Below are 115,343 nucleotides of genomic sequence, written 5' to 3'. Positions count from 1 at the left end.
GTCTTTGTCGCCTTCAAGAGCCTTCAAAGCAGAACCACGGATAAATGGAATATCATCACCAGGATAATCGTATTCTGATAATAATTCACGTGTTTCCATTTCAACTAAATCAGTTAATTCTGGATCATCAACTAAATCAGTCTTGTTTAAGAAAACAACGATGTATTCAACACCAACCTGGCGAGCAAGTAAGATATGTTCACGTGTCTGAGGCATAGGACCATCTGTTGCAGCAACAACTAAGATAGCACCATCCATTTGAGCGGCACCAGTGATCATGTTCTTGATGTAATCAGCATGTCCTGGAGCATCGATATGAGCATAATGACGTTTTTCAGTTTCGTATTCAACGTGAGCAGTGTTGATAGTAATACCACGTTCACGTTCTTCGGGAGCTGAATCAATTGTTGCGTAATCTTCGGCTTTAGCTAAGCCCTTAGCAGCTAATACCTTTGTAATTGCTGCTGTTAAAGTTGTTTTCCCGTGATCAATATGGCCGATCGTACCAATATTAACATGGGGTTTTGTTCGTTCATAATGTTCTTTTGCCATTAAATGAAACCTCCTGTATTTTTCGCAAGAATAATCCAGCAATTAGACAAAGCTAATGCCAGCAATCCTTTACTAGTTATTATACAACTTCCCTAGCTAAATGCCAAGCACAGTACCTGTTCTCAACCAAGGAAGAATCCATTTAGATATTATATAGACTTCTGTGAGCTTTGTAAATAGCTTTGCACAAATATTTACCCATTTTTCAAAAAAATATTTAAAACCTATCAGGTTAAAATATTAGTCGTTTCCCTAAGCTTTTCCTGCCATTGCTGAATCCGGGTTAAATTTTCACTATCAATTTGCTTCTTATTCAATTTATCTGTTGTGTAAAAATCCAAATAAACAGCTAACCATAAAGCCGGATCATTAATAACTTCATCAGCAAACGGGTAAAGATAGGCCGCATGCAAATTAATTTCTTCAGTTAAGTTTTGGTAGACAATTGGATCATCATTACCAACCTTTTCTGCCAGTAATTGTTTCAGAGTGATGATACTTTTATATGCCATAATGGGCAATAAGCGCTCAGGTATAACCTGATATTCTTTATTATCTAACCATAGCAAAGATAGTTTATCACTAACCCGCATTTTTTGAAGATCCGCAAGAACGTTCGCCTTTAATAACGGGTGAACAAATGGATTTCGTAAAAGCCACTTGGCTGTTACTGTAAATTCTTCTTTCGGCAACTGATTTGCCTGTTTCAAAAGATCCATTTGTTCATAAATGGAACGATCACTTAAATTATATAACGCCTTTTGTAGCTCCTTTAAGTGTGCGCCTTCCTCGTGGCGGTACTTGTTTTCGGCGCTTTTGATATGCTTTTGAGTTTCCGTCCAGAAATGAACGTCAGCCGCTGTTGCTAAATGCTGATCACAAATTTGCGTTGCTTTAACAAAATCATGCGCCGTTAACAAAAGTGAAATATAAAACGAAATCAAGCTCAATGATGCCTGATAATCATTTTCATACTCACCAGCAACTTGACGGGCCAACGAGTATTGCCCTGACTCCATTAACGCAGTTGCCAATAACAAATTAGTATTAAAATCTTGTTTAATTTGGTACGCGGCAGAAAAATTTTCTGCTGCTACTTTCCAGTCTTCTTTCTTGGCCGCCGTCTTTCCAAGTAGGATAAAACGATCAAAATTTTTTGGAAAGGGAATTTGCTCACCCACCAGTTCACGCCTCCTTTACCACTTCAAAATTAATTCTATTTTAACGATTAAACCTTTAGTTTTCAAATAATCACGTACGGAAACCTTTATTTAAAAAAAGAAGCTAGGCTACGGGCCTAACTTCCTCAATCAACAGTACTAATTAACTATGTCGCCGATTTTGATTAACTTCCATAATAACTGGCAAGATAACCGGACGACGTTTGGTTTGCTCAAATAGATACCCACTTAAACCCTCGCGAATATCTTGTTTTAAGTGGCCCCAATCAAATTCTTTATTATCTAAATTATTTTGAACCGTTTTAGTCACAATATCAGCACTTTCATGCATTAAATCACGACTAGCCTTAACGTAAACAAAACCGCGGGTCGTGATTTTTGGTCGTGAAACGATCATTCGCTTTTTGCGATTAATTGTGACAACAGCAATGAAGATGCCATCCTCAGACAAAACCTTCCGATCACGTAAAACAATATTACCAATATCGCCGACACCAATTCCATCAATCATGGTATTGCCAACTTCAACCTGATTAGCCATTCGCATCCGCTTATTTTGGTACTCCAAAACGTCACCCTTACCGGTGATAAAGATGTTTTCGTAAGAGATTCCCGTTTCGTGGGCAATATCAGCGTGGGCAGCTAATAAACGGTATTCCCCTTGAACTGGAATAAAGTATTGCGGCTTGATTAAATTAATCATCAATTGCAAATCATTCTTATTGCCGTGCCCTGAAGCGTGAATATCGTCACCAACAGCCTTAACTTCGCCACCAGCACGATAGATCATATCTTTTGTTTTAGCAACTGTTGTTTCCATGGCGTGAGATGGTGTTGTCGTAATAAAGACAAGATCACCCTCTTTAATACTAATCAACCGGTGACGACTCGTTGCCATTCGCTGCAAAGCCTTAATCGGTTCACCCATCTTACCGGTCTCTAAAATAACCGTCTCTTCAGGCTTTAATGTCTTGAGATCCTTAGTGGCAACTAAAATATCTTCACTAGGTAAGGTCAACCGATTTAAGCGCATTGCTGTTCGGACAATTTTTTCAAGATCGCGACCAGTTAAAACAACCTTACGTCCTGAACGATAAGCAGCATCAATAACTTGTTGTACCCGCGCAATATTTGACGCAACGGACGCAACAATAATGCGACCCTCATGATATTTGAAGGTATCCAAAATGTAGGCCGCAATTGCTCGCTCACTGGCCATTGTATATGGTGATTCTGCATTGGCCGAATCACTAATCAACGCTAAGACACCTTTTTGGCCAATTTCTGCTAAACGTGCAAAATCAGTCTGATACTCTGGCGTTGCCGATTGGTCAAACTTAAAATCACCAGTATAAACAATTTGTCCTGCATCAGTCTTCAAAACAATTCCTAATGAATCGGGAATTGAATGGGTTGTCTTAAAGAAGGAAACCGTTGCGTGATTAAAATCAATCTCAGTATCCTTATTAATGACGTGAAAATCCTTAAACTTTTTGGATGCTGTGTAACCATTTACGCTTAATTTAGCTAATGCAATCGTCAGTTCTGAACCAAAAACCGGAACATCAAATTTGCTAACAAAATAAGGCAAAGCACCAATAGCATCAGCATGACCATGCGTTAAAAACACCCCGACAACTCGATCAATATTTTCTTCCAAGTAAGTAAAATCAGGAATTACAATATCAATACCTAACAGTTCGTTTTCTGGGTACATTAAACCACAATCTAAAATATAAATTTCATCATCCACTTCAACAACGTACATGTTTTTTCCATTTTCACGAACGCCACCTAATGGCATTATTTTAATTCGACTACTCACTTAATTCACCTCTTTTTCTTAAAGATCAAGAATATTTAATAATAACTCTGTCTCTGCCTTTGTTGGCATCAATAATGGCAAACGAACACCGCCAACCGGAATGCCAATTTGTTTTAACGCAACCTTTACTGGCCCGGGGGATGGTTGTGCGAAAAGTTGTTTCCCCTTTGGTGTTAATTGCCGCATAATTTCCGCGGCCTCAGCCAGCTTATTCTCGTCAATCAATTGGTACATTTTTTTAATCTGTTGGCCAAACAAATGGCTGCTAACAGAAATCACTCCTTGCGCACCAATTGTTTTCGCGGCAAAAGCATCTTCATCTTCGCCTGTGAAAACGGCAAAATCATTTTCCTTTGTACCTTCAACAATTTGCCCTAAATTACTTGCGCCAGTACAATCCTTTATTCCAATAATATTCGGTAACAAAGATAACTGAATGGCAGTTTTAACTAACATTGTCACACCAGTTCGACCAGGTATATTATAAATTATAATTGGTAATCCAGCCTGTTCACTTACTAGTTTGTAGTGTGCGTACATCCCTCGCTGATCGGGCTTATTGTAATAAGGTACAACGATTAATGCAGCGGCGATACCCTGAATTTTAGCCACCTGTTGTGTAAATTCAATGGTTTGCGCTGTATTGTTGGAACCAGTATTCGCAATAATTGGTACACGTCCAGCAACTAACTTAACCGTCTCTTTAAATAGATTAAGTTTTTCTGAAGCCGATAGCGTCGGACCTTCGCCAGTTGTCCCACCAACCAAAATAGCTTCAGTCCCAGTCGCCAATAAGTGGTCAATCAGTTTTGTTAATCGTTCATAACTGACTTGGCCAGAATCATCAAAGGGTGTCACCATTGCTGTGACTAAGGAAACATTATTTAAGAAACTCATGAAGCCCCTCCTGTATTAAATTTATTCAAAAACTCATCCGTACCCTTAAATAAAAGCTAATACAAACATTGGCTAATTAACTGCTTAAGGTTTCTACTTTATTTTATGATACCACAAAAAAATAGGCTTTAACATATAACTGTAAAAAGCCAAAAATTGACCGTAAAAAAAGATGTGATTCAAAAGAATCACATCTTTTTAACGTCATTAACGACGTAAACCTAAGCGTTGAATAAGGTCACGGTAACGTTTAATATCCGTCTTACGTAGGTAAGCAAGTAAGTTACGACGATGACCAATCTTTTTCATTAAACCACGATATGAATGATAATCTTTTTTATGAACACGAATATGTTCATTTAAAAGGTTAATCTCTTCCGTTAATACTGCAACTTGTACTTCAGTTGAACCAGTATCTCCATCTTGACGTGCAAAGTCTTTAATGACTTCATTTTTACGTTCTTTAGAAATTGCCAAAATATTTCACACCCTTCCACTATCTTAAAGTGCCTGTGACTGAGTAAAACGTTGGTGATTCGCTAAACCAAGTGACAGGTTCGTGCTTAAGCACAACTATTACTTTACGTGATTCTTTTATAAATTGCAAGACCTATCTAATAATAATAAATCAGACGTGCAGACTATCAAGCAAAATAGCTTTACAAGTTTTTATTGCAATGTTTCTAGGTCTTCTGTATAATAAACAACGTTGAAAACAAATAGCAATTTATTTAATTTGCTTAACTTGGAGGTGAAATTCAATGCCTAACTTAAAATCCGCAATCAAACGTGCTCGTAATAACGAAAAAGCCAATGCACATAATGTTTCACAAATCAGTGCAATGCGTTCAACTGTTAAACAATTTGAAAAAGCACAAGCTGCTGGTGGCGCTGATAACTCAGAAGATCTATACCGCGCTGCTGTTCGTTCAATCGACATGGCTAAATCAAAGGGTCTTGTTCACGCAAACAAGGCTGCTCGAGATAAATCACGCTTATCCAAATTATTGGCTAAATAAGTTTATTTCTAAAAAGAGCGTTAAGGCAAAGGCCTTAGCGCTCTTTTTTATGTCCACAATAGTTAACCAATTACACTTAGCTAACAATAGCCTTATCAACGAACTGCATGACAAATAATTGGAAAAGTAATTCTGGTTTTTCTTGCGTTGATTTCATTTTATATTCCATGTCCACTAGGCCCAAATAAGCCGCGCGTAACGACGCCTGCTGAAAATGACGCGCCTGACCAATTGCCAACTTTACTCGATACGGGTGGACTTTTAAAACTTGTGCCAAACTTCCCTGGCTGTAACCATTTTTTTGTAAAATCTTAATTTGTAGTAATAAACGAAATTGACCTAACAAAATAGCGTTAATTTTAAGCGGTTCTTCTTTTTGCAATAATAAATCACTATATAATTGAACGGCCTGAGCGACATTTTGCGCCATCACCGCGTCTACTAATGAAAAAACGTTTTGTTCTAAACTCTGGGCAACCAGTTGATCCACGGCTGTTTGTGAAATTTCATGATCTTCAAGTGCATAAAGCCGCAGCTTAGGTAATTCATCCATCATAATCGATAAATTAGCTTCTGTTCGTTGTAAAAATAGTGTCATTGCTTGTGGTGCCATCGTTAACTGTTGCCGCTTTAAATAATCAGTTACATAACTTTGTGCACGTTGTTGCGTCAACGGCTTAACGTCAACTTGCTGGGCAACTCGCTTTAATTGTTTGGTCACTTTTTTCCGCTCATCTAATTTAGCGTATGGCGCAAAAATAACTAACTGGGTCGAATCAAGCGGGTTACCCAGATAAGTTAAAAGACTGGCAACATCATGTTCTACCTTTGCTTTCTTTGCATCGGCGGTCAAAAAAATACTATTTTCGATAAATACTACCCGCCGCTCACCAAAGAACGGTGCCGACATGGCATCATTTAGTGCAACCGCTAAAGGAGTCACCGTCATATCGTAAGCACCAAAATTCATTGTTAATTCTTCCTCAGATAATAATTGGCGGAAGGCCCTTTTTACTTGTGCAACTAAATAAGCCTCTTGACCCTGAACCAAATAGACTGGGGCAATTTTCCCATGTTTTAATTGTTTCTGCAATGTTGCTACATCCATATCATTACTCCTTGTGTCGAAAAGTCTGCCACCCGTCAGTCGATGACCAGAGCAGCATGCCATTTTCGGCTGTATTATAAAATGGAATCCGTAAATCCCGATAACGTTGAATGACATCCGGATGAGGATGGCCGTATCGATTGTTCCGACCAGAGGAGATCAAAATACGCTCAGGTTGAACGGTTTCTATAAATGTCTGTGCTGAAGCAGTTCGACTACCATGATGGCCGGCCTTTAAAAAATCTGCCTTTAATCGTTGCCGCTCACAAAGTGAAACCTCATTGGCCGCATCAAGATCTCCTGTAAACAGCCACGTCTTCCCCCCTATTCGACCATAGAGAACTAAGGAATCTTCATTAGTTCCCAAGCCAGGCCTTTCTGGGTGCAACACCTGTAACTCTTCCTGTGGTGTGACTTGAATTTTTGCTCCTGCCTGTAGGGAGCGCCACTTAAGTTGTTGTCTGTAGGGCCAAATTCGCTGCCGAAACTGCGGATTATTTTCCATTCCAACCGGAAAAGCGACTTCTTTAACGGTCATCGCTTCTAATAAAACAGTTAAATCACCAATATGATCAGCATCCTGGTGGCTGAGACAAATTCGATCAATTCTTTTTATTCCCCGACTTTTCAAGTAATTGATTGTTACTCGCTCCGCTCGAGCACTTCGCTGTTGCTTACGCCACCCGGCCTGGTTAAACGTTAGCCGTCCTCCCGTATCAATTAATGTTATCTGTTTATGTAGCCGACTTTCGATTAAAATACTATCACCTTGACCAATATCAAAAAAAATAACCCGGTCGACCAATGGATAATGAATCAGTAAAAAGGCCACTAGATAGATACTACCTAAAAAAGCCCCCGTCGAAATGCGATACCTTTTAGGTACAGTTAGCATAACCGCGGTTAAAATAAGTAAGATTAGGGTCACCGTTCCAGTTAACCGACCAAAGACAATCATCCATTGGGGCCTGGCCAAGCAAAGAAGACTCGTTTGAAAAACGGTTAATCCCCAATTAATTAACCAACTAAGCCCTGGTAGAAATGAAAAACACCCTGCCCCAATTAACGTTAATGGTAAAACGGCGTAAGAAAACAACGGCATTACCAATAAATTAAGCAAGACCAGTAAATAGTGCCATTCATAAACGTGATGTAGTAAAATTGGTAAACTAAATAGATTTAACCATAACGTTCTAAAAACAGCATTCTTATCTCTTAAAAACAATAATAAAAATGATAATAAATAAGATAATTGACCGCCAAGTCCAAAGAGAACGTATGGCTGAAGTGCAAAATTAAATAACAAAACCCAGCCAAAACAATCCAATGCCGATATTTGCAAACTAAAACGTCGATTTAAAACACGTAACCAACACAGACTAACCGCACGAATTAAACTAACACTTGAGCCCGCAAAAATAACGTAGGCCGGTAAGAGAAGTAACAGCAACCAATCACGGGTTTCTTTTGTCAAATGTAAGCGTAATAATAATTGGGAAAATAGCCCAACAAAGTAAAAAACGTGTAGACCAGATAGACTAAACAAATGAATTAATCCTAAACGTTTAAATTGTTGTGCTGTATCCTGAAATGCGCTAGTTTGAATACCTAAAACTAGGCATTTGAAATACTGTCTAAGTAACGGTGGGTAACGATCAGCGCGGCAACTCAGTACTTGGCGAACGTGATGCAACCAACCAACTAGTGACCACTTTTGGGCTTTAATTTGCTTGATTTGTTCAATCTGTACAATATAATGAATCCGACGTTGTTGCCTCAAGTAAGTTGCATAATCAAATTCATTTTGATTAGTTGCGTGTTCCGGACGACTACAGATCCCACTAACTTGTAAAATAACTGGATGCGTCAGGTGCTGAAAATAGGCTCGTTCTTTTTTTGTTTGTAAATAATAAACAGCTAAAACACGTGTTTTATCCGTCAGTTTTCCTTCAAATTGAAGCGAATCGCCGTTTAGTTTGAAAGCATCTGGCCAGACTAATATTTGTTGATAGTCTGGCGGCTTTTTTACTAATCGTTGTTTTACAACCATAAAAAATGAACCTGCAAAACAACAAATGATAACTGTCCCTAAGATTAATTTAGATTGCCGTGTCCATAGCAACCTCACAATAGCAACAATCAAAAATAACCAACTTATTACATTACCAATAAAAACAGCAAAGCTAAGGGCTGCAACAATTAACGCGACAAAAATCACTCTATCTTTCATCGCGTCAATTAACTACTCTAAATTCTGATTAAACAAATCTTTCAGATTAAATTGATTAAAATAATCTGGGTTTAATTTAACTTGATCCAACGTAACTCCCGATTTTTTAATCAATTTTAAAGCATAATCATCATCCCGGTAATCTTTCAAATAATGAATTGTTTTAATACCGGCTTGAATTAACATTTTCGTACATTGCAAACAAGGAAAATGAGTTACATAAATCTCTGCACCAGCTGTTGCAACACCAAATTTAGCACATTGCAAAATAGCATTCATCTCGGCATGAATCGTCCGCAAACAATGACCATCAACTAAATAACAACCAACATCAATACAATGATCATCCCCGGAAACAGAACCATTATACCCTCCAGCAATTACCCGTTGGTCACGCACTATTGCCGCACCAACAGTTGCTCTTGGGCAGGTACTACGTAATGATAATAAAACAGACTGAAGCATAAAGTACTGATCCCAAGGTAAACGCTGTGTTTTTATTTTTTCCATAATACCCCAACTTCCTTAAATCATTTGCCTATCAGTATAACAGAATTTAAAACAGGTAAAAAGTTAGACTGTAATGCTATCTTTTAAACTTTCAAAGGTTTTCTCACCAATTCCCGAAACCTTCTTTAAATCTTCAATCTGTTTAAACCCACCTTGTTCATTACGAAAATTAATAATTAATTCGGCCTTCTTCTGCCCAATTCCCGTTAACTGTTGTAGCTCCTCTGCCGTTGCTGTATTTAAATTTGTTTGGCCAGCTGCTTGTTGCCCGTCAGTCGAACTAGTTGTTGCGCCAGTACTGCCACTTTCGGCCATCGGCGGCGCCTGCTCTGCTAGGCCTAACTCAGCTGGAACCTCTTCCCCAATTTTAGGAATAAAAATAATTTGTTGATCACTTACCTGTTGAGCAAGATTTACTTGCTTTTGATCGGCATCATCAGCCAGTCCACCGGCCTTACGAATAACATCAAATAACCGGGTATTATCAGTCACCACATAAATACCTGGTTTTTTTACCGCCCCCTTAACATCAACAAAACCCTTTTGCATCGGTTGACTAGTTTGTCGTGCCTCAGTCGCTGTATTCTGGTATTGTGCACTAGTTGAACCATCTTGAATAACACTTGAACTTGAAAAAACGGCCTCATTTTTAGTTGCCGGCCGTTGAAATATCGCCTGATAACTAACGATACCTATAATGACAAGCAACAGACCAATCACACCACAATACCAATAACGTTTAATCAGGCCCAACCAATCAGTTGACATCCCCCATTCCTCCTTTCGCCACATTAATAAAATCCGCAAAAAAAGCCAACTAATACTTTTGAAAAGTTACTAATTTTAAAATTAGTAGCCCCTCAGTATTAGTTGGCACTTATTACTTAGCCAGATAATTTACGACATCCGTAAAATTCTTAACTGGCACAATCTTCATATGACTATGAATCCTTTTGGCCGCCTTTTTAGCAACTTGATAGTTATTTTGATAACCTGGATCAGCTTTCTTCATCGCGGCCGTTGCCGGAATATCAGGTGCAAAGAAAATCGTTGCTCCTTCATGGTTAGCGGCCACAACTTTTTTATCTATCCCACCGATTGGACCAACAGTTCCGTTAGCGGCCATCGTACCTGTTCCAGCTACTTTGCGTCCTCTGCGTAAGTGACCACCGGTTAACTGGTCATAAATGGCCGTCGTGAACATTAACCCTGCAGAAGGACCACCGATATCACTAACGGTTACCTTAACCGGAATTTTCGTTTTAATCGTCGAATGATCCACTAAAGTAATACCCAAACCAGATCGCTTTGTATTTGGTAAATGAATTAAACGCTGCGTTGTTTTCCGGGCCTGGCCTTTATGCCGATAAGTGACCGTTACTTTTGTGCCGACTGGCTTATCCTTGACGTAATTAATAAATGCGGTAGAGCTTTTAAAATGATGACCATCAATCATCGTTACAGTATCGCCAATCGCCAGTTTCCCATTAAACTGTGATCGTTTCATCAACGACATCACATAAATACCCAAATACTTGCGCTGGTAACTATGCCCTGCCTTTTTATAGGCAACCTGAATTGCATCGTTAATTGCTGATTGCATTTCGAAAGTTTGTAATTGATTAAACGTTTCACTGCTATCATTACCCATCAAATCATTTTTGCTGATTGTTTCTGAAAACGGCTGGGTTTTACTCCACAAATACGTTATCGGTCGTGCTTGCTGTAAAGCCACTGTTGTCAGCATATATTTGCCGGCCCGCTGATCTTTTTTGTGGTCAACCCTAACAAAACTATTTAAGTTTTCTGCCGTTCCAGGGGTTTCCAGATAAAAAGGCAGCGGCAAAAACAACCCAATGATAAGGACCAAAACACCAACTAAAACTAGCCATTTAGACCAGCGTTTTTTCATAGTTAGCCTTCTTTCGCCTTATATTTCTGACCTAATTCACGCGCAACTGCTGGTGGTACCAGATCTTCAATATTGCCACCAAACTTGGCAACCTCTTTGATCAGACTAGATGAAAGAAAAGCATACTTCTTTGCGGCCAATAAAAACACAGTCTCAATTTGTGGTGCTTGAATTTTATTCATCGCCGCAATGTCCTCTTCATATTCAAAATCACGAACATTTCGAATACCGCGCAGTATAAATTGTGCTCCCAATTTTTCGGCAAAACGGACAGTTAATTTAGCATCTTGAGCGACAACGCTAACATTGGGTAGTTCAGCGACTGCAGCCCTAATCAAAGTTAATTTTTCATCATTAGTAAACAACGGTTGTTTGGAGGTGTTAGTCATGACAGCGATAATTAATTTATCAAATAAATGGCTCGCTCGCCTAACTGTTTCTAAATGCCCGTTAGTAAACGGATCAAAACTCCCAGGGAAAATCGCAATTCGCTGTGTCATACTTCTGCTGCCTCCTGATAATGGTATAGCGTAACAGCAGTTAAGCCGTACGTTTGGCGTCGTGTTTGCTTAAAATTAGTTAATTTTTCTGGTAAGACGGTAGTACTATCCGTTTCGCAAACAATTACGGCCTCATTTTCAATTAAACCTAGCTCAGTCATTGCGCGTAAATCAGAAATAATTTGCTGCTTTGCGTACGGTGGATCTAACAAAATTAAATTAAATTTACAGTGCTGAACCGCCAATTTTTGGAGAGCATTCTGCGCACTCATTTTTAAAACAGTAAATTGTTTTTCGGCCTTAGTTAACTCAATATTTTCGTGAATAACCTTAATTGCCGCAAATTGACGATCAACTAAAGTTGCACTGGTCATCCCTCGGGAAACGGCCTCAATTCCCAGTGCACCGCTGCCAGAAAACAAGTCCAAACAATTGCCACCAGCAAAGTAAGGCCCAATCATATTGAAGATTGACTCCTTTACTTTATCCGTTGTTGGCCGTGTAGCTCGACCGGGTACTGCCTTCAATTTTCGACCACCAAAATTGCCAGAAATAATTCGCATTAACTAATATCCTCTTTTAAATCTTATTTTCTTTACGTAAATCTTGTGTTGTCAATAAAACTCGGGTTTCGTTTATTTCCTGGTTATTATTCTCGAAATCATCCAATTTACCAACGCGATCACCAAAATTCATATCTAATTCTGGTCGGTGTGAAACTTCAACCCGTTTAACAAAATGTAACTTTCTTAATTGCTGTAACGTTTGTTCAGCCACTGCCTGATCAACATATAAATAAACATACTTCATTTTTCGCGAACTGTAGTAAATAATACCGAAACGACGTAATTGTTTGATCTGCTTCATACTGTATAACCAAACCACAATTCCTTGGCGTGGCGTTACTTCAAATGCCATAATGTCATCCTTTCACTTGGCAATGCTTTCCCGGGCGACCAGTGGTAAAAAATGGATTACCAGTCGCCACCTTAACGTCCTTGGAAACACTATTTGCAATTGCAAGTCCAATTTCGTCCAAAATAGTTTGTAAATCCATTTCTGAACGCCGAAAATGCGCTACGGTCGGATCCAAATCAACTTGACGCTTAGCGTGACGGGCTGTTCGCCGAAGCCTTTTAAAATCAGGCGCGTAGGACCCATAATCTTTAATTAGGTCAAATTTTTCAGTTGCTTCCTGAAAACTCTGGATCTTTTTTTCCGCCACTTTATCCACCGCTAAGTTTACTTTAGCGGCCAAATAAGTTTTATAAGCGTCACTTTGCTTTAACGAAGCGATTAACGTATCAACTTGATCCGTAACTTCTAGTAAATTTTCAGTAATTATCAATTATAAAACCCCAGTCATCATTCTGGTTTTAATTCTAACAATAAATCGTTGGTGTCAACCCGATCGCCCTCTTGAACGTAAAGATGACTAATACGACCAGTAAAGGGTGCCTGAATCGTTGTTTCCATCTTCATGGCTTCTGTAACCAACAACGGATCACCTTGTTGGACGACTTGATCCGTTTCAACCAAGACATTTAAAACGGTCCCCGTCATTGAAGCGCCGATCTGTTCTTGATTTGTTGGCTCTGCCTTCTGACTGACGACATCAGACTGTTTAGCATTTTTATCCTTAACAACAACTTCGCTTCGTTGCCCATTAACCGTAAAGTAAAGCGTTCGGTTACCTTCAATATCAGGTTCGCCAACCTCATTTAAGATTAAAATTAGAATTTTACCTGGTCGCAATTGTACTTCAACCCGTTCACCTAATCGCATTCCTTGGAAGAAGGTCGGTGTATCAAGCATTGAAATGTTGCCGTACTCAGACTCACGACGTGTATAGTCTAAAAAGACATCCGGATACAAAATGTAACTTAAAACATCCTCTTGCGTTGGTTCAGAATTCATCTTAGCGGCTAGTTCTTGCTTAACTGCCGTGAAGTCAACCGGCTTTGCCAAGCTTCCGGGTCTAACGGTTAAAGGCGTCTTTCCCTTTAAAATAATTTGTTGTAACTTCTTTGGAAATCCGCCAACTGGTTGGCCTAAATCACCCATGAAGAAATTAATGACCGAATCAGGGAAATCAATTGTTGCGCCATCATGGTAAACGTCTTCTTCCGTTAAATCATGTTGGACCATAAATAAGGCCATATCACCAACAACCTTTGAAGACGGTGTTACCTTAACAATGTCACCAAACATACTGTTAACCGTCGCGTACATTAATTTAACTTCTTCCCAGCGATTGCCCAGACCCATTGCGTGAGCCTGTTGTCGTAAATTGGAGTACTGGCCACCTGGCATTTGCGCGGAATAGTTATCTGGTAAAGGCGCATTTAAACCATTAGCAAAGTCATCATAGAATGGGCGAATGCCTTCAAAGTAGTGATTCAGCCGTTCCGTTGCCTTAACATCTAATTGAGGTTGGCGTACATTACCATCTAACGCATAATATAGGCTTTGCATACTTGGCTGACTTGTTGTTCCAGACAACGCACTTTGCGCCACATCAACAACGTCAACTCCCGCAGCAATCGCACGTTGATAGGTCATAACCCCATTACCAGTTGTATCATGCGTGTGTAAATGAATTGGTAAATCAACCTTATCTTTTAAAGAACTAACCAATTCATAGGCAGCTTCAGGCTTTAATAGACCGGCCATATCTTTAATGCCAATGATCGTTGCACCAGCGGCTTGAAGTTCTTTGGCCAAATCTAAGTAGTATTTCAAATTATATTTTTGCTTATCGGGATCAAGAATATCACCGGTATAACAAATGGCCGCTTCAGCAATCTTATTATTATCACGGACGGCCTGGATGCTCTTTTCAAGCTGGGGCACCCAATTTAAACTATCAAAAATTCGAAAAACATCAATCCCATCGGTTGCAGCCTGTTTAATGAAGGCAACCAGCATGTTATCCGGATAGTTTTTGTACCCAACGGCATTACTGCCCCGGAACAACATTTGTAATAGCGTATGGGGCATTTTTTGCCGCAATAACTTTAACCGGGTCCAAGGGTCCTCAACCAAGAAGCGATAGGCAACATCAAAAGTCGCGCCACCCCACATCTCATAAGAAAATAGATTAGGCATTGCCTGTTGCATTGAATCCGCAATCTTAACCATATCATGCGTTCGCATCCGGGTTGCAAAAAGGCTTTGGTGGGCATCGCGTAACGTTGTATCGGTTAATAAAACCTCCGACTGTTGCTTTAACCAATCATTAACTGCTAGCGGTCCCTTTGAATCCAATATTGTCTTGGCCGTAACTAGCTTCTTAGGGAAAGGTTTGAATTGTTCACGGTAATGGCCTTCAGGATAATATTTTTTCTCGTGACTTTCCACATCATCGTAACCATTAACCGTAATATCACCAATATATTGCATTTTTTGCGAACTATTATCAACTCGTTTAGCAACCTGAAAAAGAGCAGGTGTGTGATCAATAAAGGTTGTTTCTGCTTCTCCAGAAAGGAAAGTTGGGTGTTGAATAACATTTTCCATAAAGGCAATATTTGTTTTTACACCGCGAATTTTAAATTCATGAAGTACACGTTGCATCTTTTTTACGGCCTTTTCAAATGTATAAGCGTGCGTACAAACCTTAACTAATAAGGAATCAAAATAAGGTGTGATTACAGCACCGGCATATGCATTACCACCATCCAACCGGACACCATTACCACCTGGAGAACGGTAAGTTTCGATGGTGCCTGTATCTGGCATAAAATTATTCAACGGATCTTCAGTTGTTACCCGACACTGTAGGGCAGCACCGTGAAATTTAATGTCCTTTTGTTGTGGTAAACCAATATCCTTAAATAAATCTAAGCCTTGTGCGATCTTTAACTGCGTTTGAACAATATCAATTCCTGTAATCATCTCGGTAATAGTATGTTCAACCTGAACTCGTGGATTTACTTCAATAAAGTAAAATTGATCTTGTTCTGGCTCGAATAAGAATTCAACTGTTGCGGCGTTCTGATAATTAACGTGTGCCATAAAACGAACTGCCGCACTCGTGACTCGTTCCCGCTGTTCTGTCGTTAAAATAACGCACGGAGCAACCTCGATTACCTTTTGGTTACGGCGTTGCACTGAACAATCCCGTTCAAAAAGATGGACAACATTGCCGTGTTGATCCGCTAGTACTTGGACTTCAATATGTTTGGCCGATTTAATAAAACGCTCAACGTAAATTTCATCACTACCAAAAGACTGCATGGATTCACTTCGAGCACGATCATAACTTTCGGACAAATCCTCAGGACGAGAAACAACACGCATTCCGCGGCCGCCACCACCCATAGCCGCCTTGATCATCAATGGATAACCATATTTCTCACCAAAGGCTTGTAATTCGGCTAGATCTTTAATTGGTTCATCTACTCCTGGAATTGCCTGAACGTGGGCCTCTTTGGCCGCACGTTTAGCAGCCACTTTATCACCAAACATTTCTAGTAACTCCGGTGTTGGTCCAACAAAAGTAATTCCTTCTTCTTGACAGCGTCGAGCAAATTGTGCATTTTCTGACAAAAAGCCATAACCAGGGTGAATTGCATCGGCCCCACTCATTTTCGCCACACGAATAATATCTTCAATGTCTAAATAAGCCGCAATTGGTTGTTTCCCCTTACCAACAACGTAGGCCTCATCAGCCCTAAAACGATGAATTGAATATTCATCCTCTTTAGCATAAATTCCTACCGTTTTCAAACCTAGTTCTTGACATGCACGAATAATTCGGACCGCAATCTCCCCGCGATTTGCGATTAATACTTTTTTCATGCTCTCAGCACCTTTCTCATTTTCAAATCAATTAAATAACCAAAACTACTTGCTTTTAACTAAACTAGTTTTCTTTTCCGTTGCACTGATGTTTAGGGCAACTCCCATTGAAAGTGCCAAAACCAACATGGATGAACCACCATAACTGATAAACGGAAATGTGACCCCAGTTATTGGCAATATTCCGCAAACCCCGCCAAGATTAAACGACGTTTGAACAACAATCATGGTGCCAATTCCAATACATAACAACGCACTGAAAGGATCCTTAGATCGAACGCCAACTAAAATAATTCTTGCTGCCAAAAAAAAGATCAAAAAGATCAATATGGCAACCATAACAAAGCCTAGCTCCTCAGCCGTTATCGAAATAATAAAGTCAGTATTCGGTTCTGGTAAATAACCACGTTTTTGAATACTATTTCCTAGACCAACGCCAAACCAACCGCCATTATTAATTGCGTAGTAAGAATTAACCAATTGTTTACCACCTTTATTGGCCAACTCAAAAGGATTAATAAAGGACAGAATTCGTTGATATTGATAATTATTTTCTAGTGATTTTATTATGTGATGGGTTAAAAAATAAAACAAGCCCCCAACACTAGTCCCTAATAGTGCAATGAGCGTTAGCCCAATTCGGTAAGATAAACCACTAGTTAAAATTAACATTATTGCAATGGATAAAAGAATAGCCATGCCGCCCATATCTGGGGAAACAAGCACCATCCACATCATAACGGCAGCAATGAAAATTGGCCCGACTAAGGCACGAACAACTTCACTAAGCTTAGGTTCGACCATTCTTCGCTCACGCCGACTAAGTATGTATGCAAAATACCAAATCAACACTAATTTAGCAAATTCACCAGGTTGAATATTTATTGGCCCGATGTTAATCCACGCAGCAGCCCCATTAACAGAGTGGCCGAAAAAAATTAAATAACCTAACATAAGGAAAACGACAATTAATGCTAGCATAATTAAACGCCGATTTCGGAGCACTTTTAGTTTCATCGCGTAAACGAACGCGGCCAATATCAGCCCAACGATGGTCCAACTAATCTGCTTAACTAAATAGGATAATGGATTTTGACCAACCAAATTGGAACTAGCACTATAAACCATAACCACACCTACACCACAAAGCAGTAGGTAAGGGATTAAAATATAATAATCAATTAACTGTAACTTTTTTCGCACTTAAGATCCTGCTTCCTGTCATTTCTTTGGCCTTTGCTTTTCAAAGCTTTCATTATAAATCTCATTTAGCCGTTTCTCTAAGTCACGAACTAAATTATGCCCGGTCTTTGAGTCGACCATGCTCGTCCGAATAGCAAAGGTAACTTCCTTGGAGTAACCAAACATCTGTGTATCCACAACCTCTTCAAACGCTGGACATTGACTCAAGCAAAGTGAAACCTGTTGTTTACCAACAAGCCGAATAATATTCTCAGCATCATCTTCCAGTGCTTTGCGCGCGTTCTGGCGCTCAGATAAATCGGCCATTCACTGTACCCCCTTTTTAATACTTTATTATAGCATAGCAGGCCAGTTAGATTGGCAGAAACCGTACGCTGCTTTTTCTAGTTTACAATAAAAATGAAGCGGGGACAAAACCAAAATTGAAGCTTTACCATTTTTAAAAATTTAACTAACTAAAAACAGGGTAATCCAAATGGCTTGGATTACCCTGTTCAGTGTTTAATTATGCCTTTTTTGAGGCAATTTTTTTGTGTTTTGCAGTCCGTTCACGTTCACTAGTATCTAAAATCTTCTTACGCAAACGAATACTTTTTGGTGTTACTTCACAGTATTCATCTTCGTTTAAAAATTCGATTGATTCTTCAAGTGTCATTTTGCGTGGAATAGCAATGGCAGATGAATGATCCTTACCAGAAGCACGTGTATTGGTTTGCTTTTTACCCCTAGTTACGTTAACTGAAATATCAGTCTCACGATTACTTTGACCAACAATTTGACCTTCATAGATATCAACTGCCGCACCCAAGAATAATTCACCACGGCTTTCAATACCTTCAAGGCTATAAGTGGTTGTTTTACCAGCATTGATTGAAACTAAGGCGCCATTACGACGACCTGGTTCCCAATTCTTAATAACTGGTAAATACTTTGCGTAAGTATGGTTCATGATGCCATAGCCACCAGTTTGGGATAAGAATTCAGATGAATAACCAATTAAACCACGTGAAGGTGCTAAGAAAGTTAGGCGGGTTTGGCCATTGCCTTCACTTTCCATATTTTGCATCTCGCCTTTACGTTGTGAAAGTGAATCAATAATCGTACCCGTATATTGTTCAGGTGTGTCAATCACAACAGATTCAAAAGGTTCACACATTACATCGTCAACTTTACGGTAAATAACTTGTGGCCGTGATAATTGTAATTCATAACCTTCACGACGTAATGATTCAACCAAAATTGATAAATGTAATTCACCACGTCCAGACACAGTCCAAGCACTTGCTGAATCAGTATCTTCTACCCGCAATGAAACATCTGTATGCAGTTGTGTTTTTAAACGATCTTCCAATTTACGTGCGGTAACAAATTTACCTTCTTTACCCGCAAATGGAGAATCATTGGCAACAAATTGCATCTGCAAAGTTGGTTCATCAATCCGTAAAATGGGTAAAGCTTCTTGGTGATCAATTGGTGTAACTGTTTCACCAACGAAAATATCTTCCATCCCGGAAACAGCAATTAAATCGCCGGCCTTAGCTTCGTCAATTTCAACTCGCTTTAAACCGAAGAAACCAAAAAGCTTAGTTACACGGAAATTCTTAACTGAACCATCCAGCTTCATAACTGAAACTTGATCGCCAACTTTTATTTTTCCGCGGAAAACACGACCAATACCAATTCGGCCAACGTATTCATTATAATCCAACAAAGCAACTTGGAATTGTAATGGTTCGTCAGAGTTATCAATTGGTGCTGGAATTGTTTTAACAATGGTATCAAATAAAGGATTCATTGTGTGTTTTTGGGCTTCTGGATCTGATTCCAAACTAGAAGTTCCGTTGATTGCACTAGCATAAACAACTGGAAATTCTAATTGGTCGTCATCGGCACCAAGTTCGATGAATAAATCAAGTACTTCATCAACAACCTCTTCAGGACGAGCACCGGGACGATCAATTTTATTAATGACAACGATTGGTGTCAAATGTTGTTCCAACGCTTTTTTAAGAACGAACCGCGTTTGTGGCATTGTTCCTTCAAAAGCATCGACAACAAGTAACACACCATCGACCATCTTCATAATTCGTTCAACTTCGCCACCGAAGTCCGCGTGTCCTGGTGTATCTAAAATATTAATTTTAGTCCCTTGATAATCAACGGCCGTATTCTTAGATAAGATTGTAATCCCACGTTCTCTTTCGATGGGATTAGTATCCATCGCCCGATCCTCCAAATTAATATGTTCATCTAAAGTATCAGACTGTTTTAACATTTCGTTGACCAATGTGGTCTTACCATGATCGACGTGGGCAATAATGGCAATATTGCGAATATCATCTCTACGATTCACTGTACTCTTCCTTTCAAAGTCAAGGTTTCAGGTAAAATTGCACTCAGCTGTTAATTATAACAGAAAATACAAACTATGCGTGAACTTTTTCAGAAAACTCACGGCATAAAAAAACTGTGACGCTCGCCACAGTTTTGAAACTTCAGCTTCATTAATTGTTTTGAAATTCTTCAATCGTTTGTAACGCATTCTTATTCGTTACTAACACTGTTCCAGATTTTAACATATCAACCGGACTGCCGTCAATTCTCGTAACCAATAAATTCAAACTTTCTGCTAATACTCGCCCGGCTGCCATATCCCATGGCGCTAAATGCGAAATATAACCCACTTCATTTCCCAAAAGTACTTGTTGAAACTCAATACCAGCACTTCCAAGTATTCGCGTACCAGAGCTTGCGAGTCCAATCTCCTGTACATGATCAATATTTTTGGCAAACATTGGCCCATTAACACCGAATAACCCTTTGGCCAAAGGTTGTGCACCTGGTGCCGCTAACAAGTGTTCATTCAGATAAACACCCATTTGGGGCCCACCAAAAATAAACCGATTAGCCATAACTGCTAAGATATTACCATAAACTGGCTTTCCATCTTCATATAACGCCAACATCATTGCAAAATTATCCCGTTGTTTAACAAAGTTAATTGTGCCGTCAATTGGATCAACAAACCAAACACGTCCAGTCATCGAAGTAACTTGATCGCCAAATCCTTCCTCACTAATAATCTGATCAGTTGGAAAAGTTGCCTGAATCTGACTAACCAGAAAACGCTCGGTCTCCTTATCCAAATTAGTGACTAAATCAGTCCGCCCTGATTTAGTTTGGATGTTTAACTGTTCATTCATATGCTGCTTAATGTTAGTGGCAGCCTCGTTCATCCATTTGAGTGCTAAAGCATTAACTGCCCGAACTGCTTTTTCTTCCATTTTAAAACACCTCTACTTTGACGTCATCTTAAAGCGTTTTGTTTGTAAGGACCGAGCTAACTTCACGGCCTGATATAGCGAATAATCTGTTGCCGCCTCAAACTCTCGGCCCAGACGCTTTTCCTCCGCCATTGCGGGGACAATCTCTTTAAATGCTGCGTAGGTTTTTAAGAATTCCGTTCGATTAGTTCCCTTTTCATAGGCATCTTCTACTTGGCGAAAAAAATTTGTCACACTAATAATCTCCGCCGTTGTCCACTGGTCATCAAGTGGGTACTGATAATTCTGTTTCATCTAAGCTCCTATCTGTCCCGTTTCAATTTTGGTTAAAAAATCACGGGTCGCTTGCTTAACAATTGTCAACTCACTGGCCTCATCTTCAGCCAATGAGACTGAAGTCAACATTCTAACGCCAGTGTCACTAAGGTAGATCGGCGTACTATAAGCAACTTGTTGTTTATCATCAAAATGGTGTAAAGCAGTAAAAGTTGAAATAAGGCCATCCTCAAAAAATAACGCCCGAATAATTAACTGTAAACTAAGAGTCCGGGTTGCCATTTGTTTGGAATTAGCAATTAGCGTCAGCTGTTGTTCTAATTGTTGCATTTGATCAGCATCAAAATCAGTCGTATCACTGGCCACCAAGCTTAAAAGCGGTGATGCACCCAGATACGCCCGACTCCAGGCAATAATTTTATGCTCTGAATTACCCACCACGTAAGCCCGCACATCATGGCGGCCTACTCGTAGCCGTTTCTGTAATAAGCGCTCCAAAATTAAAGTATCAGTAAAGGTTCCTAGGCCAAAAATGTTGGCCTTTGGTAAACCAGAAAACTTCCAAGCCAAATAAGTAAAAATATCATCATAAGTTTGAAGTAAACATAACTTACCCGCGAATCCTTGACTCATAGCCGTACCAATTAAAGCCCGAAAATGCGGTAAAGTTGCCGCCACATAATCTGCCTTAGATTGTTTTTCCTGCTGTGGCATAATGTCAGTGAGTATTAGCAGGTCCGCGGTCTTTAATAGGCTTGCATCACCGCTTATCAAATCGACATGTGTTTGTAAATCAGCCGCACTAGCCAGCTGGTCAAAAGTAGCCTGATCAAACAAATCATCCTTAATCAAAGCGATTTCAATTGGAAAGTTAGCCAATAAGCAAGAAAATACCGTTTCGTAGACACTGTTCATACCACCACATACCACAATCCGTTTTTTCAAAAATAAGTCCCCCCAAAAAACAACTTAATTGGTTCTATTTTAAGCCTGTCAGTAGCGAAAATAAAAGGTTAAGTTTAAAAGTTGCCATCTTACCGTATTCTTTTTACTAAAAAAATATGCTAAACTATTCTCATAAATTGCGTGAAGCGGAGGAATAGTAAATTGATTACCATGAAAAATATTATCCGGGAGGGCAACGACACACTGCGTTCTCAATCAAAAGATGTCGCCTTTCCGTTATCAGCAGATAACAAAAAATTGGCCCAGGATATGATGACTTTCCTTGAAAATAGCCAAGACCAAAAGATTGCCGAAAAGTACCATTTACGTGCTGGTGTCGGTCTTGCCGCACCACAAGTTGATGTTCCGCTTAACATGGCCGCCGTTTTGGTTCCTGGTCCTGAAGGTGAGGATCCTAGTTTTAAAGACGTTATTATTAATCCAGTAATTATTAGCCACTCCGTTCAGGGTGCCGCTTTATCTGAGGGCGAAGGCTGCCTTTCCGTTGATCGGGATGTCCCCGGCTATGTTGTTCGCCATGATCGCATTACACTGCGTTATTTTGATACCAATGGTGAGCAACATAAAATTCGTCTAAAAAATTATCCCGCAATTGTTTGTCAACATGAAATTGATCATCTTCACGGAACACTTTTTTATGATCACATTAACAAACAGGAGCCATTCTCAATGGAAGATGATGATTTAATCATCGAATAACTAAACTTCGCTATACTAACTTTTAAGATTACCAATCACACCGATTGGTTCTTACGATTAAATAAAAGCGCGACTGCTGCCATAAGTAAATTATGGCACGGCCTCGCTTTTATTTTTCCTTGCTTTAAACAACTGCTAATTAGTCCCTTTTTCAACACTTAGTTTACGCATATCCTTAATGTAGTTCACGGTTCCCTGATTAATCAAATAGGCAATATCAAAATGTAATTGCCCTTTAAATAACCACATATCGGATACAACAAAAACGGGATACCGTGTATCAATGGCCTTTAATCCTTCCGCCTGAGCAATTTCGTTTAAATCAGCCTCAAACTGATCGCTAATTGAGGCCAATTGATCTTTCTTTAGTTGTGCCACTTCAAAATGATACTCAAATAAAAGAACACCTCGACCCCAAATATCGGCCGCAAGCTCCGAACTGGCCCGTTGCGTTTGGGGATCAAATTGAAGTGCCACTTGTTCTTTACTTTGTAACTGCGCTAAACTAACCGTAACAACCTCATCAGTTGTTTGCTGACCATTTGCTTGCAGTATTCGTAATGCACGATTTCGACGCAAACGACGTAATACAAAGAGTCCACCGCCTAGTAATAGGATAAGCACAATAAAAACTACTATAACGATAATATTCATTTACGAGACCTCTTTCATTAGTTTAGTTATTATAGTTACTTTACCACAAACAAGTCCGCTAAAAAATCGACGTGCGTGGTTTGTATACTTATAAAGTGAATTATGCTAAACTTAGGTCACATGTTGTTTCTACAACCATTTGTTCGGTCATTTTGACAATTAAATCGCCGTTAAAAATCCCACCGCAATGTGGGCTTTTTAATAGAGCCAATACATTTTAAAGGAGCGAATCATTTCTATGATTTACAAAGTATTGTATCAGAAGGACAAAGACATCGCACCGCGCCGTGAAAGCACAGAAACACTGTACTTAGAGGCCGATAGCGCTGTTGCTGCACGTGCAATTATTGAACGTAATACCCCCTACAACATTGAATTCATTCAGGAACTCAATGGTAATCATTTAGATTACGAACAAAAAAGTGCTAATTATAAATTAACGGAGTTTTCTGTAAATGAAAAAACTGAACGTCAAGAATAATGAAACCGCCGTTTTTGCCATGGGGGGCCTAGGCGAAATTGGTAAAAACATGTACGGTATTCAATTTCAAGACGAAATTATTTTAGTTGATTGTGGTATCAAATTTCCGGAAGATGAATTATTAGGAATTGATTACGTTATTCCTGATTTTTCGTATGCTATCGCTAATTTACCCAAAATTAAGGCATTAGTCATCACCCATGGTCACGAAGATCATATTGGTGGTATTCCCTTCTTGTTACAACAAATCAACGTCCCAATTTATGCTGGACCATTGGCACTTGCCTTAATTCGGGGTAAATTGGAAGAACGTGGCTTATTGAAGGACGCAGATCTACACGAAATTAATGAAGACACTGTTCTAAAATTCCGCAAAACAAGTGTTTCTTTCTTCCGGACAACACATTCAATTCCCGATACACTTGGGGTTGCAGTCAAAACACCGCAAGGAACAATTGTTGAAACTGGTGATTTCAAGTTTGATCTAACACCAGTTGGCGATCAGCCTGCACCAAATTTTCAAAAGATGGCTAAACTTGGTGGCGATGGTGTTTTGTGTTTAATGTCTGACAGCACCAACGCTGAAGTTCCTAGCTTTACCAAATCTGAACGGTTTGTAGAAACATCAATTCGGCACATTTTTGATCAAATTGATGGCCGAATTATATTTGCTACTTTTGCTTCAAATATTTCACGAATTAAAGAAGCAGCAGATGCCGCCATGAAAAATGGTCGGAAAATTGCTGTTTTTGGCCGTTCAATGCAAAATGCCATTGTCAACGGAACTGATCTTGGTTATTTAGATATTCCTGATGATGTTCTCGTTGAAGGTAACCAAATCAACCAACTACCTGCCAGCGAACTTATGATTCTTTGCACCGGCTCGCAAGGTGAACCAATGGCCGCTTTAAGTCGAATTGCTAACGGTACCCACCGGCAAATCTCCATTCAACCTGGTGATACAGTCGTCTTTTCTAGTAATCCAATTCCTGGTAACACACTTAGCGTCAATCACGTTATTAACGAATTGTCTGAGGCTGGCGCTACTGTTATCCACGGCAAGGTTAATAATGTTCATACTTCTGGTCATGGTGGCCAGGAAGATCAGAAATTAATGCTACGGCTCATGAAACCGAAATTCTTTATGCCAGTCCACGGTGAATACCGAATGCAAAAAATCCACACCGAACTAGCTCAACAAACACACGTCCCTAAGGATCATACTTACATCCTTCAAAATGGTGATGTGCTTGCGCTAACTAGCGATTCGGCGCGAATTGCTGGTCACTTTAATGCCGGTGACGTTTACGTTGATGGTAGTGGCGTTGGTGATATTGGCAATGTTGTTTTACACGATCGGCAAGTGCTCTCGGAAGAAGGCATTGTGATTGTTGTTGCGACAATTAATCTAAAGAAACAAGAGATTTTGGCTGGTCCGGATATCCTATCACGTGGTTTCGTCTATATGCGTGAATCTGGTGAATTGATCAATCAAGGCCAAAAGCGTATTTTTCACGTAATGAAGAACGTTTTTAATAATAACGATACTGTTACTGAAAATATGCTTCGCGAAGCCATTACAGATGATTTGCAAGAATTCTTATTTGAAAAGACTGAGCGACACCCAATGATTTTACCTATGTTGGTTACTGTCTAAACTAAAAGTGTGGTGCGCGGGATGAGACTAATTATCCCGCGCACCACACTTTTTTTGTCCTTTTTTCCGTTAAAAAAATAACTTTGAGTAAACACACAACTTTTGCTTGTCAATTTGAATAACACCGATATAATAGACTTATTGCTTATTAAGGAGTGATTCGTAGTGCCCAGCACGAAAAATTACGTTGTTTTATTGAATGAATTTGCTGGTGGCGGTCAAAGTAAAGAAGCCTGGCCGAAGCTTGCGCAACGTTTAAATCAACATTTAATTAATTACCAATTATACCGAACTGAATATCCTGGCCACGCAACCAAACTGGCTTATAAATTGGCACAAGAAGCTCCTGCTGACACAATTCTAATTGTGGTTGGCGGCGACGGTACCCTTCATGAAGCACTCAACGGTCTTCAACGGATCCCTGAGAATACAATCATTTTGGCCTACATTCCTTGTGGTTCTGGGAATGATTTTGCTCGTGGTGCCGGTATTTCCCGCCAGCCACTGCATGCATTAGAACAACTACTAAAGGTACAGCACCCACGTACGTTTGATGTTGGTCATTATCAGGAAGATTTAGCGCATGAACATGGCTTTTTCATGAATAATATTGGAATCGGTTTTGATGCAGCTGTTGTTCACGCAACTAATCGGGCCCCTTCAAAACGTTACCTAAATAAATATCATTTAGGTTCATTAGCCTACATTGTTTCCCTTGTTGGTACCTTTTTTCGGCAACAAGCTTTTCCAGTTAAAATCACCAGTCAGCAAACAACCACCGAATTTAAACGAGCATTTTTAGTCACAACGACTAATCATCCTTACTTTGGAGGCGGGGTTCCAATTATGCCTTCCGCTTCAATGCACGATCATAAATTAGACCTCGTTGTTATGGAGCGCGTAAACACCCTTTACTTCATCTTTTTATTCATCATGATGTTTCTTCATTTACACACGCATTTTAAGGCAGTACACCATTTTAAAGCAGAAAAATTACGTATTCAGACTGCCAGCGCCGAATTTGGACAGGCCGATGGTGAAAATATGGGTAAGCGTGCGTTTGATATTACTTTCGATGTCCGCCATCAACGCTTTTTATATCGTTAATTATCCATAAACATTTTCGGTGTCACATCATTCATCCCAATCATTGGGTCAATCTGGCCACTCGCAACTAACTGTGGCGTTAAATGATAATCGGCCGCTGGTACTTTTGCCTGCGGTAACTTAGTTGTTACTGGTTCAGAAACTGTTGCTTGATCAGTTGAAACCTCATGTTGATAATCAGTTGATTGATCCTTAATGAGGTTGGCCTTAGCGTAAGGTACTTCAGTACCCTCAAACGTAACTTTTAGTCGGTTAGCTAGTGTCGTCTTTCGATTAATTGATTCATGAGCGACACTATCTAAAAAAGCCTGCTTTTCCCCCACCAAAATTAATAGCTTTTCTGCCCGCGTAACTGCTGTATACAGTAAGTTACGCTGTAACATCCGCTGGTACTGGTGAACCATTGGTAAAATAACCATGGTGAATTCACTACCTTGCGCCTTATGAATTGATGTACAAAAGGCCAAGGTCAATTTACTCCAGTCGTTGCGACCATACGTCACCTCCGTTGCATCAAACTGAATCGTCATCTTATCAGTCTTATCTTCATTACCTTTATCTTTAGCGTATTGAATACTAACGACCTCACCAATATCACCATTAAAAACATTTTGTTCCGGGCTATTGACTAAGTGTAAAACCTTATCTCCAATTCGAAAAGTTTGATCACGAAAGCTAACTTCTTTTTTATGATTTTTGGTCATTGGATTTAAGATCTTTTGAACATCAATATTTAATTTATTAATTCCGGCAGCCCCACGGTACATCGGTGCCAGAACTTGAATGTCCTTAGTTGTAAAGCCCTTAGTTTTCGCCCGAGTAACAACTTGTGAAATTACTGAATCAACTTGATAAGCATTACAAGCAATGAAAGAACGATCAACTTTATTTTCAGAAAAATCAGCGGGCAACTTACCTTCTTTAATAGCGTGGGCCAAAGGTATAATCGAAGACTGATCATCTTGCCGGTAAATTTCGGTTAATTCATTTTCTGGTAAAACGCCACTAGTCAATAAATCATAGAAAACTTGTCCTGGACCAACTGAAGGTAACTGATCTTTATCACCAACCAAAATAACCTGCATCGTACTAGGAACAGCATGAATCAACATTCGAAAAAGATAGGTGTCCACCATTGACATTTCGTCAATAATTAATAACCCACCTTCTAAATCCTTAGTTGCGATATCTGGATTGGTTTCACGCCCATTTAGGCCTAATAAACGATGAATTGTGCTGGCCGGCAGATCAGTTGTTTCACTCATTCTTTTGGCGGCACGCCCAGTTGGAGCCGCCAATAAAACGGGAAACGGCTTATCCTTATAATCAGCCTGATCTAGCGACAAGCCGTTTAGCTCACCAAATAGCGTTACAATCGCATTAATAATGGTTGTTTTACCCGTTCCAGGGCCGCCAGTTAGTAAAAAGACACGGTTGGTTAGCGCCATTTTTATCGTTGCAATCTGTGACGCACCATACTGAATTCCAAATAATTTTTCAATCCGGCGAATTTCTTTATCTAAATCACGACCGGGGTAGCTAATTGGGTCTTGTTTCTTCTCAAGTTTTAATAAATGTTCTGCAATTTGCCACTCGGCGTTGTAAAGTGATTTTAAATAAATTCGATTTTCTTCACCAACAATTTTCCCCTGATTAGCCAATTCAACCAACTGTTGGGCGATTGTCTCAGGATCGATCGATTGATTACGACTCTCTTCAAGTAACCGCAAGCTGGCCGTTAATAGTGGCTTTGCGGTCGTATAGGTATCACCATTAGTTTGTGCCAATTCTGTAATTTCCTGTAAAATGGCCGCTTGAATACGTTCAGGCGCATCCGCCGCAAACCCTTGTTTAGCAGCAATGTTGTCCGCTTTTTTAAAACCGATTCCAGCAATATCCGCAACTAATTGATATGGATTTTCCGTAATAATTTTCAGAGTATCTTGCTGGTAACGTTCATAAATTGAGTAAGCCAGCTGACTTCCAAAGCCATAGCCATTCAGGCCAATAATAATCTGATCCATCCCGTTATTTTCGGATAATTCGGTCACTAATGCAGTGATTTTCTTTTGGTTCAGACCTAAGGGTGCCAACACTGAACTATCCTGTAAAATCTTGTTAATTGCGTCAGTCCCCAATGTTGTGACAATTTTTTCAGCCGTTTTTTTACCAATACCCGCAAAGTGATCACTAGACAAATAGGCAATCAGTCCTTCTGTAGTTGTGGGCTTATTCAATTGGTAATTTTCTGCCTGAAATTGTTGGCCGTACTTCGGGTGGGTCACTAACTTTCCAAAAAATTGGTAAGTTTCTTCCTCTTTAATTTCACCAAAACTACCAGTTACGACAATTTCATCCTCGTGCCAATCAAAATTAGCCTCAGTTACCTTGACTAGTAAAACCTTGAAAAAATTCGTGGCATTTTGGAAAAAGATGGCACTCACCTTACCAACAATATTCGGTTTTTCATCTTCATCAAAAAGTGCTAACTCCTCAGCCATACTGCCTCCTACTATTTGTGTTCTTTATCTGCGGTTAAATAACGTTCAATATCAATTAATTGATGCTTTTCTTTTGCAAAATAAGTGGCGTCTAATTCTTTAGCCTTAATAAAATAAGCATTATTCTCCGAATCACCAAGCGCTAATGCCGCCAAACCGCTCTTAAAATTAGCGGCAGCATCTTCTGGTGCACTTGCCAGCGCCTTTTTATAGTAGGTTTCAGCCTGCTTAAATTTGCCTAAAGCCAGCCATAAATCACCAACTAACAGATTGGCATCCTTTTGCCTTGGTTGCGCCTGCTGCGCCGTTAGAGCAAATGCCAACGCCCGAGCATAATCCTGTTTCGCCTGATAAGTTGACGCCAACATATACAACTGATCGTTCTTTAGACGCTTCAAAGTTAAGTGTTGAAACTGCTCCAGTGCTTGGTCGTACTTACCCGCAGAATAATAAATGGTCCCTAAACTATATTTTAGATCTTGATTATCTGGAAAACGTTGCAGAGCAGTTAAAATTAATTTTTCGGCCTGCGTATAATCTTTTAAAACAACCAAAAAAGCGGCCAACTGTAAATAATTATCAACGTTGGTCGGATCATGATCAATTGCCACAACAAGAGCCTTAACCGCCCCTTGTTGGTCTCCTTTTTGCCATAATGCTTTAATTTTTTTATTCATTTAATCACCTAAATTGTATCGGTCGGATCTAATTTCTTTTGAAGATAGTGTGTATCATTCCATTTAAGCAACTGGTAAGACTCACCACTATCCGTTGTTTCAATTGTTGTGACGCTAGTGTTTGATAAACCGCCATTTTTACGCATATCGGCAATTGGCGTTCCTAATAATGATTGAATCAACGCCGTTAAAGCAGCTCCGTGACTGACAATAAGATATTGCCCGTGCCCATTATCTTGGGCAACAATTTCGCGAATAGCTGGTTGCATTCGTTTAATCAAATCAGGAAAATTCTCGCCGGCAATATTTTTAGGATTATAGTCTGCCGGTGCATACCGAAATGCATGTAGTTCTTGGGGAAAATTCTTTTCAACTTCCGTAAACTGCATCCCTTCCATTTGGCCTAAATTAAATTCACGTAACCGATCGTCTATCGTAACTGGAATATTACCTGGCAAAAGACGATCAAGTTCTAAGGCCGTTGTTTTTGCACGTAACAACGGACTACTATAAATTCGATTGAAATGAAGGGGGGCTAGAAATCCCGCCAAATCCTTAATCCCAGTATAACTTTCTTTGAGTAAAGGCGAATCGCCGTGCGCCCCTTGGTAACGTCCTTCTAAATTCCACTGCGTTTTGCCATGACGAATAAAATATAATTTAGTCAATTTTTCGGACTCCTTAACTACCTTTCCTACATTATGCTTAATTAGACCAGTAAATTCAAGGGGAAGTCCGTTTGCAAAATAAAAAAGAGCAGGGCATTTAGTCCCAACTCTTCCGCAAATTAAACGTACTGCAAAACACGATCATCATTATAGGCGGCATTAATGGTACCACTGCCTAAGCACTCATCGCCATCATAGAGTACAACTGCTTGTCCTGGTGTAATTGCCCGAACTGGCTCATCAAACTCAATTAAGGCCGTCTGATCAGCGTTTAAATGGACAGTAACCCCAGTATCCTTCTGCCGATAACGGAACTTAGCTGTTACGTGGAAAGTAGTCCCCCGATCAAGCTTAGACGTAAAAGCAAACTTAGATGCCTCTAAATGGGTTGCGTACAAGTGCTCGTTGTGAAAACCTTGACCAACGTAAAGTGTATTGGTCTTTAAATCCTTACCAATAACGAACCAAGGGTCATTGCTCTTACCGTTGCCACCAATACCTAAACCTTGGCGCTGACCAATTGTATAGTACATTAGACCGTCATGAGTACCCTTAACTTCCCCATCAACCGTCATCATCTTACCTGGTTGGGCTGGTAAATATTGACCTAAGAACTGCTTGAAGTTCTTCTCGCCAATAAAGCAAATTCCCATCGAATCTTTCTTTTCGGCTGTAGCCAGACCGTACTTAGCGGCTACCTTCCGAACCTCTGGCTTTGTCATCTCACCAAGCGGAAACATAACCTTCTGTAGCTGATCCTGGGAAAGTTGACTTAAAAAGTAAGTTTGATCCTTATTGCCATCAACGCCGCGCAACATATGCACGGTCCCATTAGCATCCTTTGTTACCCGAGCGTAATGCCCAGTCGCAATATAGTCTGCACCTAATTCTAAAGCATAATCTAAGAATGCCTTGAACTTAATTTCTTTATTACAAATAACGTCTGGATTTGGTGTTCGTCCATGCCGATACTCATCCAAGAAATATTCAAAGACCCGATCCCAGTACTCCTTCTCAAAATTAACGGAGTAGTACGGAATTCCAATCTCGTTAGCTACTTTGGTGACATCCTTGTAATCTTCGGTAGCAGTACAGACACCATTTTCATCGGTATCGTCCCAATTTTTCATAAAGACACCAACAACGTCATAGCCTTGCTCCTTTAAAAGGAGTGCAGCTACTGAGGAGTCGACACCGCCAGATAAACCGACGACAACGCGCGTATTAGCGTTTGCGTTTTCGCTCATTAGATCACCATCATTTCAAATAGATTCTGAAAATCCACGATTTGAAGGTCGCTTAATTCAGTAACTTTTATTATAACAACCCACCATTAGATTGCAAGAAACTAACAAAAAATAAGTAATTACTAGTGAGAACTATTTTTGCTCATCACCAGTGACTACTTACACTTGAAATAATTGGTTAAATTTTTTTCTGAATGACTTTACGTTCAATTAAATCGGCAACAATAAAATTGAATTGTTCTACTTTTTCCGCGCTATCCTGACGTTTAAAAATGTCAACTGGCTGCAAACCATTGGCAGTGGTAACGGACATCGTAAAACCACTCAAATCCTTGGCCACAGTGATTTTCAACTTAATTGCTTGTTTAACCGGCGCCGTTGGATCTAACGGCCGGGCAAAAGTGAAGCTGCCATTCTTTTTTTCCATGAAACCAACGTCTCTTAATGTATAGCGTTTTACTTCTGAGCTTAACTCATAAACGGTTGAGTCGCCCTTTACGCTATCAGTTTTCAAAAAAGCCATTTTAAATAACCTCCTAAGTTCACAATGATATTTTTTCGTAAACCCCAAAATCTAATTTACAGATAATGGCAAATTATCCGCGTGTGAAAATTTGTACCAACAAACATAACACTTACTAGGCTCTCCAAAGTTCTTTTTTGCGTCCTAAGAATAAAATGATCCTTACCGCTAATTTGTTGCTACCTTTGGTTCTTGCTTTACCCGCGCAATAATTTTAACTAAGGTTGTAACAAATGCATCAATTTCTGCAGCTGTATTGTCCTTACCAAAGCTAATTCGAATCGATTCTTCAACCCGCGGACTCGCTTTACCATACATCGCCGTTAAAACATGGGATGGTTCAAGGCTGCCGGCAGTACAAGCTGAGCCACCAGAAATGGCAAAACCTGCAAGATCCAGGTTCATTTGTAAAACGTAAGTTGAAACGCCCTTAATCCATAAATTTAAAACGTGTTGTAAATTTGTTGGCTCCAGGCCACCATTGACAGCAAATGCTACTTGGTTCTGCTTTAGCCCGGTAATAATCTGTTGTTTAAAGCCAGCATAGCGCTTCTGGCGTTTTTGTTTTTCAGTTGTTGTATCTAACTGGACGGCCTTCGCAAAGCCTGCAATGGCCGGAATATTTTCAGTACCGGCCCGGCGTTTATCTTCTTGATCGCCACCCTTAATAAAACTAGGGAAATTAACGCCCTCCCGCCGGTACAAGAAACCTAATAACTTCGGCCCATTAAGCTTATGAGCCGAAACTGAAAGTAAGTCAATGTGATCACGTTGAACGTCAATATCTAATAGTCCATAGGCCTGAACTGCATCTGTATGGAACCAAGCCTGATGATCTTTTAAGATTTCACCAATTTCGTGAATTGGCATATGACTACCAACCTCATTATTTCCGGTCATAATTGTCACTAAAATGGTATCTGGACGTAAGGCCTGCTTAAAATCGGTTAAAGAAATCTGGCCGGCCTCATCAACGGGTAAATAAGTCACTTCAAAACCTTGTGTTTCCAAAAACTGCAGTGGCTTTAAAATTGCCTCATGTTCAATTGCCGTCGTAATAATGTGTTTGCCTAGATTCTGCCGTTTAAAAGCAGTTTGCATCACGGCCGTATTATCGCTTTCAGTACCCCCGCTCGTTAACATAATTTCGTTTTCGTTAGCATTGATACTTTTGGCAAAAATTTGTCGACTATCATCCAAAACCTTTCGCGCGGCGCGGCCAAAGTAATGAATGTTAGAAGCATTACCAAAATTCTGCTGCATTTGCTCCGTCATTACCTGGATAACCTCAGGCGCCATTGGTGTTGTCGCGGCATTATCTAAATAAACGTGTTTCATTTTAATTTCAATCTCCTTTTCAAAAGTAAGCAGATTAAAGTTTAGCATACTTTCGGTAACAAGCAAGAAACCAGCCCTTAAACACCGGCGACCTGATCAATTAAAGCTAGTACCATCTGGGCAGACTGCTTACCAGCATCAATAATAAAATCATCAAAATTAACGCCAGCATTTTCATCACCAACGTCACTCATCGCTCGAATGACAACAAATGGGACCTTAAACTGAGTTGCCACTTGAGCAATTGCTGCACCTTCCATTTCACCTGCTAGTGCATCAGGAAAATTAGCCAGAATTTTATCCGTTGCTGCCTTACCGGCAATAAATTGATCTCCCGAAACAATCAAACCAACGTGCGTCGTTAAAGCCACTTGTTTGGCCGCTGCTACCACGCGCTGAACCCATGCTTTGTCCGCAGTAAACCGAGCTGCTTGTTGGGGTAATTGTCCAATCGCATAACCAAAGGCCGTAGCATCGACATCATGGTAAGCCAATTCACTGGAGATAACGACGTCCCCAATCTTAAGCCCACTGCCAATTCCACCGGCAGAACCAGTATTAATAACAACATCTGGCGTGTAGTGGTCCAACAATAAACCAGTGGTCATACCTGCTTGAACTTTACCAATTCCTGAACGAACAAGAATAACTGTTTGGTCGGCAATAATACCATTATAAAAGTCAACCCCGGCAATCGTACGGTGTGTTAAATTGCTCATTTTGCTTTGTAATAGCTTAACTTCTTCCTCCATAGCGCCAATAATTCCAATCTTCATTACAAAAACTCCTTCTAACTAATTATATTTAAACAAAAAATAAGACTAAATAAGTGAGAATGATCAAGATTAAGACAATAATAATTGCCCAGTTTAAGCGATGTTTTAAACGTCCAACTCGTTGATCACCTTCTGGTTGCCGTTTACTTCTACTTTTAGGGGCCGCGCTCTGTTCTGGTTGCTCAACTGGTTTAGTTTGTTGTCTACGGTATGCTTCACGACTTTGTGGTTGCTTATTATCCGCCATAAATTCGCTTCCTTCTATTTATTATTTGTTACCGCGAGTTCCCACTGCTGTAACGCGATAACCGTTTTCGCATCACAAATCTTTCCTTCTTGTTGTTTGACTTTGGCCTCTTGCAACGTCAATGGGTGTAGCTGTAAAAATTCATCCTGATCTTGTGGTAATTGCTTTTCTACCGGCCAAATATTATCTGCTCGGTAAAGCCATAATTGTTCATCCGCAAAACCTGGTGAGGAAAAGAATTGGCAAACCAGCGTTAATTGATCGGAAGTAAAACCAGTTTCTTCATTTAATTCGCGCCAAGCAGCATCTTCAGGCGTTGCATCACGCTGATCTAATTTACCTGCCGGAATTTCATACGTGACTTGTCGTAATGGTTCACGCCACTGTTCCACGAAAATCATTCGGCCATCATTAGTAACCGGCATAATCGCAGCCGCACCAGGGTGTCGAATAATCTCCCGAGTTGCCTTTTGTTGGTTAGGTAACTGTACTTCTTCGATTTCCAAATCAAGCATCACACCATGAAACAACTTTTTAGTTGTCAAAACTTTTTCTTCAAATTTCATTTAGCGACTCCCATTCAAGTTATTTATTTAATCATACTGACATTTCGGATGAATTTCAATTGACATTTATTTAGTCAATAGTTAGGATTACTTAAAATTCAACCTTTAGACTTAGCAACAGTAAATTCTGATGTGTTAAAATAAAGCTACAAAAGTGATCCATGAATGGAGTTGACCTACTATGAAGAATCAAAAGAAAAGCACCCGCTATTTCTGGTTACTAATTGATTTTTTTAGCCTAATTGGCAGTTATTTTTTATTAAATGAACTACTTAACTTTAAGAGTTGGATTAGTTTAATTGGTGCACTACTCATCACAGCAATCATTGTGTCACTGCAACCAAAACACCCTCGAAAAATAAGCTACAAAAGTGTTCCTAGTGATCAATTGATGGCACATTACAAAAAAACCGGAATGTCAGAACGGGATATCGACTTCTTCCGGGGAACAATGGCAGACGCCAAAGTGCAAATCGATCAGCTTGAAAAAAACATGCAACGTGTTCCAAAACTTAAAGCAATTGAACTACATGATGAGCCAGTTAAAGTTAGTCAGGCAACATTTAAGGCGTTAGTTGCTAAACCGGCAAAACTTCACTTGGCGGCCGACTTTCTTTATCGGCATTTACCAACTTTAGTCGATCTCACCACTAAATATATTCAAATTAGTCAACATGAAGTGAAAGACAAAGATACCTATGTCGTTTTGGATAAAAGTGCCGCTCTCATTACTGATTTAGCGCAACAATTAAAAAAAGACTACGCAGCGATTGTAGCCGACGACCTGGAAGATCTGGACGTCGATATGAGCCTAGCTAAGAAGACCTTAGAAAAAGCAAAGACCGCGGGAAAGGAATCCAACTTAGATGAGTGATATAGAAAAAAAGCCTACCAACAAGGTCGAGAAAACTGATCTCCTTGAGAATTTACTGCAGAACCCTTTAGAAACACCAACTAATGAAGTTAGTCAGGCACAACCTGAACAAGCCAATCAATTAGTTGATCGGCTACCTGAAGAACAACAACAAGAAGCCCAAAAGTTAGCCCAACAAATTAGTGTAGATGACGCGCAATCAATTATGAATTATGGCGCTCAGGCCCAAAAGAAGCTCGGCGAATTTTCACAGGGCATGCTGAGCAAAGTTCAAAGCCAAGATACTGGTGCAATTGGTGATGCACTGAGCGACCTGATGTACCGTCTAAATGAATCAAGCCCGGAAGAATTAAAATCTGGCGATAGCAACGTTTTTAAACGTATGTTTGGCCGCGTCAAAAAATCAATCTACGAAACACAGGCTAAATATCAAAAAATTGGTGCCCAGATTGATCAAATCGCCGTTAAACTAGATAAACAAAAAAACAATCTCACTAACGATAACCGCCTATTAGAACAGCTTTACACAAAAAATAAGGATTATTTTGACGCGCTAAATATTTATATTGCTGCTGGCGAGCTTAAATTAAACGAAACCAAAACCACCTTACTCCCTGCCGCAAATAAAAAGGCACAAACAAGTGGAAACCAAATGGACGTTCAGGCGGTCAATGATCTCACTCAATTTGATGAACGCTTGGATAAGCGAATTTACGACCTCAAGTTGGCCCGGGAAATTACGATTCAACAAGCACCACAAATTCGTTTAATTCAAAATACCAATCAAGTTTTGGCTGAAAAAATACAGTCTTCAATTAATACAGCTATTCCACTTTGGAAAAATCAGGTGGCAGTTGCACTCACCTTACTCCGGCAACGTGATGCGGTGACGGCTCAGCGGCAGGTTTCAGAAACAACCAACGATCTACTTAAAAAGAATAGCGAAATGCTGAAAGTTTCTTCAATCGAAACAGCTAAGGAAAATGAACGTGGCGTCGTTGACATTGAAACCTTACAAAAGACACAAAATGACCTTGTTGAAACCTTACAAGAAACACTTAAAATTCAGCAAGAAGGCCGTGAAAAACGACAAAACGCCGAATTAGAATTATCTACCATGGAGAACAATTTACGTGATCAACTCCTCGCGTTAACCAATCAACATCAAAATCCTGATGCCTGACTAAGCGCAAGAAGTGAGTGGGACAAAAGTCGATTTGGGTTTACTGCGTATCCAGACTTTTGGCACACGCTCTAGCATAATGTTCGACAACAATAAGAGACTAGGACTTTTGTCTAGGCCTCTTATTTTTTGTCGCGCTTTATTAAATTAGATTACATTTTTTGAGACTACTCGCTGCTGTTTAAACAACCAGTAACCCATCAACGTCGCCATTAAACAAATAATTAATGTTATCAGGAAACTAACATGCATCCCGTAAATAACAATCAAATAAATTGAAACAGTTGGATTTTGACTAAATAAAACTACCGTAGCCTTTGCGATTTTTAATCTTCTTTTAATCAGCTAAAGTAAATATTTGGATAAATCCCTACTCTGTTTTCTGAAAGCACCTTATTCCTTTAATCGGCTAAAAATCAATTACGTGTTTAATTTCACGTAAAAAGTAGCTAATGACAAGGGCTCACTTTGTCATTAACTACCTTTTATGTGGAACTTAAATAACTAAATCACTTATAAACTGGCAACAAAATTTCGATAGGCCGTTTGCTCATCCGTTTTTTGTAACTCAACGTCCGCAAAATTAGCCGCTAATAAATCAGCTAAGGAAAGTGTCACCACCCCGGTAAAGGTTGCATTACCAATAAGTTCCATCCAATAATTTTGCTCCGCTGATCGGTCATGGACCAAAGTTTTAACGACACCACCTGGATTGCGAACTGTAATTGGACTTTCAAAATCAGCACCTTGTTCCAATACAGTAATTAAACTAGCCGCCGACATTCCCGTTCCACAGGCATTGGTAAACCCTACTCCGCGTTCGTAGGTTCGTACAAAAATACGATTTTGCCCCAATACTTCAACAAAACTAACGTTCACTCCATCTGGAAAATAAGGATTGGCCCCATCGTTTAAATAACTGGCAATTCTGCCTAATTCTGGTCCAAGTAAAGTAGTGTGATCAACAAAACTGATTAAATGAGGATTAGGCACCGCAACTGCAGTAAAATAAAGCTGCTGGGAAAGGGCCGGTATTTTTTTATGGTGTAATTCAGAAAGATCTGCCACATGCATCTTTAAATCGGTTGCAGCAAAACTAACTGGTGAAATCTCTGCCTGATAAGTCGCAATTCCTGGGGCTAAGCTAGGTGCGTGCTTAACTTTTAAATCAGCGTACATCGTTTCAATTTTAAAAGTTTCTTGTTGTTGCTTTTCCCCTAAATAACGAGCAACTGTCCGAATACCGTTACCGCACATTGACGCCTCGCTACCGTCCGCGTTAATAACGCGCATCTTTCCAGCCACACCAGGATGCTCAGATTGCGTAACTGATAGAACACCATCAGCACCACCAACTAAACCTTCTGAGCGCTTAGCAACATTTTGGGTCACTTGTTTTAATTCATTTTCAGTTAGTTGCCGATCAAGTTGTGTTTGGTCAAGAATAAAAAAGTCATTTTCTGAGCCGTGTACTTTGGTTAGAGTTACGTTCATTTTTCTGCCACCCATCGTTAAATTTAAATTATAGTTTAGCACAATTTCTCTGAGAAAACTATTAACAAAGCCTACAAAAAATCGTAATAGCCCTAAGACCATTACGATTCTTAATAGTATTATTTTGTTAATCGTCAAACCCTTCACTAACTGCTTCAGGATAATGAGTTTCAACAATTTTAGCACAACGACCACAGAAACGAGGTAATTTGGCGTCAACCCCAATATCTGTTCGTGTCATTCGACAACGTGGGCAGACCTCACCTGGCGCGTGCGCCACAACGACAGCTACATCATCAAAGACTGCAGCATCAGTTGGTGCAGTTGATTTGTCACCCTTAATCTCTAGACCAGAAACGATCAAGATCTGCATAATATTAGCGTCCAATTCATTTAACAACGCCTTGACTGGTTCTGTTGGGTATAAGGTAACCTGGGCCTCTAGGGACTTACCAATCACCTTAGCATCCCGGGCCTCTTCTAATGCCTTTAAAACGTCCGATCGAACCGTCATAAAGCTTTCCCAACGGTCTAATAACTCGGTCTCATTCGGAAAATGATCAACTTCGGGCATTTCTGCTAGCTGCACGTACTCATCATTTTCTTTTAGGTATGACCAGACCTCTTCAGTTGTATGCGGCAAAATTGGTGTTAATAATTTAGCGAGTACAACTAAAACCTGATACATTACAGTTTGCATTGAACGCCGTTTAGGATCATCTTCAGCCTCAATATAGATAACATCCTTTGCAAAATCCAAGTAAAAGGCTGATAAATCAGCAATAATAAAACCACTGACAACCTTATAAACAGTTGCAAAGTCATAGTTATTGTACGCCTTCAAAACGGTTGCTTTTAATTGATTCAGGCGAACCAAGAGGTACTTATCAACGGATTGTAGGTCCTTGTAAGCAACTTCATTTGCTTTTGGATCGTAATCAGTCGTATTAGCTAACATAAAACGTAACGTATTACGAATCTTACGGTAACTATCCGAAACCTGCTTAAAACCATCCATTGAAACCCGCACATCAGCAGAAGTATCAACGGTTGATACCCACAAACGGATAATTTCAGCACCCATTTGTTTAATGACTTTTTCTGGTGAAATAACGTTACCAAGTGATTTGCTCATCTTTTTACCATTTTTATCCATGGTAAAGCCTTGCGAAATAACTTGTTTATACGGTGCGTGTCCAGAAACGGCCACACTTGTAATTAAACTAGAATTAAACCATCCACGATACTGATCGGAGCCCTCTAAGTAAAGATCAGCAGGATAAGTTAAATAGTCACGCTCGGCTAAAACGCCTTGATGGGATGAGCCTGAATCAAACCAGACATCCATAATATCAGTTTCCTTGGTAAACTGACCATTAGGTGAATGTTCATTGCTAAATCCTTCTGGTAATAGATCTTTAGCTTCACGGTCAAACCAAATGTTGGACCCATATTTAGCAAATAAATCAGCGACGTGGTTAGTTGTTTCTGGCGTAATAATTGCCGTTCCGTCTTCGGCATAGAAAATTGGTAACGGCACGCCCCAAACACGCTGCCGGGAAATAACCCAGTCGCCACGATCGCGAATCATGTTATAAAGTCGTGTTTCACCCCAACCGGGCAGGAACCTAACCTCTTTAATTGCGGCCAAGATTTGATCCCGGAAAGCATCTACGGAAGCAAACCACTGTGGTGTTGAACGGAAAATAACTGGTTTTTTAGTCCGCCAATCCATTGGGTAACTATGCAAATAAGGCTCTTGTTTTAAAAGCAAACCGGCATCACTAACCTTTTTAAGTGCTAATTTGTTGGCCTCTTCGTAAAATAAGCCTTCGAAACCAGGTGCTTCAGCAGTTAGCTTACCTTGAGCATCAACTGGCGACAAGATATCAAGTCCGTAACGCTTACCAGTATTGTAGTCATCATCCCCTAATCCAGGTGCAGTATGAACTAAACCGGTACCAGAATCTAAAGTGACGTAATCACCTAACATAACCAGTAATTCACGATCATAAAATGGATGGCGGGCAGTCATCCGTTCCATATCCTTACCCTTAATGGTTTTAACCGTTTGAACGTCTTCCCAGCCAGCTTTTTCAGCAACTGTTGCCACTAACTCTGTGGCAACAACAAATTGGCGTGTTTCGCCAGCGGGTTGAACAACTGAATAATCATAGTCAGCAGCAACAACAACACCTTCACTGGCTGGAATGGTCCATGGCGTGGTTGTCCAAACGACAAAATAAGTATTGTTATCCAAAAGTCCCTTACCGTCAATAATTTGTTCAGCAAAGTAGGCCGAAGGTGATTCAATATCCTTATACTCTAACTCCGCCTCAGCCAAAGCAGACTCAGATGATGGTGACCAGTGAATTGGTTTGTTGCCACGATAAATATAGCCTTTTTTAGCCATTTCGCCGAAAACACGTACCTCTTGCGCTTCAAATTCTGGCGCTAGTGTTACGTAAGGATTATCCCACTCACCTGAAACGCCTAACCTTTTAAAGTCAGTCTTTTGTTTTTCAACCTGTTCTAACGCATATTTTCGACATAATTCACGAAATTCGGTCGTTGACATTTTTTTACGATCATAACCTTGCTTCGTTAATTGCTGTTCAATTGGGAGACCATGTGTATCCCAACCAGGTACGTAGGGCGCACGGTAACCTGACATTGATTTAAAACGCACAATAATATCCTTACTAATTTTGTTTAGCGCATGCCCAATATGAATATTACCATTTGCGTATGGTGGCCCATCATGTAAAATAAAGGTTGGTTTACCTTCATTTAACTCCTGTCGTTTTTCATATAGTTTATTGTCTTCCCAAGCCTTTTGCCATTGTGCTTCACGAACTGGTAAATTACCTCGCATTGGAAACTTTGTTTTTCCTAAATTTAAAGTATCTTTAACTCGCATCTATCCAGCACTTCCTTTTTTATTATTTACAAACTCAATTAAGCCATAAAAATGAGTACAAAAAAAGACCTCGTTCCTATTGGGACGAAGTCGTCGTGGTACCACCCAGTTTCGAGAAACAGTGTTCTCCTCAACTTATGATAACGGTCATAAAACCGACGCCTCTTACTGGATATTCAGAGGTGCTGAAATTGAGATGATCTGTTTATTAATAGTGCACTGCTAGCCTTTCACCTACCACTAACTCGCTTTTGTGTTGTTAATAAACTTGCTGTTCTCAATAAAAAATATTATTTATCTGTATTCTTTTGCTTAGTTGCCTCAGCTACGGTTGTATTTAAAGCTGGTGCACCGTCTTTAGCGACTGGTCGCTTTTCATCATTAGGAAAAATAATCATTGTTTCTCCAGAATCTTGTTGTTTAACCGCAGACGCTGGTACATCACTAGTAACTGCTTTTTGTGAATGATTTGAGTTTACGCTACTAGCCTGTTTTTTGTCAAGCGCAGGTTGTTGTGCATTTACGCGTGTGTTACGTACTGGCATATCATCATGTGCCAATAACTCGTCCCAATCCTTACTCTTAACGATCTCCAACTGGGATTCCAGCATAACTTGTAGCCGTTGTCGGAATACACGAGTTTGTTTCTTAAGATCTTCAGTTTCTGCCGTAATCTGCTTAGCTTTTTGTGAGGCATCGGCCAAAATCCGGTTAGATTTTTCTGTCGATTCATTAAGTAGATTTTGCGAATTTTTTTGCGCTTCTTGATTAATAATGTCGGCTTCTTTTTGCGCATTCGTTTTAACTTTATCCGCTGCTTCTTGTGCAACAATAATTGATTGATTCAAGGCATCTTTTAACTGATTGAAGTAAGTAACCTTCTCTTCACTAGCCTTTAAAGCAGTTTCAAGATCGTCCTTTTGCTTCAACGCTGCCTCATAATCTTTAATAATTTGATCAAGAAAATCATTAACTTGATCTTGATCGTAGCCGCGCATTTTAACATTGAATTCTTTATTATGAATATCTAACGGGGTTAATGCCATAAAAATACCTCCAAAAAACTATTTTCTTAAAATGCCAAGTTGTAAACGGTATTTCTCCTTTTTAGTTTTACCTTCAATCTCGCGCAGTTGAATTCGTCCAAATCCGCGCACGGAAATAATATCTAGTAAACCAAGTTCAAAATCAGGCCGTTCAAAGGCTTGCCAATTCAGTTTTATTTTACCATTTTCCACTAATTCTTTCGAACGCTGTCGCGAAATATTATAAACTGACGAAATTAAAGCATCAATTCGTAAAGAACTAGTTGTTACTTGTTCAATTTGCCAAGCATCCTTAGGAATCAATAATTCCGTATAATCCTCGGTTTCTAGATGAACAGTTACGCGCCCAATCTTAGTAATCTGAAGAGTCACGTAATCAACCATACTCTTTTCAACAAAAAACTGCCACCGATTACCATCCGTCATAATATCACCGAAAACATCACGACTGATACCGGCATTAACTAAGGTTCCTAATATCTTAGCGTGAGAGAGCTGTGTGAATTTTTGTGGATAACGAATTTCAAATAATTGAATTTCAAAATCATCACTTACGGGTTCAAAATAATCCGGAAAAATTAACACTCGCTTTCGCTCAGCATCAGTGTAGCCACCCCCAAATTGGTAACGTAAATCACTTTTGGCACTAATTAGCGACTCAACAATAAATTGTTGCCGCGGGTCTAAAAAATTTGATAAATAGGGCCGGTATTGATCTTCAACGTCTTGCACCCAACTAGCAACCTGGTCAATGAATGGTGCCTCTTCTTTACGAAAATGCTGATAGACCACGCTATCCATCTTTTTCAACCCCTTCTCTTACGTGAAAAGCCGCATCAAAACAACAGCCAAAAAATATAACCCACGTTGGACCAACCAAAGTACGATGAACGCGGCCCAAGGTGCAAAGCTAATCCCACCAATTGACGGAATAATACGGTAAAAAATATTTAAAAAGGGCTCACATATTCGCCCCATTAGTTGACCCAACCGTGATTGATAAGCGCCTGGAAACCAAGACATTAAAACATAAATCATTAAAAGTATCATGTACAGGTAAATTGCCCGATCCAAGATATAATAAAGTCCGCTAATGAAAGCTACCAATTCTGTTCCTCCTTTAATTTAGCCTGAGGAGCATACTAACTTAAACCATCTTGGCGTAACACATCGGACAGATTGCCATCAACTTCAAAATTAGCTGGCGTACAAAGAAAAATTTCTTCACCAACTCGCTCGATTTCACCGTTAATTGCAAATACAGTTCCATTCAAGAAATCAACAATCCGTTTTGCTTGTGCTTGATCAATTCGTTTAAAATTAAGTACGACTGCTCGATTGCTCATTAAATGTGTTGCAACTTCCTTAACATCCGAATAAATTCGGGGTTCAAAAATAACTATTTTACTTGCCTTAGCCGGTCCAGCAGTGATTGGAACGACCTTTTGCTTATTAGTTGTTCGTAAATTTGGTGTTTGGGGTTGAAGTGCCTGATTAGTTTTTGTACTAACAGTCGTTTTGGGTGCTGGTGCAATATAATCATCTGCATCATCCGTCATTCCAAAAAACTTACTTAAATTAAATTTACTAGCCATCACGGTTCCTCCCCAATTTTAGTTAATAGTGAGCTTAGGCATCAAATAAAGCCGTCCCAACACGGACAAAAGTTGCACCCTCAAGAATTGCAATCTGATAATCATGGCTCATCCCCATACTTAACTCACGACAAGGTGCAGTTGGTAATTCTAAAGCTTGTACCTCATCCCGTTTTAACTTAAGTTGATGAAAAAGCCGATGTAACTGCTCATCATTTGCATCTCTAGGGGCCATTGTCATTAAGCCGACAACTAGAACCTTGTCATCTGGCTTGACTTCCTGCACTAATGGTACAACGTTAGCCAACGAAACACCAGATTTACTCTCTTCCCCGGATACATTGACCTCAATAAAACATTTTACGGGCTGGTTTGCTCGCTTCTGAATTTCTGTTGCCAATTCTACTCGGTCAAGGGAATGCAAATAATCAATCTGGTTAATGACTTTTTTAACCTTACGTTTTTGTAATGAACCAATGAAGTGCCATTTTAAATCGTGGTTTTCTTTAAAGGCCAATTGCTTTTCAGCCAAACCTTCCGGCCGATTTTCAGCAAGATTAGTTACTCCAGCAGCGACTACCTGCTGGGCCTCACCAACCGAATGATATTTTGTTACACCAATTAAAGTGACTTGATCTTGCCGGTTGGCCGTCACCATTGCCTGATCAATCGATTTTTTAACTACAGCAATATTTTTGCCAATTGTCATGAAACTCATCCCTTATTTAATGAGAGCAAACCTGAATCTGGTTAAGCCTTAAATAATCCGGATTTTATCTAATTACGACGCCGTTTGAAGAATGGTGGTGTATCTAAGCCATTACCATCATCCTTAGAATTGTCTTGATCGTCATTTGCTGTATCCGTCCGCCGGAAAACATCAAAATCTGGTTTTTGTGCATCATTTAGACTGTCATCATTATTAGTTGACTGCCGCCGTGTCGGTTCCTGACGAATATCCCAGTTACCAAACGGATCATCACTTTTACTTGATGTTTGACGACTTCGAGTTGTTTGGGTCTTATTATGTTCTGGTGGGGTCTGTTTATCAGTTGAATTATTCGTTGACCGTAAAGCCTGTTCAGACCGCTGTTCTCCACGACGGTTACCTTGAATTTTATTCGTATCAATCCCAGTTGCAATGACAGTAACTACGACCTCATCACCAAGATTTTCATTAATTGAAGTCCCAAAAATGATATTGACGTCACTTGTTGAAGCCTGTGAAACAATATCGGAAGCATCCTGCGCCTCAAATAATGATAAATCTGGGCCACCGGTAATATTTAATAATACTTGTTCTGCGCCATCAATTGAAACTTCCAATAATGGTGATGAAATAGCTTTTTTAGTTGCTTCGGCCGTACGATTTTCACCAGTAGCAGAACCAATTCCCATCAACGCAGATCCTTGATTTTGCATAACTGTTTTAACATCAGCAAAATCCAAGTTAACGTAGCCAGGCGATGTGATTAAATCAGAAATACCTTGAACACCCTGACGCAGTACATTATCTGCTTCATGGAAGGCTTCCAACATAGGTGTCTTTTTATCAACAATTTCTAGTAACCGATTATTAGAAATAATGACTAACGTATCAACATGCTGCTTCATTTCAGCAATGCCCTCGGCAGCATTTTTGGCCCGCTTTGGTCCTTCAAAACTAAATGGCCGGGTTACAACACCAACTGTTAAAGCACCTAAATCCTTAGCCGTTTTGGCAATAATTGGTGCCGCGCCCGTTCCGGTACCACCACCCATGCCAGCAGTAACAAAAATCATATCTGCACCTTTTAAAGCCTCTGCTAATGATTCTTCACTTTCTTCGGCAGCCTTTTGGCCGATTTCAGGTGTTGAGCCTGCGCCAAGTCCCCGCGTTAACTTCGGTCCTAATTGAATTTTTGTTTCTGCATCGGCACTATCCAACGCCTGAACATCAGTATTAGCCGTAATGAATTCAACGCCCTTGACATCCTCTGAGATCATCCGGTTGACAGCATTGCCACCGGCACCACCAACACCAATGACTTTAATTATGGCGCCTGTATTTTGATTTGAATCTAAAGAAAATTCCATAAATTGTTCCTCCTATAAGGTTCTGCTGTCATCTACTCAAAGAAATTGCTTAAAAACTTACGAATACCGGAAAAACTTTCCTTCTTTTCCGTCGTTTGTTTTTCAGTTGTTGCTTCCACAACCGGCTCTTCCTGTTTTTTCACTGTTGCTTTGGGTACTGTCTTTAGATTACCACCTAAAGCACTTTGTGCAAGCAAATCAATTTCACCGAGGTTTGCCGTATAACTAATCAGACTTAAAGCCTGTGCGAAAGAAGGATGGCGTAACCCCATCTCATCAGGAATATAGAGTTTAACGTTATGCTTAAAAATATCGCTAGCCAATTCAGCGATGCCTGGTAACGCCGTAACACCGCCAGTCATAACAATACCCCCAGGCAAATCAAACGCGCCAATCTTTTCTAGCGCCTTATTCATTCGCTCAAAAACCTGAGTCAAACGAGCCTCAACAATTTCTGCCAAATATTTTTCACTTATCGTAACTGGTGCATCCTGACCAACAACTTCAACCGGAAATGATTCTGCTTCAGAAGCCTGCAATGAATCTGCATAACCATAATCCCGTTTGATTTTTTCGGCACTATCAAAGGAAGTATTTAAAACGACCGAAATATCTTTGGTAATGTAGTCGCCGCCTTCTTGATCAACATAAGTATATTTTAACTTGTGATCATGAATAACAGCGGCTGTACTTTGACCGCCACCAAGATCAACTAAGACCGTTCCAAAATCTTGTTCACCATCACTAAGTGCCAACCGGCCCAAACTCAGTGGGTTAACAACTAACTGTACCAGCGTTAAACCAGCTCGTTCGATACATTTACGCATATTATGTATAACGGTCTTTGGTGCCGTTAATAACATACCATGCATTTCTAACCGCACGCCTAGCATTCCCCGTGGATCCTTAATTCCATCAAAACCGTCAACCACAAATTCATCTGGTAAAACAGTCAGAATCTCACGTTCAGGTGGTAGGTTACGAACTAATGCAGCAGCTGCTACATTTTTAACGTCACTATCGTTAATCTCTTTTGATTCATCTGCCACTGCAATCATGCCTTGACAGGGTTCAATCTCCAATAAATTAGCTGGAATACCAGCCGTTACTTCATGAATATCAATATTTGCTTTTTGTTCGGCTTGCTTTACAGCTTTTTGAATGGCGGTTACGGCCTTATCGATGTCTACTACAACACCTCGACTCAAGCCTTCGGAGCGTTCACTCCCCACACCAATAACATTCATTTGCCCTTTAATATACTCTGCGACAATGACCTTTATTGAGGTGGTTCCAATGTCAAGCCCAACATATATGCCAGTGTTTCCCATAAGTTGTGGAACCTCCTTGAAATTAGTTACTTTCAAATTTATTTAATTTATACTATATAGTTAAACATTAACACATTTAAACCGCTTTTTAAAAGTCCTATTTCGCGTTAGCATGCGTGTTAAAACGTTTCTTTATTTAAACGGGTAAGAATATGCACCGACCTCTAAATTAACAACACCCTTTTTCTTCATTTGCTTTGCAATTGAAGGATAATAGCGCATTTTTTTACTGAAACTTTCTAAGGTCGCATAAACCTGATTACCATCGTTCATGTATAAATGAATTCGTTTTGGATTTAACTTAGTTGGGGCAAAATGAATTTCGGAAATTCCATTTTGAACATCACTTGGCAATTGATTATATTGCTGAACCATTTTTTGTAAAGTTTGCTGACGTTTAAAATTACTATAGACGGAGTAATTACCAGCAATCTGATGGCCACTTCCTGAACTTGTTACACGACCATTCGCCAAGATGGGGTAATACCGATTGTTCTTCAATAAAATCCCAACTGTTTTGTATTCTGTAACGTGCAGCGTCACGCTGTGAAGACCAGATATTGACAAACTGAATTGCTTTATTTTTGGTTCTGCCTGCTTGGCCCGTTGACTAATTTTAGTTTGGTGGAGCATGGTGCTAATAACGAGATCACTTGCTTTGATGCCACTTGCATCAATAACACTTTGCGTTGAAAGTGTTGTTTTACCATTATTAGCAACTTGGACATTGCCAACTTTACTTATCGGTGATACAAAATAGCCCGCAACCAATATGATAATAACAAAAGTCACAAGTAATATTACTAAACGATTAACTAGATGATGGTGCCGCAGCTCTTTCAATCGTGGTAGTTTACTTTCAATTGTATTTGTTTTCTTAGATTGCTGTTTCTGCTTTTTTTGGTAGGTTTCCCAGGGCGTTAATGCAGACGCTGGATCATCTGGTATCTTTTTTTGCTTATTTTTTTTCAGCCATTTTTTCCTCATCTGCATCACATCCTTAAATTAAATCTTGCATAACTTTAATAAAACGATCGGCCGCATCTGGTACACCAATCGCCTTAGCGTTTTGGCCCATTTCTTGACGTTTGGTTTCATTTTGCATTAAGTCATCACTAACCGTTACTAATGTTTCTCCCGTTAATTGTTCTTCCGTCACCAGGCGTGCGGCATTTTTATCAACTAGACTTTGAGCATTTTTTGTCTGGTGATCATTTGTCACATAAGGACTTGGAACTAAAATTGAAGGAATACCAAGTGCCGTAATTTCGGCAAGTGAAGTTGCTCCTGCCCGACCAAGTATCACTGCCACATCAGGCAAAATAGTTGGCATATCATCAATGTAAGGAACAATTGCAATATTGGAATTGACCTGTTGATCCTTCAAGCTTGCCTGAATTTTAGCAAAATGTACTTGTCCAGAAACAAATAGCACTTGATATTTTTTTTCATTCAACTGTGGTAAGGCATTTAAAAACGCCTGGTTGATTCGGGCGGCACCGCGACTACCACCAAAAATAAGTAGCGTTGGTGCTTGTTGCAGGCCAAAATCTTTCAAACGATCATTGGGCTTAATACCAGCAACTTGTTGCCCCCGCGGATTACCCGTCAATACAATCTTGGTAGCCGGAAATTGATCAGCAACTGCCTGAAATGAAATGGATACTTTATCAACAAAGTGACCTAAAAAGCGATTAGTAATACCAGCAACACTATTTTGCTCATTAATAACCGTCGGAATATGTAACCGCGCCGCCGCATACAAGACAGCACTTGACACGTAACCACCAGTCCCAACAACCACATCGGGCTTAAACTGGCGAATAAGCTTTTTTGCCGTCCGAACACTCTTTAAAAATAAAGTAATTGTTTTTATATTATCTAGTGACAAAGAACGTTTAAAACCTTGTAATTCAATTGCTGTAAAGGGGATTCCTTTTTGAGGTACAATTTTACTTTCTAAGCCCTTTTTTGTACCAACGTATAATAATTCATCAATTAAATGACGTTCTTTCATTCGCTCAATGACGGCCAGGGCAGGATAGATGTGGCCACCTGTACCACCACCAGAGAAAATAACTCGCATCTTAGTGTCCTCCATTTTCTTTAATTAATTTAGTCACACCGTCTATAAATAGTTGTCCGCGTACCTCAAAGTTAGGGTATTGGTCCCAACTAGCATTAGCTGGAGAAAGCAACACGATGTCACCAGGTTGACTCTGCGCATAAGCAACTGGCAGTGCAGTTTCAACATCGTGAACTAATTTAATATTTGTAATTCCCGCTTGCTCACCGGCCGCTTTTAGTAATTCCGCTGTTTCACCAAAAAGAACCATTGCTTTAACGTGCTTTTTAAGTTCAGGAACTAATCGATCAAAGCTAAAGCCACGGTCAAGTCCACCAGCCAACAACACAACGGGCTGCTTAAAACCATTTAAGGCCATCTGGGTAGCCTCAATATCAGTTGCTTTAGAATCGTTATAGAAACGACGGCCCTGCCATTCAGTCAAAAATTGTAAACGATGCTTAACACCACTAAAGGTTCGTAAAACTTCAGCAATTGCCTCGTTACTTTGGCCCCTCAACTTAGCAACGGCCAAGGAAGCTAGGGCATTTTCAACATTGTGCTCACCAGGGACCTTAATTTCACTGGCCTTTAAGATTGCCTCGCCGCGAAAATAAAGTACCCCGTTCTTTTCATAAGCACCATCTTCACTAAGATCCTGACGTGAAAATGGAACTACTTGTGCCTTTGTTTGTTTGCTTAATTCCCGCCACTCTGAATTATCCCAATTGACAACAAAGAAGTCTTCACTTGTTTGGTTCATTACAATCCGCATTTTTGCTTTAACGTAGTTCGCACGGCTACCGTGATAATCAATGTGGGCAGTATAAATATTAGTCAAAACAGCAATCTGCGGCCGTAATTTAGTAATTCCCATGAGCATAAAGCTTGAAAGCTCGGTCACCATCACATCATCTGGCGTCACTTTTTGCGCAACCGCACTTGCTGGAACACCAATATTGCCGGCAACATAGGCCTGTCCTTTTTGGCGGCCGTAATTTAACATCAATGAAATCATTGTTGTTGTTGTTGTTTTACCATTTGTCCCGGTAACACCAATTAATGGCGCTTCAGATACTTCATAGGCAAGTTCAGGTTCAGTAATAATTGGAATTCCTTTTTTAATAGCACCAGCAACTAACGGGTTGGTGTACGGAATACCAGGATTTTTTACCATCAATACGAAGTCTTCATCTAGTAAGGCTAATGGATGACTGCCCGTGATAACCCGAATTCCTTCTGCTAACAGGGATTGGGCATCAGGATTGTCATCAAACTTCTTTTTATCATTAACGGTGACTAACGCGCCTAGTTTGGCTAACAAGCGTGCTGCATTAACCCCACTTTTGGCCAATCCTAAGACAAGGACTTTTTTGTTTTGATAGTCCGTTACACGTTTCAAAATTAAGACTCCCTTTTTACATTTTAATTATAAGAACAAACTTAAGTACAGAATTGAACAAACGAGACTAAAAGCCCAGAACGTTAAAACAACACGCCATTCTGACCAACCTAACATTTCAAAATGATGATGAATTGGCGTCATTTTAAAGACACGCTTACCCGTTAAGTGAAAGACTGAGACTTGAATCATGACGCTAGCCGTTTCAATCACAAAAATCAGGCCAATAAGTAATAAGGACAATTCGCGGTGTAACAGGATTGATACAGCAGCAAGCGCGCCACCTAATGCAAGCGAGCCAACATCCCCCATAAATATTTTGGCCGGTTTATGATTAAACCAGAAAAACGCAATTAAACCGCCTAAAATTGTTAAACAGAAAATAAGAATATCGGTTCGGCCCTCATGCTGTGCGATAATTGCGTAGGTTGCAAAGGCAATCGCCGCTGTCCCTGCCACTAAGCCATCTAGACCATCAGTTAAATTAACCGCGTTAGAAAATCCGACTAACCAAAATAGGACGAAGAGTAAATATAAGACCCCTAAGTGTAATGATCCAAGTCCAAGAACGTTTATCGATAGTGGAAAGCCTTCGTGAACATAGACAATCAGAAAAATAACGCCGCCAATAATCTGTCCCAACAATTTTTGCCAAGCGCGCAACCCTAAATTACGCTTTTCAAAAAGCTTAATTGAATCGTCCATAAAACCCAGACTGCCATATAAAACAAGAATAAACAAGGTAATCCAACTGCTCAAGGTCATTTGATGCTGCCATAAACTAACCCAAATTGTTGAGATAACACTTGCAATTAAGAAAACAAGGCCACCCATAGTTGGTGTCCCTGATTTCTTTTCGTGCCAAGAGGGGCCCTCTTCCCGAATAACTTGACCCTCTTTTTTCATTCTAAAATAGCCAATAAATAACGGCATTACAATGAAAGTTAACGCAAAACTACTGACAACTGGTATTAACATCTTTGTAAATTGCATACGTTTTAAAACTCCCTAATTTATCATGGTTGTAGTGTAACTGTAATTTCCTTAGTCGAATCTAGTAGACTTTTTGCAGCTAGATCTTGTTTGGTAACGTAGCCTGTTCCACTGATTTTTACCGATTTACCCGTAATTTCCGCAAATTTTAGAACATCGCTTTTAGACCAACCAGTCATGTCTGGCATCGTCATGGCACCATTAGTCATGACAAAAACATGTTGATTGCTCAAAACCTTTTCACCAGCTTGTGGTAATTGTTGCACAACTGTATTTCCAGTCCCAATCTGAACAAGTTTTAACTGGGCCTTGGTCAAAGCAGATACACTAGTACTTACGGTTTCACCGCTAACCTTCGGCATGGTTGCCTGGTCCGTTTTAGTTGTCTTGCCTTGATTATATTCCAGTGCTCGCTTCATCATTGGATTAAAAATTTCCGACAAGATTTTTTCAGGCGACTCTGTCATATTTTGCGGCTGTTTCATCGTAATGTAAAGTACATATTGCGGATTCTTTGCCGGTGCCATTCCAACAACAGAAAAGATGTAGTTATTATCTCCCGTTAGGTAACCCCCACCGTTACCAGCGCTAATCTGGGCGGTCCCAGTTTTTGCTGCAATTCGGTAACCAGGTATTTTATAAACTGCACCAGTCCCATAATTTTTATAAACAACATCCTGCATATCTTGTAAAACTTGCTTCGTGGTACTCTTTTTAACTGGATGGCCCACCGTCACTGGCTTATACTTTGTCGTTTTACCAGTTGCCGGATTAACAACCTTATCGATTATCTGTGGCTTCATCTCTTTACCATTATTAGCAATTGCTGAATAGCCTTGCATCATTTGCATCGCTGTTACATTAATTCCTTGACCAAATGACGTGATTGCTTGATCAGAAGCGCTCTTAAACTGAATGCTCCCTGAAGATTCACCTGACAAACCAGAATTGGTTGATTGTAAGAATTTGAATTTTTTGATGTACTCCAACCACTCTTTTTCTCCAAGAATTTGTTCTAGATGGACAAAACCAACGTTACTTGAACGTGGAAATGCTTGGGAATAAGGAATTGAGCCCCAACCAGTTGTGTTCCAATCATGTATGGTACTTCCACCAACTTGCACTTGACCAGAAGTATAGTACGAATTAGGTGGGTACTTACCAGCATCAATAATCGATGCCAACGTAAAGACCTTCATAACTGAACCAGGTTCGTAAGCATCTTCAGTAAGTGTATCCCGCCAAAAACTTCCGAGACTAGCGCCAGTTTGCGGATTAAACGTTGGTCGTTGGGAAGCGGCCAGAATCTGACCAGTTTTGGGATTCATTAAAATGGCGTTAAACCCTTTAGCATCATATTTAGTTTGGGCCTTAGTCAATAGTGTTTCCAAATATGATTGCAAGCGCGAATCGATCGTTAAATAAACATCACTACCATTTTTGGCGGCCTTTTGTTTAACCTTAGTATTGGGTAGCTGGTAACCGTAAGAATCTTTCTTAACTTGCTTAACCCCATTCGTACCACTAAGAATTTTATTATAACTTTTTTCGATTCCCATTACACCCGTTAACGCAGTTGTACTGGATCCTGCTTTAGTGGTCGTACTTTGCTGTGCCAATCCAATTTGGTGCGACGCAAAGGTACCATTAGGGTATAAGCGTGCCGGTGTTTCGGTAAAATAGACACCCCGCAAGTTATGATTTTCAATTTCTTGCTTAATAGCCAAGGATAACCCCTGACCCGCGGTCCCAAACTCCACTTGGAACGTTTTTTTATTTTGTGGATTCAAAGTTTTTAAAATATCTTTTTTACTCATGGGCAAGTACTGGCTTAAAACAGTTGCTACTTTATTCTTATTGGTTACATACAACTTCTTATCATTTGACCCCGTATACCGGTGATCAATAACAGCATAAATGGAATAAGAGGTTGAATCCTCCGCAATCGGGTTACCCATGGCATCAAAAATAGTCCCGCGATTTGCCTTGAGGACACTGTCATCTTGGTAAAGCGCCTCAGCCTTTTTGGTCAAATTTTGATCATCAATTTTGCCGTTTGCTACGATATAAGAAAAACGAAAGATAAATAAAAGGAAGATGCCTACCACGGCGAAAAGAAACGCACCACCAATGATTTGGCGGTTACGGCGTGGATTCCTTTTATTTATCAATCGTTTATTTTTGGAAGACTTCATCTATTTAACATTCCTTATATTTGCTTCATTTAAGGACAAACCATCACGTGCAGCAACATCATTTAAATGATTAGACTGCATTAACTCATTAATTTCTTGCTTATAATTTGTATTTTGTAATTGGAGTGCCGTAACCGACTGACCAATATCTTGCAAGTGCTGTTGTGCTGTAGACACTGCAATTTTACTAGAAACAATCATTGTACAAAGCGATACCAAGACGATGCCTAACGTAACCATCAAAGTCCGCTCAAAAGCGGAAATGGCGACGTGACTCGCTGGCGTGGCAACTGGCTGTACCTGTGGTGTTTCTTGTATATGTATATCTGGTTGGGTCACACTTGGGGCTACCGGGTCCGCTAATGAAGAGAAATCTCTTGCTGCACTTTCATCTGCCATACTCATCCACATCCTTGATTCAAATTCGTTTATTTTTGTACTTGTTTTTCTGCTACACGCAACTGTGCACTTCTTGAACGCCGATTCTTTTCTATTTCCGTGGCCGTTGGTAAGATTGGCTTTTTGGCAATGATTTTAAGTTCGGCCTGTTCCCCGGCACCCATAATTGGCAAGCCACGAGGAATTTCTGGTGTCCGCGCATGATCACGAAAAATGGTTCTAACCAAACGATCTTCTAATGATTGGAACGTAATAACCGCAATCCGGCCATTAACGTTTAACAGATTAATTGCTGCCTCAAGTGATTCTTCAGCAGCACCTAACTCATCATTAACAGCAATGCGGATTGCCTGAAACGTTCGCTTAGCTGGATGACCACCCTTTCGCCGAGCAGCGGCTGGAATTGCGTGTTTCACAATTTCTGCCAGCTGAGTGGTTGTTTCAATGGGCGTCTCTGTACGATCACGTTCAATTGCTCGTGCAACCCGCTTAGCAAACTTGTCCTCACCGTAACGATAAAGGATTCGCTCTAAGTCAGCGTAAGGCCAATCATTAACAATCTCGCGGGCCGTTAAAGCGGCACTTTGGTCCATGCGCATATCTAACGGCGCCGTTAGCTTATAACTAAACCCCCGCGCAGCTTCATCAAATTGTGGTGAAGAAACACCTAAATCATAAATAATACCATCAATCCGCTTTACTTGATGTTGGGCCAGGGCCGGACCTAAATTACGAAAATTATCCTTAATAAAAGTTACTTGACCGCTGGTAACGTAAGGTGCCAACCGTTCTTTTCCATTGGTAATGGCCTCTTCATCTTGATCAAAAGCAAATAAATGACCGTTCTTAGCTAACTTAGAAAGAATCAATTCACTGTGTCCGCCACCGCCCAACGTTGCATCAACGTAAACACCATTGGGCTTAAGCTGCAGGCTAGCAACCGTTTCATTTAATAAAACTGTTTCATGCGTAAAGGCCATTCTAATTACTCCTAAAAATTAAAAGTCAAAATCCAATAAATTCTCGGCAATATCATCAAAATTCTCTTCGGCGTCATCACTAAACTGTTCCCACTTAGTTTCATCCCAAACTTCGATTCGGTTAGAAACTCCAATTAGAACACATTGCTTAGTTAGGCCCGCATGCTTGGTTAGCGCCTGCGGAATATTAATTCGGCCTTGTTTATCAAGTGTACATTCCGTTGCTGCAGAATAGAGGAAACGGACAAAGGCACGGGCATCTTTCTTAGTTAATGGCAATTTTCCTAATTTTCCTTCTAAAATTTGCCACTCATTCATTGGGTACCCAAATAGGCAACCATCCATACCACGTGTAAGAATGAAATTTGTCCCTAAACCATCACGAAATTTCGCTGGAATAATTAATCGTCCCTTTTGATCAATCGTATGATGAAATTCGCCCATGAACATTGCCTTCACCTCTATTTGTGCACAAATTTAGTCTACCACATCCCCCCACTTTCTACCATACCCATACCTAAAATTGTTAAATCCACTGTTAATAGGGCCTAACACTCATTTTTGGCCAAATAAAAACTTCTTTTTAAACAAATTTAAGCAATAATTAGCAAACTTAATCATTGCCCCCACCACTAACAAACGCCTAAAAAGCATTTACTGGCCTTTTCAATAACCTAAAAAAATAAGACCCCCGCTGAAAACACGGGGAATCTTATTTGAATACGTTTTACCTTATTAGTAATAACACTAGACAACCTAAATAGCCGATGAGACCGAAAACGAACACTAGGCGCCACCAAAATTTAAAAAAAGTTCGGTAAATAATTTCGCCTCGCTGGACAGCCAAAAAGATTGCCGCAAAAATGCCGACCAACATGACCAAGATGACAATTAAACTAGTGGCGGCGTAATTTAGTTGCAACTTAATCACTCGCTCACAGGCTATTAACAAGAAAGGTGTCATTAAATCAATCGGATTAAGCCGTACCTGTGGTAATAAGTGGTGAACGACCAAGCCGAACATTAAGGCAACTTCCGGCAAAATGAGAATAATTATTGTTACCATCATCAACCTACTTTCTAGCTATAATTTTACCGTTGTTTTTCTTAACGTAAAGTCTTTTCTTGAATAGTTAGTTATAATGGTAAAAAGAACCAAGGAGGGTTACCAATGATTGAACGTTTTTATACAGCCACTGATGGCACGTTAAGACCAACCACCACTTTACAAAAAAACTGCTGGCTACACGTTGAGGCGCCAACACCTGCAGAAGTTGAAAGCTTAGTTGACCACTTTTCCGTCCCCCGCGATTACTTAACCGCCGTTTTGGATGACCGTGAAAATCCCCGTGCTGAGGGAATTGACCAAGCAACTGATGAAAAACCAGCCTTAATCTTACTCCATTTTCCCCACGAAACAATTAGCCCTTTAGGCTACCGTGAACTAACAACCTACCCTTTTGCAATCATTTTAACGCCGCAAGCACTAATTACCGTAACTAATCGTCCAGCGTTATTTGTCCAGGACTTTATTGTTCGTAAGGCGTACCACGTTAATACTAATGAACACGAAAACTTTGCGCTACATTTGTTATGGTATATCTGTCACAGTTACGTTAGTTACTTAGAACAAATTGGCAGTGAAATGGCGCACCTTGAAAAATCTCTATCAGTTGCCAGTGGTAACAATGAGCTTTACCAGCTAACCGCCATGCAAAAGAGTCTAATTCAATTTCAAATTGCCTTAAAACGTAATCAACATTTATTAAATGAACTACAAACAACCAATTTCTATTTTGAAAGTGATCCATTTTCAGAGTTGCTCCAAGACGTTATGATTGAAAGCGATCAGGCCCAAACGATGACTTTCCGTCAAAAATCCATTCTCGATGAATACAATAATATGGTATCATCTGTTGTCTCCAATAACCTCAATATTATTATGAAAGTTTTAACATCAATCACAATTATCTTAACAATTCCAACAATAATCGGTGGTATTTATGGGATGAACGTTAAACTTCCTGGTGCCGCCTTTGCCCATGCCTTTAGCCTAATCATGCTGATTACCTTAATCATTTGCTGGCTATCAGGCTATTGGCTACGAAAGCGAAATTTCTTTTAATCGATTGCATTCTAGGGCTAAACACGTTAAACTGTTGGTAAAATTAAGCTATGAGGTGGGACCTAAATGAAAAAAGAAACCAGTACATTTACAAAGTTGACGAAAGTTATTATTTGGATCATGCTTTTTGCAACCGTTGGCGGTGTCGTTCTTGGCGCGGTCGGTTCACTAGGCTTATTATAATTAGCTTTTAGTTTATCTGATTAAAAATAATGATTTAAGTGGTACAGCAAAGGGATTACAGCAAGCGTTAACGCTTGCTGTAATCCCTTAATTTGTGCCTTCAAATAATTGAAATGACAACGAATACGTAATAACGATTAATTAGCACCGGTAAAAGCCTTAAAAGTATCCCGTGGTGAGAATAGTCGTGCTGAAGCCCTAGCCAATAGAACAATTAAAACACCAGATAAAATTGTGTTGGCTAAAGCACTTCCGCCATTAACGGCCAAGGAGTAAAGCCATGGATTCATTCCTTTAGGTGCGTATGAACCCCAGTAGATGACACCGGCTAAGAAATGACAGAAATACTTAATGATTACACCTAGTAACGTGTACCCCAGTGCAATACCAATAATACGATTATGTGCCTGAGCAATAATGGCACGTCGTAGTGGCGCTGCTCCCAAACCAATCAAGCCAACAACACTAAAGGCAACGGGGTATTCTAAAACGCCTTGTAGTGGGTTCAAGAATCCACCATCACCAAAGCCCCGTAAAAATAGATCTAACAATCCCCAAACTAAGCCTGTTGCCAGTCCCGCTTTGGCCCCACGACGCAGGCTAAAAATTGCAACTGGAATTACACCGTACGATAAATTAACCCAAGGTCCAACAGAATGTGGCAAATACTCTAAGGCCATCGCCATTGCCGCAATAATCGCACCTTCTACCCAAATATGTAACCGTCGATCTGACATAAAAAAATCCTCCCTTAGATTAAAAAACAAACCACAAGAGGGGGATACCAAATAGCCACAAATTCCTTCGCATGTACTAACATAACAGGTTCTAAGGGTCTGAACGAATCACTCTCAGCCAAAAAGGCTCCCCTCTGTGGTGTTGCTTTATTTAATTATTAAACCGCTTTTATGATATTGCTTAGCAGATCGTTTGTCAACTAAAATAACTAATCGGATTCTAATCCCAATTGCGTTTCTTATGAGTTTTTGCTATGCTAATACTAATTTTATTTTAACATTAGGGAAAGAAGTGGATTGGTTGTGAAAGTCGCAAAATTTGGGGGTAGCTCGCTAGCCACAAGCACGCAGCTCCAAAAAGTCATTAACATCATCCGGGCAGATAGTAAACGAAAGGTAATTGTTGTTTCGGCGCCTGGTAAACGTTTTTCTGGTGACCAAAAAGTAACCGATCTATTAATTAAATACGCACAGTTGGTTCTCGCAAAAGAGCCCGTTACTGAAGTTCAGCAACAAATCTTAGCCCGCTATCAAGAAATTGCCACTGGCTTTGACTTACCAGCAAGTGAGTTTCAGCCAATTAGTGAGCACATCTTAAATTTACCCAACCAAACTTATAAAAATGATGCCTACTTGTTGGATGCCTTTAAAGCGGCCGGTGAAGATAATAACGCCAAATTGATTGCTGCCATTTTGAACCATTTAGGTGTCCCTAGTCACTACCTCAGTCCAAGTGAATCTGGTCTAGTTGTTAGTGATCAGCCTGGGGATGCCCAAGTGCTGGAAGAAAGCTACGCAAAACTAGCCACTTTTAAAAAAAGCAAGACAACACTTGTTATTCCCGGATTTTTTGGTTACACCGAAAACGGTGATATCTGCACTTTTTCACGCGGTGGTTCCGATATTACCGGTGCCATCTTCAGTCGTGCCTTTAAGGCTGAGTTGTACGAGAATTTTACGGACGTTAACGCAATTTATGCTGCAGATCCGCATATTGTCCCGAACCCTGAACCAATTGATCATCTCACCTTTCGTGAAATGCGTGAACTGTCTTACGCTGGCTTCTCTGTTTTTCACGACGAAGCATTGATTCCTGCAATTGAAGGTGGGATCTCCGTACGCGTAAAGAACACGAATCAGCCAACAAAACCTGGTACGCTAATTTCCGCACGTAAAATCTATGATGCCAAAAAACCAATTTCTGGAATTGCAAGTGACGCCGGATTTTTAGGTATTTATATTCGCAAATACCTCATGAATAAACAAGTTGGTTTTGTTGCAACTATTTTGCAAATCTTGGCCAAACATCACGTCAGTTTTGAACATATCCCTTCTGGAATTGATGATCTCACCGTCATCATTCGGGAAAGTGAACTGACACCGGAGCTTGAGCCAAAAGTATTGCATGATATTCGTGAAGCCATTCATCCAGACGATCTACGAATCATTCATAACTACGCTTTGGTTATGATTGTTGGTGAAGGCATTCAGGATCATATCGGAATGATGGCCAAGGCAACCAATAGTATCGCTCAATCCGGGGTCTCTATCGTTACCCTTGACCACGGTGCTTCACCCGTTTCAATTATGTTTGGTGTTCGTGAAAAAGACGCTCAGAACACTGTTCGCGGTTTATACAAAACATTCTTTAAAGCAGATAAATAAAAGCAATTAAAAAGTGACCCTAAGGCTGCAATAAGCAGTCTTAGAGTCACTTTTTAATTAGCAAACAAACTTGGTCGTTTCTTAATTACCGTAGTTCGCAGGATTAATGGTGTCATCCTCGCCAAACCACTTACGACTAATCTTAGCGATTGTCCCATCCTTATATAAAACTCGCAGTGAGGCGTTAATTTTCTTTTGCATTGTTTTATCAGACTTACGCATTCCTACCGCAAAGTTTTCCGGCGCAAAATTACCTTGGGTGACTTGATAATCTTTTCGGTTTGCTTGGTGAGCAATATAATAATTAGCGTAAACGCGGTCAATTAACATACCTTGAATTCGACCAGCATTTAAATCAATAAAGGCCTCATTAAAGGTATCGTACAAAACTGGCGTTTGCTTATGAATGTACTGTTTTAATAGTTTGGGATTACTTTCAAGACTACTGTAACCAGATGAGCCCGTTTGCACACCCAATTCTTTTTCCTTCATTTGTTGAAAACTATTGATATTATTTTTCTTCAAGGTGACAAGAATTTGCTTGTTTTGCAAATAATCATCTGAAAAACGCACCACACGTTTACGTTCTGGCGTAACGGTGTAACCATTCCAGATTAAATCGATAGTGTGGTTTCGTAATTCAGTGGCATTCATTGACCAATCAATTGTTTGAAAATCAACTTTGATACCGTAACGTTTGAAAACTGCCCGGGCCAAATCAATATCAAAGCCCTTTAGTTGACCATCCTTAGCCCGAAAACCCATTGGTACAAAACTATCATCAAGCCCAACGACAACTCGTTTGTTTTGTTTAATGGTTGACCAACTATCAGTTGTCATTTTCTTTTGGGAACAACCACTTAAACCAGCCAACGAAAAAAGCATCAGGAGACCCAGGATAACTATACTTACTCGTTTACGCATATCTCCTACCTCCTATAGTGCTTCAACCCGTTTAATATTATCAGCAATTTGCTTGGCAAAATCCAAATCATGGGTAACGACTAATTGTGTCATCCCATCAGTCTTCAATCCTAAAATCATCTTTTCGACTTCTTGCCGTAAATCAGGATCTAAGGCACTTGTTGGTTCGTCATAACAAAGAATTCGAGGTTGCATTGCTAATGCTCGTGCTAACGCAACTCGTTGTTTCTGGCCGCCAGATAACTGATAAGGATAAAGCTGCTCTTTACCGTCTAACCCCAAGCGCTTCAGCAAATCCAACGCCTGTTTACGTGCCGCATCCTTATCCTTTTTTAAGGCCAGCATTGGTGCCAAAGTAATATTTTCTAAAACGTTTAAATTCGGGAAAAGCTGAAAGTCCTGAAAAACAACCCCGGTAACACTGTCATTGTCACGATTGATGTAGGGATCAAATGGCTTACCATCCAACTGTATTTCACCAGAATCAATTCGTTCTAGGCCACTAATACAACGTAAAAGTGTCGTTTTACCAGCACCTGATGGACCAACAATTGCTAAGATTTCGCCTTGATTAACTGTTAAATTAAAATCATTTAAAATTGTTTTTCGTCCATAACGTTTTGATACTTGTTTAAGCTCTAACATTTAGGCCACCCCCTATTTAAAATAACTGTAGTGATTCTCAACTCGTTGTTGGATAAACGTTAAAACTGCCGTCAACAATAAGTAAATAATGCCAACTAAAAGCAACGGTAACAAGGTAACATCCCGCGACGTTGCAACATTACCTGCTCGGAGTAAATCACCCAGTCCAATAACGTAAACTAACGAAGAATCTTTCACTAAATTAATGACTTCATTACCAATAGATGGTAAAACAATCTTCATAACTTGGGGTAAGACAATTTTTCGAATTGTTTGCCAGTAAGTTAGCCTTAAAACCCGTGCGCTTTCATACTGCCCACGATCAATCGATTGAAGGCCACCACGAAAGATTTCGGCAAAGTAGGCGGCGTAATTAATGATAAAAGCGAATAAGGCCGCGTTGTAACGTTGAAAAACAATTCCAATAATTGGTAGGCCGTAGAAAACAACGATTAACTGTAATAACAGCGGCGTCCCCCGCATAATCCAAACGTAAATTCCCAGTAAATCCTTTAGTGGTTTAAAGTGAGAAGCACGTCCTAATCCAACAATAATCCCCAACGGAATGGCCCCAATTAAGGTAAAAATAAAAATTGATAATGTCATTTGAACGCCTGACAATAATGATGGCATGATTTGCATTGCGTAGTGCCACTGACCAGCTAAATTCATAATATTCCCTCCTCATAATTAACGGTAATAAAAAAGCCCTCGAAAACAGTCTCTGCTTTCGAGGACGAGTTAACGCGATTCCACCCCAATTCGTGATTACTTCACAATAATCACCTCAAATAGTTGCCAATAAACACTGAAAAATAAAAAAGTCCCCTTAACATCAAACGATGCTAAGAGGACGAAAATTATCGCGGTTCCACCTCAAGTTCGTAACTAGCTCACACCAGTTACCTCAAGTAGTTTATTAGTAACTACAGCTATAACGGGCTTATCCCGTACTTGCTTACTATCTTCAGCAGGTAAACTCCCAGATGTGTTTTCACCACCAATAGTCATTTCTTTACACCAACCAGAAACTCTCTACAGAACTATCAGGGTTACTTATCCGTTCACTGTTTTTATATTATGAGAATAACATTAGCAGTATTTAATCTAACTGTCAACTCAAAATATTAATTGTGACTTTTTTTATGACCAAATAATCGTTGCCAGAAGCCAACTTTCTCTTCTTTGATGGACATCAAAGGAACAGTCTCCCCTAAAATTCGTCGGGCAATATTGCGGTACCCCTTGCTGGCTAAATTCTTAGGATCTAAAACAACTGGGTCCCCGTGATTAGAGCTAGAAATGACACCATCATCGTCAAGTACAATTCCTAATAGTGAAATTGATAAATGTTTGGTGATCTCATCAATATCCATAACTTCTCCGTCGTCCATCATGTGTGTCCGAATTCGATTGATAATCAATCGTGGTTCTTGTTTCATTTCCTTTTGCTCCAACAAGCCAACCACACGATCAGCATCACGCACAGCTGAGATCTCGGGAGTCGTTACAACAATGGCACCATCAGCCCCGGCAATAGCATTTTGGAATCCCTGTTCAATGCCGGCTGGGCAATCTAGAATAATGAAATCAAACTCATCCTTTAATTCATCTACTATTGCTTTAACTTCATCGGGTAATAATGCATCCTTATCCGTGTTTTGAGCGGCTGGTAATAAATATAAATTATCCTCAAACCGTTTATCCTTAACTAAAGCCTGGTGGAGCTTTGCACGACCACGGGCAACGTCAACAATATCATAAATAATTCGGTTTTCTAGGCCCAAAACAACATCTAGGTTACGTAACCCAATATCTAAATCCATTAAACAAACACGCTTGTCTAACAATGCTAAAGCAGTTCCGATATTAGCACTGGAAGTTGTTTTACCCACACCACCTTTGCCTGATGTGATTACAATTGCCGTTCCCATAATTATGCCTCCCCAATCTTATTGTACAGTCGTGGTCGAATTGCTTTCAGATTATCCAAGGTTGAATAGTCCAACAAATGTAAATCATTAATGTACGCAACCGAACGACCATCAAAATGTCGTTCTTCATCCGCAATAATGCCCACACTACCAGAAATACGAACCTGAAAAGCATCAGTTAAATCTCCGACAATCAAAGCATCTTCATTATCTGGGAACCCCGCCTGAACAACACCTTCACAAACACCCAACAGGAAAATACTGCCAGTTGCTTTTAAAATACCGCCATTATGTATCTGACCAATAAAGAGCACGTCACCTTCAACGTCAACCTCTTGGCCACTACGAATAATTGCACGATTTAAATGCACGTTATCTTGTTGTTTCCAATTTTGTGCAGCCTGGTGTGTCATAACACTGGCCTCAATTGTTGTTACTTGAAATTGAGGGTACTGTTCAATCAAGGCGTAAATTTGCTGTTGCTGTTTTTCCGTTAACAACCGATTTTCGGTTTTAATCGTAAAATTTATAATTTTATTATCTGGTACCTTTTTTTCCTGATTTAAACGAACAAATAAATCAGTCAATTCCGTCATAATCCCTGAAATTGCGCTATCTTGTTTTAACGTAATCTGATAACCATCCTGACGGCCTTTTAAAATGACATCTTGCATCCTGCCACTCCCCATTTTAAAACAATTTTCTTGATTTCAAATAATTCCAAATTTAACTTTAAACTGTTGTTCCACCTAATTTTAGCAATAACTGTCTTAAAGGAAAATAGAGAATTACAAAGTACACTAAATTTAGCAGTAGAGTTGGACCTAAAACATCCGGAATAAAGTTAGCCAAAGTAGCCGTTGTTAGTCCCATGAAACGGTTCATACCGTAAACAAAGCTTTCTAAAATCGTTAATTCAATTAAATAAATAGCCCCAATTGCGATCGCTGTAGGTGTAAAATAAACCCGAATTTGTCGTGTTAGATAGACAATTAAAGGAAATAAAAACGTATATACGCCTAAAATACCAGTATAGAAACTATCATAGAACAAACCGATAATAAACGCCCATAATAATAAATGTTTCATATCCGGCAAGAAAAAGGAAACTAACACTAAACCTAATAATACCAACCGACTAATCATAACATCTGGGTAATTATAAAAATGGCTAGTAAAAATAGTACTCAAACTACCATCAAATAACATCAATCCAAAAAGCAGTACTGGTACCCAAATCTGAATTTTTGATCGCATTATTAATCCCCCTTAATCTGGCGATTAATAACCGTAACAACCGTGAAATTATTTAAATTAGTAGCTGGTTCAATCCCAACAGACAAAGCTAGACCATAATCATCATGCTTAATCGAATTAACCTTCCCAATGAAAAGCCCCCGTGGTGTTAAACCACCTAAGCCAGAAGTCTCGACAGTATCACCCTTGGCGACTTTTGCGTTGGAATTCAACTGGGTCATCGTAATTTGTCTTGTTCGACCATTATAACCAGAAATAACACCGTTAACTGTCCCGCCATTTTTAGTCGTAATTTCAGCTGCAAAACGATTAGAAGTCTGACTATCAGTACTAATCAGTTGAACCTTAGAATTAGTTTTATTGACTTCGACTACCCGACCGATTAATCCTGAGCCCGCCATTACTGGCATATCTTTTTTAATTCCATTAATTTGACCACGATTTATAATAACGTAGTTTTGCCAACTTGCTGGCGAACGTGTTAAAACGGCGGCGGAAATTTGGCTATAATCCGTCAAAGTTTTATTAAGTTTCAGCTGCTTTTTTAATTCTTTATTTTCGTGTTGTAACGTTTGGTTTTGAATTTTGGTTTGCGCTAAATCATCAACTTGCGTTTTTAATTGCGCATTTTCCTGATAAGTATTAATTAATGTTCCCACCGAAGTAAATCCGTCCTTGATTCCATTAGTTGGAACCGCGACAACGTGGTCCAAAACACCAACAACATCATTCCCAAATTGTTGAACCAGGGGTGGCGTCTTCCGATTATTACGAACAGTAACCGAATACGCCATGAGGCCCATACTGATAATGATTGCAATCATGACAATAATTAATTTTCGGTTTGAAAAAAACTTCTGCATTGGTTTACCCCCATAAAATCGACATGAAGAAGGCGGGAATCTTTTCCCGCCTAGTTTCGGCTAACGTTTCTTCATCACATCAATATTTTTAAGTGATTCACCGGTTCCAATTGCAACACAATCCAATGGGTCTTGTGCAATAAAGACTGGCACCTTAGTTTCATCAGCAATAACTTCTGGCAAGTGCTTCAATAAAGCCCCACCACCAGTTAATACAATGCCGTGGTCGATGACGTCCGCCGCAATTTCTGGTGAAGTCTCTTCTAGGGTTTCTTTAATTGCCACAATGATCTCTGCAACAACCTCTTGAATCGCCTTAGCAATATCAACAGCGCTCACTTCAACTGTCTTTGGCAAACCAGAAATCAGATCGCGCCCTCGAACAGTAATATTATCACCCTTGGCAGCCTTCTCAACAGAAGCCGAGCCGACTTGAACCTTAACATCTTCGGCAGTTCGTTCACCAACTAATAGATTAAAGTTTTGCCGAATATAATAAATAACGGCCTCATCAATTTTATCACCAGCCATCCGAATCGAACGACTTGAAACAATTCCGCCTAAAGAAATTGTGGCAACATCCGTCGTCCCACCACCAATATCGACAACCATACTACCAGTTGGATCCATTACTGGCAGCCCGGCCCCAATTGCGGCGGCAAATGGTTCTTCAATTACATAGGCATCACGGGCACCAGCCACGCGAGTTGCATCGATCACTGCCCGCTTTTCAACCTCAGTTACGCCACTTGGCACACAAACCATCACGTAAGGCTTGCCATTTGAGCGTCCTAAAGCCTTTTCCATAAAATATTTCATCATGGCTGCGGTTGTATCGTAATCAGCAATGACACCATCTTTCATCGGCCGAATGGCAACAATACTGCCTGGTGTTCTACCGATCATATCACGTGCTTCCGTACCAACGGCAACAACATCGCCCGTCTTTGTATTCTTAGCAACGACTGACGGTTCACGGAGTACGATTCCTTTACCGTCAATGTAAACTAATGTATTGGCAGTACCAAGGTCGATCCCTAGATTTTTTGTTCCTAATCCGAACACAATATTCTCTCCTTCAATGATCGCTTAATTAGTGCATTCATTATTATCAATTTAGTATAAGTTAGTGGCATTATAACACACTTCAACCACCGATTGGTTCTTCACCTATGGTCTATCATACCGAATATTAGTAAGAATGATAAGCCCTTTTCAAAACTTAAAGCTTTTTTAGATAAAGCAAACGCTGCCATTTAAAAATTGATTAAAATTTAGTGCTAATCATGAAAAGCAACTTGCAATTTCACCTAAAAAAATAAGAGCCTAGGATTTACCCCAAGCTCTTAATCTAATCATCATTATGCTTTAACAACGTTAACTGCTTGTGGGCCGCGATCGCTTTCTTCAACATCAAAAGTTACTGCTTGGCCTTCATCAAGTGTCTTAAAACCTTCATCTTGAATGGCGGAGAAATGAACGAATACATCGCTGCCGTCTTCTCGTGAAATAAAACCAAAGCCCTTCTCGGGATTGAACCATTTAACTGTACCGTGTTCCATAGTATAAAATCCTCCTCGTGCCAATAAGACACTATAAATTTGTAATTCCGATTGGTACGATGGGGAAAGCCCTACTAATGAAACTTCGATCCACTACCTAATAAGAATACAAATTAAGTTTACCATGCCAAATTTACAATAACAAGCGAACACGACTAAAGATCTCCCCGTTCTTTCAGGCTTAAATAATCTTTTCCCACAATTAGGTGATCAAGCAGTTCAATTCCCATTAACTGACCACAATGAGCCATTCGCTGGCTAAACTTAATATCGTAACTGGACGGTTCTGTCTGCCCGCTGGGATGATTATGTACTAAGATAAAACGAGCCGCCGAAACATCAAGCGCCGGCGCCATAATTTCCCGAGGATGAGCAACTGATGAATTTAATGTTCCCGTAAAGATTGTTTTTTCTAATAGGATTTGATTTTTAGTATCTAAATACAAAACAATTAGTCGCTCTTGTGTTACTCCTGCTAATTTTTTAATCATTAATTCACCGATTTGTCTACTAGAAACAATGACTCCATAACGAAAAGTAGCCGCCTGACAAACCCGCTGACCAAGTTCAATTGCCGCCTTTAATAAAACTGCCTTTGTTACCCCAACACCCGTAACCGTTTGTAATTCGGCCGGGGTGGCCAACGTTAAAGTAGTTAAGTTAGGGTAACGACTCAAAAGTGTCGCGGCAACCATCATCACTGACTGCTGTTTCGTCCCTGTTCCTAATAAAATTGCCAATAACTGCTGGTTGGATAAAGTAGCCGCACTAGTTTGCAAGAGTTGTTCTCGCGGTCTAACCTCTAATTCTGTTTGTACTAACACTTGATCACGCTCCTTCTACAAAGGTAAAGTGCGTAATCTTAGCGGTTTATTTTTTTAAGGTAATCTTTTACCGCACCTAAATTAGGTAATACTGCAACGGCTTGTCGCTTCATTTCATCAGTTGGCTGAATCAAATCAGGAACAATTAAACAATCAATACTTGCCGCCTTGGCTGCTAACAAACCGTTCGCTGAATCTTCCAAGATCAAGACTTGTTCTTTAGGAAGCGCCAACTCAGTTTGGGCTTGTAAAAATAGGTCAGGTGCAGGCTTACCAGCTTTAACTTTATCAACGGAAACAATCTTTGAAAATCGGTCACTAATGCCGCCAGCAACTAAAAATTCATTAATTTTAGATTTGAAGTTACTGGAAGCAATAATTTTAGCAATTTTCTGTTGATCTAAATAATCCAGTAAGTCGTCTAAACCGGGCTTCTTTTTTAGGTGCCCGGTGCGAACTAATTCGTTTATTCTTTGATACGTTAGTTCCATGAAACGTTCAGTCTGTTCTTTACCGCCAAAGGCCTCATCAAAAAATGCCATCATGTCATCATCAGATGCCCCGATAAACCGCTCATAATAATCATCAGGAAATGGTAACTTCATTTCCTTGGCCGCCTCTATATTTGCTTGATTATAAAGCTTTTCTGAATCAAACATTAGACCATCCATATCAAAAATAATTCCGTGAACTACCATAGTAACCTCCTTTTAAACTTTAAAATACTGGCGAACTTCTGAAACAAAATACAGTGAGCCCGTTAATAAAATAACATCGTCCGTGGATGACTGTTGAACTACTGCTTGAAAAGCCTCCTGCCAGTGTTCAAAAATCGGTATTTCTTTGGTACTATCAACGGCTAATTCGGCCACGCTTTCAACTCGTGCACCTTGAAATTGTGTTAAAACAAGGTGCACATTCGGTAGCCCTTCTAGCAATTTAAGCATCGTTACGGTATCTTTATCCTTTAATGCAGCAAAAATTAAATAAATTTCTTGCCGGGCAAAATTCTGCCGTAAAGTTGTGGCCAAGGCCCGTACTGCGGGTTCGTTATGGGCACCATCTAAAATGATTAACGGCTCATCATTAATTTTTTCTAAACGGCCAGCCCAGATTGATTTGGCCAATCCGTGCCGGACACTGCGCTCTGTAACTTTTAAATTAGTTTCTTTAGCGAAAATTAAAAATGCCGCAATTGCCACTGCTGCATTATCAATTTGATAATCACCTAGCATTGGCAACACTAAATTTTTGATTACTTGTTGATCGCTAATAAAGTCAAAGGATTCCGCCCAGGTTGGTAATGTGTTGCGATTAATTGCTTTAAAGTCACCACCCAAACAACTTATTGGGCTGGCCAAACTAGCTGCTTTTTGCTTAATAACTGCCAACGGTTCGGCCGCAATATCACCAACAACGACTGGCCGCCGTTCTTTTATAATCCCAGCCTTATGCTTAGCAATTTTGGGGAGTGTATCCCCCAACAACGCCATATGATCATAACCAATTGTTGTAATCACTGAAACAATTGGTTTAACAACATTAGTCGCATCAGTCAGACCGCCAATACCAACTTCAATGATCGCAATATCAGGTTGTTTTTCAGCAAAATAAACCAGCATTAATAACGTAATAAATTCAAATTCAGTGATTTGATTGGTTGGATCAACGGCATCTAGTTCAGTTATTTTAGGACCAACTAAATTAACCAAATCTAAAAGTGCCTTATCACTAATGGGTTGGCCATTAAGACTAATCCGTTCATTAAAACGCATTAGAAATGGTGATGTAAAGGTTCCAACCGTCAATCCTTGTTCCTCTAAAAGACAACGTAAATCATTAACCACTGACCCTTTACCGTTTGTTCCGGCAACGTGGATCACTCGTAGTTTCTCTTCAGGATGCGAAAAAGCGGCCACAGCACGTTTAATTCGCTTTAAGCTACCCTCTTTATGCATTTTGGGGCGACTGTGAATTTTAGTTAAGGCCGCTTCGTATGTTTCTGCGTACATTATTTTGGCTCCTCTAATTCTGAATTAAGTTTAGTTTAACACGAGGCCAAGATAAAAGTCCTAACCGCTCACTATTTCCGAGCATTACGCTAGAACGGGCAGCAAAAGTCTTGGTGCACGGCCACCAATAACCATAGTGTGATTATTGAATTGGCCTATATAACGCAGCAACCCCAGAACCGACTTTTTGCCCCACTGCCGTAAATTTAAAGAAGTTGGCCGATAAAATAATTAAAAGTTATTTTAAAAAATATAAGAGGCTGGGACAAAAGTCCTGGCCTCCTACTATTTCTGAGCATTACGCTAGAACGGGCGCCAAAAGTCTAGGTTCACGTGCCTTACGCAGTAAACCCAAATCCGATTTTTGTCCCACCCCTTGAATAGAAGCATTACTTATTTGCTTTCAATTCATTAATTCGCTCATTAGTTGCAGTTAATTTATTCAAATAATCAGTGCGCTTTTCTCGTTGCACATTAACAACTTTTTCGGGAGCACTTTGAACAAAACGCTCATTACCCAATTTTTTATCGGCTCGATCAACTTCGGCCTGTAATTTTTTGGCTTCGCCTTGTAATCGGACAATTTCTTGATCAAGATCGATCAATTCTGCAAGTGGCACGTAGATTTCGGCGCCAGTTATGACCGCAGACATTGCCAATTTAGGCGATTTAACGTCGTCCCCAATTTGTAATTCCTTTGGATGAACAAAACGCTCAATATACTCACGATTGGCCTGATAAGTTTGTTCCGTGGCCTTATCGGTAGTCTTAATTAAGACATCGATTGGGCTGGATAACGGTGCATTCACTTCTGCACGAATATTTCGAACTGATCGGATTAAATCAATTAACCGTGACATTTCACTAACGGCCGCTTCATCAGCCAAATCAGCGTGTTCCACTGGATAGGCCGCAGTAACAATTGACTCACCATCATGTGGCATGTTCTGCCATAATTCTTCAGTAACAAATGGCATAATTGGGTGCATTAATTTTAAGGTTTGGTCGAGAACATAAGCAAGTGCGTGCCGTTTAGCAGATTTAGCAGCCTCATCAGTACCGTAAAGAACTTCCTTACTCATTTCAATGTACCAGTCACAAAGATCATTCCAAATAAAGTTATACAACAAACGACCAGCTTCGCCAAAATCAAAATCGTCAAACAGTCGTGTCACATCTTTAATGGTTGAATTTAGCCGACTCAAAATCCAGCGATCAGCCAAATCACGATCAGCCTTATCCGGCAAACTTGGCACAGTCATCTCACCAAGGTTCATGATCACAAAACGACTTGCATTCCAAATCTTATTAATGAAATTCCAGGCCGCATCCATTTTGTCGTAAGAAAAACGAATGTCCTGGCCTGGTGTTGAACCAGTGGTTAAGAACCAGCGTAAAGCATCCGCGCCATACTTCTCGATAACTTCCATTGGATCAATCCCATTACCTAATGACTTACTCATCTTGCGACCTTGTTCATCACGAATCAGGCCGTGAATCAAAACATTTTTAAACGGCCGTTGCCCTGTAAACTCGAGGCTTTGGAAAATCATCCGGGAAACCCAGAAAAAGATAATGTCGTAGCCGGTCACTAAAGTACTAGTTGGAAAATAACGTTTAAAATCGGCGGCATCTGTATCCGGCCAGCCCATCGTTGAAAATGGCCATAATGCGCTACTAAACCAAGTATCTAAAACATCAGGATCCTGTTCCCAATTTTCGGCATCTTCTGGCGCGTCCATCCCAACGTATGTTTCACCAGTTTGCTTATTATACCAAGCCGGAATTCGGTGGCCCCACCATAATTGGCGTGAGATGACCCAATCATGAACGTTATCCATCCACTGGGTAAAAGTATGTTCAAATCGTTCGGGAACAAAATTAACCTTCTGATCCCCAGTCTGATTCTTGAGGGCCGCCTCGGCTAATGGTTTCATTTTAACAAACCACTGCGTGGACAAACGAGCCTCAACTTGAACACCAGTCCGTTCTGAATGGCCAACACTATGAACAATTGGGTCAATCTTTAGCATGTAGTCCTGATCTTTTAGATCGGCCACCGTTGCCTTGCGTGCTTCAAAACGATCCATCCCCTCATACTTACCAGCATTTTCATTCATGCTGGCATCTTCGTTCATTGTGTTAATCCGTTTTAAATCATGACGATTACCAACTAAGAAATCGTTGGGATCATGTGCCGGTGTGATTTTAACCATCCCAGTTCCAAAATCCATATCAACGTATTGATCAGCAATAATTGGAATGTGCCGGCCTTGTAACGGCAAAATAACTTCACGGCCTACTAAATCCTTATAACGTTCATCTTTAGGATTTACAGCAACGGCAGTATCTCCAAACATTGTTTCTGGACGTGTGGTTGCAATTTCAATGTAGTGTTTGCCAGCAAAAGTGTACTCAGGATCAACAAATGGATATTTAACGTGGTAGAAGGCCCCTTGATCGTCCTTATGGATAACTTCAATATCGGATAATGCGGTCCGCGCCTGGGGATCCCAATTGATAATGTATTCCCCACGATAAATTAAGCCCTTTTTATACAAATTAACAAAGACCTTACGGACAGCCTTGGATAAACCATCATCCAAGGTAAAGCGTTCCCGGGAATAATCCACGGAAATGCCTAACTTGGCCCACTGTTGATGAATGATATCACCATATTCATGAACCCAGTTCCACACTTCTTTAATAAACTTTTCCCGTCCAAGATCGTAACGGGTGATACCTTTTTCACGTAAATGAGCTTCCACCTTGGCCTGAGTAGCAATGCCAGCGTGATCCATTCCTGGTAACCAAAGCACATCATAACCTTGCATCCGCTTTTGGCGAATAATCATATCCTGTAAAGTTGTATCCCAAGCGTGGCCAAGATGTAGCTTTCCAGTAACATTTGGCGGTGGAATGACAATTGAGTAAGGTTTTGCATCTGGATTGCCAGATGGTTTAAATAAATCTTCGCTGAGCCATTCATCGTACCGACCAGGCTCAACTTGTTGTGGATCATACTTCGTTGACATTTCTTTTTTATCAGCCAAATCCATCATCTCCTCGATAATTAAAAACTCAAACAAAAAAGCATTCATCCTAATTAATAGGACGAATGCTTAAATTCGCGGTACCACCTAAATTGCGCTATTGCGCCACTTCATCACGTTAACGAACTACTTGTCCGGTTAGATCTACTCACTTCAATCTAACAGCTCACAAGTTACCTTCACGTTTAAGTGGGTAAAGTCTCTCAGCCAATGAACTTTATCTCTTAGCCCCAAATTTAGACGTTACTTTCTTGCTCAATGCTTTGTTGTTACTGTAGCAAAAATTAATGAACAGGTCAATAGCCATAAGTCTGGGTTGGAAAACTATTTTGATTCGTATGCCATAACCAAATTAGACCAATCGTATTTAAAAAGCGACTTTCTGTGCTTATTCACAGACTTGCCTAAAGTAAATCAGCAATCTCTGCCTGATCCTGTTCCAAGAAATGCTGATCAGGTCTGATTTCACTAGTTTTAATTCCAGCAATTGAATCCGCCATTAAGCCTTCAACATCGATTAATTTCTCATAGTTTCTCGTTTTTTCCATGTTAGGGTGTGTCTTTGGTGCCGGTGGTGCAAAGATTGTACAGCAGTCCTCAAACGGCATAACTGACAAATCAAAGGTGTCAATGTCCTCAGCAATCTTAATAATCTCATTTTTGTCCATTGAAATAACGGGCCGTAAAATAGGTGTTGTAGTCACATCATTAATTGCGGCCATACTCTGCATTGTTTGCGAGGCCACTTGACCTAATGATTCACCGTTAAAGATGGCCAGACCGTGGTGCATCTCGCGAATCTTATCTGTAATTCGTAACATCATTCGCCGCTGAATGGTCATCAAATAACCTTCTGGTACCTTATTTTTAATCTCTTCTTGAATCTTTGTAAATGGTACTTCGATAAACTGAATACTTCCTGCATAAGGTGCAATTTTAGCAGTTAATTCTTTTGCCTTGGCCAACGCCTTTTCACTTGTGTACGGTGGACTAAAGAAGTGAACCATCTGCAAATCAACGCCCCGCTTCATTGCTAGGTAACCAGCAACTGGGGAATCAATCCCCCCAGATAGCATTAGCATGCCGCGGCCAGCCGTTCCAACTGGTAAACCACCAGCACCAAGGATTGTCTGACTTGAAAGGTAAATACCATCAAGTCGAACTTCAACGCGCAAGGTAATATCTGGTTTATGCATTTTTACCGTTAATTCAGGAATTGCATTTAAGATAACGTCACCTAAATCAGCGTTAATTTCGTTGGTATCCATTTCAAAATTATGGTCGGCCCGGCGAGTATTAACTTTAAACGTCGCACCTGGCTGAACTTGCTCTTTCAACATGGCAATCGCCATTTGGCGTACTGCATTCATATCACGTTCAACGCGAATCGTTGGCGAATAATTTTGAATACCAAAAACTAAACCCAATTTTGCCATAACTGCCTGACTATCTTCACCATTCAAAATGATGTGTAGCCGATCACGTTTAGCGTGAATTTGTAATGCCGGAAATGCCTGAAGTGCCTTCATCGTGTTACCAAATAACCGATTAATGAAATCACGGCGGTTTTTACCTTTGGTGGACAACTCGCCATAACGAACCATGATCTCTGTATATTGCATAATGTTCTTCCTTTCAGACTTTTAAGAATTTATAATTTCAAAACGATGATAGATTTGGTCAAAGGCTTGAATAAATGCGTCAGCCTCCGCCATTGTATTGTTTTCATCTAAACTAACCCGAACCGCACTGGTTGCAATCTTTTCTGGGACGTGCATTGCGGCCAACGTGCCCGAAATGGCGCCAGTTTTTGATGCGCAGGCGCTTGTCGTTGATAGATAGATATCATGATCTTCAAAGGCATGAACAACCGTTTCGCCACGAACTCCCTCAATTCCAAAACAAAGAATGTGTGGCGCAAAATCCTGACCGTCTTCTGAAAAAAGCGTCACTTTCGGTAACTGCTTAACGTGCTGATAAATCTTTTCCTTAATCGCACGTTGTTGGGCCACCTTGGCCGTCTCATTAGTTAATAACAGACGTAAGGCTTTCGCCATTCCAGCAATTGCGGGTAAATTTTCGGTGCCACTTCGCCAATTGCTTTCTTGACCACCACCAGTAAGTAAAGGTGCGATCATGCGGCCTTTCTTGGCGTAAATAAAGCCAGTTCCCCGTGGACCATGAAATTTATGTGCCGAAAAAGTTAAGAAATCAATCCGTGGCGTTTGCAGTAATGCTTCCAGCCCTTTGCCAATTGATTGCACAGCATCAACATGATAATGAATATTAGGGTAATCTTCCAAAATTGTGGCTGCTTCTTTGATTGGTTGGATGCTGCCAATTTCGTTATTAACTGCCATTATTGACACTAAAATGGTATCGGAACGAATAGCAGCTTTTAAATCGGCCGGATTAATAAAGCCCCGTTTATCTACGGGCAAATAGGTAACCTCAAAACCTAATTTTTCTAATTGTGCCATTGAATTTTTAATGGCAGGATGTTCAATCTCAGTTGTAATTAAATGCTTACCAAATTGATGCTTTTCGATTGCAGTCCCTTTAACCACCCAATTGTCGCCTTCGGTACCACCACTAGTAAAATATATTTCATCTGGTTTAACATTCATTAAACTAGCAATTTGTTTACGCGATTGGGTCAGCAAATTATCAGCCTTATTGCCGATAGCATGCAAACTTGATGGATTGCCGAAAAAATCTTCACTTACAGTTTGGTAAGTTTTCAAAACTTCCGGTGCAGCCGCCGTTGTTGCACTATTATCAAAATATATCATGTTGCCACTCTTCCTTTTTAACAAAATTCTTTCCCATTATAGCAGAATTAGCCTAAAGCACAACGGCTAACTAAAAATAAGTGATTCATTAAAGCTCCCATTCGCAGTGATAAATGGGCAATTAAAATGTGAGATAAGGGTAAATTGATGAGTCACACTCAAAAATTATTCCTTATCTCACATTATTTAATCTAATAAATCGTCTTGTTTGCTGCTGTAATAACTATCTTCAACTTTCTTGTAGCTACCAGGCTCAACTTTTTCTAACTCAGTTGCAATCGTTTCTAAGGCCTGCTTGTAATCATACTGCTGATTAAAGATCTGAAATGCTTGGTCACCGGCCTGAGCAACTTCGGCATGACTATGCCGGTAACGATTTGAATATTGTAAAAGTTGTTCTGTAAGTAGTGCGCTATCGATTAAATCGTTGGTTTCTTCTTTTAATTTATTAAGATCTTCTTGCGTCGCAATTAATTGTTTTGTAATATCGTCTAAATTAATTTTGACCTGATTAAGGTCATCGGCCAATTGATTTATCTCATCCGTTACAACAAAGAAGAAATCTAAGTATGCTTTTGCTAACCCGGGCAAACGTAATTTTTCAACTTGCCGTTTAATATTTCGGATTTCAAATTCAAAGGACTGTAAACTCTTTTGTGCTTCCTGCTCCCCTTTACGTAATCCTTGAACACTGGTATTAATCGCTTTTTGCTTCTCTTCAATGTTAGTTAGAACAGTAAAGGCATTTTTGAAATCATCTGCAACCATTGAGTAAACAGCCTTATGATCGGAAATTTTTTGACTGTTTTCGGCAAAATTAACCTCAATCTCATCAATCTGCTTCTTTAAATCTTCCGCGTCAGTAATTTCATTGTGGGTTAAATGATAACTTTGATCCAAATGATCTAATTCAATTAGTAATGCGTGGCTCTGCCGTTTGGCGTGCATTATAAATTCCTCTAGATCAGCTTGATCCTTCTCCACTTGTTGTCGCGCGGCCATTTCGGCCTCAATCACATCATAAAGGTGATCAATTCGCTGTTCAATGGCTTTATTACCGGCCTCAATCTTAGTTAAATCTAAAGTCGCAAAATCATCATTTGTTGTACTAATATCATGATCTAGCTGGTCCAATTCATTCGGAATATTAATATCATAAAAGGCGTAACGCTGTTGTGCAAGTTGTTCGTAACCACTTCTTAACTCACGAAGCTGATCGGGAAATTCTGTCTTGATCTCTTTATAGCGCGGGGGGATACGGGTCATTAAATCATTAAGCTCAGTTGTATCTTTATCTAATTGTTTCAAAACACCTTCAGCCTCAACATGATCGCCATGCTTAGCCAATTTAGCAAACTTATTGTGTGCGTCCTCTAAATAGCTTAATTTAGCCTCTAGCTGTTCGGTTGCCGTTCCAAACGCAAAACTCTTAGTTAATAATTGTTTGCGTAATTTTTGGTAGGTTGCCTCAAGTGCTTTTTCTTGCTCTTGATTCTTTTCTTGGCGCTTCTTTAATTGTTGAAAACCTGCTAAAATTTCATTAAGCTGTTGCCGCAGATCGTCAAGTTCTTGTTTCAAACCATTAATTAATTTTTGTGCCTCAAAAAAGTGGTAGTGATTATTGGCCGTTTCGGCAGCCAATAATTTCTGGTCCATCTTTGCAATCGAATCGTGGCTTAGCTTCTGATAAGCCTTTTCCCACTTCTGGAAAGCCGTCATACTCTGACCTGCAAGCTTCATCTTACGCACTTCATTAAGTGTTTGTTTCACCGGAATATCATTTAATGACTGTTCCTTTGTTTGTAATTGATCGATGGCTTTTGAATTACGGCGCTGGTATAAAATAACACTGACGTAAGCCAGTAGCGCAATAATAATAATGCCTATCAAGATATACTCCATCAATAAAACCCCCGTCACGTTTCGCCATTAAAGTTATTTGTCTTGCATTTGCCAATAATTATGGCTAAAATCTAATCTAAATTATAGCATAGTGAAGAGGTTGCTTCACTACTATTGCAAAATTTTCGAACAGTTCCCCTACGAAAGGACAGATAAAATGTCAGAAAAACATCAAACAGCACTCATTGCTCAACAAGTTGACGCCCTCTTATATCACGAAACTCATAACGTTTCCAACTTGGCTAATGCCGCCGCGTTATTAAAGGATAGTTTACCAAATATCAGTTGGGCCGGCTTTTATTTATACGATCATGAACAAAATGATCTTTACTTAGGCCCCTTCGCCGGCAAAGTGGCCTGTATGCACATTGCTCTGGGCAAAGGTGTTTGCGGCACTGCCTTTTCAACACAACAAACACAAATTGTACCCGATGTTCATCAATTTGCGGGTCACATTGCCTGTGACTCTGCAACCAATTCCGAAATGGTTGTCCCTTTAATTAAAGACGGTCAACCAATTGGTGTGTTAGACCTTGATTCTTTAGAATTCGACCGCTTTAGTTCTAAAGAACAGAATGATTTAGAAGAATTTGCTCAGGCGTTGATGGAACATCTCACTATTTAAGCAATTGGCATTGACTTTAACTGAACAGCTAAGCTATACTGATCATTGTGTAAAATACGCAGCAGCAAGCGGTAAACACGTCAACAGTTTATTACTTTTCGTTCAATCAGTAACCTACGGCTGCAAATGGTGAAAATTGCAAAATAAACTGCACGTATACTGAGCTTGCACTTAGCTTATTTTACTCCAAAACTATTTATTGGAGGATTACATTTATGTCTCGTTATACAGGTCCAAAGTGGAAAAAATCACGTCGTTTGGGAATCTCCCTTTCTGGCACTGGTAAAGAATTATCTCGTCGGCCATATGCTCCTGGCGATCATGGTCCTAACAATCGTCGTAAGTTATCCGAATATGGTGTTCAATTACGTGAAAAGCAAAAATTACGGTTCATGTATGGTTTAAACGAACGCCAATTCTCAAACTTATTTGAGGCTGCTGGTAAGATTAAAGAAGGTAAACAAGGTGTTAACTTCATGATCTTACTTGAACGTCGTTTAGACAATATGGTATTCCGTTTAGGTTTAGCAACAACTCGTCCGCAAGCTCGTCAATTAGTAAACCACGGCCATATTTTGGTTGATGGCAAACGCGTTGATATTCCTTCATACCGAGTTGAAGTTGGCCAAGTTATCTCTGTTCGCGAAAAATCAAAGAACTTAGTTATTATCCAAGGTGCCATTGAAGCTGTTGTTGGTCGTCCTGCTTTTGTAAGCTTCGACGCTGACAAACTTGAAGGTTCATTAACACGTCTTCCAGAACGTGAAGAACTTGAACCAGATATCGATGAAACCCTTGTCGTTGAATACTACAACCAATTATTGTAATCTTCACGAGCAAAAAGCCTACCACATTGTGGTGGGCTTTTTTTATGGCCAAATTTAGCGAGTGTTTGAAAAAATCGCAACAAAAATAATTCTTAATCAAGGCCCATATCATTAAATTAATAATTACAAAACCATCAATAAATCTTGGTATAGCGGTACTAATTCCGAAACGGTCTGTTTAATCTCCGCTTCAACAGCCCCAGGGTGTTCAAAAATTGGATCACCCTTCAACCAAATCTTTCCTAGCAACCATTCACCTTTTTTTACGGTGGCAAAACGAGCTGTTTGTGCCTTTAAAGCAGCCTGGGTTAAATCAGTTGTTGGCTTTGCCATATGATTACCAGAAAGTCGCCAAGTTTTGTCTTCTTTCGCTAAGGCTAAAATTGCGCGACGTTGTTGCTTAATAACCATCACGTAGCGATCGTTATCTTGAATATTTTCCAATAAACAAAGCCAGACAAATAAACGGTCATTCCAAAAGCCAATTTCAATGTGGGGCAACATCTTATACCCTCGTTTATGTGGGCCCAGTGCAAACCAAGTATTTGGTGCCAGGTAGACGTGCCGCCGCAAATGCTTTGCCACTTGAACGTAGGTCACCATCTTCTGCTTGGCCAATTGATCAGCCAGTTCCTGGCCCAACACTTCAAATTTTGGATCAAGTTTATTTTTGATACCAGCCATTCGGCCAGCCACCGTTTGATCGTCAAAGACACTAAAATCACGTTGTTCAAATACCAAACTCATTTTCCTCCCCTAGCACCAAACTTCTCAGCTGCAAGCTTCCATGCTATACTCAATATACCAAAACGTGCTTGAAAAAGCAGATTCCTGCGGTTAGCTATGATCGCCAAATCATCTGTTTCACAGATAATTCGTCAATCTAGGCTAATCCTCAGAATCTGACCGCTTTTCCAAACACTCTCTAGTATACCAGAGAAAGGATGTTTAAAAATGGCTGCTAATCAATCAAATGGTGACGGCGTTGAAGATTTTCTTAAGGATCGAATGAGTGGCACTCCACAGACTAAACCAGACGAGCGCCGGCGTTATCTCGGCTCATTACGGGAGCGGGTTTACCTATTGGCAACAGTTGCTGAAATAAACGATGAACGAACGCTACCGGCCTTTAAAAAAATAGTCCCACAGTACGACACAAAACAAACAAAGTTATTACTAAATGGCAAGCTTGATCAGGGTCGCTTACAACCCTACCTGAGCTTTGCCGCAGCTAATAACCTGCCCTTTACCATGATCAGTGATGAGACTGCACAAACAAATGCTGATGCGGTCGGCTTACTATTGGTAGCACCACAAGCGGTAAACGTTACTGAGGTTGCCATTACTCAATACTACGAAAAGCCGAGCACCGAAACAAATGCTAAAAAACGTCCGTCATTGTTGGACAACCTATTTCACCGCAATGATGACTAAGCAAGGTTCTAAGGATTATGCAAATCAAATTACAAAAGGATTTTAAACAGTAAGCGGCTGGGACTTTTGTCCCAGCCGCTTACTGTTTCCGAACCTTACTTTAGAACGTGCACCAAAAATTAGGTTCACGTATCTAACTACAGCCAATCCAAAACCGACTTTTGTTCCACTTCCACCCTTTTTAAATGCTTTTAATGAAATGCCTTAGGAAATAAGGACTGCAGCAACTGTTGTGCCACTGGTTGTGCCTCTCCATAATAAGGAAAAAGATGTTCAATCAGGCTTGGTTGATTTGTGACACTTAAAACCATCCCTAATTCTGGGTGTTCATCTGTCACTGCTTTATACGGATTATCAATAAACAGATCAATCCCAGCAACGGTTAACTTCAATTCAGCGGCCACACGCTCTGCCAAATGACAATAACTGACATCAACATCCGTCGTCATATCAACCGAATCCCCTCCAGTTATAGGGTTAGCAGTATCACCTAAATAAACTAAATTACCACGAACTGGAATAGTCGTCAATTGCAGGCCCTGTTGAGTTAAATTGGCCGCTGTTGGACCATCTAATGGTATTTTTTCCAGCGGTTTAGTTTGATTTTCACCTCGTGTAAGGTTCTTCTTTTCAATTAATTGTTGAATAGTTAAACGACCATCCCCCACAACATTTGCCGGTGTTTGTTCAAGCACTGCTTTAACCTTGCCACTAATTACTAGGAAACGGTACTGCGATCCAACAACAAAAGACTCAACCATAATTGTTTGATCAAATTTAAAAGCCGTACTGACGGCCGCCGCGTAAGCAGCTCGCTTTGGTGGTAACTTAAAAACAGTCACGCCTGCCCCATTATGACCACAACGAGGTTTTACAACAATTCCACGTTTAGCGTAATCCGAAAAATCAGTTAACGCGGCCGCTTGTGTTTGATACTCAGCGCTCATTGGAACAGCGAATCCGGCCTCACCTAATAACTTTTTTAGAACCGTTTTATTTGCGCTAAGTTCCCCACTTAACTGATTACCTTTACTGGTTAAACTACCCTGTTTGACAATTTCAGACTGTTTTTGATAACTTAATCTGATTAAATTATCCTGGCGATCAAGTACTTCCACATGTAACCCAACTTGAATGGCAGCACGCAAAAGTGCCTGCGTTGATAAACTAAGGTCCTGATAACCCCTCAATTGATAAACCACTTGTGTTTGGTCGTTATAGGTTGTATTAGCCTGTTTGACGGCAAAGTGACTTAATGACTGTTGACTCACTTGTTGGCTTAATAGATAGGCCGGCGTTTTTTTGAAATCTATCACTCGTTCCGCCATCCGATTAACTGCAGTTTGCAGACGCTTCGGGGCAGCAAAATCTACGACAAACTTTTGCATTCCCTGGATAAATTCAGTCAACGGCACTTGCAATGCAGAAGCTCTGGTTGGATCTTCCAACGCAACTTGTTCATTTTGCTCGGCTGCTGTTTGCAAAATTGAGCTTACCTTTTGCTGGGCTATGCTTGGTAAAATTAACATATAAATAACGAAGGCCTGCATAAAGTCTAAATCGTCTTCGCTAATTCCATCTAAAGCAAAGGGATCTAATTCTAAATTACGCAATTCCAAATGAGTAACGCCTTCACTAGTTAATTTACTGAGCTCTCTACCCTGTAACAAGACAGGTACATTAAATTCACGGGAATTGGCCAACTTTTCCTGCTTAACACAGGTCGTAATATCTTGCACATACTGAGCCAAAGATGCAAAGGAAATTTGACTAGCAGTCTGATTAGCGTAACCATACCTCTGACTATTAGCCAAGCTACGCACTAATTTAGCCGGTTTGGCTTGCCCAGATTGATAGAAATTCATCTCCGCCAGTGGACTAGCACCAAATAAATAAGTCAGAATATACCGGTAATGTTGGTAATTTTGTGCCACTTTCAAGTACGCTGCATTATGAAATTCTAAATAAGAATCATACTTATCCTGATAGTGGTCTTCATATAACACCAATAATAGCCGTGTTGGTAGGCTAAAATTAAGCCGAATGGCCGCTATCATCTGCGATTTTAGACTGCGTTTAGAAACTGGTTGTTTATAGTGAGCACGTTCTTGTGTCGTTAACTTAATCGCCTGATCGTCGGGCAATTTAGGCGGCATTGACAGCGGCCATAAGCGTTCAGCAGTTGCTAAATTTTGGGTCAAAACATCGTCCAGTCCTTGTAATTGGTGATACATTTCGTGAATCGAAGAAAAACGATCAGTGACCACTTTAATCTGAGTCGTGGTAAAATTTGGTTTTAAATACGGCTGACCTTGGGACAAACTCAAACTGGCCGGATATTTTGTCGTCACCAATTCACCAGCCGTTGTAACACGTTGAACCTCTTTTTCAAGTCCAAATTGGCCTTCATAAAGAAATGGAAAACGCTGAAATTTCTGAATTTGTTTTCCAAAATGATTTAACATAGTTAAAAGACTCCTTATTCTTAAGTTAATTACCAATATTATACATGAATTTAACCATTATGCGGCAGTAATTACCGAATCCGGATTCGACAATGTTATAATGGTTCTTCGTGAAGTTCAATTATCAGGTGAAGGAGGAAAGATAATTATGCAACAGCCTTTAGCTTACCGAATGCGGCCTAAAACAATCGATGAAGTGGTTGGTCAACAACAACTCGTTGGCCCCGGTAAAATTATTCACCGTATGGTTGACGCAAAAATGCTCTCATCCATGATTTTATACGGTCCGCCTGGTACTGGTAAAACCAGTATTGCAAGTGCCATTGCTGGTTCAACTCATTACGCTTTTCGAATGTTAAATGCAGCAACTGATAGTAAAAAAGATTTACAAATTGTTGCTGAAGAAGCAAAAATGAGTGGCACAGTTATTTTACTATTAGATGAAATTCACCGTTTAGATAAAACCAAACAAGACTTTCTCTTACCCCACTTGGAAAACGGCCGAATTATTTTAATTGGTGCAACAACGGAAAATCCCTACATTTCAATTAATCCTGCTATTCGAAGCCGCACTCAAATCTTTGAAGTCAAGCCATTGGCGCCAAGTGATATCAAGATAGCAATTAATCGAGCATTAACCGATTCAACTAATGGACTTGGTGAATATCCAGTAAAGCTATCCGAAAAGGCACTTAATTTATTAGGCGAAGCAACAAACGGTGACTTGCGCAGCGCCTTAAATGGTCTCGAGTTAGCGGTGAAATCAACACCTAAGGATCAACAAGGTGAAATTAATTTAACACTTCCAATCATTGAGGAATGTATTCAAAAGAAAGCTTTAGCCAATGACAAAAACGGTGACGCACATTACGATGTTATTTCGGCTTTACAAAAATCCATTCGTGGTAGTGACGTTAATGCTGCGCTTCACTACATGGGCCGTTTAATTGAGGCTGGTGATTTACCAAGTATCATGCGCCGCCTGCTAGTCATTGCTTACGAAGATGTTGGTCTGGGTAATCCTCAGGCCTGCGCGCGAACCGTTAATGCCATTACTGCTGCAGAAAAGTTGGGTTTACCTGAAGCAAGAATCCCACTTGCCGACGCGGTCATTGATCTTTGCTTATCACCAAAATCCAACTCTGGTATTAACGCAATCGATTCTGCATTAACGGATATTCGTGATGGTAAGGCCGGCGAAATTCCTGATCACCTCAAAGACGCACATTACCAAGGTGCCGCCAAACTAAACCACGGTGTTGATTATAAATTTCCCCATGATTACCCTAACGATTGGGTCAAGCAGCAATATTTACCAAACCGTTTAAAACACGCCCAATATTATCAACCTAAGGCTAATGGAAAATATGAAACTGCCCTTAAGCAACAATATGAACGTTTAGAAAAAGCACAAAAAAATTAGCGCTTCCATTGTTAGCCTAATCATGCTTAACGTAAGTCAAAAATTTGCACTGAACTTCCGGCTATGCTACTATAAATGTAGATTTTCTGAGGTGTTCGATTATTCCTATTATGGTGTTGACCGATCAAGTAATTAAATTTGGGATCGGCTTTCAATCTTTAGATCAAGCATGCCTTTTCACGAGGAAGCTAGTATCTTTAGGTAGCTGAGCCCACCTGCCTTTTCGCGGGTTCAATCCGAAGGGATTAACAACGGCACTACCAGATTATCTACAGAGTAGTGATACTTTGTGAGGGTTCGCTTTCGAGCGGCCCTCTTTTTTTACATAAGGAGGATTCAGCATGCTTATTAGATTGGCTATGGCACTTTTCGCCCTTGTATTATTGGTACTTGCTTACTATTTACATCGTCATCTGACCCGAACTTTTTTAATGCACGACCTAACCCAGGACAAGCAGTTGCATGATTTCGTTAAACGTTACCGCAATTATTTTGGAATTGTCGGTGGCTTAACCTTAATTAGCCTATTAATTCCTAATGTAACGCTTTGGGTCGTATTATTAATCCTTGGGTGTCTCCTGGCCGCGATTTTTGCACTTTCTTTAGCAAATCATTTGTAAAATTAGCCGCTTTCATTTACATTAGACCAGCAAATAACGTACAATAGAATTAGAAAATGAATTGGGGTGATTATCATGTTACAACAATACAAACATATTTTAGTTGCCATTGATGGTTCTTATGAAGCTGAACTTGCCTTCCGTAAGGCCGTTGAAGTAGCTAAGCGTAATGACGCTGAACTTTATCTCGTCCATGTCGTTGATACTCGAGCTTTCCAAAATGTTTCCAGTTTTGATTCAGCTATGGTTGAACAAGTAACTGAAACGGCAAAAAAGACAATGGAACAGTACATTACAACCGCAAAGGAAAATGGCTTAGATAACGTTAATTACAGTATTGAGTACGGTGCACCAAAAGTAATTGTCGCAAAGGAAGTCCCTAAGGAACATGATATTGATTTAATTATGATTGGCGCAACAGGTTTAAATGCCGTCGAACGTTTACTCATCGGCTCGGTTACTGAATACGTTACTCGAGCAGCGGTCTGTGACGTTCTTGTCGTTCGTACTGACCTCGATAATAAGCCAGCGTTAAATCAAGCAGGCAAAAAATCTAGTATTCAGGCAAAATAACAATAACTTACAAAAAAGCGTGATCAATAAGGTATTTAAGTATGCTAAATCTGAATCCAGAAGTTCATCTGGTCATTAGATTTTACTTAGCTTACCTTTAAATCAGGCTTTTTTTGTCTCTAATTAAATGCCCCACTAAGACTTCTAGATAATAGATGCAACAAATTAGGCCAACTTTTCCAAAACTAATTTAAGCTAGCCCGTATTTGAAAGTTGGCCATTCCTGGCTTACTGGTGACTATTGTTTCCTTATTTCATTAGTGCTAGGGTAAATTTATAAGGAAGTGGCATAATGACGGAGAAAACAAGTGAACAATTATATCGTTATACTGGCAAAAAAATGATCAATTTAACTGCAATCAAAACGGCTGTCCCAATCCCAAACAGCGAAAAAGAAATTAAAGCGTCGATTCAAGAGAACATTAAACAACTAAACCAATTAGAAGATCAATTATACGCACAAAACCGTTATGGCGTCGTCATTATCTTTCAAGCATTAGATGCCGCTGGCAAGGATAGTATGATTCGCCACGTGCTTAGCGGAGTGAATCCCCAAGGCTGCACGGTGGTTAATTTTAAACAACCTTCCAGCAAAGAGTTGGCCCACGACTTCTTATGGCGAATCCATCAAGTCTTACCTGAACGGGGCCACATTGGCGTTTTTAATCGTTCTTACTATGAGGACGTCTTGGCCCCACAAGTCCATCCCAAACTTTTATTAAAAGAAAATTTGCCAAAGATTAATCATCTGACCGATATCCAACCAGAATTTTTTACAACCCGTTACGCTGATTTAAACCAATTTGAAACTTACCTAAATCATTGTGGCTACCAGGTTTTAAAATTCTTCTTACATATTTCTAAAGACGAGCAGAAAAAGCGGTTTGAGCGGCGGATTGAGATTCCGGAAAAGACCTGGAAATTTTCGACTTCGGATATTCATGAGCGTGCTTACTGGGATACTTATCAGCGTGTCTATGGCGATGTTATTACCGCAACAGCTAGTCGGCAAAATCCCTGGTACATTATTCCGGCAGATAATAAATGGCAGTCCCGTAAAATCGTTTCAAACATTATTAATACTCGGTTAAGTGCCCTTCCACTAGCTTATCCCAAAACAAGTGCGACCCAAAAACAGGCACTTACTAAAGTCCTAAATGAGCTAGAACAAAATAAAATTTAACTAAAGTTAGTCAAATTATTTTGCTGGCACGAGCGTATTCAAATAGTTAATGGCGATCCGTTTTGGAACTTCCTTATGCGGCGGTTTAAAATCCCTAATCAATCATTCTTTGCTTCTCGGCAACTAATAACTTTTTCACTGCTACCTTTTGTTGTGCGGCCACTTCTTGATACCGGCTACAGGTTGTTAAATGCCCATTAATAACGCCACAAGTGACCAGCAGGGCATAACAATTAGTTGGTCCCATAAATCGAAAACCCAATTGACGCAACTCAGTAGCTAGTTTAACGGATTGATTAGTAAAGGCCGGAATAGCCCGCTGATCATTAAATTGCGGGTCACTGTTACCCTCTGCCCAAATAATATTTGTTAAATAAATCTGCTGCTTCTGCAATTGCACCAATAAACGCGCATTTTCAATAATGGCCAGCACTTTTTGCCGATTACGAATCAAGGTTGCATCGGTTAATAATTCCGTAACTTTTTGTTCACCAAATAACGCAACTTGATCGCTTGCAAACGCTTTGAAGGCCTGATTTAGAGCTTGCTCCTTACGCAACAATAAACGCTGATTTAGGCCCGATTGAAACACTTGAAGTGCCAAACGTTTAAAAATTTCATCATCCTGAATAATTGGTGTTCCCCAAACCACATCATGGTAATAACGGGTATTCTGATCCTGCTCGGCCCAGGGACATCGTTGTCGTTTTATAATCATCTTGGTAACCTCCTCTACAGTATAAAACTACGTAAAGGAGGTTTATTTACGCGCTAAAATCTTCCCTAATAATGCTAAAAAATTTGCAAAATAAAAAAGGCGGACAAAAGTCCTAACCTCTTACTATTTCCGGATATTACTCTAAAAGGTACGTCAAAAGTTTAGGTTCATGTGCCTAACGGAAGTGTTTGAAAAAGCGATTAGATTCTACTTCACAATTGGGAATTATTACTAACTTCCCTGATGATGTCGATTGGACTAAGATCACCGATAAGTTGCACAGCAGTAAAGCCGTGGTTCTTACTCAATTGTACTAACTAAAACAATTAAATTAATCAATAAGGGCTCAACCACTGCCAAGGTTTCATTTCGGCGCTGGCGTATCAGCCGTGTCGAAGGTACTTGATGACCGAATTTTGGTCATTTAGTACCTTGCGTGATTGACAAGATCCATTTTCTTTTCCGAACGGGTTTAATCGGAAAGAAAATTAGCTTGTCGACGCGCCACGCGTTCCATACGCCAGCGCCGGAATGGAACCTAACCAAATCCGACCACGTGTAACTCAGTGGCCAAGCGGCATAAGCATTATTTTTATAGCAATATAATTTAAATATGAATGTTACGATGTACTAGATTAATAACCAAAAAGCAATTAAGCCTGTAATTGTTTTTTGGCAAGATCAACAACCTGGGCTAATTTTGAAATTCGAACATCAGCCTGGCTTTGATCAATCGCTATCATCTGACTGAGTGGCCGCAACGCTGCAACTTTAATCTTAGCGGCCTTAGCAGCCTGAATACCAATCGCAGAATCCTCCACCGCCAATGCTTCACTGGCGGCAATCTTTAATTGCTTCAAAGTTGCCTTATAAATTGCCGGATCTGGTTTACTGTGTTCAAAGCTCTCCCCACTAACAACCAACGCAAACAGCGACTGTAATTCTGTTGCGTCTAAAACACCGTTAATGGAATTAAAATCACCAGCAGAAGCCACGGCGCAAGTTAAGCCTAATTGATTCAAGGCCACTAAAGTTTTCTTGGCCTGTGGGTTAACTCGTTTAACGTAATCCATTGGGTGTTGCTGCTTAAAGCGCGTATAGTCGGCTTGTAATTTTGTGTAAATCTCCGGCGACTTACCAGGTACTAGCCGTGGCCATTCATGCCGTAAATTTCGGCCGTACATCGCTTTAATTTGACTCTTTTCAACGACCAGGCCAATTTCCTTAAAGTAGGCCATTTTTTGTTCAAAATAATACGGCTCACTATCAATCAGAACGCCATCTAAATCAAAGATTACCGCCTTAAGCATCGGTACTTTTCCCCCTTAATAAAAATCGGCCAACCGCAAGATATACTGCTGTAACTTGTCAGGTAAATCGCCACGAATTAAAAGTGCCTCTAGCAATCGATTACGATTATACCAACGATTCCAAAATACTTCGTCTGCCTTTGGTTGCTGGGCCATCAATTGTTGCTGCCATTTATGTAACAGTAAAGTTAAATAATCGGCATAAATTTTGTGCTTATTAACTAAATTTGCAATGACCGCGGCCAACCGGTAATCTTCACCAAACACCAATGGCTTATTAAGGTATTTATACCGTTCTACTAATGCCGTCAAGTAAAATATTTTGTCCGCCCGACTCAACTTAGTGCTAGCCGTCAGTTCATCTAAAACATTGCCAATATGACTATAAGCATGGACCCAACCTTTATTGCCAGCGTAACCACGACAATCAGTCTCTAAAACAATATAAGTTGCGATGGCCAGTGAAATATCCTCCAACTGCGCCGTTTCAATAAAATGATAATGCGTTCGATCAGCATAAAGTACTAACGATAAAAGCATGACACTAAAAGAGCGTAAAAAAACGCCATTACCTTGAGATTCCAAGATATGTCCGTAAAGCATCTTTGGGTCCAATAATCGGTCTAAAACATGTTTTAATTGCTCCGTTGTCAAAATTTTCATTTCAATTAAATCATGAAATAAAAAGTAAACACCCCGGTCACGAACCGTTGGATTAGTTGAACCCAAATGTGCCAACATAAACTCTAAATCCGCATCTGTTACTGTCTGTTTTTTCTTATTCTTAATCTCATCACTTAAAGTTAATAGTTTTGTTGTTGCCTTAGCATCGTCCTCTGGTAGGACAACTGGTGTTCGTTTTTCGTGAGGTAATTGATTAATAATTTGATCGATTTTTTCAGGTAAATGTTGGTAAAGTTCCCCCGTTCTTAATTGCTCGCGTAGTTTTACCAACGCTTGTTTAGTATTCGTAACTGCCTGACTTGTCATAACAACACTCCGTTCATAAACATGATTCCATTCTAACATGAAATCACATGCTCACTCGCATCTCCAACTAAAAAATGCTATATTGAAACGGACAACTGCTAAGAAGAGGCGACCATAATGAGTAAGAAACATTCTAAATTAGCTAAAACGTTGGTTGAAAAAATATTGGATCAGGCCAAAATTCCGTACACCCAATATGAATTGGTAACCCAACAAGAAGGCGATGTTCGGCAGTTAAAGCTCGACGAACTAGCGTTAAACGAACATATGATTTATAAAACCTTGGCCTTAACCGGCAAAACATCTGGCCCAATTATCGGTGTCATTCCTTTAGATGAACGAATCAGCTATAAAAAATTAGCCAAAATCACTGGTAATCGAAAGGTTGGCATGGTCCCCTTAAAGGATCTAGTTGCGACTACGGGCTACGAGCACGGGGCCAACACGCCGATTGGCATCCACCAAACGCACCATTACCCCATTATTTTTTCAAATAGTGCCCAGAACCAAACAGAAATTTTGGTCTCTTCGGGTAAAATTGGTCGATCAATCAAAGTTGCGCCAAGGGAACTGGTTACTTTTTTGGGTGCTAAGTTTGCTGACATCACCGAAGATGATTAAAAATAAAAATAGTTCGCTGAGTCAAATTTTTTAAAGGTAGATTAATTCATTTACCTTTAAACGATTATTTCTCAGCGAGCTATTTCTTTACCCACGCCTTCGCTACAAATTATTCGCGAATTTGTCCTGTTCCTAAAACCACGTACTTAGTTGTCGTCAGTTCCCGTAACCCCATTGGCCCACGGGCGTGTAACTTTTGCGTGCTAATCCCAATCTCCGCCCCAAAACCAAACTCAAAACCATCAGTAAAACGCGTGGACGCATTAACGTAAACCACGGCGGCATCAATTTGTTGCGTAAACTGAACACTATGCTGATAATTATTTGTAATAATAGCCTCTGAATGCTGCGTGTTGTAATGATTAATGTGGCTAATCGCACTTGCCAGATCTGGCACTACTTTTATTGCTAGAATATAATCGTTATATTCCATTCCCCAATCAGCCTCTGTTGCTGGAGTAATCAGCGGTAAAATCTTTTGTGCGGTAGAATCACCACGTAGTTCAACTTGATAAGGTTGCAGTGCTTTCGCAATCGCAGGCAAAAACGACTTTGCTACTTTTTCATTAATAATCAATTTTTCCATTGCATTACAAACTGACGGCCGCTGGGTCTTAGCATTTACGATAATCCCCACGGCCATGGCAAGGTCCGCCGACTCATCAACGTAAATATGACAGTTACCAGCGCCGGTTTCAATAACTGGAACCGTTGCCGTTTGAACGACCATTTTAATAAAAGGACCACTACCTCGCGGAATTAATACATCTAAGTAATCGTTTAACTGCATCAACGCGCGGGCCGTCTCATGGCTCGTATCACTAACTAATTGAATTGCTGCTTCTGGTAAGCCCTGCGCCTTTAAAACGTTTTGTAAAATCTTAGTTAATGCCTGATTAGACCGAATTGCTTCCTTACCACCACGTAAAATAACCGCATTACCTGATTTAAAACAAAGCGCCGCAGCATCAACTGTCACATTGGGCCGTGCTTCATAAATCATCCCAATAACACCTAAGGGTACGCGCTGCTTACTAATCACTAACCCCGCTTCATTTGTAAATCCACCATCAATGTTACCAATTGAATCCGGTAAGTTAGCAACTTGGCGTAATCCGGTGGCCATTGCCTGAATTCGGTCTTCGTCTAATTTTAAACGATCAAGCATTGGTTGTTTCACTTTAGCGGTGGCCATATCCTGAGTGTTGGCACGCAGTAGCTGCGTTTGATTTACCAATAAGGCATCCGCCATGGCATTTAAGGCCTGGTCTTTGCGAGATGTGGCTAATTGGCCAAGTGTAAAAGCTGCTCGTTTAGCCGCTACTCCCATTTCATTTAAATTCATTGCGCCTGCTCCTTTATGTTTGTCTGCCGAAATAGTGTTCCAACAGGTTCCCCGGCCAATATCTGGTAAATAATTTGCGGATCCTTACCGTTGGCCAGTACCATTTGTTGGTGGTGGGCTAAAACTCGTTCCGCGGCTTTTAATTTAGTGACCATCCCGCCAGTTCCAAATTGACTTCCGTGACCACCAGCGGCCCGCAAAATTGCCGGACTAATTTGCTCAATCTCAGGTAATAATTTAGCCGCAGGATTGCTATTAGGATTGGCATCATAGAAACCATCAATATCTGACAATACAATTAAAAGATCAGCGGCAACCATATTTGTCACAATTGCCGAAAGTTGATCATTGTCACTAAATTTTGTTTTATGATCCAATTCTTCCAATGAAACAACATCGTTCTCATTAACAATTGGTATAACATTAAATTTTAATAAACGTTCAAATGTATTCAGTGCGTTGGCGTGACTCTGCGGATAGGTAATCACATCCCGAGTTAACAACATTTGTGCCACTGCCTTATCGTAATTAGCAAATGCCCGATCGTAAACTGCCATCAATTCACTTTGGCCAATTGCGGCAATCGCCTGCTGATCGGGAATAGCCGTGGGGCGTTTAGATAGGCCCAGCTTGCCCATTCCAACACCAATTGCACCTGAAGAAACCAGAATGATTTCTTTACCCTGATTTTTTAGGTCACTTAAAACCATGGCCAAACGACTAATTGTGCGTAACCTTAATTGACTATTCGCGTAAATTAAACTGCTCGTTCCAACCTTCACAACAATGCGTTGTGCGTTCAATGACCGTAATTGTTTCATGACACCCGCTCCAACTATTTTAAATTTAATGCTATTCTAACATACCTCTCATCTTAGCTGTACATTTACTTACGCAGCAAAGCAGTTATTTTGGCAAAATTGGCTTATACTAAAGTTAATTGAGGAGGTTTTGCTGATGAAAATTACGGTTCCAACCGAAAATGGTTATTTAGCCGATCGCTACAGTAAACACGCAACTGAAAAAGAATATTACAATAAGAATCCTTTTATTTCCTTTCCAGTTCAAGTTACCGACTTGCCAACTGGTACAAAAACTTGGGCACTTACGTTACTAGACTTTGATGCTGTGTCTGTCAGTGGTTTTCCTTGGATTCACTGGATAGCGGCTAACATTCCAGCAACTGAACTTCAATTGACTGAAAATGCTAGTCGAGAACAAACTGATAATTTTATTCAAGGTAAGAATAGTCTGGCCTCACCCTTTATTGGTGAAAAAGATCCACTTTCTAGTGAACATTATATCGGCCCAACACCACCAGATAAGGATCATGATTACCAACTAACGGTCTACGCATTAGACCAGCAGTTAGAACTTAAATCAGGTTACTGGCTTAACAATTTTCTACACCAAAGTAAAGCGCACACCTTGGCAACGGAACAATTAGTCCTTAAGGGACGTGTTTAAATACATTAGGAAAGAGCTACCAAAAGGCTTTATGAACACTAGCTTAAAGTAAATTAAAAGTAGAGGCCGGGACAAAAGTCCTGGCCTCTTATTGTTTTCGAACATTATTCTAGAACGTGCGTCAAAAGTCTGGGTTCACGTGCCTAACTACAGCTAATTCAATAACCATAATACGGTTATTGGATTAGCTTACGTTACACAGTAAACCCAAAACCGACTTTTATCCCACTCCTTACTTTTAGTCTGATTCGGTTAAATCAGTTGCTGGATAAACGCCAAGGTCAAGAACCGTATAATGCTTACCTAATTGCTGTAATACTTGGTGTAATTTAGGTAATTGCTCACCCACACCACTAACCTCAATGTAGAAACTATATTGACCCATTTTCTTTTTGGTTGGTCGTGATATTAACGAAATCAAATTAAGCTGTGCCTTTGCAAAATGGCCTAAAATATCGTATAGCAATCCTGCATAATCACTTTTTGGCGTCACATAGCAAGTATAACGAAACCGATTAGTGGCACCAATTGCGGCCATTTCTATCTTTTTCCCAACCACAATAAAACGAGTAAAATTATCCGACTGATCCGTAACATCCGAAACAAGCAAATATTTTTTCGGGTTTAATTCCGGTAAATGAAATTGCGGGATAATCGCAGCATCGCCAGCAACTGAATTTTCTAATTTTGCAAAAGAAAGCATATTACTTTCCGTAGTTAATAACTCTGCCTGAGGTAGTTGCTGAATTATTTTTGTACACTGGCCCTTAGTTTTAAACTGAACGTAGAGTCGCTTAATTTTATTAAGCTCTAGCACATTAGCAGCCAATGAAAAACGAACTGGCACCATCACTGCCCCGTTAATTCTCAACTGCCCCGTTGCCAAAATGGCCAACGTATTTTGAACATAACCGTCCAAGGTATTTTCTAACGGCAACAGGGCTAGTTGGTCCGTTTCGGAAGCGGCAACCGCTACCTGCTCAATGGTATTGTAATAGTTCAGTGAGTAATTGAGTTGATGCTTTTTTAAATACTGGCGGGCAGCCACATCACTAAAGGTTCCAGCTGGCCCTAAAACTGCAAGCCGAATCATAAGTTCAGAAAATTGTGAATTGCAGTTAGCTTCACTGGGTATAAATCTGCTGTACCCAGTTCCTTTAAATAAACTAACGTTAACTGATCGCCATGGTTTTTCTTATCGTGTTTCAGTAACTCGTAAAATTGCGGACTACCGATAAGATCGCTTGAAATTGGCAAACCAACAGCCAATAATTGCTTTTTTAGTTGGGCCGTTATTCCACTGGGTGTTAGCCCCCGGTCTTCAAAAATTTGAGTTATTTGCACCATTCCAATACTGACTGCTTCACCATGTGCAAGCTGACCGCCAGCCAATAATTCAATTGCGTGGCCTAAGGTGTGCCCAAAATTTAAGATTTGGCGCAAACCGCCTTCTTTTTCATCAGCCTCAACAATCTGGGCCTTAAACCGAACACTCGCTTCAATTAGAGCTGGCGCCTGCTTTAGAATATCTTTAGGTTGGTTAATGTTTTCAATTAAGTGCCAAAAATCTAGCGAAGAAATAGCTGCCATTTTAACAATTTCGGCATAGCCTTCAACTAAGAAACGTTGACTTAACGTTTGTAAAACGGTTGGATCAATCAAAACAACGTCCGGCTGATAAAAGGTACCAATCAGATTTTTACCAGTATTCAAGTCAACTCCTGTTTTACCACCTACGCTACTATCAACCTGGGCAAGTAATGACGTTGGAATTTGAATGAAACTGATACCACGCATGTAAGTTGATGCTAAAAAGCCAGCCAAGTCCCCAACAACGCCACCGCCCAACGCAATAACACCGTCAGAGCGACCAAAGTCATCGCCTAGCAATTCCTCGTAAAGTGACGATAAAACACCTAGCTGTTTTGAATCTTCACCTGCGCGCACACGGTAAACGTGAACCGTAAAACCGGCAGCGATTAAAGAAGTTTCCACCTGCTCACAATAAAGGGGTTCAACGTGACTATCACTTACTAAAGCAATTTTTCGTGGTGACCATAAGCTGGCCACCTCATTTCCAACTTGAGTAAGTAAACCTGCTGCAATTTTGATTTGATAAGTTTTAGCAGGCAAAGTAACTGTGACTGTTTTCAAAAATTATGCCTCCCATGAATTCATTAATGCTTTTAGTTCAAAAACTTCTTTGGTCATTTTTAAATAAGTTTTTGGTTTCAGTGCTTGGGGACCATCAGAAAAAGCGTGTTCTGGGTCATCGTGAATTTCAACAATCATGCCAGAAGCCCCAGAAGCCACACCAGCATGGGCCATCGGCGTTACCAAATCCCATTCACCAACAGCGTGGCTTGGGTCAACAATAACTGGGTAATGGGTTAATTTTTGCAAAACTGGTACGGCAGCCAAATCAAAAGTATTGCGGGTATATTTATTATCAAAAGTCCGAATTCCCCGTTCTAACAGCATAATCTGGTGGTTACCACCGGCCGCTATGTATTCTGAAGCGTTTAATAAATCATCAATCGTACCAGCTAATCCCCGTTTTAAAGCGACCGGCACCTTAGTTTTACCAACTGCCTTTAACAAAGAAAAGTTTTGCATATTCCGGGCGCCAATCTGGAAAACATCTGTATACTTAGCAATCAAATTCACGTGAGTTTCGTCCATCACTTCTGTAATCACGTCCATGCCGTTTTCATCAGCCGCCGCGCGCAAATATTTCAAACCATCTTCACCTAAACCTTGGAAAGAATATGGTGAAGTCCGTGGCTTGTAGGCTCCGCCACGAAGTAAGGTTGCCCCGCCTTCTTTAGCTACCTTGGCCATTCTTCGAACATGTTCTTCTGATTCAACAGAACAAGGACCGGCCATCATTGTAAAACTGCCTTTGCCTCCGATTGTTGAGTGGGGCAATTTAATAATCGTATCTTCTGGTTGGAATAATCGGCTACCAAGTACTGCGGCCGGCGTCTTTTCAATAACTTCGGCAACTTGCGCGGCTTCATCGGTAGTTAACGTTACCTGTTTTACTTCGGGTACTGCAACGTGAGTTCCAATTCGAATAACAGTAGCTGGTGTGGCCGCTAAACGTTTAAGTAAGGCAGCAACAATTTCTTCGTTTACAGTTTGGTTTAATTGAATAATCATAATTTATAATCCCCTTTAGTTTTGTGGTTGGTACAAAGCCTGTTCTAGAGCTGTCGTAACGGTTTTAATCGGCATTTGTTTAGCCGTCCAAATTTGAAAAGCCAAAGCTCCCTGATAAATCAACATTCCTAAACCATTATAGGTCGGGTTACCATTTTGTCTAGCTAACTTTAAAAAGGCCGTCTCCTGTGGAAAATAGATGATATCCGTGACCACTACGTTAGCCGCTAAGCTCGTTATCAATTTTGCAGGTACTGGTAACTCATTGTTTCCCTGGCCCATACCAATATTAGTCGTATTAATCAAATAATCGGTTGTTGCTAATGCTTGCGCCATCGCAGTTTCATCCGCGTAATCACATAATTCAAGTGCAACTTGGGTCACTTTTTCAATTTGATTCAAACACTGCGCCACTTGGGTAAAGGTTTGATTTTGGCGTTTAAAGACCGTAATCTTGGCCGCACCAGCAAAGGCAGCCGCAGCAATAATTGACATTCCGGCACCACCAGCACCTAGAATAACGATTTGTTTACCCGCAATCTTTCTTCCGTCAGCCTGCAGGGCCAGTATTAACCCTTTACCGTCAGTATTTTCACCCCTAAGCCGACCATGGTCATTGACAACCGTATTAACGGCACCAACCAATTCGGCCGTCGTAGATAATTCATCAAGAAGTGGCAACACCTTAAGTTTATACGGCATTGAAAGATTAATTCCCCCAAGGCCTAATGTTCGTACAGCAGCAATCGCTTGTGAAAAATCATTAGATAAATCAAAGGCTAAATAGCGTGCGTTAATTTCATGAGCCTGAAAACTCAAATTATACATTAAAGGTGACAAGCTATGGTGTGCTGGGTGTGCAAAGAATCCGTATAATTTTGTGTGTCCGTCAATCGCAATCATCTTAAATGGCCTCCCGTTTTGGAATTTGTGAAAAATTATTTTGTTCCCACATTTTTAAGTAAGCAGTAGTAATGGCCTTGGTTGAAAAACCGTACTTACTAATTACTTCGGCGGCCTTACCGCTGGCCCCAAAGGAATCAATTCCCAGACTAACACCATCTAACCCAACGTATCGCTCCCAACCTAAAGTTGCTCCCATTTCAATTGAAAGACGATCGCGCACTCCCCCCGGTAAAACTTGCTCTTGGTATTGGCGGGACTGCTGATCAAACCGATCAAAAGAGGGCATGGATACCACCGCAACATCATGCTTTAATTTCAATAATTCCTGTTGAGCAGTTAGCGCTAAGGCTACTTCGGACCCACTGGCAATCAACACCCCTTCTGGTTGCGTTCCTTGCTGGGCGGACAGCACGTAACCGCCGCGACTAACGCCACTCACTAGCTGCTGAGTCCCCTTTAGAACCGCCAAATCTTGGCGGGTAAAAACTAAAACAGTTGGTCGATCATGAATAGTCAGCGCTAATTTCCAAGCCGCAACGGCCTCATTCGGATCTGCCGGGCGAATAACTGAAACGTTTGGCATTGCCCGCAAACTCATTAACTGCTCAACTGGCTCATGGGTTGGGCCGTCTTCCCCAACAGCAATTGAATCATGGGTGAAAATATAAGTGACGGGTAGTTTCTGTAAGGCCGCCAGCCGAATGGCACCACGCATGTAATCAGAAAAGGTAAAGAAGGTTCCACCAAAGATGTGGCTACCACCGTGCAATGCAATGCCATTTAAGGCCGTAGCTTCAGCAAACTCACGAACACCAAAACAAATATTTCGCTGTTCCGGGGTTAATGCTGTAAACGAGTTGCTTCCTGCAATATCGGTTTTATTTGATGTGGCAAGGTCCGCCGATCCACCCCAAAACGTCGGAACTTTATTCGCAATTGCTTGAATCATCCTTTGACTAGTGACTCGACCCGATTCACTTTGACCTAGTTTATAAGTTGGTAACTCATTAGTCCAATTGGCCGGTAATTCCTGCGCAATTGCCTGTTTAAACTGTTGTGCCACCTTTGGACTCAATCTTTGCCGTTGTTGTTCCCACAGCTGACGTTTATGAGCACCATTTTGGCGTAATGTTTCCGTAAAACGTTTGGTTACAGGTTTAGGAACGGTAAATTCTGCTTCTTGCCAATTCAGAGCTTTCCTCAAAGCAATAATACCATCCGCCCCAAGTGGACTACCATGAACTTGATTAGTTCCTTGCTTTGGTGCGCCATAGCCAATAATCGTCTTAACTTCAATCAATGTCGGTGCCGTTGCTTGTTGCTCAGCCTGTGTAATTGCCCGATCAATTGCGGTTAAATCATTTCCATCGGCAACCTGCTGGTAATGCCAACCGTAACTCTCAAAACGCTTTTGAACATTATCAGTGAGTGCACGATCAGCTGGGCCATCTAGCGAAACATCATTTGAATCATACAAAACAATTAACTTGGACAATTTGAGGTGTCCGGCAAGACTTGCAGCCTCATGAGACACACCCTCCATCAAATCACCATCACCACAAATGACGTATGTATGATGATCAACTAGTTTGGTCGCTTGATTAAAAATGGCTGCTAAATGTGCTTCGGCCATTGCCATCCCAACCGCCATTCCGATTCCTTGCCCAAGTGGCCCGGTAGTTGCGTCAACACCTGGGACTACACCGTGTTCCGGGTGTCCTGGTGTTCGACTATTTAATTGGCGAAATTGTTTTAAATCGGCAATACTTAGATTAAATCCGGAAAGGTGTAATAAACTGTACAACATTGCTGATCCGTGCCCAGCCGATAGAACAAACCGATCACGATCAAACCACTCTGGATTTTCTGGATCTATTTTTAAATGTCGGGTAAATAGCGTGTAGGCCAGTGGTGCTGCCCCTAACGGTAAGCCTGGATGCCCTGACTGTGCTGCCTCGATCATCTCAACACTCAACATCCGAACTGCGTTAACGCCTAATTCATCAATTTCATCAAATTTTATCATTATCAATTCCTCCATCATTTTGTTTAAAGTTATAAAAAAAGTCCCCCAGCGTTTGTCTGCTGTGGGACTCCGTAATCAACAAAAGACTTTGATAGCGTCATCGATAAGAAAAAACCACACAGCTGAAATTTTAATTTCATCTCTATGTGGCTACCGTTTTTAATACATACGATTAAGAACTATTGGCCCGCATAGGATACAAACGTCGTGTTTGCACCTATACTGCCAGTGCAAACACTAGTTAAAGAACCAATAGTAATAATATCGATTATTCAGTTGTGTCATAACTTGCTCTTTCACGACTGTCATATTAAAAACTCCTTAGAATTTGATAACAAAATCATAACAGATGATTGTGAGACTGTCAAACTTTTTTATGAATTCATTTATTATTTAACTTTTTCTAAAATTAGTTCTATAATATATAGTGGTTTTGATAGCTAAATAATTTGGAGGGTGATGTTACGGTTAGCTTTGCTGAAGCCGCAGTTATTGTTGTTGGTTTACTACTTGCTCTATTCCATGACGATCATCATTTACAAGACGAAAATTAAGTTGGATAAAAAGGCCAGACATTCCAGTAAAAAGGTTTTTACTGGAATGTCTGGCTTATTTTTATATTAACGGGTTACAAATCAATTCCCCCACCAGTTTATAAATTAACAGCATATTTATCGCGTTGCACCAATTTTTTTGGCATACTGAAATCAAGAAGTAAAAGTCGCAATCAATTTAAGGGGGGAATTTCAATGGCAGCTGGTGAATTAGATAAACTTAAAGGTAAAATCAAAGAAAAAACTGGTGAAATCATCAATAATGATGAACTCCAGGCTAAGGGTCAGGCCGATCAAAAAGAGGCCAAGTTAAAGGACAAGGCCGAAGATAAGGCCGAGATTAAGAAGAAACACGCTGAAACAATCACCCAAGAAAAGCGTGAAGCAGCACATAAAGAAGCACGTGAAGACCAAAATAATTCTGATTAAATTAAGGCGGGTACGATAATTCAGACAAATGAATTATCGTTCCCGCCTTTTTAAAGACTCCAACTTTTTTGTAAAACAAAAAGACCACAGGCTCCATATACAAAAATCCACCCGCTACAGCGTCATTAAAGAATAGGAAAAGCCCATGGCCCCCTATCAACAATTAGATAATATTTTCATTCAGTATTAAAGCCAAGATTTCAAAATAATCCACGCCAAAAATGAGAACAGAACTAAATAAAAGGACAGAATTAGAAGTTGCCTAGCTTCTAATTCTGTCCCAAAACTAGCCATCAACTAGATTTGACAGAGCGCTTTTATTTTTAAAATTTTGGTGGCAGGTGGTGAATTTACCCCGTTATAACGCAGTATTAAAGCACTATCCAACCGTACCTTCCATTTCGTAACCAATCAATCGATTTAATTCAACGGCGTATTCCATTGGTAATTCTTTAGTAAATGGTTCCACGAAGCCCATGATGATCATTTCAGTTGCCTTGGCTTCAGAAACACCACGGCTCATCAAATAATAGAGTTGTTCTTCGGAAATTTTTGAAACCTTAGCCTCATGTTCCATTGAGACGTTCCCATTTAAAATTTCATTATACGGAATCGTATCGGAACTTGATTCTTCATCCATAATGATTGTGTCACACTCGACGTGGGCCTTTGAACCATCAGAGTGGCGACCAAAGCGGACTGTTCCCCGGTAATCAACGGCACCCCCATCTTTAGAGATTGATTTAGAAACAATCGACGAGGACGTATTTTTAGCGTTATGAATCATTCGCGCCCCAGCATCCTGGTCCACGTTATGGCCAGCAACGGCAATTGACAACATTGTTCCTGTTGCGCCTTCACCATCTAGGTAGACGCTTGGGTACTTCATAGTAATCTTAGAACCAAGATTACCATCAACCCACTCCATCGTGCTATTTTCCATTGCTCGTGCACGTTTGGTTTCCAAACTATAAACATTGTTCGACCAATTTTGAATCGTCGTATAGCGGGCGTAAGCATCCTTTTCAACGTACACTTCAACTACGGCGGCGTGCAAACTATCTGATGAATAGTTTGGCGCTGTACAGCCTTCAACGTACTGAACACTGGCACCCTCATCAACAATAATTAAGGTCCGTTCAAATTGACCTGAATTTTCGGCATTTAAACGGAAATAAGATTGAATCGGAATATCCGTTTTAACCCCTTTAGGAACGTAAATAAACGAACCACCAGACCAAACGGCACCATTTAAGGCCGCAAATTTATTATCAGTTGGGTGAACTAATTTACCAAACCACTTTTTAAATAATTCAGGGTATTCTTTCAAGGCCGTATCAGTATCGGTAAAAATAATCCCTAGTTTATCAAAATCGTCTTTCATGTTGTGGTAAACCACTTCTGACTCGTACTGTGCTGAAGAACCAGCCAAGTATTGACGCTCAGCCTGAGGCACACCTAAACGATCAAAGGTATTTTTTATTTCTTCAGGAACATCTTCCCAATCACGGTACTTTTTATCCGTGGCCTTTTGGTAATACAACATATTCTTAAGGTCTAATTTTGATAAATCAGGTCCGTACGCTGGCATTGGCATTTTTTTATACAGTTTGTAACATTTCAAACGGAAATCAAGCATCCATTTAGGCTCATCTTTTTCCTTTGAAATTTCCCGCACAACCTCTTCCGTTAAACCATGGCCGGTTGAAAATACAGGTGTTACATCATCATGAAAACCAAAATCGTAATCTTCGCTCAAGTTTAAATCTTGAATCGAAGTTGCGGCAGCCTCATTATTTTTTGTGTTCTCAGTTTCTGGCATCGTCTTGCCCCTTCCTTTGCGTTTACTGCCGATCTAATTATCGTGATGGTCCACGATTTGACCAGCCTTTCCTTTACCATCATTACTTGTCAGGGCATTATTAAGTGCTTTCCAAGCTAAGGCCGCGCACTTAATTCGTGCGGGAAACTTAGCAACGCCATTTAACACTGACGCATCTTCAAGAATCTTAGTATCCAAATTAGGTTGATCACCAATAATCATCTTAGAAAAAACTTGGACCATTTCCTCAGCCTGAGTTGGTGTCTTACCAATAACAGCGTCAGTCATCATGCTCGCAGAAGCCTGGCTAATCGTGCAACCATCACCAGAAAATGCAATGTCATTAATTTTATCATCAGCAACTGCCACTTCTAATTGAATGACGTCACCACAAGTAGGGTTACGCATCTCAATTTCATTCGTAACTTGCTGTAAATGACCGTGATGGTGCGGATGAGTCGAATGATCCAAAATAACTTGGCGGTATAAATTATCAAGACTAGACAGTGCCATGCTTAAAGAACTCCTTTGTTGCAACGATTGCTTCAACTAAACGATCAGCATCCGCCTTCGTATTATATAAATAAAAACTTGCTCGTGCCGTTGCGGGTACCTTTAAATAGTTCATTAACGGTTGCGCACAATGGTGTCCTGCACGAACAGCAACACCTTCCATATCCAAACCAGTAGCCAAATCATGTGGGTGCAGCCCGTTCAAATTAAAAGCAATGACACCTGTATGCTGGGCCGGATCATGAGGACCATAAACGGTGAGATCATCAATCGCCAATAGTTTGGGTAAAACATAGTTAACGAGTTCTTGTTCATGGGCCTGAACGTTAGCCATCCCAATGGCGGACAAATAATCAATTGCAGCACCCAAGCCAATTGCACCGGAAATATCAGGTGTTCCTGCTTCAAATTTCCACGGTAATTCTTTCCACGAACTCTGAAAAAGATCAACAAAATCAATCATTTCACCACCAAATTCAATTGGTGGCATTTCATTTAAAATTGCTTCTTTCCCGTACAAAACACCGATTCCCGTTGGACCTAACATTTTATGTCCGGAAAAGGCCAAGAAGTCACAATCCAGCTCCTGAACATCAACCGGCATATTAGGTAGTGATTGGGCCCCATCAGCCACCATAATTGCACCGTGTTCATGGGCTAATTTTGCCAAAGCTTTAATTGGATTGACAACCCCAAGAACATTTGACACCTGCGCAATCGCCACAATTTTAGTTTTATCAGTAATTTGTTCGGCCGCATCGGTCATATCTAAATGTCCATCAGCAGTCATTTTAATGTATTTTAAAGTTGCTTTCTTTCGTAACGCTAATTGCTGCCAGGGTACCAAGTTACTGTGGTGTTCCATGTAAGAGATGACAATCTCGTCACCAGCACCAATAACTTTTTCACCGTAACTAGCTGCTACCCAGTTTAAACTGGTTGTCGTACCGCGGGTAAATAAAACCTCAGTTGTGGAACGGGCATTGATAAAGGCCCGTACTTTTTCCCGTGCCGCTTCAAAATCAGCAGTCGCTCGCTCAGCCAAGGTGTGCACACCACGGTGAACATTAGCGTTATCCGTATAATAATAGTGCGCTAGTGCTTCAACTACTGCCCGCGGCTTTTGCGTTGTTGCGGCATTATCTAAATAGACCAAATCTTCGTCGTTAACTTTTTGATCTAAAATTGGGAAGTCCTTACGAATCTGATTCAGACTTTTGGCCATTTTCTAACTTCCTTTCGATCGTTGCCGTCAATCGTTCACGGACGGTCTTGGATGGAATTTCGGTAATAACGCTACCTAAGAAGCCACGAATAACAAGGCGTTCGGCAACTTTTTTACTAATACCGCGACTCATTAAGTAATACATTTGGCCTTCGTCAACTCGACCAACAGAAGCCGCGTGACCAGCGGTAACATCATTTTCATCAATTAAAAGAATTGGGTCCGCATCACCACGAGCCGTGGTGGATAACATCAGAACACGACTTTCTTGTTGGGCATCTGAACCACGAGCACCCTTAACAATGTGACCAACCCCATTAAACGTTAACGTTGAATCCTCAAGAATAACACCGTGTTGCAAAATGTGGCCAATTGTATGCTGACCATAGTTAGTCACCTTGGTGTCGATGCCTTGTACTTGTTTACCAGTAGTAATCGCCACAACTTTTACTTCGGTATGTGAGCCCTTACCACGTAGATCAGTGCTGAAATCACCAACAACATTACCATCGTTCATAAAACCAACCGCCCAATCAACCGTAGCGTCAGTTGCTAAAATGGCGTGCCGGTTTAAATAAGTGGTTGTTTTACCACTAAGTTGATCAACCGCCGAAAAATGAACGTGAGCATTATCTTTGGCAATCACCTCAACAACGATATTGGCCAAGTTACTTTCAGTGCCACTAGTTGAGAGATTCTCGTGGTAAGTTAATTCGCTACCTTCTTCGGCAATAACCAAAACATGCGGAACAAAGTCCTGTTTACGGGTACTATCCTGAATATAGTAAGCCTGAATTGGGTCTTTAATTGCGACATTCTTGGGTACATATAAAAACGCGCCGCCATTCATGAAAGCAGCATGAAAGGCTGTTAACCGATTATTATCGGCCTTAACTGCCGTCTTCATATAATACTTTTCTACTAGTTCGGGATAATCACGCATTGCCGTAAAAATATCCGTAAAGATAACACCTTGAGCTGCTAAAGCAGGATCCAGTTGAGCGGCCATAACCGACTTTCCAACTTCAACTAATAAATTCTTACTAGCAGCAAAATCAATATTTAGATCATCAGTCAGGTCAGCGTCAGAAATAGTGGTTACCGGCTTCGTTGCGTTTAAAAGGTCCCATTTTTGGTAGTCTATCTTTTCATAGCGCGGTAATGGTAACGTGGGGTACTGTGTCAACATTTTCTGACGTAACTCCAATGACCAAGCAGGTTCTGCATGATCTTTCGCGTAAGTCGTTAAAGCTGACTGAAATTCAGGTTCTACTTTTGTCTCCATGCTAAACCCTCCTTAAATCTCGTCAGTTAATTTAACGTCTAAGCCTAATTCGTCCCGAACACCAGCATAGCCTTCATCTTCAAGTTTCTCAGCTAATTCTGGACCGCCACTTTGAACAATTCTGCCGCCCATCATGACGTGAACAGTATCGGGCACAATATAATTTAATAGCCGTTGATAATGCGTAATAATTAATGAACCAAAGTTATCACCGCGCATTGCGTTAACACCCTTTGAAACAACTTTTAAGGCATCAATATCAAGACCAGAATCAATTTCATCTAAAATAGCAAAGTTTGGTTGAATCATCATTAACTGTAAGATTTCATTCCGTTTCTTTTCACCACCGGAAAAACCTTCATTTAAATAACGTTCTGACATTTCGTCCGTCATGTCTAGAATTTCTTGTTTCTCGTCTAATAATTTCATGAATTCCATAACGGGCATTTGGTCATCGTCTGCTCGACGCGCGTTAATAGCAGCCCGCATAAATTCAACGTTGGTTACCCCAGCAATTTCGGCTGGATATTGCATCGCCAAAAAGAGCCCTTTGCGAGCACGTTCATCAACGGGCATCCCTAAAATACTTTCACCATTAAGTAAAATATCGCCTTGAGTTACTTTATAGGCCGGATTACCCATAATAGCTTGAGAAAGTGTTGATTTACCAGTACCATTGGGACCCATAATGGCGTGAATTTCACCAGTGTTCATTATTAAATTAACACCCGTTAAAATTTCTTTATCGACACCTTTATCTTCATCAGTTACAGAAACATGTAGGTCTTTCACTTCTAGTCTTGCCATCTGATCTCCTCCAAGCTTAAAAATCGACTACTAACTTCGCTAATAATCGGTATATTTTCGTTGTAAACAATCCTATTCTAGCCTAATTGAGAACCTTTTTCAATAACACATCGGGAGTGGGACAAAAGTCGCTTTTGGATTCATGTGCCTTACGAGAGTGTTTGAAAAAGCGGCCAGATTCCGAGCATTTACTAACGTTGTCGATCGGACTAAATTAAACCGAAGTCCCAAGGAGTCTGCTCCACCTTAGCCTCACTCTCAGTGTCAACAAAAAAAGTTCTGATATTAATCGATTTCCATCGATTCACATCAGAACTAATCTTAGATTATTTATTTAACTGGTAAAACTGCACCATTAAAGCGTTTAGCAATCCAGTCCTGAGTTGACTTTGACTGTAAAGCCTTCATCAACTTCTTAACGGCTGGTTTGTTTTGGTCACCTTTACGAACTTCAACAACATTCGCGTATGGTGAGGATTTCTTTTCAGTTGCAATAGCCTTTTTAGTTGGATTAATTCCAGCCTGAACCGCAAAGTTGGCGTTAATGAATTGAACGTCGCCTTCGTTATTCTTATAAAGTGAAGGCATCAATTTTGGATCATAATCGTGCTTAAATTTCAGATGTTTTGGATTTTTAGCAATATCCGTAAAGTCGGCGTCCGTAATCTTAGTTCCCTTTTTAATTGTGATTAGACCAGCATCCCTTAGAATCGTTAAAACACGACCATAATCAGGACGGTTATTAGAAACTAAAATTGTTGAACCATCTTTTAACTGGGATAATTTTTTAACTTTCTTTGAGTAGGCGCTGATTGGTTCCAAATGAACGGCTCCTACAATTGCAATCTTATAACCATTCTTTTTTACTTCTTGATCAACGTATGGTTTGTGTGCAAAGTAAGTTGCGTCAAGGTCCTTGGCCACTAAGGCTTTATCAATTAAAGAATAGTCCTGGAAAACTGTTACTTTGAGGTTAACGCCTTCCTTTTTTAATTGTGGCTTAACGTGATTCAAAATAATTGAATGCGGTGTTTTAGTAGCCCCCACCTTTAATGTTGTTGCGGCCGATGCTGGCCCAGCAACAGCGCTAACGCCCAATAATAAAACGGCCGCAGCTGTCGCTAATTTAAGTAAACGATGTTTCTTCATAACTAAACTCCCCCTCTAATGAATGCTGACTAATTTTTAACGTGTAATCCGTTTATCAATTCGACGAACTGTTAAGTCGCCAATCGTTTGAAAAATAAATACAATAATAAGAATAACAATCGTCGCAACCAGCGTTATTGTATTATTACTTGCTTGGAACCCATCCAAGTAAGCCAAGTTACCCAGACCACCAGCGCCAATAACACCGGCCATTGCTGTGTAACCAATGAGTGAAATGCCCGTAACCGTAATACCAGACACTAATGCCGGACTACTTTCAGGTAATAACACCTTAAAAATAATCTGTGTGTTCGTTGCGCCCATTGACTCAGCAGCCTCAATAACACCGTGATCAATTTCGTGAAAGGCCAATTCCACCATTCGTGCGTAAAATGGCGCGGCGGAGATAATCAATGATGGTAACGCAGCTTTCGGTCCGATAATCGTTCCGACTAAGTTTTTAGTAATCGGTAATAGTAAAACAATTAAGATAATAAACGGAATTGAACGAAAAACGTTAACGAAAACTGCTGCCAACCAATGAAGTAATCGCGCCCACAAACTATGGCTATCCGTTGTTTCAAATAAAAGTAGGCCTAAAAGTATGCCGATAATAGCAACCAAAACTAATGAAAAAACCGTCATCCAAATTGTTTCACCTGTGGCCGACCACATGCTTGCCCAATCCACTTGCGAAAAATGGAAATAAGATGAAAAGCCTGTTGTACTACTCACCGCGAATCACCTCCGTTTCAACTCGCATTTTATGCAGATAATCTTGGGCATCAACAATCTCTTGCCCATCACCTAAAAGTTGCAAGTAAAGCGTTCCGATTGAACCTTCTTGAGTTTGATGAATGGAGCCATCAACAATATTGAGGTCAATCTCAGGAAATTGACGTAACATTTCAGAAATGATTGGTAATTTAGCCTGATCGCCGTGAAAAGTTAATTTGATAATTTTACCAGTTGGAACTTGCTTTAACAATTCTTTGATAACAACATTTGTATCTGATAATTGCGGTGTTTCTTCCTCGGAAACAAACTGTTTGGTAATTTCTTTTTGTGGGTGTCGGAAAATATCAAAGACGCTACCTTCCTCAACAACTCGCCCAGCATCCATGACTGCCATTCGATCACAAATTTTACGGATGACGTGCATTTCATGGGTAATCACAATAATTGTGATGTTCAATTCCCGGTTAATCTTAAGTAATAATTCCAGAACCTCGTCAGTTGTTTTGGGATCCAATCCACTAGTTGCCTCGTCAGACAATAAGAGTTCGGGATCATTAGCCAGTGCACGGGCAATGGCCACCCGTTGTTGCTGCCCACCTGATAATTCACTGGGATAGGCATTTTCCCGGCCTTTTAGCCCAACCGTTTCAATTAATTTTTCTGCTTTTGCTTGTCGTTCTTCCTTAGCAACATGCGTTAGCTCTAACGGAAAAGTAACGTTTTGCAAAACAGTCCGCGACCACAATAAATTAAAATACTGGAAAATCATGCCCATTTTTTGGCGCTTTTCGCGTAACTCTTTACCGTGCAAGTCACTCATCACTGTGTCATTGATCGTTACTGTGCCAGTAGTTGGTGTTTCTAGGCCATTAAACATTCGTACTAGAGTACTCTTACCTGCGCCTGAATAGCCGACAATACCATAGATCTCACCATCATTGATTTGTAAGTTAACGTCTTCAACGGCCGTAATTTCTTTTTTTCCTTTGAAAACCTTACTGACACCTTTAATGTCAATCACAGGTACATCATCTCCTTATTCTAAATCAATAAAAAAAGCCTTTCATCCCGTATCACCTGATACTAAAGGACGAAAAGCTTGTTATTATCGTGTTACCACCTTTGTTTTATGACTGAATCACTTCGGCCATCTCATCGAGTCAATCGACTCAGTACAATAACGTGTACAAATCCGCTAGAGTCACATCAACTCTACACGCTCCAAGATCATCTTTGAGGTTAATTCGCTTGCCTTCCACCATCACAAGTCGCTAGATCAAATTAAATCCTCGCTCTTCTTTTCATTGCGTCCTATTCAATTGAGGTTAATTATAAACAGATTATAATTTCCTGTCAAGCAGATAAGTGCATTCCAATGAAAACTAATCCGCTGAACTCTGGATCGTGTTTAGAAAATAATTTTACTTATCTTTTCCGGACTAATTTAGTGTCAACATATTTGAAAAAACAGATTGCTAGATATCTTTTCAAGCACCCCTAAATTAGTTTAATTGAAAGCCTCACTATCTGAGCTAAACATATAACTCTTATGGTGGAAGCGCATCGACATGACTAACCCGACACCAATCAAATTACCAATTAGCGCCGACCCCCCTTGGGAGATAAACGGTAGCGGAATCCCGGTCAATGGTAGTAATCCGATATTCATCCCAATATTTTCAAAGGTATGGAATAAGATCATCATGATAACTCCGGTTGAAATATAGGCATAAAATTCATTTTTCGTATCAAAAGTGACACGGATCATTTGATAAATTAACAGAAAATAAAGTAAGATCAAAATTGTTGAACCGATAAAGCCAAAGTTTTCGCCAATGACCGAAAAGATCATATCTGATTCACGAACGGGAACGTAAACTTCAGTGTGGTTAAACCCCTTACCCATAATCTGTCCAGAACCAATTGCCTTCATACTCTGCCATAATTGGTACCCAGAATTACTAGTATCATTAGCTGGGTGTAACCAAGTATCAATTCGCGAAAATTGATAACTCTGAAAACCAATGTGACCAAGAATCGTTCGGCCCCAACTGGTCGCGACAAAGGTAATTGCCGTCCCCCCGATCACCAGAATAAATGAAAACAACGGGACTAAGATCTTCCAAGTAACACCGGATACCAACATAACGCCACCAACAATGGCAAAAAAGACCAACATTGTCCCAAAGTCATGCTGAAGTTCCAATAAAATCGCAACTGGAAGTGTCCAGGCGGCCAACTTACCAATTAAAATTAAGTCACTTTGAACTTGATGTACTGGATACTCATTGTTGTGGGTCATGACAACCCGCGCTAACATCAAAATAAACGCGGGCTTCATGACTTCCGAGGGTTGAAAAGTGAACGGCCCTAGGGCAAACCAACTCTTAGCACCGGTATTGACGTAGTAAGACCGACTATACAAAAACAAAACTGCTACTAGTAAAATAATTCCGACACCATAAGCCAATGGTGCAACCCGCCAAAGTTGTTCGGAATCAAATTGCATCACAATCGCAACAATTGCGATCCCGATGGCATACCATAAAATCTGCACAGCTACTGTCCGCGTCACATTAGTGGTTGACTTATCGTGAACTGCTGCAACATAAATCGACGCTAGACCAATCAGCGCCAACATCATGACTGAAAAAATAATACCATAATCAATTCTTGGATTCTCAGCCTCTTCACGCGCTGTTTCTCGCATAAAACTGCCCCTTTATCTTATAATTAAGTTCCTTCATTGTCAGTATAACTGTCTTAATTAATAGCGCTAGTAAAAAGCCTTCAACTTTACAAAAGCTTAGCTTATTTATTTGTGTAGATGGTACTGCATAATTAATTCGTTAAGCCCATCTTCATAGCTGCGTGCATTAAAAGAAGTCCCATCGGCCAGTTTAACTTGAAATTGATGTTCAGCTATTTCTTCAATATCACCAATCCGCTTTTTACCATCAAAAACGCCGTTAACAATGCTTGTCCCGTGAGTTTCCTCTTGAATTGTCAGTTCCACTTTATTTGGTTGTTTCGCCATAATATTTTACCTTCGCTTCCTCTAATTCCTGCTGATTATGATTACGACCGATCGAAAATTTACCGGGAACAGGATCAAAACCACCAGCCGCAAATGGCTGACAGCGTAATAGCCGACTGGTTGTCATTAATGATCCCTTAAAGACACCATATTGCTCAATTGCTTCAACTGCGTAATGAGAACAAGTTGGGTAGTAACGACAACTTTTTGGCAAGACGGGAGATAAATAGCGCTGATAAACCCGAATAAGTCGAACCAATAATTGTTTCATTTAACTACCTCCTGCCTAACAAAGCTCATTTAGCACTCAATTCTATCAGCCAGTCTGTTCGCAGTGCTTTCGGCCTAAACGCATTCATTGCTAGTGAATATTTTTTAACGGGCCATATTTTACAATGATCTAATTTTCTATCCAAATATGACAAAAAAGAAGCTACGCAATTGCCTTAGCTTCTCTTAACAACTACTGCACAAAATCCAACATATGTCCCCAAGTACTCGGTAAAAAGACACGTAATGGGTTCCCGCCACCAATTGCAAAGCCGATCATTGTCCCTAGAACTAAGGTAACTAACATTAAAATTGCAACTAAAAGTATCTTTGATAAAACCGGCCGCACAAAAACATCAAAGCGCCGTGAATTACGCATTTCCAATCACCTCAATTTAGCGACGTTTACTTTTATTAATATTGTCTAACAGTACGCCAGTTCCTAGAGCAACAGCATCCAATGGTCTTTCAGCAACAATTACCGGGACCTTTAAATTATCGGAGAAAAGTTGATCAATTCCATGAAGCAGTGCTCCACCACCAGTCAACATAACGCCTCGATCGATGATATCAGCGGATAATTCAGGTGGCGTCTGGTTCAGAACATCTTTTGCCGCTTGAACAATTTGCATCATTGTATCATGTAAGGCATTTTCAACTTCTTTAGACGTAATCGTGATCGTTCGTGGTAAACCAGTGACCATATCACGACCTCGAACATCAAGCGATTTTGCCTCATCTTTACCGTAAACCTCACCGATTTCAATTTTAATTTTTTCAGCGGTGTGTTCACCAATCAATAAGTTATGTTCATTTTTTACAAAACTCGAAATTTCGCTATCCATCTTATCGCCCGCCAAACGTAACGATCGACTGGTGACGATGTCGCCCATTGATAATACGGCGATATCACTTGTACCACCACCAATATCGATTACCATATTACCTTGTGGCTGGAAGATATCCATCCCGGCGCCAACTGCGGCGACCTTTGGCTCTTCTTCTAGATAAACCTTACCACTACCAGATTTTTCGGCAGCCTCAATGATTGCCTTTTGCTCAATTGACGTAATATTAGTTGGACAACAGATTAAAATATTTGGTTTGGATAAAATTCCTTTAACATTTAATTTATTAATGAAATAAGATAGCATTGCTTCAGTAATATCAAAATCCGCAATTACGCCATCTTTCATTGGTCGAATTGCTCGAATATTGCCTGGTGTTCGACCCACCATTTTATAAGCATCCGATCCTACTGCTAGCACCTTCCCGGTCTTTGTATCAATTGCGACTACAGAAGGTTCGTTCAAAACGATACCTTTACCTTGAACATGAATTAGGACATTCGCAGTACCAAGGTCAATACCGATATCTTTTGCCATTCTTGTTTTGCTCCTCTCGCTAAACGTAACTCAATCAATATTGAATTATAGCATAAGATGCGGCCCACGAAAATAGTGGACTTCAGGTCAAGCCAGAATAAAAGCCATCTTTTAAGCTATTCCATGAAAAAAGAAGCAGGTCAAGCACCTACTTCTTACAAAAAAATTAAGCTTGTTGGGCCAACAATGTTGCAAAAGAATCAGGTGTGATAACCTCATTTTCTTTTTCTGTGTCAACCCGAACAACTTCAGCTCCCAAACCACATAATTTTTTATGGAATTTATAGTAGCCACGATCTAAGTATTTAAGATTAGTCACTTGTGTATAGCCTGTTGCCACCAAACCAGCAATTACTAAGGCAGCAGCAGCCCGAAGATCTGATGCCGCAACTTCAGCACCATTGAACGCAGTCGGTCCGTATAACAGAACAGATTGACCCTCTATTCTAAAGTCAGCGTTCATTCGTCGTAGTTCGTCTAAATGCATAAAGCGATTTTCAAAAACTGTCTCCGTCAACAAACTAGTCCCTTGTGCCGCCAATTGAAGTACGGTCATTTGCGCCTGCATATCAGTTGGAAAACCTGGATAAGGTAATGTTTTAACACTAGTTGCTTTGAGCGTTGGCATCCCAATAATTCGAACACCGGTATCAGACTCGACAACCTTAACCCCCATCTCTTCCAGCTTTGAAATGAGCGGCTTATTATGTTCTGGAATAGCATTCTTAATCAGAACATTTCCACCAGTAATGGCTGCGGCGACCATAAAGGTACCGGCCTCAATTCGATCTTGAATAATACTATGTTTACAGCCGTGCATAACCTTTACGCCTTCAATGCGAATGGTTTCAGTACCAGCCCCAATAACATGTGCACCCATTTTATTTAATGCGTTTGCTAGGTCAACAATTTCAGGTTCCCGCGCCACGTTATCGATTGTAGTTGTTCCCTCAGCCAAAGTTGCCGCCATCATAATGTTCTGAGTTGCACCTACACTTGGAAAATCTAAGTAAATTTGTGTCCCGACTAATTTTGGTGCCACCGCTTCAATGTAGCCGTCATGCTGTGTAATTGTTGCACCCAGAGCCTCAAAGCCTTTTAAATGAAGGTCAATTGGCCGACTACCGATGGCACAGCCTCCTGGCATGGCAACACGAGCCCGTCCTAATCGCGCCAATAACGGACCTAAAACAACGATTGATGCCCGCATTTTTGAGACGTATTCAAAAGGTGCATTAAAAGCAAGATCACCGCTTGCATCCAACGTAATCGTTTTTTTATGTTGATCAAAAGCTAAATTAACATTCAACCGATTGAGAACTTCATTCATTGTAAAAACATCCGACAAGATAGGAACATTATCTAAAACAGTTTGGCCACTAGAAGCCAACAAGCTTGCAGCCAAGATTGGTAAAACAGCATTCTTAGCACCTTCAATGTTCACCGTTCCTTTTAATCTTTGTCCACCATGAATGATCAACTTTTCTACCATGATTTTTCCTCCGCACGATTAATTTTTTATTACGTAACTTGACTAACGAAAAAGAAAAATCAAGTTACGTGCATTATCAATAAAATTCAAGAAAAAGGTACTACACAAATAACCAATCACAATTGCTAACAAACCAACTAATAATTGCGCTTGTTGAACGTGATCACGTCGAATGATTTTTTCAAACCGAAGTGCTTGAAGTGCCCAAAAGGCGGCACCGGTAAAAATAAAATAGCAAACTAACGTTACAACGGATTGAATCCCGATGTTTTGCAAATCTATTCCCCCTACTACATTTAAGTCTAATTCTAACATAGACGACTGGTACTGTCAGAATTTTATACAACAGTAAAATAAAAAGAGTTGCATCAAAAAAGGTCATTTTGATACAACTCCAAAAATAAACTGAGTAGCTTAATAAATGATACACAAAAACTGACTAACATTAGTGGTGAATCATAATTCGACGGAATTATGATTCACCACTTTTATATTCTGTTAAAG

General features: G+C 40.2%; 113 protein-coding genes, 1 other RNA gene, 1 riboswitch and 2 other annotated features (1 of these 117 running past the window's edge). Of the genes, 21 read left to right on the top strand and 93 right to left on the bottom strand.

The window, feature by feature from the left end; genetic code table 11:
* The 5 genes from tuf to rpsO all read right to left on the bottom strand — a co-directional run.
* Positions 1–552, bottom strand: the 5' portion of a protein-coding gene (tuf, locus tag EKM98_RS02320) for an elongation factor Tu (protein WP_125980314.1). Its footprint begins 636 nt before the window's first position; the window shows 552 of its 1,188 coding nt (coding positions 1–552); it begins with the start codon at positions 550–552; the stop codon falls past the left edge of the window.
* Between the two features lie 227 nt (positions 553–779).
* Positions 780–1,733 (bottom strand): hypothetical protein, encoded by a 954-nt coding sequence (locus EKM98_RS02315; RefSeq protein WP_125980312.1) that lies wholly within the window; start codon positions 1,731–1,733, stop codon positions 780–782.
* A 142-nt stretch (positions 1,734–1,875) separates the two neighbouring features.
* Positions 1,876–3,537, bottom strand: a complete 1,662-nt coding sequence (locus EKM98_RS02310) for a ribonuclease J (RefSeq protein ID WP_191983361.1) — start codon at positions 3,535–3,537, stop codon at positions 1,876–1,878.
* A 39-nt stretch (positions 3,538–3,576) separates the two neighbouring features.
* Complete coding sequence (gene dapA, locus EKM98_RS02305) at positions 3,577–4,455, bottom strand: 4-hydroxy-tetrahydrodipicolinate synthase (protein ID WP_125980308.1); 879 nt, start codon at positions 4,453–4,455, stop codon at positions 3,577–3,579.
* 207 nt (positions 4,456–4,662) lie between these two features.
* Entirely contained in the window at positions 4,663–4,932 is a 270-nt protein-coding gene (rpsO, locus tag EKM98_RS02300) for a 30S ribosomal protein S15 (RefSeq protein WP_068224744.1), read from the bottom strand.
* A gap of 284 nt (positions 4,933–5,216) precedes the next feature.
* Between rpsO and rpsT the strand changes: the two genes are divergently transcribed.
* Entirely contained in the window at positions 5,217–5,474 is a 258-nt protein-coding gene (rpsT, locus tag EKM98_RS02295) for a 30S ribosomal protein S20 (RefSeq protein WP_125980306.1), read from the top strand.
* 76 nt (positions 5,475–5,550) lie between these two features.
* On the opposite strand, the gene holA is transcribed toward rpsT, so the two are convergent.
* The 16 genes from holA to EKM98_RS02215 all read right to left on the bottom strand — a co-directional run bounded on the left by holA (position 5,551) and on the right by EKM98_RS02215 (position 22,245).
* Positions 5,551–6,582 carry a DNA polymerase III subunit delta gene (gene holA / locus EKM98_RS02290; RefSeq protein WP_125980304.1) on the bottom strand — a complete coding sequence of 344 codons (1,032 nt, stop codon included), beginning with the start codon at positions 6,580–6,582 and terminating at the stop codon, positions 5,551–5,553.
* Positions 6,583–6,586: 4 nt separating this feature from the next.
* The gene (locus EKM98_RS02285; RefSeq protein WP_125980302.1) at positions 6,587–8,812 is read right to left on the bottom strand and encodes a DNA internalization-related competence protein ComEC/Rec2; all 2,226 of its coding nucleotides are present in this window, start codon (positions 8,810–8,812) and stop codon (positions 6,587–6,589) included.
* A gap of 12 nt (positions 8,813–8,824) precedes the next feature.
* Complete coding sequence (locus EKM98_RS02280) at positions 8,825–9,322, bottom strand: ComE operon protein 2 (protein WP_125980301.1); 498 nt, start codon at positions 9,320–9,322, stop codon at positions 8,825–8,827.
* 63 nt (positions 9,323–9,385) lie between these two features.
* Positions 9,386–10,090 (bottom strand): helix-hairpin-helix domain-containing protein, encoded by a 705-nt coding sequence (locus EKM98_RS02275; protein ID WP_125980299.1) that lies wholly within the window; start codon positions 10,088–10,090, stop codon positions 9,386–9,388.
* 112 nt (positions 10,091–10,202) lie between these two features.
* A complete protein-coding gene (locus EKM98_RS02270; RefSeq protein WP_125980298.1) occupies positions 10,203–11,234 on the bottom strand; it encodes a SepM family pheromone-processing serine protease in 1,032 nt (343 codons plus the stop codon).
* A gap of 2 nt (positions 11,235–11,236) precedes the next feature.
* Positions 11,237–11,734: a pantetheine-phosphate adenylyltransferase gene (gene coaD, locus EKM98_RS02265; RefSeq protein WP_125980296.1), complete on the bottom strand. Its 498-nt coding sequence runs from the start codon at positions 11,732–11,734 to the stop codon at positions 11,237–11,239.
* Positions 11,731–12,297: a 16S rRNA (guanine(966)-N(2))-methyltransferase RsmD gene (gene rsmD, locus EKM98_RS02260; protein ID WP_125980294.1), complete on the bottom strand. Its 567-nt coding sequence runs from the start codon at positions 12,295–12,297 to the stop codon at positions 11,731–11,733. The genes coaD and rsmD overlap by 4 nt, the downstream gene beginning before the upstream one ends.
* Positions 12,298–12,313: 16 nt before the next feature.
* On the bottom strand, positions 12,314–12,652 hold the full coding sequence (locus EKM98_RS02255; RefSeq protein WP_125980292.1) for a YlbG family protein: 339 nt from the start codon (positions 12,650–12,652) through the stop codon (positions 12,314–12,316).
* 4 nt (positions 12,653–12,656) lie between these two features.
* The gene (locus EKM98_RS02250) at positions 12,657–13,082 is read right to left on the bottom strand and encodes a YlbF family regulator (RefSeq protein ID WP_125980291.1); all 426 of its coding nucleotides are present in this window, start codon (positions 13,080–13,082) and stop codon (positions 12,657–12,659) included.
* 17 nt (positions 13,083–13,099) lie between these two features.
* Entirely contained in the window at positions 13,100–16,537 is a 3,438-nt protein-coding gene (locus EKM98_RS02245) for a pyruvate carboxylase (RefSeq protein ID WP_125980289.1), read from the bottom strand.
* Between the two features lie 45 nt (positions 16,538–16,582).
* Positions 16,583–17,740 carry an FtsW/RodA/SpoVE family cell cycle protein gene (locus EKM98_RS02240; RefSeq protein WP_225418509.1) on the bottom strand — a complete coding sequence of 386 codons (1,158 nt, stop codon included), beginning with the start codon at positions 17,738–17,740 and terminating at the stop codon, positions 16,583–16,585.
* A gap of 18 nt (positions 17,741–17,758) precedes the next feature.
* A complete protein-coding gene (locus EKM98_RS02235) occupies positions 17,759–18,046 on the bottom strand; it encodes a DUF1507 family protein (RefSeq protein WP_125980287.1) in 288 nt (95 codons plus the stop codon).
* A 199-nt stretch (positions 18,047–18,245) separates the two neighbouring features.
* Complete coding sequence (gene typA / locus EKM98_RS02230) at positions 18,246–20,093, bottom strand: translational GTPase TypA (RefSeq protein WP_125980285.1); 1,848 nt, start codon at positions 20,091–20,093, stop codon at positions 18,246–18,248.
* 151 nt (positions 20,094–20,244) lie between these two features.
* Positions 20,245–21,024: an inositol monophosphatase family protein gene (locus EKM98_RS02225; RefSeq protein ID WP_125980283.1), complete on the bottom strand. Its 780-nt coding sequence runs from the start codon at positions 21,022–21,024 to the stop codon at positions 20,245–20,247.
* A gap of 12 nt (positions 21,025–21,036) precedes the next feature.
* Positions 21,037–21,318 carry a UPF0223 family protein gene (locus EKM98_RS02220; protein ID WP_125980281.1) on the bottom strand — a complete coding sequence of 94 codons (282 nt, stop codon included), beginning with the start codon at positions 21,316–21,318 and terminating at the stop codon, positions 21,037–21,039.
* Positions 21,319–22,245 (bottom strand): Rossmann-fold NAD(P)-binding domain-containing protein, encoded by a 927-nt coding sequence (locus EKM98_RS02215; RefSeq protein WP_125980279.1) that lies wholly within the window; start codon positions 22,243–22,245, stop codon positions 21,319–21,321.
* A 162-nt stretch (positions 22,246–22,407) separates the two neighbouring features.
* Here EKM98_RS02215 and def point away from each other — a divergent pair, with 162 nt between their 5' ends.
* A complete protein-coding gene (def, locus tag EKM98_RS02210; RefSeq protein WP_125980277.1) occupies positions 22,408–22,965 on the top strand; it encodes a peptide deformylase in 558 nt (185 codons plus the stop codon).
* 135 nt (positions 22,966–23,100) lie between these two features.
* Here the strand turns inward: def and EKM98_RS02205 are convergent, their stop codons facing one another.
* On the bottom strand, positions 23,101–23,619 hold the full coding sequence (locus EKM98_RS02205) for a hypothetical protein (RefSeq protein ID WP_125980275.1): 519 nt from the start codon (positions 23,617–23,619) through the stop codon (positions 23,101–23,103).
* 238 nt (positions 23,620–23,857) lie between these two features.
* Here EKM98_RS02205 and EKM98_RS02200 point away from each other — a divergent pair, with 238 nt between their 5' ends.
* The 3 genes from EKM98_RS02200 (at position 23,858) to EKM98_RS02190 (ending at position 26,864) form a co-directional block, all read left to right on the top strand.
* Complete coding sequence (locus EKM98_RS02200; RefSeq protein ID WP_068224796.1) at positions 23,858–24,100, top strand: DNA-dependent RNA polymerase subunit epsilon; 243 nt, start codon at positions 23,858–23,860, stop codon at positions 24,098–24,100.
* Positions 24,075–25,757 carry a ribonuclease J1 gene (gene rnjA / locus EKM98_RS02195; RefSeq protein WP_125980274.1) on the top strand — a complete coding sequence of 561 codons (1,683 nt, stop codon included), beginning with the start codon at positions 24,075–24,077 and terminating at the stop codon, positions 25,755–25,757. The genes EKM98_RS02200 and rnjA overlap by 26 nt, the downstream gene beginning before the upstream one ends.
* Positions 25,758–25,922: 165 nt before the next feature.
* A complete protein-coding gene (locus EKM98_RS02190) occupies positions 25,923–26,864 on the top strand; it encodes a diacylglycerol/lipid kinase family protein (RefSeq protein ID WP_125980272.1) in 942 nt (313 codons plus the stop codon).
* On the opposite strand, the gene recD2 is transcribed toward EKM98_RS02190, so the two are convergent.
* The 9 genes from recD2 to EKM98_RS02145 form a co-directional block, all read right to left on the bottom strand.
* Entirely contained in the window at positions 26,861–29,365 is a 2,505-nt protein-coding gene (gene recD2, locus EKM98_RS02185) for an SF1B family DNA helicase RecD2 (RefSeq protein ID WP_125980270.1), read from the bottom strand. The two genes, EKM98_RS02190 and recD2, sit on opposite strands and share 4 nt — an antisense overlap.
* 11 nt (positions 29,366–29,376) lie before the next feature.
* Positions 29,377–30,042 (bottom strand): tetratricopeptide repeat protein, encoded by a 666-nt coding sequence (locus EKM98_RS02180; RefSeq protein ID WP_125980268.1) that lies wholly within the window; start codon positions 30,040–30,042, stop codon positions 29,377–29,379.
* Positions 30,043–30,050: 8 nt separating this feature from the next.
* Positions 30,051–30,710, bottom strand: a complete 660-nt coding sequence (locus EKM98_RS02175; RefSeq protein WP_125980266.1) for a histidine phosphatase family protein — start codon at positions 30,708–30,710, stop codon at positions 30,051–30,053.
* A gap of 119 nt (positions 30,711–30,829) precedes the next feature.
* A complete protein-coding gene (gene mnmA / locus EKM98_RS02170; RefSeq protein ID WP_125980264.1) occupies positions 30,830–31,957 on the bottom strand; it encodes a tRNA 2-thiouridine(34) synthase MnmA in 1,128 nt (375 codons plus the stop codon).
* A 178-nt stretch (positions 31,958–32,135) separates the two neighbouring features.
* Entirely contained in the window at positions 32,136–32,480 is a 345-nt protein-coding gene (locus EKM98_RS02165) for a DUF1831 domain-containing protein (protein ID WP_125980263.1), read from the bottom strand.
* A gap of 168 nt (positions 32,481–32,648) precedes the next feature.
* Complete coding sequence (locus tag EKM98_RS02160) at positions 32,649–33,818, bottom strand: cysteine desulfurase family protein (protein WP_125980261.1); 1,170 nt, start codon at positions 33,816–33,818, stop codon at positions 32,649–32,651.
* Between the two features lie 77 nt (positions 33,819–33,895).
* Positions 33,896–34,594 carry a 5'-methylthioadenosine/adenosylhomocysteine nucleosidase gene (locus EKM98_RS02155; protein WP_125980259.1) on the bottom strand — a complete coding sequence of 233 codons (699 nt, stop codon included), beginning with the start codon at positions 34,592–34,594 and terminating at the stop codon, positions 33,896–33,898.
* Positions 34,595–34,622: 28 nt separating this feature from the next.
* Positions 34,623–34,841 (bottom strand): hypothetical protein, encoded by a 219-nt coding sequence (locus tag EKM98_RS02150; protein ID WP_125980258.1) that lies wholly within the window; start codon positions 34,839–34,841, stop codon positions 34,623–34,625.
* 14 nt (positions 34,842–34,855) lie between these two features.
* Entirely contained in the window at positions 34,856–35,407 is a 552-nt protein-coding gene (locus EKM98_RS02145) for an NUDIX hydrolase (RefSeq protein WP_125980256.1), read from the bottom strand.
* 181 nt (positions 35,408–35,588) lie between these two features.
* On the opposite strand from EKM98_RS02145, the gene EKM98_RS02140 reads away from it, so the two are divergent.
* Both EKM98_RS02140 and EKM98_RS02135 read left to right on the top strand, forming a co-directional pair.
* Positions 35,589–36,281: a 5-bromo-4-chloroindolyl phosphate hydrolysis family protein gene (locus EKM98_RS02140; protein ID WP_125980254.1), complete on the top strand. Its 693-nt coding sequence runs from the start codon at positions 35,589–35,591 to the stop codon at positions 36,279–36,281.
* The gene (locus EKM98_RS02135; protein WP_125980253.1) at positions 36,274–37,464 is read left to right on the top strand and encodes a toxic anion resistance protein; all 1,191 of its coding nucleotides are present in this window, start codon (positions 36,274–36,276) and stop codon (positions 37,462–37,464) included. The genes EKM98_RS02140 and EKM98_RS02135 overlap by 8 nt, the downstream gene beginning before the upstream one ends.
* Before the next feature lie 513 nt (positions 37,465–37,977).
* On the opposite strand, the gene dapF is transcribed toward EKM98_RS02135, so the two are convergent.
* The 18 genes from dapF to EKM98_RS02045 form a co-directional block, all read right to left on the bottom strand.
* Positions 37,978–38,958, bottom strand: coding sequence for a diaminopimelate epimerase (gene dapF, locus EKM98_RS02130; protein ID WP_125980251.1), 981 nt, complete (start codon positions 38,956–38,958; stop codon positions 37,978–37,980).
* A gap of 127 nt (positions 38,959–39,085) precedes the next feature.
* Positions 39,086–41,878, bottom strand: a complete 2,793-nt coding sequence (gene ileS, locus EKM98_RS02125) for an isoleucine--tRNA ligase (protein ID WP_125980250.1) — start codon at positions 41,876–41,878, stop codon at positions 39,086–39,088.
* A 290-nt stretch (positions 41,879–42,168) separates the two neighbouring features.
* The gene (locus tag EKM98_RS02120; RefSeq protein WP_125980248.1) at positions 42,169–42,924 is read right to left on the bottom strand and encodes a DivIVA domain-containing protein; all 756 of its coding nucleotides are present in this window, start codon (positions 42,922–42,924) and stop codon (positions 42,169–42,171) included.
* Between the two features lie 18 nt (positions 42,925–42,942).
* Positions 42,943–43,725: a YlmH family RNA-binding protein gene (locus EKM98_RS02115; RefSeq protein WP_125980246.1), complete on the bottom strand. Its 783-nt coding sequence runs from the start codon at positions 43,723–43,725 to the stop codon at positions 42,943–42,945.
* Positions 43,726–43,743: 18 nt separating this feature from the next.
* The gene (locus EKM98_RS02110; protein ID WP_100071314.1) at positions 43,744–44,031 is read right to left on the bottom strand and encodes a YggT family protein; all 288 of its coding nucleotides are present in this window, start codon (positions 44,029–44,031) and stop codon (positions 43,744–43,746) included.
* A 35-nt stretch (positions 44,032–44,066) separates the two neighbouring features.
* On the bottom strand, positions 44,067–44,519 hold the full coding sequence (locus tag EKM98_RS02105) for a cell division protein SepF (RefSeq protein WP_068280373.1): 453 nt from the start codon (positions 44,517–44,519) through the stop codon (positions 44,067–44,069).
* A gap of 34 nt (positions 44,520–44,553) precedes the next feature.
* The gene (locus EKM98_RS02100; protein WP_125980245.1) at positions 44,554–45,228 is read right to left on the bottom strand and encodes a YggS family pyridoxal phosphate-dependent enzyme; all 675 of its coding nucleotides are present in this window, start codon (positions 45,226–45,228) and stop codon (positions 44,554–44,556) included.
* 68 nt (positions 45,229–45,296) lie between these two features.
* Positions 45,297–46,595: a cell division protein FtsZ gene (ftsZ, locus tag EKM98_RS02095; protein WP_125980243.1), complete on the bottom strand. Its 1,299-nt coding sequence runs from the start codon at positions 46,593–46,595 to the stop codon at positions 45,297–45,299.
* Positions 46,596–46,627: 32 nt separating this feature from the next.
* The gene (ftsA, locus tag EKM98_RS02090) at positions 46,628–47,926 is read right to left on the bottom strand and encodes a cell division protein FtsA (protein ID WP_125980241.1); all 1,299 of its coding nucleotides are present in this window, start codon (positions 47,924–47,926) and stop codon (positions 46,628–46,630) included.
* A gap of 132 nt (positions 47,927–48,058) precedes the next feature.
* Positions 48,059–48,913, bottom strand: a complete 855-nt coding sequence (locus EKM98_RS02085) for a cell division protein FtsQ/DivIB (protein WP_125980239.1) — start codon at positions 48,911–48,913, stop codon at positions 48,059–48,061.
* 13 nt (positions 48,914–48,926) lie between these two features.
* Positions 48,927–50,012: an undecaprenyldiphospho-muramoylpentapeptide beta-N-acetylglucosaminyltransferase gene (murG, locus tag EKM98_RS02080; RefSeq protein WP_125980238.1), complete on the bottom strand. Its 1,086-nt coding sequence runs from the start codon at positions 50,010–50,012 to the stop codon at positions 48,927–48,929.
* 1 nt (position 50,013) lies between these two features.
* Positions 50,014–51,393, bottom strand: a complete 1,380-nt coding sequence (murD, locus tag EKM98_RS02075) for a UDP-N-acetylmuramoyl-L-alanine--D-glutamate ligase (protein ID WP_125980236.1) — start codon at positions 51,391–51,393, stop codon at positions 50,014–50,016.
* Between the two features lie 27 nt (positions 51,394–51,420).
* Positions 51,421–52,386, bottom strand: coding sequence for a phospho-N-acetylmuramoyl-pentapeptide-transferase (gene mraY, locus EKM98_RS02070; protein WP_125980234.1), 966 nt, complete (start codon positions 52,384–52,386; stop codon positions 51,421–51,423).
* Positions 52,387–52,409: 23 nt separating this feature from the next.
* Positions 52,410–54,581, bottom strand: a complete 2,172-nt coding sequence (locus EKM98_RS02065; protein ID WP_125980232.1) for a penicillin-binding protein — start codon at positions 54,579–54,581, stop codon at positions 52,410–52,412.
* On the bottom strand, positions 54,582–54,980 hold the full coding sequence (ftsL, locus tag EKM98_RS02060; RefSeq protein ID WP_125980230.1) for a cell division protein FtsL: 399 nt from the start codon (positions 54,978–54,980) through the stop codon (positions 54,582–54,584).
* 29 nt (positions 54,981–55,009) lie between these two features.
* Positions 55,010–55,960: a 16S rRNA (cytosine(1402)-N(4))-methyltransferase RsmH gene (gene rsmH / locus EKM98_RS02055; RefSeq protein WP_125980228.1), complete on the bottom strand. Its 951-nt coding sequence runs from the start codon at positions 55,958–55,960 to the stop codon at positions 55,010–55,012.
* An 18-nt stretch (positions 55,961–55,978) separates the two neighbouring features.
* On the bottom strand, positions 55,979–56,410 hold the full coding sequence (gene mraZ / locus EKM98_RS02050; protein WP_125980226.1) for a division/cell wall cluster transcriptional repressor MraZ: 432 nt from the start codon (positions 56,408–56,410) through the stop codon (positions 55,979–55,981).
* Positions 56,411–56,687: 277 nt separating this feature from the next.
* Positions 56,688–57,029: a DUF3397 family protein gene (locus EKM98_RS02045; RefSeq protein WP_125980224.1), complete on the bottom strand. Its 342-nt coding sequence runs from the start codon at positions 57,027–57,029 to the stop codon at positions 56,688–56,690.
* A gap of 102 nt (positions 57,030–57,131) precedes the next feature.
* Between EKM98_RS02045 and EKM98_RS02040 the strand changes: the two genes are divergently transcribed.
* Positions 57,132–58,085 (top strand): magnesium transporter CorA family protein, encoded by a 954-nt coding sequence (locus tag EKM98_RS02040; RefSeq protein WP_125980222.1) that lies wholly within the window; start codon positions 57,132–57,134, stop codon positions 58,083–58,085.
* 66 nt (positions 58,086–58,151) lie between these two features.
* On the top strand, positions 58,152–58,268 hold the full coding sequence (locus EKM98_RS02035) for a DUF4044 domain-containing protein (RefSeq protein WP_075168894.1): 117 nt from the start codon (positions 58,152–58,154) through the stop codon (positions 58,266–58,268).
* A 137-nt stretch (positions 58,269–58,405) separates the two neighbouring features.
* On the opposite strand, the gene thiT is transcribed toward EKM98_RS02035, so the two are convergent.
* A complete protein-coding gene (gene thiT / locus EKM98_RS02030; protein WP_125980220.1) occupies positions 58,406–59,005 on the bottom strand; it encodes an energy-coupled thiamine transporter ThiT in 600 nt (199 codons plus the stop codon).
* A gap of 44 nt (positions 59,006–59,049) precedes the next feature.
* A riboswitch (TPP riboswitch) is annotated at positions 59,050–59,149 on the bottom strand.
* Positions 59,150–59,308: 159 nt separating this feature from the next.
* Here thiT and EKM98_RS02025 point away from each other — a divergent pair.
* On the top strand, positions 59,309–60,670 hold the full coding sequence (locus EKM98_RS02025; protein WP_125980218.1) for an aspartate kinase: 1,362 nt from the start codon (positions 59,309–59,311) through the stop codon (positions 60,668–60,670).
* A gap of 81 nt (positions 60,671–60,751) precedes the next feature.
* Here the strand turns inward: EKM98_RS02025 and EKM98_RS02020 are convergent, their stop codons facing one another.
* From EKM98_RS02020 to ezrA, 16 genes are all read right to left on the bottom strand, one after another.
* A complete protein-coding gene (locus tag EKM98_RS02020) occupies positions 60,752–61,594 on the bottom strand; it encodes an amino acid ABC transporter substrate-binding protein (RefSeq protein WP_125980216.1) in 843 nt (280 codons plus the stop codon).
* Positions 61,595–61,606: 12 nt separating this feature from the next.
* Positions 61,607–62,239: an amino acid ABC transporter ATP-binding protein gene (locus EKM98_RS02015; RefSeq protein ID WP_125980214.1), complete on the bottom strand. Its 633-nt coding sequence runs from the start codon at positions 62,237–62,239 to the stop codon at positions 61,607–61,609.
* 12 nt (positions 62,240–62,251) lie between these two features.
* Positions 62,252–62,911, bottom strand: coding sequence for an amino acid ABC transporter permease (locus EKM98_RS02010; RefSeq protein ID WP_068224876.1), 660 nt, complete (start codon positions 62,909–62,911; stop codon positions 62,252–62,254).
* Positions 62,912–63,085: 174 nt separating this feature from the next.
* Positions 63,086–63,316: a binding site (T-box leader), on the bottom strand.
* A gap of 50 nt (positions 63,317–63,366) precedes the next feature.
* Positions 63,367–64,173, bottom strand: a complete 807-nt coding sequence (gene minD, locus EKM98_RS02005; protein ID WP_068224878.1) for a septum site-determining protein MinD — start codon at positions 64,171–64,173, stop codon at positions 63,367–63,369.
* 2 nt (positions 64,174–64,175) lie between these two features.
* Positions 64,176–64,847: a septum site-determining protein MinC gene (locus EKM98_RS02000; RefSeq protein WP_125980213.1), complete on the bottom strand. Its 672-nt coding sequence runs from the start codon at positions 64,845–64,847 to the stop codon at positions 64,176–64,178.
* Positions 64,848–64,905: 58 nt separating this feature from the next.
* A complete protein-coding gene (gene mreD, locus EKM98_RS01995; RefSeq protein WP_068224882.1) occupies positions 64,906–65,430 on the bottom strand; it encodes a rod shape-determining protein MreD in 525 nt (174 codons plus the stop codon).
* Between the two features lie 2 nt (positions 65,431–65,432).
* Positions 65,433–66,293 carry a rod shape-determining protein MreC gene (mreC, locus tag EKM98_RS01990; RefSeq protein ID WP_125980211.1) on the bottom strand — a complete coding sequence of 287 codons (861 nt, stop codon included), beginning with the start codon at positions 66,291–66,293 and terminating at the stop codon, positions 65,433–65,435.
* A gap of 60 nt (positions 66,294–66,353) precedes the next feature.
* Positions 66,354–67,358, bottom strand: coding sequence for a rod shape-determining protein (locus EKM98_RS01985; protein ID WP_068224884.1), 1,005 nt, complete (start codon positions 67,356–67,358; stop codon positions 66,354–66,356).
* A gap of 296 nt (positions 67,359–67,654) precedes the next feature.
* A complete protein-coding gene (locus EKM98_RS01980; RefSeq protein WP_068224886.1) occupies positions 67,655–67,855 on the bottom strand; it encodes a cold-shock protein in 201 nt (66 codons plus the stop codon).
* Positions 67,856–68,010: 155 nt separating this feature from the next.
* The gene (gene radC, locus EKM98_RS01975) at positions 68,011–68,679 is read right to left on the bottom strand and encodes a RadC family protein (protein ID WP_125980209.1); all 669 of its coding nucleotides are present in this window, start codon (positions 68,677–68,679) and stop codon (positions 68,011–68,013) included.
* Positions 68,680–68,717: 38 nt separating this feature from the next.
* The gene (locus EKM98_RS01970; RefSeq protein ID WP_125980207.1) at positions 68,718–69,377 is read right to left on the bottom strand and encodes an HAD family hydrolase; all 660 of its coding nucleotides are present in this window, start codon (positions 69,375–69,377) and stop codon (positions 68,718–68,720) included.
* A gap of 12 nt (positions 69,378–69,389) precedes the next feature.
* Positions 69,390–70,691, bottom strand: a complete 1,302-nt coding sequence (locus tag EKM98_RS01965; RefSeq protein ID WP_125980205.1) for a bifunctional folylpolyglutamate synthase/dihydrofolate synthase — start codon at positions 70,689–70,691, stop codon at positions 69,390–69,392.
* A 389-nt stretch (positions 70,692–71,080) separates the two neighbouring features.
* Complete coding sequence (locus EKM98_RS01960; protein ID WP_404802933.1) at positions 71,081–73,726, bottom strand: valine--tRNA ligase; 2,646 nt, start codon at positions 73,724–73,726, stop codon at positions 71,081–71,083.
* 72 nt (positions 73,727–73,798) lie between these two features.
* Positions 73,799–74,012: a binding site (T-box leader), on the bottom strand.
* 136 nt (positions 74,013–74,148) lie between these two features.
* Entirely contained in the window at positions 74,149–75,366 is a 1,218-nt protein-coding gene (thiI, locus tag EKM98_RS01955) for a tRNA uracil 4-sulfurtransferase ThiI (protein ID WP_125980202.1), read from the bottom strand.
* Between the two features lie 21 nt (positions 75,367–75,387).
* Complete coding sequence (locus EKM98_RS01950) at positions 75,388–76,536, bottom strand: cysteine desulfurase family protein (RefSeq protein WP_125980200.1); 1,149 nt, start codon at positions 76,534–76,536, stop codon at positions 75,388–75,390.
* A gap of 186 nt (positions 76,537–76,722) precedes the next feature.
* Complete coding sequence (ezrA, locus tag EKM98_RS01945) at positions 76,723–78,438, bottom strand: septation ring formation regulator EzrA (protein WP_125980198.1); 1,716 nt, start codon at positions 78,436–78,438, stop codon at positions 76,723–76,725.
* A gap of 157 nt (positions 78,439–78,595) precedes the next feature.
* Here ezrA and EKM98_RS01940 point away from each other — a divergent pair, with 157 nt between their 5' ends.
* Both EKM98_RS01940 and rpsD read left to right on the top strand, forming a co-directional pair.
* Positions 78,596–79,063 (top strand): GAF domain-containing protein, encoded by a 468-nt coding sequence (locus EKM98_RS01940; protein WP_125980196.1) that lies wholly within the window; start codon positions 78,596–78,598, stop codon positions 79,061–79,063.
* A gap of 215 nt (positions 79,064–79,278) precedes the next feature.
* Complete coding sequence (rpsD, locus tag EKM98_RS01935) at positions 79,279–79,890, top strand: 30S ribosomal protein S4 (protein ID WP_125980195.1); 612 nt, start codon at positions 79,279–79,281, stop codon at positions 79,888–79,890.
* Between the two features lie 123 nt (positions 79,891–80,013).
* Here the strand turns inward: rpsD and EKM98_RS01930 are convergent, their stop codons facing one another.
* Entirely contained in the window at positions 80,014–80,631 is a 618-nt protein-coding gene (locus tag EKM98_RS01930; protein ID WP_225418508.1) for a DUF1054 family protein, read from the bottom strand.
* A 213-nt stretch (positions 80,632–80,844) separates the two neighbouring features.
* Here EKM98_RS01930 and EKM98_RS01925 point away from each other — a divergent pair, with 213 nt between their 5' ends.
* Entirely contained in the window at positions 80,845–81,324 is a 480-nt protein-coding gene (locus EKM98_RS01925; RefSeq protein ID WP_125980191.1) for a YueI family protein, read from the top strand.
* Between the two features lie 191 nt (positions 81,325–81,515).
* Here the strand turns inward: EKM98_RS01925 and gshAB are convergent, their stop codons facing one another.
* Entirely contained in the window at positions 81,516–83,789 is a 2,274-nt protein-coding gene (gshAB, locus tag EKM98_RS01920) for a bifunctional glutamate--cysteine ligase GshA/glutathione synthetase GshB (protein WP_125980189.1), read from the bottom strand.
* A gap of 148 nt (positions 83,790–83,937) precedes the next feature.
* Here gshAB and EKM98_RS01915 point away from each other — a divergent pair, with 148 nt between their 5' ends.
* The 5 genes from EKM98_RS01915 to EKM98_RS01895 all read left to right on the top strand — a co-directional run bounded on the left by EKM98_RS01915 (position 83,938) and on the right by EKM98_RS01895 (position 87,588).
* Positions 83,938–85,212, top strand: a complete 1,275-nt coding sequence (locus EKM98_RS01915) for a replication-associated recombination protein A (protein WP_125980187.1) — start codon at positions 83,938–83,940, stop codon at positions 85,210–85,212.
* Positions 85,213–85,292: 80 nt separating this feature from the next.
* Positions 85,293–85,483: non-coding RNA, 6S RNA (ssrS, locus tag EKM98_RS01910), on the top strand.
* Positions 85,484–85,553: 70 nt separating this feature from the next.
* Positions 85,554–85,832 (top strand): hypothetical protein, encoded by a 279-nt coding sequence (locus EKM98_RS01905; RefSeq protein ID WP_225418507.1) that lies wholly within the window; start codon positions 85,554–85,556, stop codon positions 85,830–85,832.
* A 75-nt stretch (positions 85,833–85,907) separates the two neighbouring features.
* Entirely contained in the window at positions 85,908–86,405 is a 498-nt protein-coding gene (locus tag EKM98_RS01900) for a universal stress protein (protein ID WP_100071340.1), read from the top strand.
* Positions 86,406–86,697: 292 nt separating this feature from the next.
* Positions 86,698–87,588 carry a PPK2 family polyphosphate kinase gene (locus tag EKM98_RS01895; RefSeq protein WP_125980185.1) on the top strand — a complete coding sequence of 297 codons (891 nt, stop codon included), beginning with the start codon at positions 86,698–86,700 and terminating at the stop codon, positions 87,586–87,588.
* Between the two features lie 94 nt (positions 87,589–87,682).
* Here EKM98_RS01895 and EKM98_RS01890 read toward each other — a convergent pair whose 3' ends face one another.
* The 3 genes from EKM98_RS01890 to EKM98_RS01880 form a co-directional block, all read right to left on the bottom strand.
* Positions 87,683–88,306, bottom strand: a complete 624-nt coding sequence (locus tag EKM98_RS01890) for a DNA-3-methyladenine glycosylase I (RefSeq protein WP_125980184.1) — start codon at positions 88,304–88,306, stop codon at positions 87,683–87,685.
* A gap of 653 nt (positions 88,307–88,959) precedes the next feature.
* The gene (locus EKM98_RS01885; protein ID WP_125980182.1) at positions 88,960–89,616 is read right to left on the bottom strand and encodes an HAD family hydrolase; all 657 of its coding nucleotides are present in this window, start codon (positions 89,614–89,616) and stop codon (positions 88,960–88,962) included.
* A 15-nt stretch (positions 89,617–89,631) separates the two neighbouring features.
* Positions 89,632–90,645 (bottom strand): DUF2785 domain-containing protein, encoded by a 1,014-nt coding sequence (locus tag EKM98_RS01880; protein WP_225418506.1) that lies wholly within the window; start codon positions 90,643–90,645, stop codon positions 89,632–89,634.
* 78 nt (positions 90,646–90,723) lie between these two features.
* Here EKM98_RS01880 and EKM98_RS01875 point away from each other — a divergent pair, with 78 nt between their 5' ends.
* Entirely contained in the window at positions 90,724–91,227 is a 504-nt protein-coding gene (locus EKM98_RS01875; protein ID WP_125980178.1) for an aminoacyl-tRNA deacylase, read from the top strand.
* A 109-nt stretch (positions 91,228–91,336) separates the two neighbouring features.
* Here EKM98_RS01875 and EKM98_RS01870 read toward each other — a convergent pair whose 3' ends face one another.
* Both EKM98_RS01870 and proB read right to left on the bottom strand, forming a co-directional pair.
* Complete coding sequence (locus tag EKM98_RS01870; protein WP_125980176.1) at positions 91,337–92,572, bottom strand: glutamate-5-semialdehyde dehydrogenase; 1,236 nt, start codon at positions 92,570–92,572, stop codon at positions 91,337–91,339.
* Positions 92,569–93,393, bottom strand: coding sequence for a glutamate 5-kinase (gene proB, locus EKM98_RS01865; RefSeq protein WP_125980174.1), 825 nt, complete (start codon positions 93,391–93,393; stop codon positions 92,569–92,571). Before proB ends, EKM98_RS01870 begins: the two co-directional genes overlap by 4 nt.
* A gap of 136 nt (positions 93,394–93,529) precedes the next feature.
* Between proB and EKM98_RS01860 the strand changes: the two genes are divergently transcribed.
* The gene (locus tag EKM98_RS01860) at positions 93,530–94,039 is read left to right on the top strand and encodes a YbhB/YbcL family Raf kinase inhibitor-like protein (RefSeq protein ID WP_125980173.1); all 510 of its coding nucleotides are present in this window, start codon (positions 93,530–93,532) and stop codon (positions 94,037–94,039) included.
* 238 nt (positions 94,040–94,277) lie between these two features.
* On the opposite strand, the gene EKM98_RS01855 is transcribed toward EKM98_RS01860, so the two are convergent.
* Genes EKM98_RS01855 through tkt form a run of 5 tightly spaced genes read right to left on the bottom strand, consistent with a single transcriptional unit; the run spans position 94,278 to position 100,133 of the window.
* Positions 94,278–95,132, bottom strand: a complete 855-nt coding sequence (locus tag EKM98_RS01855) for a prephenate dehydratase (RefSeq protein WP_125980171.1) — start codon at positions 95,130–95,132, stop codon at positions 94,278–94,280.
* The gene (aroB, locus tag EKM98_RS01850; protein ID WP_125980169.1) at positions 95,129–96,193 is read right to left on the bottom strand and encodes a 3-dehydroquinate synthase; all 1,065 of its coding nucleotides are present in this window, start codon (positions 96,191–96,193) and stop codon (positions 95,129–95,131) included. The genes EKM98_RS01855 and aroB overlap by 4 nt, the downstream gene beginning before the upstream one ends.
* 3 nt (positions 96,194–96,196) lie before the next feature.
* A complete protein-coding gene (aroF, locus tag EKM98_RS01845; RefSeq protein WP_125980167.1) occupies positions 96,197–97,201 on the bottom strand; it encodes a 3-deoxy-7-phosphoheptulonate synthase in 1,005 nt (334 codons plus the stop codon).
* 15 nt (positions 97,202–97,216) lie between these two features.
* Positions 97,217–98,104 (bottom strand): shikimate dehydrogenase, encoded by an 888-nt coding sequence (aroE, locus tag EKM98_RS01840; protein ID WP_125980166.1) that lies wholly within the window; start codon positions 98,102–98,104, stop codon positions 97,217–97,219.
* Between the two features lies 1 nt (position 98,105).
* Positions 98,106–100,133: a transketolase gene (gene tkt / locus EKM98_RS01835; RefSeq protein ID WP_125980164.1), complete on the bottom strand. Its 2,028-nt coding sequence runs from the start codon at positions 100,131–100,133 to the stop codon at positions 98,106–98,108.
* Positions 100,134–100,882: 749 nt separating this feature from the next.
* On the opposite strand from tkt, the gene EKM98_RS01830 reads away from it, so the two are divergent.
* Positions 100,883–101,116 (top strand): CsbD family protein, encoded by a 234-nt coding sequence (locus EKM98_RS01830; RefSeq protein WP_125980162.1) that lies wholly within the window; start codon positions 100,883–100,885, stop codon positions 101,114–101,116.
* 379 nt (positions 101,117–101,495) lie between these two features.
* Here the strand turns inward: EKM98_RS01830 and sufB are convergent, their stop codons facing one another.
* From sufB to EKM98_RS01755, 15 genes are all read right to left on the bottom strand, one after another.
* Complete coding sequence (sufB, locus tag EKM98_RS01825; RefSeq protein ID WP_068225071.1) at positions 101,496–102,938, bottom strand: Fe-S cluster assembly protein SufB; 1,443 nt, start codon at positions 102,936–102,938, stop codon at positions 101,496–101,498.
* A gap of 33 nt (positions 102,939–102,971) precedes the next feature.
* Positions 102,972–103,451: a Fe-S cluster assembly sulfur transfer protein SufU gene (gene sufU / locus EKM98_RS01820; protein ID WP_125980160.1), complete on the bottom strand. Its 480-nt coding sequence runs from the start codon at positions 103,449–103,451 to the stop codon at positions 102,972–102,974.
* Complete coding sequence (locus tag EKM98_RS01815; protein WP_125980158.1) at positions 103,438–104,676, bottom strand: cysteine desulfurase; 1,239 nt, start codon at positions 104,674–104,676, stop codon at positions 103,438–103,440. Before EKM98_RS01815 ends, sufU begins: the two co-directional genes overlap by 14 nt.
* Positions 104,648–105,961: a Fe-S cluster assembly protein SufD gene (gene sufD / locus EKM98_RS01810; protein WP_125980156.1), complete on the bottom strand. Its 1,314-nt coding sequence runs from the start codon at positions 105,959–105,961 to the stop codon at positions 104,648–104,650. Before sufD ends, EKM98_RS01815 begins: the two co-directional genes overlap by 29 nt.
* A 12-nt stretch (positions 105,962–105,973) precedes the next feature.
* Entirely contained in the window at positions 105,974–106,768 is a 795-nt protein-coding gene (gene sufC, locus EKM98_RS01805; RefSeq protein WP_125980154.1) for a Fe-S cluster assembly ATPase SufC, read from the bottom strand.
* A gap of 330 nt (positions 106,769–107,098) precedes the next feature.
* On the bottom strand, positions 107,099–107,917 hold the full coding sequence (locus EKM98_RS01800) for a MetQ/NlpA family ABC transporter substrate-binding protein (protein WP_125980152.1): 819 nt from the start codon (positions 107,915–107,917) through the stop codon (positions 107,099–107,101).
* 36 nt (positions 107,918–107,953) lie between these two features.
* The gene (locus EKM98_RS01795) at positions 107,954–108,592 is read right to left on the bottom strand and encodes a methionine ABC transporter permease (protein WP_068226238.1); all 639 of its coding nucleotides are present in this window, start codon (positions 108,590–108,592) and stop codon (positions 107,954–107,956) included.
* Positions 108,593–108,644: 52 nt separating this feature from the next.
* Positions 108,645–109,676, bottom strand: a complete 1,032-nt coding sequence (locus EKM98_RS01790) for a methionine ABC transporter ATP-binding protein (RefSeq protein ID WP_125980150.1) — start codon at positions 109,674–109,676, stop codon at positions 108,645–108,647.
* Between the two features lie 486 nt (positions 109,677–110,162).
* Positions 110,163–111,365 carry an FtsW/RodA/SpoVE family cell cycle protein gene (locus EKM98_RS01785; RefSeq protein WP_125980148.1) on the bottom strand — a complete coding sequence of 401 codons (1,203 nt, stop codon included), beginning with the start codon at positions 111,363–111,365 and terminating at the stop codon, positions 110,163–110,165.
* Positions 111,366–111,470: 105 nt separating this feature from the next.
* The gene (locus EKM98_RS01780) at positions 111,471–111,692 is read right to left on the bottom strand and encodes a DUF2969 family protein (protein WP_125980146.1); all 222 of its coding nucleotides are present in this window, start codon (positions 111,690–111,692) and stop codon (positions 111,471–111,473) included.
* Positions 111,673–111,963 (bottom strand): membrane protein insertion efficiency factor YidD, encoded by a 291-nt coding sequence (gene yidD / locus EKM98_RS01775; protein WP_125980144.1) that lies wholly within the window; start codon positions 111,961–111,963, stop codon positions 111,673–111,675. The genes EKM98_RS01780 and yidD overlap by 20 nt, the downstream gene beginning before the upstream one ends.
* Positions 111,964–112,155: 192 nt before the next feature.
* Complete coding sequence (locus tag EKM98_RS01770; RefSeq protein WP_125980142.1) at positions 112,156–112,341, bottom strand: DNA-directed RNA polymerase subunit beta; 186 nt, start codon at positions 112,339–112,341, stop codon at positions 112,156–112,158.
* A 16-nt stretch (positions 112,342–112,357) separates the two neighbouring features.
* Positions 112,358–113,347, bottom strand: coding sequence for a rod shape-determining protein (gene mreB / locus EKM98_RS01765; RefSeq protein ID WP_068225092.1), 990 nt, complete (start codon positions 113,345–113,347; stop codon positions 112,358–112,360).
* 166 nt (positions 113,348–113,513) lie between these two features.
* Positions 113,514–114,839, bottom strand: coding sequence for a UDP-N-acetylglucosamine 1-carboxyvinyltransferase (gene murA, locus EKM98_RS01760; RefSeq protein ID WP_125980140.1), 1,326 nt, complete (start codon positions 114,837–114,839; stop codon positions 113,514–113,516).
* A 42-nt stretch (positions 114,840–114,881) separates the two neighbouring features.
* A complete protein-coding gene (locus EKM98_RS01755; protein WP_125980138.1) occupies positions 114,882–115,115 on the bottom strand; it encodes a DUF1146 family protein in 234 nt (77 codons plus the stop codon).
* Positions 115,116–115,343 lie beyond the last annotated feature (228 nt).

This window comes from Loigolactobacillus iwatensis (genome assembly GCF_003950295.1).
In the GTDB taxonomy this organism is placed as follows: Bacteria; Bacillota; Bacilli; order Lactobacillales; family Lactobacillaceae; genus Loigolactobacillus; species Loigolactobacillus iwatensis.
This window is presented reverse-complemented; position numbering and strand designations above follow the sequence as displayed.

What these genes read in the sequence shown, in the direction of transcription:
- EKM98_RS01875 (WP_125980178.1), top strand. Translation starts at nt 90,724, where the DNA reads ATGAGTAAGAAACATTCTAAATTAGCTAAAACGTTGGTTGAAAAAATA.
- murA (WP_125980140.1), bottom strand. Translation starts at nt 114,839, where the DNA reads ATGGTAGAAAAGTTGATCATTCATGGTGGACAAAGATTAAAAGGAACG.
- EKM98_RS02145 (WP_125980256.1), bottom strand. Translation starts at nt 35,407, where the DNA reads ATGAAATTTGAAGAAAAAGTTTTGACAACTAAAAAGTTGTTTCATGGT.
- rpsD (WP_125980195.1), top strand. Translation starts at nt 79,279, where the DNA reads ATGTCTCGTTATACAGGTCCAAAGTGGAAAAAATCACGTCGTTTGGGA.
- yidD (WP_125980144.1), bottom strand. Translation starts at nt 111,963, where the DNA reads ATGAAACAATTATTGGTTCGACTTATTCGGGTTTATCAGCGCTATTTA.
- EKM98_RS01870 (WP_125980176.1), bottom strand. Translation starts at nt 92,572, where the DNA reads ATGAATTTAAATGAAATGGGAGTAGCGGCTAAACGAGCAGCTTTTACA.
- EKM98_RS02120 (WP_125980248.1), bottom strand. Translation starts at nt 42,924, where the DNA reads ATGGCATTAACCCCGTTAGATATTCATAATAAAGAATTCAATGTTAAA.
- EKM98_RS02085 (WP_125980239.1), bottom strand. Translation starts at nt 48,913, where the DNA reads ATGAGGAAAAAATGGCTGAAAAAAAATAAGCAAAAAAAGATACCAGAT.
- mreC (WP_125980211.1), bottom strand. Translation starts at nt 66,293, where the DNA reads ATGCAGAAGTTTTTTTCAAACCGAAAATTAATTATTGTCATGATTGCA.
- mreD (WP_068224882.1), bottom strand. Translation starts at nt 65,430, where the DNA reads ATGCGATCAAAAATTCAGATTTGGGTACCAGTACTGCTTTTTGGATTG.
- EKM98_RS02065 (WP_125980232.1), bottom strand. Translation starts at nt 54,581, where the DNA reads ATGAAGTCTTCCAAAAATAAACGATTGATAAATAAAAGGAATCCACGC.
- EKM98_RS02160 (WP_125980261.1), bottom strand. Translation starts at nt 33,818, where the DNA reads ATGAAACACGTTTATTTAGATAATGCCGCGACAACACCAATGGCGCCT.
- EKM98_RS01980 (WP_068224886.1), bottom strand. Translation starts at nt 67,855, where the DNA reads ATGGAACACGGTACAGTTAAATGGTTCAATCCCGAGAAGGGCTTTGGT.
- EKM98_RS02180 (WP_125980268.1), bottom strand. Translation starts at nt 30,042, where the DNA reads ATGAATAAAAAAATTAAAGCATTATGGCAAAAAGGAGACCAACAAGGG.
- EKM98_RS01970 (WP_125980207.1), bottom strand. Translation starts at nt 69,377, where the DNA reads ATGGTAGTTCACGGAATTATTTTTGATATGGATGGTCTAATGTTTGAT.
- EKM98_RS02285 (WP_125980302.1), bottom strand. Translation starts at nt 8,812, where the DNA reads ATGAAAGATAGAGTGATTTTTGTCGCGTTAATTGTTGCAGCCCTTAGC.
- aroE (WP_125980166.1), bottom strand. Translation starts at nt 98,104, where the DNA reads ATGATTGCGATTGACGGACACACAAAATTATACGGATTCTTTGCACAC.
- mraY (WP_125980234.1), bottom strand. Translation starts at nt 52,386, where the DNA reads ATGCAATTTACAAAGATGTTAATACCAGTTGTCAGTAGTTTTGCGTTA.
- EKM98_RS01905 (WP_225418507.1), top strand. Translation starts at nt 85,554, where the DNA reads ATGCTTATTAGATTGGCTATGGCACTTTTCGCCCTTGTATTATTGGTA.
- sufD (WP_125980156.1), bottom strand. Translation starts at nt 105,961, where the DNA reads ATGGAGACAAAAGTAGAACCTGAATTTCAGTCAGCTTTAACGACTTAC.
- EKM98_RS02010 (WP_068224876.1), bottom strand. Translation starts at nt 62,911, where the DNA reads ATGAATTTAGCTGGTCAGTGGCACTACGCAATGCAAATCATGCCATCA.
- dapA (WP_125980308.1), bottom strand. Translation starts at nt 4,455, where the DNA reads ATGAGTTTCTTAAATAATGTTTCCTTAGTCACAGCAATGGTGACACCC.
- EKM98_RS02155 (WP_125980259.1), bottom strand. Translation starts at nt 34,594, where the DNA reads ATGAAGATTGGAATTATTGGCGCTATGGAGGAAGAAGTTAAGCTATTA.
- EKM98_RS01900 (WP_100071340.1), top strand. Translation starts at nt 85,908, where the DNA reads ATGTTACAACAATACAAACATATTTTAGTTGCCATTGATGGTTCTTAT.
- EKM98_RS01940 (WP_125980196.1), top strand. Translation starts at nt 78,596, where the DNA reads ATGTCAGAAAAACATCAAACAGCACTCATTGCTCAACAAGTTGACGCC.
- EKM98_RS01785 (WP_125980148.1), bottom strand. Translation starts at nt 111,365, where the DNA reads ATGCGAGAAACAGCGCGTGAAGAGGCTGAGAATCCAAGAATTGATTAT.
- EKM98_RS02225 (WP_125980283.1), bottom strand. Translation starts at nt 21,024, where the DNA reads ATGGAAGAAAAAGCAGTTCGGGCAGTTAATGCTTTAGCACTCAAATGG.
- EKM98_RS01960 (WP_404802933.1), bottom strand. Translation starts at nt 73,726, where the DNA reads ATGTCAACGAAGTATGATCCACAACAAGTTGAGCCTGGTCGGTACGAT.
- EKM98_RS02235 (WP_125980287.1), bottom strand. Translation starts at nt 18,046, where the DNA reads ATGGCCGATTTATCTGAGCGCCAGAACGCGCGCAAAGCACTGGAAGAT.
- mraZ (WP_125980226.1), bottom strand. Translation starts at nt 56,410, where the DNA reads ATGTTCATGGGCGAATTTCATCATACGATTGATCAAAAGGGACGATTA.
- tkt (WP_125980164.1), bottom strand. Translation starts at nt 100,133, where the DNA reads ATGATAAAATTTGATGAAATTGATGAATTAGGCGTTAACGCAGTTCGG.
- rsmH (WP_125980228.1), bottom strand. Translation starts at nt 55,960, where the DNA reads ATGGCCTTTACGCATGAAACAGTTTTATTAAATGAAACGGTTGCTAGC.
- EKM98_RS01795 (WP_068226238.1), bottom strand. Translation starts at nt 108,592, where the DNA reads ATGTGGTCGGCCACAGGTGAAACAATTTGGATGACGGTTTTTTCATTA.
- minD (WP_068224878.1), bottom strand. Translation starts at nt 64,173, where the DNA reads ATGGGAACGGCAATTGTAATCACATCAGGCAAAGGTGGTGTGGGTAAA.
- proB (WP_125980174.1), bottom strand. Translation starts at nt 93,393, where the DNA reads ATGAAACAATTACGGTCATTGAACGCACAACGCATTGTTGTGAAGGTT.
- rsmD (WP_125980294.1), bottom strand. Translation starts at nt 12,297, where the DNA reads ATGCGAATTATTTCTGGCAATTTTGGTGGTCGAAAATTGAAGGCAGTA.
- EKM98_RS02020 (WP_125980216.1), bottom strand. Translation starts at nt 61,594, where the DNA reads ATGCGTAAACGAGTAAGTATAGTTATCCTGGGTCTCCTGATGCTTTTT.
- EKM98_RS02135 (WP_125980253.1), top strand. Translation starts at nt 36,274, where the DNA reads ATGAGTGATATAGAAAAAAAGCCTACCAACAAGGTCGAGAAAACTGAT.
- ezrA (WP_125980198.1), bottom strand. Translation starts at nt 78,438, where the DNA reads ATGGAGTATATCTTGATAGGCATTATTATTATTGCGCTACTGGCTTAC.
- EKM98_RS02220 (WP_125980281.1), bottom strand. Translation starts at nt 21,318, where the DNA reads ATGAAACAGAATTATCAGTACCCACTTGATGACCAGTGGACAACGGCG.
- EKM98_RS02165 (WP_125980263.1), bottom strand. Translation starts at nt 32,480, where the DNA reads ATGGCTTTTTTGAAAACTGATAGCGTAAAGGGCGACTCAACCGTTTAT.
- aroF (WP_125980167.1), bottom strand. Translation starts at nt 97,201, where the DNA reads ATGATTATTCAATTAAACCAAACTGTAAACGAAGAAATTGTTGCTGCC.
- ileS (WP_125980250.1), bottom strand. Translation starts at nt 41,878, where the DNA reads ATGCGAGTTAAAGATACTTTAAATTTAGGAAAAACAAAGTTTCCAATG.
- recD2 (WP_125980270.1), bottom strand. Translation starts at nt 29,365, where the DNA reads ATGGCTGAGGAGTTAGCACTTTTTGATGAAGATGAAAAACCGAATATT.
- mreB (WP_068225092.1), bottom strand. Translation starts at nt 113,347, where the DNA reads ATGGCAAAAGATATCGGTATTGACCTTGGTACTGCGAATGTCCTAATT.
- EKM98_RS02245 (WP_125980289.1), bottom strand. Translation starts at nt 16,537, where the DNA reads ATGAAAAAAGTATTAATCGCAAATCGCGGGGAGATTGCGGTCCGAATT.
- EKM98_RS02270 (WP_125980298.1), bottom strand. Translation starts at nt 11,234, where the DNA reads ATGAAAAAACGCTGGTCTAAATGGCTAGTTTTAGTTGGTGTTTTGGTC.
- EKM98_RS02205 (WP_125980275.1), bottom strand. Translation starts at nt 23,619, where the DNA reads ATGAATATTATCGTTATAGTAGTTTTTATTGTGCTTATCCTATTACTA.
- EKM98_RS02200 (WP_068224796.1), top strand. Translation starts at nt 23,858, where the DNA reads ATGATTTACAAAGTATTGTATCAGAAGGACAAAGACATCGCACCGCGC.
- EKM98_RS01860 (WP_125980173.1), top strand. Translation starts at nt 93,530, where the DNA reads ATGAAAATTACGGTTCCAACCGAAAATGGTTATTTAGCCGATCGCTAC.
- EKM98_RS01830 (WP_125980162.1), top strand. Translation starts at nt 100,883, where the DNA reads ATGGCAGCTGGTGAATTAGATAAACTTAAAGGTAAAATCAAAGAAAAA.
- EKM98_RS01890 (WP_125980184.1), bottom strand. Translation starts at nt 88,306, where the DNA reads ATGATTATAAAACGACAACGATGTCCCTGGGCCGAGCAGGATCAGAAT.
- EKM98_RS02015 (WP_125980214.1), bottom strand. Translation starts at nt 62,239, where the DNA reads ATGTTAGAGCTTAAACAAGTATCAAAACGTTATGGACGAAAAACAATT.
- sufB (WP_068225071.1), bottom strand. Translation starts at nt 102,938, where the DNA reads ATGCCAGAAACTGAGAACACAAAAAATAATGAGGCTGCCGCAACTTCG.
- EKM98_RS02035 (WP_075168894.1), top strand. Translation starts at nt 58,152, where the DNA reads ATGAAAAAAGAAACCAGTACATTTACAAAGTTGACGAAAGTTATTATT.
- EKM98_RS01950 (WP_125980200.1), bottom strand. Translation starts at nt 76,536, where the DNA reads ATGATATATTTTGATAATAGTGCAACAACGGCGGCTGCACCGGAAGTT.
- EKM98_RS01885 (WP_125980182.1), bottom strand. Translation starts at nt 89,616, where the DNA reads ATGCTTAAGGCGGTAATCTTTGATTTAGATGGCGTTCTGATTGATAGT.
- ftsZ (WP_125980243.1), bottom strand. Translation starts at nt 46,595, where the DNA reads ATGGAATTTTCTTTAGATTCAAATCAAAATACAGGCGCCATAATTAAA.
- EKM98_RS02255 (WP_125980292.1), bottom strand. Translation starts at nt 12,652, where the DNA reads ATGGCATTTGAAGTAACGCCACGCCAAGGAATTGTGGTTTGGTTATAC.
- rnjA (WP_125980274.1), top strand. Translation starts at nt 24,075, where the DNA reads ATGAAAAAACTGAACGTCAAGAATAATGAAACCGCCGTTTTTGCCATG.
- EKM98_RS01800 (WP_125980152.1), bottom strand. Translation starts at nt 107,917, where the DNA reads ATGAAGAAACATCGTTTACTTAAATTAGCGACAGCTGCGGCCGTTTTA.
- dapF (WP_125980251.1), bottom strand. Translation starts at nt 38,958, where the DNA reads ATGAACGTAACTCTAACCAAAGTACACGGCTCAGAAAATGACTTTTTT.
- EKM98_RS02040 (WP_125980222.1), top strand. Translation starts at nt 57,132, where the DNA reads ATGATTGAACGTTTTTATACAGCCACTGATGGCACGTTAAGACCAACC.
- EKM98_RS02140 (WP_125980254.1), top strand. Translation starts at nt 35,589, where the DNA reads ATGAAGAATCAAAAGAAAAGCACCCGCTATTTCTGGTTACTAATTGAT.
- EKM98_RS01770 (WP_125980142.1), bottom strand. Translation starts at nt 112,341, where the DNA reads ATGCGTAATTCACGGCGCTTTGATGTTTTTGTGCGGCCGGTTTTATCA.
- EKM98_RS02045 (WP_125980224.1), bottom strand. Translation starts at nt 57,029, where the DNA reads ATGATGGTAACAATAATTATTCTCATTTTGCCGGAAGTTGCCTTAATG.
- EKM98_RS01780 (WP_125980146.1), bottom strand. Translation starts at nt 111,692, where the DNA reads ATGGCGAAACAACCAAATAAAGTGGAACTGACAATTCAAGAGGAAACT.
- thiI (WP_125980202.1), bottom strand. Translation starts at nt 75,366, where the DNA reads ATGCAATATACAGAGATCATGGTTCGTTATGGCGAGTTGTCCACCAAA.
- EKM98_RS02105 (WP_068280373.1), bottom strand. Translation starts at nt 44,519, where the DNA reads ATGGCTAGTAAATTTAATTTAAGTAAGTTTTTTGGAATGACGGATGAT.
- EKM98_RS02275 (WP_125980299.1), bottom strand. Translation starts at nt 10,090, where the DNA reads ATGTCAACTGATTGGTTGGGCCTGATTAAACGTTATTGGTATTGTGGT.
- coaD (WP_125980296.1), bottom strand. Translation starts at nt 11,734, where the DNA reads ATGACACAGCGAATTGCGATTTTCCCTGGGAGTTTTGATCCGTTTACT.
- EKM98_RS02150 (WP_125980258.1), bottom strand. Translation starts at nt 34,841, where the DNA reads ATGGCGGATAATAAGCAACCACAAAGTCGTGAAGCATACCGTAGACAA.
- rpsT (WP_125980306.1), top strand. Translation starts at nt 5,217, where the DNA reads ATGCCTAACTTAAAATCCGCAATCAAACGTGCTCGTAATAACGAAAAA.
- ftsL (WP_125980230.1), bottom strand. Translation starts at nt 54,980, where the DNA reads ATGGCAGATGAAAGTGCAGCAAGAGATTTCTCTTCATTAGCGGACCCG.
- EKM98_RS01815 (WP_125980158.1), bottom strand. Translation starts at nt 104,676, where the DNA reads ATGGCCAAAAGTCTGAATCAGATTCGTAAGGACTTCCCAATTTTAGAT.
- EKM98_RS02115 (WP_125980246.1), bottom strand. Translation starts at nt 43,725, where the DNA reads ATGGATAGCGTGGTCTATCAGCATTTTCGTAAAGAAGAGGCACCATTC.
- mnmA (WP_125980264.1), bottom strand. Translation starts at nt 31,957, where the DNA reads ATGAGCGAAAACGCAAACGCTAATACGCGCGTTGTCGTCGGTTTATCT.
- EKM98_RS01855 (WP_125980171.1), bottom strand. Translation starts at nt 95,132, where the DNA reads ATGATTCGGCTTGCAGTTTTAGGGCCAGCTGGAACCTTTAGTGATGTG.
- murG (WP_125980238.1), bottom strand. Translation starts at nt 50,012, where the DNA reads ATGCGAGTTATTTTCTCTGGTGGTGGTACAGGTGGCCACATCTATCCT.
- EKM98_RS01925 (WP_125980191.1), top strand. Translation starts at nt 80,845, where the DNA reads ATGGCTGCTAATCAATCAAATGGTGACGGCGTTGAAGATTTTCTTAAG.
- ftsA (WP_125980241.1), bottom strand. Translation starts at nt 47,926, where the DNA reads ATGGGAAACACTGGCATATATGTTGGGCTTGACATTGGAACCACCTCA.
- EKM98_RS01965 (WP_125980205.1), bottom strand. Translation starts at nt 70,691, where the DNA reads ATGTACGCAGAAACATACGAAGCGGCCTTAACTAAAATTCACAGTCGC.
- gshAB (WP_125980189.1), bottom strand. Translation starts at nt 83,789, where the DNA reads ATGTTAAATCATTTTGGAAAACAAATTCAGAAATTTCAGCGTTTTCCA.
- sufU (WP_125980160.1), bottom strand. Translation starts at nt 103,451, where the DNA reads ATGGCACTGTCTAGTCTTGATAATTTATACCGCCAAGTTATTTTGGAT.
- EKM98_RS01915 (WP_125980187.1), top strand. Translation starts at nt 83,938, where the DNA reads ATGCAACAGCCTTTAGCTTACCGAATGCGGCCTAAAACAATCGATGAA.
- EKM98_RS02310 (WP_191983361.1), bottom strand. Translation starts at nt 3,537, where the DNA reads ATGCCATTAGGTGGCGTTCGTGAAAATGGAAAAAACATGTACGTTGTT.
- holA (WP_125980304.1), bottom strand. Translation starts at nt 6,582, where the DNA reads ATGGATGTAGCAACATTGCAGAAACAATTAAAACATGGGAAAATTGCC.
- thiT (WP_125980220.1), bottom strand. Translation starts at nt 59,005, where the DNA reads ATGTCAGATCGACGGTTACATATTTGGGTAGAAGGTGCGATTATTGCG.
- sufC (WP_125980154.1), bottom strand. Translation starts at nt 106,768, where the DNA reads ATGGCAAGACTAGAAGTGAAAGACCTACATGTTTCTGTAACTGATGAA.
- EKM98_RS01880 (WP_225418506.1), bottom strand. Translation starts at nt 90,645, where the DNA reads ATGTTAGAATGGAATCATGTTTATGAACGGAGTGTTGTTATGACAAGT.
- EKM98_RS01895 (WP_125980185.1), top strand. Translation starts at nt 86,698, where the DNA reads ATGACGGAGAAAACAAGTGAACAATTATATCGTTATACTGGCAAAAAA.
- EKM98_RS02280 (WP_125980301.1), bottom strand. Translation starts at nt 9,322, where the DNA reads ATGGAAAAAATAAAAACACAGCGTTTACCTTGGGATCAGTACTTTATG.
- EKM98_RS02000 (WP_125980213.1), bottom strand. Translation starts at nt 64,847, where the DNA reads ATGCAAGATGTCATTTTAAAAGGCCGTCAGGATGGTTATCAGATTACG.
- EKM98_RS02100 (WP_125980245.1), bottom strand. Translation starts at nt 45,228, where the DNA reads ATGACAATTGGCAAAAATATTGCTGTAGTTAAAAAATCGATTGATCAG.